Annotated in this window: 100 protein-coding genes, 2 tRNA genes and 1 pseudogene (2 of these 103 cut by a window edge); 38 read left to right on the plus strand and 65 right to left on the minus strand. The window is 63.6% G+C overall.

The window, feature by feature from the left end:
- Positions 1-381: the beginning of an aldehyde ferredoxin oxidoreductase family protein gene (locus FZP69_RS02935; protein WP_152039883.1), read on the minus strand. 1308 nt of this gene lie to the left of the window's left edge; the window shows 381 of its 1689 coding nt (coding positions 1-381); its start codon is at positions 379-381; its stop codon lies beyond the left edge, outside the window.
- Between the two features lie 152 nt (positions 382-533).
- Between FZP69_RS02935 and FZP69_RS22325 the strand changes: the two genes are divergently transcribed.
- Positions 534-707, plus strand: a complete 174-nt coding sequence (locus FZP69_RS22325; RefSeq protein ID WP_192918563.1) for a hypothetical protein — start codon at positions 534-536, stop codon at positions 705-707.
- Positions 708-819: 112 nt separating this feature from the next.
- On the opposite strand, the gene FZP69_RS02940 is transcribed toward FZP69_RS22325, so the two are convergent.
- A complete protein-coding gene (locus FZP69_RS02940; RefSeq protein WP_152039884.1) occupies positions 820-2688 on the minus strand; it encodes a cation:proton antiporter domain-containing protein in 1869 nt (622 codons plus the stop codon).
- Positions 2689-2879: 191 nt separating this feature from the next.
- On the opposite strand from FZP69_RS02940, the gene FZP69_RS02945 reads away from it, so the two are divergent.
- Entirely contained in the window at positions 2880-3302 is a 423-nt protein-coding gene (locus FZP69_RS02945) for a universal stress protein (protein ID WP_152039885.1), read from the plus strand.
- Between the two features lie 70 nt (positions 3303-3372).
- Here the strand turns inward: FZP69_RS02945 and FZP69_RS02950 are convergent, their stop codons facing one another.
- Positions 3373-4278 carry an MBL fold metallo-hydrolase gene (locus FZP69_RS02950; RefSeq protein ID WP_152039886.1) on the minus strand — a complete coding sequence of 302 codons (906 nt, stop codon included), beginning with the start codon at positions 4276-4278 and terminating at the stop codon, positions 3373-3375.
- A gap of 258 nt (positions 4279-4536) precedes the next feature.
- On the opposite strand from FZP69_RS02950, the gene serS reads away from it, so the two are divergent.
- The 3 genes from serS (at position 4537) to FZP69_RS02965 (ending at position 6898) form a co-directional block, all read left to right on the plus strand.
- A complete protein-coding gene (serS, locus tag FZP69_RS02955) occupies positions 4537-5913 on the plus strand; it encodes a serine--tRNA ligase (RefSeq protein ID WP_152039887.1) in 1377 nt (458 codons plus the stop codon).
- A gap of 86 nt (positions 5914-5999) precedes the next feature.
- On the plus strand, positions 6000-6335 hold the full coding sequence (locus FZP69_RS02960; RefSeq protein ID WP_152039888.1) for a hypothetical protein: 336 nt from the start codon (positions 6000-6002) through the stop codon (positions 6333-6335).
- A gap of 74 nt (positions 6336-6409) precedes the next feature.
- The gene (locus FZP69_RS02965; protein WP_152039889.1) at positions 6410-6898 is read left to right on the plus strand and encodes a DUF367 family protein; all 489 of its coding nucleotides are present in this window, start codon (positions 6410-6412) and stop codon (positions 6896-6898) included.
- Positions 6899-6949: 51 nt separating this feature from the next.
- Here FZP69_RS02965 and FZP69_RS02970 read toward each other — a convergent pair whose 3' ends face one another.
- The gene (locus tag FZP69_RS02970) at positions 6950-7324 is read right to left on the minus strand and encodes a DUF5518 domain-containing protein (protein WP_152039890.1); all 375 of its coding nucleotides are present in this window, start codon (positions 7322-7324) and stop codon (positions 6950-6952) included.
- 100 nt (positions 7325-7424) lie between these two features.
- Between FZP69_RS02970 and FZP69_RS02975 the strand changes: the two genes are divergently transcribed.
- Both FZP69_RS02975 and FZP69_RS02980 read left to right on the plus strand, forming a co-directional pair.
- Positions 7425-8654 carry a hypothetical protein gene (locus FZP69_RS02975; RefSeq protein WP_152039891.1) on the plus strand — a complete coding sequence of 410 codons (1230 nt, stop codon included), beginning with the start codon at positions 7425-7427 and terminating at the stop codon, positions 8652-8654.
- A 220-nt stretch (positions 8655-8874) separates the two neighbouring features.
- The gene (locus FZP69_RS02980; protein WP_152039892.1) at positions 8875-9897 is read left to right on the plus strand and encodes an NOG1 family protein; all 1023 of its coding nucleotides are present in this window, start codon (positions 8875-8877) and stop codon (positions 9895-9897) included.
- A 22-nt stretch (positions 9898-9919) separates the two neighbouring features.
- On the opposite strand, the gene FZP69_RS02985 is transcribed toward FZP69_RS02980, so the two are convergent.
- From FZP69_RS02985 to FZP69_RS03005, 5 genes are all read right to left on the minus strand, one after another.
- The gene (locus FZP69_RS02985; protein ID WP_152039893.1) at positions 9920-10681 is read right to left on the minus strand and encodes an SIMPL domain-containing protein; all 762 of its coding nucleotides are present in this window, start codon (positions 10679-10681) and stop codon (positions 9920-9922) included.
- Positions 10682-10903: 222 nt separating this feature from the next.
- Complete coding sequence (locus tag FZP69_RS02990) at positions 10904-11623, minus strand: SIMPL domain-containing protein (RefSeq protein ID WP_152039894.1); 720 nt, start codon at positions 11621-11623, stop codon at positions 10904-10906.
- 110 nt (positions 11624-11733) lie between these two features.
- Positions 11734-13068, minus strand: a complete 1335-nt coding sequence (locus FZP69_RS02995; RefSeq protein ID WP_152039895.1) for a TIGR00341 family protein — start codon at positions 13066-13068, stop codon at positions 11734-11736.
- Between the two features lie 262 nt (positions 13069-13330).
- Positions 13331-14722 (minus strand): DUF402 domain-containing protein, encoded by a 1392-nt coding sequence (locus FZP69_RS03000; RefSeq protein ID WP_152039896.1) that lies wholly within the window; start codon positions 14720-14722, stop codon positions 13331-13333.
- Positions 14719-15093 (minus strand): DUF7532 family protein, encoded by a 375-nt coding sequence (locus FZP69_RS03005; protein ID WP_152039897.1) that lies wholly within the window; start codon positions 15091-15093, stop codon positions 14719-14721. The genes FZP69_RS03000 and FZP69_RS03005 overlap by 4 nt, the downstream gene beginning before the upstream one ends.
- Before the next feature lie 146 nt (positions 15094-15239).
- Between FZP69_RS03005 and FZP69_RS03010 the strand changes: the two genes are divergently transcribed.
- On the plus strand, positions 15240-16250 hold the full coding sequence (locus tag FZP69_RS03010) for a PrsW family intramembrane metalloprotease (protein ID WP_152039898.1): 1011 nt from the start codon (positions 15240-15242) through the stop codon (positions 16248-16250).
- A 68-nt stretch (positions 16251-16318) separates the two neighbouring features.
- Here the strand turns inward: FZP69_RS03010 and FZP69_RS03015 are convergent, their stop codons facing one another.
- Positions 16319-16939 carry a riboflavin synthase gene (locus FZP69_RS03015; RefSeq protein WP_152039899.1) on the minus strand — a complete coding sequence of 207 codons (621 nt, stop codon included), beginning with the start codon at positions 16937-16939 and terminating at the stop codon, positions 16319-16321.
- Between the two features lie 185 nt (positions 16940-17124).
- On the opposite strand from FZP69_RS03015, the gene FZP69_RS03020 reads away from it, so the two are divergent.
- Complete coding sequence (locus tag FZP69_RS03020) at positions 17125-17808, plus strand: DUF502 domain-containing protein (RefSeq protein ID WP_152039900.1); 684 nt, start codon at positions 17125-17127, stop codon at positions 17806-17808.
- 93 nt (positions 17809-17901) lie between these two features.
- On the opposite strand, the gene FZP69_RS03025 is transcribed toward FZP69_RS03020, so the two are convergent.
- Entirely contained in the window at positions 17902-19731 is a 1830-nt protein-coding gene (locus tag FZP69_RS03025) for an SLC13 family permease (protein ID WP_152039901.1), read from the minus strand.
- 119 nt (positions 19732-19850) lie between these two features.
- On the opposite strand from FZP69_RS03025, the gene FZP69_RS22330 reads away from it, so the two are divergent.
- The gene (locus FZP69_RS22330; RefSeq protein WP_192918438.1) at positions 19851-20096 is read left to right on the plus strand and encodes a DUF7533 family protein; all 246 of its coding nucleotides are present in this window, start codon (positions 19851-19853) and stop codon (positions 20094-20096) included.
- A 71-nt stretch (positions 20097-20167) separates the two neighbouring features.
- Here FZP69_RS22330 and FZP69_RS03035 read toward each other — a convergent pair whose 3' ends face one another.
- From FZP69_RS03035 to FZP69_RS03065, 7 genes are all read right to left on the minus strand, one after another.
- A complete protein-coding gene (locus FZP69_RS03035; protein ID WP_152039903.1) occupies positions 20168-21364 on the minus strand; it encodes a Xaa-Pro aminopeptidase in 1197 nt (398 codons plus the stop codon).
- Positions 21365-21376: 12 nt separating this feature from the next.
- Positions 21377-23218, minus strand: a complete 1842-nt coding sequence (locus tag FZP69_RS03040) for a UvrD-helicase domain-containing protein (RefSeq protein WP_152039904.1) — start codon at positions 23216-23218, stop codon at positions 21377-21379.
- A 191-nt stretch (positions 23219-23409) separates the two neighbouring features.
- Positions 23410-23595, minus strand: coding sequence for an HVO_0416 family zinc finger protein (locus FZP69_RS03045; RefSeq protein ID WP_152039905.1), 186 nt, complete (start codon positions 23593-23595; stop codon positions 23410-23412).
- Between the two features lie 173 nt (positions 23596-23768).
- Positions 23769-25295, minus strand: coding sequence for a carboxypeptidase M32 (locus tag FZP69_RS03050; RefSeq protein ID WP_152039906.1), 1527 nt, complete (start codon positions 25293-25295; stop codon positions 23769-23771).
- Between the two features lie 159 nt (positions 25296-25454).
- On the minus strand, positions 25455-26567 hold the full coding sequence (locus FZP69_RS03055) for a M20 family metallopeptidase (RefSeq protein WP_152039907.1): 1113 nt from the start codon (positions 26565-26567) through the stop codon (positions 25455-25457).
- 134 nt (positions 26568-26701) lie between these two features.
- Entirely contained in the window at positions 26702-29326 is a 2625-nt protein-coding gene (locus FZP69_RS03060; protein WP_152039908.1) for a PAS domain S-box protein, read from the minus strand.
- Between the two features lie 82 nt (positions 29327-29408).
- On the minus strand, positions 29409-29840 hold the full coding sequence (locus tag FZP69_RS03065) for a hypothetical protein (protein WP_152039909.1): 432 nt from the start codon (positions 29838-29840) through the stop codon (positions 29409-29411).
- 238 nt (positions 29841-30078) lie between these two features.
- On the opposite strand from FZP69_RS03065, the gene FZP69_RS03070 reads away from it, so the two are divergent.
- Positions 30079-31944, plus strand: a complete 1866-nt coding sequence (locus FZP69_RS03070; RefSeq protein ID WP_152039910.1) for a PINc/VapC family ATPase — start codon at positions 30079-30081, stop codon at positions 31942-31944.
- Between the two features lie 99 nt (positions 31945-32043).
- On the opposite strand, the gene FZP69_RS03075 is transcribed toward FZP69_RS03070, so the two are convergent.
- The 3 genes from FZP69_RS03075 to FZP69_RS03085 all read right to left on the minus strand — a co-directional run bounded on the left by FZP69_RS03075 (position 32044) and on the right by FZP69_RS03085 (position 38691).
- On the minus strand, positions 32044-36228 hold the full coding sequence (locus FZP69_RS03075; RefSeq protein ID WP_152039911.1) for a hypothetical protein: 4185 nt from the start codon (positions 36226-36228) through the stop codon (positions 32044-32046).
- A 49-nt stretch (positions 36229-36277) separates the two neighbouring features.
- Positions 36278-38236: a flippase activity-associated protein Agl23 gene (locus FZP69_RS03080; RefSeq protein ID WP_152039912.1), complete on the minus strand. Its 1959-nt coding sequence runs from the start codon at positions 38234-38236 to the stop codon at positions 36278-36280.
- Between the two features lie 167 nt (positions 38237-38403).
- Positions 38404-38691, minus strand: coding sequence for a MarR family transcriptional regulator (locus FZP69_RS03085; protein WP_152039913.1), 288 nt, complete (start codon positions 38689-38691; stop codon positions 38404-38406).
- Between the two features lie 111 nt (positions 38692-38802).
- On the opposite strand from FZP69_RS03085, the gene FZP69_RS03090 reads away from it, so the two are divergent.
- Positions 38803-39117, plus strand: coding sequence for an EMC6-like membrane protein (locus tag FZP69_RS03090; RefSeq protein ID WP_152039914.1), 315 nt, complete (start codon positions 38803-38805; stop codon positions 39115-39117).
- Positions 39117-40946, plus strand: coding sequence for a ribosome biogenesis/translation initiation ATPase RLI (locus FZP69_RS03095; RefSeq protein WP_152039915.1), 1830 nt, complete (start codon positions 39117-39119; stop codon positions 40944-40946). The genes FZP69_RS03090 and FZP69_RS03095 overlap by 1 nt, the downstream gene beginning before the upstream one ends.
- A 234-nt stretch (positions 40947-41180) precedes the next feature.
- Here FZP69_RS03095 and rtcA read toward each other — a convergent pair whose 3' ends face one another.
- The 5 genes from rtcA to FZP69_RS03120 form a co-directional block, all read right to left on the minus strand.
- Positions 41181-42236 carry an RNA 3'-terminal phosphate cyclase gene (gene rtcA, locus FZP69_RS03100; RefSeq protein WP_152039916.1) on the minus strand — a complete coding sequence of 352 codons (1056 nt, stop codon included), beginning with the start codon at positions 42234-42236 and terminating at the stop codon, positions 41181-41183.
- Positions 42233-42718, minus strand: coding sequence for a universal stress protein (locus FZP69_RS03105; RefSeq protein ID WP_152039917.1), 486 nt, complete (start codon positions 42716-42718; stop codon positions 42233-42235). Before FZP69_RS03105 ends, rtcA begins: the two co-directional genes overlap by 4 nt.
- A 120-nt stretch (positions 42719-42838) precedes the next feature.
- Positions 42839-43285 carry a universal stress protein gene (locus FZP69_RS03110; protein ID WP_152039918.1) on the minus strand — a complete coding sequence of 149 codons (447 nt, stop codon included), beginning with the start codon at positions 43283-43285 and terminating at the stop codon, positions 42839-42841.
- Positions 43286-43389: 104 nt separating this feature from the next.
- Complete coding sequence (locus tag FZP69_RS03115; protein WP_152039919.1) at positions 43390-43821, minus strand: dual specificity protein phosphatase family protein; 432 nt, start codon at positions 43819-43821, stop codon at positions 43390-43392.
- 45 nt (positions 43822-43866) lie between these two features.
- A complete protein-coding gene (locus FZP69_RS03120) occupies positions 43867-44388 on the minus strand; it encodes an archaemetzincin family Zn-dependent metalloprotease (protein WP_152039920.1) in 522 nt (173 codons plus the stop codon).
- Positions 44389-44427: 39 nt separating this feature from the next.
- Here FZP69_RS03120 and FZP69_RS03125 point away from each other — a divergent pair, with 39 nt between their 5' ends.
- Together FZP69_RS03125 and FZP69_RS03130 are read left to right on the plus strand one after the other, a co-directional pair.
- Positions 44428-44826, plus strand: coding sequence for a UPF0146 family protein (locus FZP69_RS03125; protein WP_152039921.1), 399 nt, complete (start codon positions 44428-44430; stop codon positions 44824-44826).
- A 73-nt stretch (positions 44827-44899) separates the two neighbouring features.
- Positions 44900-45241, plus strand: coding sequence for a hypothetical protein (locus FZP69_RS03130; protein ID WP_152039922.1), 342 nt, complete (start codon positions 44900-44902; stop codon positions 45239-45241).
- A gap of 9 nt (positions 45242-45250) precedes the next feature.
- Here the strand turns inward: FZP69_RS03130 and FZP69_RS03135 are convergent, their stop codons facing one another.
- Together FZP69_RS03135 and FZP69_RS03140 are read right to left on the minus strand one after the other, a co-directional pair.
- Positions 45251-45826, minus strand: coding sequence for a thiol-disulfide oxidoreductase DCC family protein (locus tag FZP69_RS03135; RefSeq protein ID WP_321168764.1), 576 nt, complete (start codon positions 45824-45826; stop codon positions 45251-45253).
- Complete coding sequence (locus tag FZP69_RS03140) at positions 45823-46551, minus strand: YqjF family protein (RefSeq protein WP_240137437.1); 729 nt, start codon at positions 46549-46551, stop codon at positions 45823-45825. The genes FZP69_RS03135 and FZP69_RS03140 overlap by 4 nt, the downstream gene beginning before the upstream one ends.
- A 191-nt stretch (positions 46552-46742) precedes the next feature.
- Between FZP69_RS03140 and FZP69_RS03145 the strand changes: the two genes are divergently transcribed.
- The 4 genes and pseudogenes from FZP69_RS03145 to FZP69_RS03160 all read left to right on the plus strand — a co-directional run bounded on the left by FZP69_RS03145 (position 46743) and on the right by FZP69_RS03160 (position 48157).
- Positions 46743-47015 (plus strand): type II toxin-antitoxin system HicB family antitoxin, encoded by a 273-nt coding sequence (locus tag FZP69_RS03145; protein ID WP_152039924.1) that lies wholly within the window; start codon positions 46743-46745, stop codon positions 47013-47015.
- Positions 47016-47018: 3 nt separating this feature from the next.
- A pseudogene (locus tag FZP69_RS03150) lies at positions 47019-47263 on the plus strand (type II toxin-antitoxin system HicA family toxin).
- 378 nt (positions 47264-47641) lie between these two features.
- Positions 47642-47902 carry a type II toxin-antitoxin system HicB family antitoxin gene (locus FZP69_RS03155; RefSeq protein WP_152039925.1) on the plus strand — a complete coding sequence of 87 codons (261 nt, stop codon included), beginning with the start codon at positions 47642-47644 and terminating at the stop codon, positions 47900-47902.
- Positions 47903-47905: 3 nt separating this feature from the next.
- On the plus strand, positions 47906-48157 hold the full coding sequence (locus tag FZP69_RS03160; RefSeq protein WP_152039926.1) for a type II toxin-antitoxin system HicA family toxin: 252 nt from the start codon (positions 47906-47908) through the stop codon (positions 48155-48157).
- Positions 48158-49428: 1271 nt separating this feature from the next.
- On the opposite strand, the gene FZP69_RS03170 is transcribed toward FZP69_RS03160, so the two are convergent.
- Entirely contained in the window at positions 49429-49854 is a 426-nt protein-coding gene (locus FZP69_RS03170) for a hypothetical protein (RefSeq protein WP_152039928.1), read from the minus strand.
- Between the two features lie 882 nt (positions 49855-50736).
- Between FZP69_RS03170 and FZP69_RS03175 the strand changes: the two genes are divergently transcribed.
- Positions 50737-52440, plus strand: coding sequence for a glycoside hydrolase 5 family protein (locus FZP69_RS03175; RefSeq protein WP_152039929.1), 1704 nt, complete (start codon positions 50737-50739; stop codon positions 52438-52440).
- A gap of 30 nt (positions 52441-52470) precedes the next feature.
- Here FZP69_RS03175 and FZP69_RS03180 read toward each other — a convergent pair whose 3' ends face one another.
- Both FZP69_RS03180 and FZP69_RS03185 read right to left on the minus strand, forming a co-directional pair.
- The gene (locus FZP69_RS03180) at positions 52471-52920 is read right to left on the minus strand and encodes a GtrA family protein (protein WP_192918439.1); all 450 of its coding nucleotides are present in this window, start codon (positions 52918-52920) and stop codon (positions 52471-52473) included.
- Complete coding sequence (locus tag FZP69_RS03185) at positions 52910-53686, minus strand: glycosyltransferase (protein WP_152039931.1); 777 nt, start codon at positions 53684-53686, stop codon at positions 52910-52912. Before FZP69_RS03185 ends, FZP69_RS03180 begins: the two co-directional genes overlap by 11 nt.
- Positions 53687-54304: 618 nt before the next feature.
- Between FZP69_RS03185 and FZP69_RS03190 the strand changes: the two genes are divergently transcribed.
- The 3 genes from FZP69_RS03190 to FZP69_RS03200 all read left to right on the plus strand — a co-directional run bounded on the left by FZP69_RS03190 (position 54305) and on the right by FZP69_RS03200 (position 60516).
- Positions 54305-57313, plus strand: a complete 3009-nt coding sequence (locus FZP69_RS03190; protein WP_152039932.1) for a glycosyltransferase — start codon at positions 54305-54307, stop codon at positions 57311-57313.
- 646 nt (positions 57314-57959) lie between these two features.
- Complete coding sequence (locus tag FZP69_RS03195; RefSeq protein WP_152039933.1) at positions 57960-59156, plus strand: tyrosine-type recombinase/integrase; 1197 nt, start codon at positions 57960-57962, stop codon at positions 59154-59156.
- On the plus strand, positions 59146-60516 hold the full coding sequence (locus tag FZP69_RS03200) for a recombinase family protein (RefSeq protein WP_152039934.1): 1371 nt from the start codon (positions 59146-59148) through the stop codon (positions 60514-60516). Before FZP69_RS03195 ends, FZP69_RS03200 begins: the two co-directional genes overlap by 11 nt.
- Positions 60517-60680: 164 nt before the next feature.
- On the opposite strand, the gene FZP69_RS03205 is transcribed toward FZP69_RS03200, so the two are convergent.
- Positions 60681-61733, minus strand: coding sequence for a hypothetical protein (locus FZP69_RS03205; protein WP_152039935.1), 1053 nt, complete (start codon positions 61731-61733; stop codon positions 60681-60683).
- A gap of 396 nt (positions 61734-62129) precedes the next feature.
- Here FZP69_RS03205 and FZP69_RS03210 point away from each other — a divergent pair, with 396 nt between their 5' ends.
- The gene (locus FZP69_RS03210) at positions 62130-62810 is read left to right on the plus strand and encodes a haloacid dehalogenase type II (RefSeq protein WP_152039936.1); all 681 of its coding nucleotides are present in this window, start codon (positions 62130-62132) and stop codon (positions 62808-62810) included.
- Between the two features lie 133 nt (positions 62811-62943).
- Here the strand turns inward: FZP69_RS03210 and FZP69_RS03215 are convergent, their stop codons facing one another.
- The 4 genes from FZP69_RS03215 to FZP69_RS03230 form a co-directional block, all read right to left on the minus strand.
- Positions 62944-64098 (minus strand): DUF4238 domain-containing protein, encoded by a 1155-nt coding sequence (locus tag FZP69_RS03215; protein WP_152039937.1) that lies wholly within the window; start codon positions 64096-64098, stop codon positions 62944-62946.
- Between the two features lie 197 nt (positions 64099-64295).
- Complete coding sequence (locus FZP69_RS03220) at positions 64296-65303, minus strand: recombinase family protein (protein ID WP_204959893.1); 1008 nt, start codon at positions 65301-65303, stop codon at positions 64296-64298.
- Positions 65245-65979 carry a transcription initiation factor IIB family protein gene (locus FZP69_RS03225; protein ID WP_192918440.1) on the minus strand — a complete coding sequence of 245 codons (735 nt, stop codon included), beginning with the start codon at positions 65977-65979 and terminating at the stop codon, positions 65245-65247. The genes FZP69_RS03220 and FZP69_RS03225 overlap by 59 nt, the downstream gene beginning before the upstream one ends.
- Before the next feature lie 59 nt (positions 65980-66038).
- A complete protein-coding gene (locus tag FZP69_RS03230) occupies positions 66039-67154 on the minus strand; it encodes a CRISPR-associated protein Cas4 (RefSeq protein ID WP_152039940.1) in 1116 nt (371 codons plus the stop codon).
- A 627-nt stretch (positions 67155-67781) separates the two neighbouring features.
- On the opposite strand from FZP69_RS03230, the gene FZP69_RS03240 reads away from it, so the two are divergent.
- Together FZP69_RS03240 and FZP69_RS03245 are read left to right on the plus strand one after the other, a co-directional pair.
- On the plus strand, positions 67782-68489 hold the full coding sequence (locus tag FZP69_RS03240; RefSeq protein WP_152039942.1) for a hypothetical protein: 708 nt from the start codon (positions 67782-67784) through the stop codon (positions 68487-68489).
- 217 nt (positions 68490-68706) lie between these two features.
- A complete protein-coding gene (locus FZP69_RS03245; RefSeq protein WP_152039943.1) occupies positions 68707-69561 on the plus strand; it encodes an HNH endonuclease in 855 nt (284 codons plus the stop codon).
- A gap of 221 nt (positions 69562-69782) precedes the next feature.
- Here the strand turns inward: FZP69_RS03245 and FZP69_RS03250 are convergent, their stop codons facing one another.
- On the minus strand, positions 69783-70508 hold the full coding sequence (locus FZP69_RS03250; RefSeq protein ID WP_152039944.1) for an HFX_2341 family transcriptional regulator domain-containing protein: 726 nt from the start codon (positions 70506-70508) through the stop codon (positions 69783-69785).
- Between the two features lie 319 nt (positions 70509-70827).
- On the opposite strand from FZP69_RS03250, the gene FZP69_RS03255 reads away from it, so the two are divergent.
- From FZP69_RS03255 to FZP69_RS22335, 3 genes are all read left to right on the plus strand, one after another.
- The gene (locus FZP69_RS03255) at positions 70828-71448 is read left to right on the plus strand and encodes a hypothetical protein (RefSeq protein WP_152039945.1); all 621 of its coding nucleotides are present in this window, start codon (positions 70828-70830) and stop codon (positions 71446-71448) included.
- The gene (locus FZP69_RS03260; RefSeq protein WP_152039946.1) at positions 71449-71748 is read left to right on the plus strand and encodes a DUF7508 domain-containing protein; all 300 of its coding nucleotides are present in this window, start codon (positions 71449-71451) and stop codon (positions 71746-71748) included.
- A 64-nt stretch (positions 71749-71812) separates the two neighbouring features.
- On the plus strand, positions 71813-73381 hold the full coding sequence (locus FZP69_RS22335) for a type I restriction enzyme HsdR N-terminal domain-containing protein (protein ID WP_192918441.1): 1569 nt from the start codon (positions 71813-71815) through the stop codon (positions 73379-73381).
- A gap of 279 nt (positions 73382-73660) precedes the next feature.
- Here the strand turns inward: FZP69_RS22335 and FZP69_RS03270 are convergent.
- The 6 genes from FZP69_RS03270 to FZP69_RS03295 all read right to left on the minus strand — a co-directional run bounded on the left by FZP69_RS03270 (position 73661) and on the right by FZP69_RS03295 (position 80139).
- Positions 73661-73732, minus strand: a tRNA-Ala gene (locus FZP69_RS03270).
- Positions 73733-73916: 184 nt separating this feature from the next.
- The gene (rpsJ, locus tag FZP69_RS03275) at positions 73917-74225 is read right to left on the minus strand and encodes a 30S ribosomal protein S10 (protein WP_103424097.1); all 309 of its coding nucleotides are present in this window, start codon (positions 74223-74225) and stop codon (positions 73917-73919) included.
- 3 nt (positions 74226-74228) lie between these two features.
- Positions 74229-75494, minus strand: coding sequence for a translation elongation factor EF-1 subunit alpha (gene tuf, locus FZP69_RS03280; RefSeq protein ID WP_152039947.1), 1266 nt, complete (start codon positions 75492-75494; stop codon positions 74229-74231).
- 303 nt (positions 75495-75797) lie between these two features.
- On the minus strand, positions 75798-76760 hold the full coding sequence (locus tag FZP69_RS03285) for a homoserine dehydrogenase (protein ID WP_192918442.1): 963 nt from the start codon (positions 76758-76760) through the stop codon (positions 75798-75800).
- Entirely contained in the window at positions 76757-77377 is a 621-nt protein-coding gene (locus tag FZP69_RS03290; protein WP_152039948.1) for an amino acid-binding protein, read from the minus strand. Before FZP69_RS03290 ends, FZP69_RS03285 begins: the two co-directional genes overlap by 4 nt.
- A 575-nt stretch (positions 77378-77952) precedes the next feature.
- A complete protein-coding gene (locus FZP69_RS03295) occupies positions 77953-80139 on the minus strand; it encodes an elongation factor EF-2 (protein ID WP_152039949.1) in 2187 nt (728 codons plus the stop codon).
- Between the two features lie 379 nt (positions 80140-80518).
- Here FZP69_RS03295 and FZP69_RS03300 point away from each other — a divergent pair, with 379 nt between their 5' ends.
- Together FZP69_RS03300 and FZP69_RS03305 are read left to right on the plus strand one after the other, a co-directional pair.
- The gene (locus FZP69_RS03300) at positions 80519-81271 is read left to right on the plus strand and encodes a DUF5781 family protein (protein ID WP_152039950.1); all 753 of its coding nucleotides are present in this window, start codon (positions 80519-80521) and stop codon (positions 81269-81271) included.
- Positions 81272-81584: 313 nt separating this feature from the next.
- Positions 81585-82511: a hypothetical protein gene (locus tag FZP69_RS03305; protein ID WP_152039951.1), complete on the plus strand. Its 927-nt coding sequence runs from the start codon at positions 81585-81587 to the stop codon at positions 82509-82511.
- Positions 82512-82589: 78 nt separating this feature from the next.
- On the opposite strand, the gene FZP69_RS03310 is transcribed toward FZP69_RS03305, so the two are convergent.
- The 9 genes from FZP69_RS03310 to FZP69_RS03350 all read right to left on the minus strand — a co-directional run bounded on the left by FZP69_RS03310 (position 82590) and on the right by FZP69_RS03350 (position 93192).
- A complete protein-coding gene (locus FZP69_RS03310; RefSeq protein ID WP_152039952.1) occupies positions 82590-83204 on the minus strand; it encodes a 30S ribosomal protein S7 in 615 nt (204 codons plus the stop codon).
- Complete coding sequence (locus tag FZP69_RS03315) at positions 83201-83629, minus strand: 30S ribosomal protein S12 (RefSeq protein ID WP_103424116.1); 429 nt, start codon at positions 83627-83629, stop codon at positions 83201-83203. The genes FZP69_RS03310 and FZP69_RS03315 overlap by 4 nt, the downstream gene beginning before the upstream one ends.
- A gap of 191 nt (positions 83630-83820) precedes the next feature.
- The gene (locus tag FZP69_RS03320) at positions 83821-84711 is read right to left on the minus strand and encodes a mechanosensitive ion channel family protein (protein ID WP_152039953.1); all 891 of its coding nucleotides are present in this window, start codon (positions 84709-84711) and stop codon (positions 83821-83823) included.
- 102 nt (positions 84712-84813) lie between these two features.
- Entirely contained in the window at positions 84814-85248 is a 435-nt protein-coding gene (locus tag FZP69_RS03325) for a NusA-like transcription termination signal-binding factor (RefSeq protein ID WP_152039954.1), read from the minus strand.
- A gap of 18 nt (positions 85249-85266) precedes the next feature.
- On the minus strand, positions 85267-86577 hold the full coding sequence (rpoA2, locus tag FZP69_RS03330) for a DNA-directed RNA polymerase subunit A'' (protein ID WP_152039955.1): 1311 nt from the start codon (positions 86575-86577) through the stop codon (positions 85267-85269).
- Complete coding sequence (locus FZP69_RS03335) at positions 86570-89503, minus strand: DNA-directed RNA polymerase subunit A' (protein WP_152041494.1); 2934 nt, start codon at positions 89501-89503, stop codon at positions 86570-86572. Before FZP69_RS03335 ends, rpoA2 begins: the two co-directional genes overlap by 8 nt.
- 42 nt (positions 89504-89545) lie before the next feature.
- Positions 89546-91393 carry a DNA-directed RNA polymerase subunit B gene (gene rpoB, locus FZP69_RS03340; protein ID WP_152039956.1) on the minus strand — a complete coding sequence of 616 codons (1848 nt, stop codon included), beginning with the start codon at positions 91391-91393 and terminating at the stop codon, positions 89546-89548.
- Between the two features lie 9 nt (positions 91394-91402).
- Positions 91403-92968 (minus strand): DNA-directed RNA polymerase subunit B'', encoded by a 1566-nt coding sequence (locus FZP69_RS03345; protein ID WP_152039957.1) that lies wholly within the window; start codon positions 92966-92968, stop codon positions 91403-91405.
- The gene (locus FZP69_RS03350; RefSeq protein WP_152039958.1) at positions 92965-93192 is read right to left on the minus strand and encodes a DNA-directed RNA polymerase subunit H; all 228 of its coding nucleotides are present in this window, start codon (positions 93190-93192) and stop codon (positions 92965-92967) included. Before FZP69_RS03350 ends, FZP69_RS03345 begins: the two co-directional genes overlap by 4 nt.
- Positions 93193-93433: 241 nt before the next feature.
- On the opposite strand from FZP69_RS03350, the gene FZP69_RS03355 reads away from it, so the two are divergent.
- Positions 93434-93506: transfer RNA gene (locus tag FZP69_RS03355), tRNA-Asp, on the plus strand.
- 460 nt (positions 93507-93966) lie between these two features.
- Positions 93967-94374: a MaoC/PaaZ C-terminal domain-containing protein gene (locus FZP69_RS03360; RefSeq protein ID WP_152039959.1), complete on the plus strand. Its 408-nt coding sequence runs from the start codon at positions 93967-93969 to the stop codon at positions 94372-94374.
- 6 nt (positions 94375-94380) lie between these two features.
- On the opposite strand, the gene FZP69_RS03365 is transcribed toward FZP69_RS03360, so the two are convergent.
- From FZP69_RS03365 to FZP69_RS03395, 7 genes are all read right to left on the minus strand, one after another.
- Positions 94381-96693 carry a PAS domain-containing sensor histidine kinase gene (locus FZP69_RS03365; protein ID WP_152039960.1) on the minus strand — a complete coding sequence of 771 codons (2313 nt, stop codon included), beginning with the start codon at positions 96691-96693 and terminating at the stop codon, positions 94381-94383.
- A gap of 88 nt (positions 96694-96781) precedes the next feature.
- Positions 96782-97141, minus strand: coding sequence for a fluoride efflux transporter FluC (locus FZP69_RS03370; protein ID WP_152039961.1), 360 nt, complete (start codon positions 97139-97141; stop codon positions 96782-96784).
- Positions 97138-97473, minus strand: coding sequence for a CrcB family protein (locus FZP69_RS03375; protein WP_152039962.1), 336 nt, complete (start codon positions 97471-97473; stop codon positions 97138-97140). The genes FZP69_RS03370 and FZP69_RS03375 overlap by 4 nt, the downstream gene beginning before the upstream one ends.
- Before the next feature lie 114 nt (positions 97474-97587).
- Complete coding sequence (locus FZP69_RS03380) at positions 97588-99339, minus strand: Ig-like domain-containing protein (protein WP_152039963.1); 1752 nt, start codon at positions 99337-99339, stop codon at positions 97588-97590.
- Positions 99340-99341: 2 nt separating this feature from the next.
- The gene (locus tag FZP69_RS03385) at positions 99342-101390 is read right to left on the minus strand and encodes a type II secretion system F family protein (protein ID WP_152039964.1); all 2049 of its coding nucleotides are present in this window, start codon (positions 101388-101390) and stop codon (positions 99342-99344) included.
- Positions 101387-103423 carry an ATPase, T2SS/T4P/T4SS family gene (locus tag FZP69_RS03390; protein WP_152039965.1) on the minus strand — a complete coding sequence of 679 codons (2037 nt, stop codon included), beginning with the start codon at positions 103421-103423 and terminating at the stop codon, positions 101387-101389. The genes FZP69_RS03385 and FZP69_RS03390 overlap by 4 nt, the downstream gene beginning before the upstream one ends.
- A gap of 186 nt (positions 103424-103609) precedes the next feature.
- Complete coding sequence (locus FZP69_RS03395) at positions 103610-104689, minus strand: ATP-binding protein (protein WP_152039966.1); 1080 nt, start codon at positions 104687-104689, stop codon at positions 103610-103612.
- A gap of 76 nt (positions 104690-104765) precedes the next feature.
- Between FZP69_RS03395 and FZP69_RS03400 the strand changes: the two genes are divergently transcribed.
- Entirely contained in the window at positions 104766-105257 is a 492-nt protein-coding gene (locus tag FZP69_RS03400; RefSeq protein ID WP_192918443.1) for a DUF7382 domain-containing protein, read from the plus strand.
- Between the two features lie 237 nt (positions 105258-105494).
- Here the strand turns inward: FZP69_RS03400 and FZP69_RS03405 are convergent, their stop codons facing one another.
- From FZP69_RS03405 to FZP69_RS03420, 4 genes are all read right to left on the minus strand, one after another.
- A complete protein-coding gene (locus FZP69_RS03405; protein ID WP_152039967.1) occupies positions 105495-106232 on the minus strand; it encodes a protein-L-isoaspartate O-methyltransferase family protein in 738 nt (245 codons plus the stop codon).
- A gap of 22 nt (positions 106233-106254) precedes the next feature.
- Entirely contained in the window at positions 106255-107217 is a 963-nt protein-coding gene (locus tag FZP69_RS03410) for a methyltransferase (RefSeq protein WP_152039968.1), read from the minus strand.
- 65 nt (positions 107218-107282) lie between these two features.
- Entirely contained in the window at positions 107283-107927 is a 645-nt protein-coding gene (locus FZP69_RS03415; RefSeq protein WP_152039969.1) for a protein-L-isoaspartate(D-aspartate) O-methyltransferase, read from the minus strand.
- Between the two features lie 88 nt (positions 107928-108015).
- Positions 108016-108675: an HVO_0476 family zinc finger protein gene (locus FZP69_RS03420; protein WP_152039970.1), complete on the minus strand. Its 660-nt coding sequence runs from the start codon at positions 108673-108675 to the stop codon at positions 108016-108018.
- A gap of 969 nt (positions 108676-109644) precedes the next feature.
- Between FZP69_RS03420 and FZP69_RS03425 the strand changes: the two genes are divergently transcribed.
- Positions 109645-110922: an outer membrane protein assembly factor BamB family protein gene (locus tag FZP69_RS03425; protein ID WP_152039971.1), complete on the plus strand. Its 1278-nt coding sequence runs from the start codon at positions 109645-109647 to the stop codon at positions 110920-110922.
- Positions 110923-111074: 152 nt separating this feature from the next.
- Here FZP69_RS03425 and FZP69_RS23360 read toward each other — a convergent pair whose 3' ends face one another.
- Entirely contained in the window at positions 111075-111221 is a 147-nt protein-coding gene (locus FZP69_RS23360; RefSeq protein WP_394350143.1) for a hypothetical protein, read from the minus strand.
- Between the two features lie 235 nt (positions 111222-111456).
- Here FZP69_RS23360 and FZP69_RS03435 point away from each other — a divergent pair, with 235 nt between their 5' ends.
- A complete protein-coding gene (locus FZP69_RS03435; RefSeq protein WP_152039972.1) occupies positions 111457-112245 on the plus strand; it encodes a glycosyltransferase family 2 protein in 789 nt (262 codons plus the stop codon).
- On the plus strand, positions 112242-113093 hold the full coding sequence (locus FZP69_RS03440) for a polysaccharide deacetylase family protein (RefSeq protein WP_152039973.1): 852 nt from the start codon (positions 112242-112244) through the stop codon (positions 113091-113093). The genes FZP69_RS03435 and FZP69_RS03440 overlap by 4 nt, the downstream gene beginning before the upstream one ends.
- Before the next feature lie 416 nt (positions 113094-113509).
- On the opposite strand, the gene FZP69_RS03445 is transcribed toward FZP69_RS03440, so the two are convergent.
- Positions 113510-114469 (minus strand): aminopeptidase, encoded by a 960-nt coding sequence (locus tag FZP69_RS03445; RefSeq protein ID WP_152039974.1) that lies wholly within the window; start codon positions 114467-114469, stop codon positions 113510-113512.
- Between the two features lie 187 nt (positions 114470-114656).
- Here FZP69_RS03445 and FZP69_RS03450 point away from each other — a divergent pair, with 187 nt between their 5' ends.
- Positions 114657-115343, plus strand: the 5' portion of a protein-coding gene (locus FZP69_RS03450; RefSeq protein ID WP_152039975.1) for a type II glyceraldehyde-3-phosphate dehydrogenase. It continues 378 nt past the right edge of the window; 687 of the gene's 1065 nt are visible here — the first part of the coding sequence; the start codon lies at positions 114657-114659; the stop codon falls past the right edge of the window.

A 115343-nucleotide genomic window follows, 5' to 3' on the forward strand; every position in this document is an offset into this window, starting at 1 on the left:
GCCCTCGTCCGTGACGTGGAGCGCGACGAGGTCGTCGCTCTCTCCCACGAGCTCGACGGCGCCGTACCCCGTCGCGGTGAAGTTGCGCGAGAGGAAACCGCCAGCGTTCGACGAGAGCAGTCCGTCTGTCAGCGGCGACACCGCCGTCGCGTTCATCCGCCCGGTGAACGACATCCCCGAGTACTGCAGCGGCCCCGTGGTGAGGTAGAGCCGGTTCTCCTCGCCGAGGGGGTCGGCGTCGAACGGGACGCGGTCGTGGGTGAGTTTCGTCCCCACGCCGCGGCCGCCGACGAACGACGCGAGCACGTCCGTGACGTCCGCTTCGACCGTCGTGTGGTCGCTCAGATCGATCGAGAGGAGTGGTCCCTGTGCGTGACGCATACCTGCTGGTCGCGCGAGTCGGCGATAAACGTTGATGCTGGTGGCGTGAGCCGGGAAGACACGCTAGTGGTCGTGAGCCGGCGAGACACGCCGGTCGTCGGCACCACTCTCGACCGACACACATTTCAGCGCTACCCGTCGACTCGGAGAGTGTGCGCCGCCGAAGTCTCATGGTCGGGGTGGCAGCCGCACTCGCCGGGGCGGGCATGGCCGCCGCCGAGGCGGGACTGGTCGGCCAGCCGGCGTTAGCCGATCCTGTCTGGCTCCTCATCGGTGCGTTCGTCGTCGGCTACTGGGCCGTCTTCGTCCACTGGGCCCGGGCGTGAGATCCGGCTCCACCTCCCCACGTCGCGCCCAGCTCGTCCACTCTCTGCGGTCGGTTTTCGCCGTCGTCCTCGGCCGTCCTCGCGAGGCCAGCGACGCTGTCGCGCTCCGTCGTCAGTCGTCCGGGTTGACGAACGACATCGCCTCCCGGACGACTTCCCGCTCGCCGATGACCGTCACGCGGTCACCGTACTCGACCGTGAAGTCGTCCGTCGGGACGCGCGTGTCGCCGTTGCGGGCGACGAGCGCGACGAGGACCCCGGGTGGTAGTTCGTCGCTGATCTCCTCGATCGTTCGCCCGATGAGCTCGTCCGCCGTGAGTTCGACCTCCTGCACGTCGCCCGACTGGCCGATCTCGCCCATCCAGTTCATCATCGCCGGCCGTTCGATGTAGTTGTCGAGCGCCTGTGCCGTCGCGAGGGTGGTCGAGGTAGTCCGCACCCCGAGCTCCTCGAACGCGTCGACGTTCGAGGGGTTGTTGACGCGCGCCAGGATCGTCTCGGGGGCGAACTTCGAGTTCGAGAGCTGGGCGACGAGGAGGTTCACGTCGTCGTCGCCGGTGGCGGCGACCACGACCTTCGCCTTCTCGGCGCCGGCCGACCGGAGCACGTCCGTGTCGGTGCCGTCGCCGTGGTGGACGGCGAAGCCCGCGTTGCGGGCGATCTCGACCGTCTCGACGTCCTCTTCGATCAGGACGACGTTCTCTCCGCGGTCTTCGAGGCGTTCGGCGAGCGTGCGGCTGACCTTCCCGCCTCCGATGATGAGTACACGCATGGGTATCACGTCCAGGTATTCTGCGATCTGTCGGGCGAAGCCACCCTCGAAGACGACGGTCATGAGGATGACGAGGAAGACGGTGCCGACGAGGAGGTCCGCGGCCCCGGTGAGTCCCTGTGCCCGGAGTTCGATGGCGAACAGCGTCGCCACGGACGCCGGGATGATCCCGCGGGGACCGACGAAGCTCATGAACCACTTCTCGTTCGTGGTGAAGCGGTCGCCCCGGCAGGCGACGAACACCAGCAGGGGGCGGATGACGAGGGCGACGATGACGACCACCCCGATCCCGGCGAGGCCGAGCTGGATGAGCGTCGAGAACTGCAAGAGTGCGGCCAGGGCGATGAAGACAAACGAGAGGACGATGAGGGTGACGTCGCCCTTGAACTCCGAGATGTCCTCCTCGTAGGGAACGTCGAGGTTGCCGAGGATGATCCCCGCGGTGGCGACCGCGGCGATCCCGGCCTCCGTGACGACCGCGTCGGCGGCCCCGTACGCGACGAGCGCGCCGGCCAAGACCAGGAGGCGGGCGTTCCGTGGAGCGTTTCCCGGCGAGAGATCGACGTACCGGAGGAGGTAGTAGACGACCGCGGCGACGACGACGCCGAACAGCATTCCGACGCCGAGCCGTTCGGCGAACAGCGTGACGAACAGGCCAGCGCCGCTCTCCTGGGCGAGGATGGCCTCGAAGACGACGACCGCGAAGATCGCCGCCGTGACGTCGTTGACGATCCCCTCCGTCTCGAGCGCGGCCTCCACCCGATCCCGTGCCGGGACGACCTCGAGGATCGGCGCGATGACGGTCGGCCCCGTCGCCACGAGGAGCGCGCCGACGAGGAACGCGACGAGCCACTCGGCACCCAGGAGGAAGTGAATGGTCGCCGCGGTCCCGACCAGCGCGATGGCCGCGCCGACGGTGACGAGCCGGAGCGTCGCGGCTGGCGCCTCCCGCAGGTTCTCGGCGCGGAGGTGGAACGCCCCCTCGAAGACGATGATCGCGACCGACAGTCCGACGATGTCGGAGAGCGCGCCGCCGAAGACGTCGGGGTCGACGACGCCGAGCACCTCCGGTCCGAGGGCGATGCCTGCCGCGATGAGGAAGACGACGCTCGGGATCTGGAACCGGTCCGAGAGGATCTGTGAGACGACACCGATCCCGATGATGGCGGCGACGATGGGGATGAGGCTGACCCCTTCGGCCGTGGCCATTCAGTTCGCCTCCATGTGTCCCGGCTGATGGTCCCGTCCCTGATAAATCCATATATACCCGCATCGCCGTGTCGGGCGATCTACCTCGGCTCGTCGGTCGCGTTCGCCCGACGCGACGGTCCTCGTCGGGCGTTCTCGGAGCGTGGTGGTCGGGTGCGTGATATATGATCGTTCACACCGTACCGTCTCACATGTACAGGCGCGTACTCATTCCCACCGACGGAAGTATCGGCGCGGAGCGCGGCGTGGAGGCGGGGCTCGACATCGCCGGGAAGTACGACGCGACGGTCCACGCGCTGTTCGTCGTCGACGAGCGCATCCACGGCGAGACGCCCGGACTCTCGGACGTCGAGCTCCGGTTCGAGCAGATCGAAACACAGGGTGAGGAGTTCCTCGAGGACGTTCGATCGCAGGCCGAAGAGCGGGGGCTCGCCGTCGAGACGACTGTTCGGCGCGGCATGCCGTACGAGGTCATCACGGCGTACGCGGAGGACAACGACGTCGATCTCATCGTGATGGGCCGCCACGGCGCGTCGGCACACCCGACCCCGCACATCGGCTCCTGCACCGACCGGGTCCTCCGAACGTCGCCCGTCCCGGTCCTCCCGGCGTAGCTCGGTTTCGGCTTGCAGGTCTCGGTTCGCGGCGTGTCGCGCGTCCTCGTCACCGTGGACCGCGTTTCGACTACTCCTCCCGGGCGACGTAGTCGAGGTAGCCCAGGACGCCCTTGGTGTTCAGGCGGTCCTCCGCCCGTGCCTTCTCCGTCCCCCAGATCTCCACCATGTCGGTGTGGTCCATGAAGTACTCGACGACGGCGTCGTCGTCCGGGAGGTCGGCGCGCTTCGCCCGGACGGCTTCGACCCACTCGACGAGCGTCCGCTTGTACGCGTCCATGGTCCCGTCCTCGTACGGACGCGAGCCGAAGTGGCCGTAACACAGTACCGCCGGGTCGAGGTCGGCGATGGCGTCGGCGTCGGCGAGACACTTCTCCAGGTGGAACTGTGCCGGCGGCGAGGTCGGGCGAACCTCGTCGGTCTCGGGGACGTAGATGCCCGCCGCGTCCGCGGTGAAGACGACGTCGTCGCCGTCGTCGTGGAGGAAGCAGTGGTGAGGGGCGTGACCGGGTGCGTGGTGGACGTGGAGGGAACGGTCGCCGAGGTCGATCTCGTCGCCGTCCGTCAGCCCACGGATCCGCGCTTCGGGGACCGGGACCGGCTCGTCGTAGTACTTCCACTGGTCTTCGACGGCCGCCTTCGTCCCGGCGACGAGCCGCGACGGATCGACGAGGTGTTCGACGGCCCGTTCGGGCGTCAACACGGCTGCCTCGGGGTAACGCTCGGCCAGGTAGCCTGCGCCGCCCGCGTGATCGAGGTGGGCGTGCGTGGGGACGACGTACGCGGGTTCGGTCCCGAGGTGATCGAGGAGGTCGTACACGTACTGGCGGTTCCGCCCGAGCCCGGTGTCCACGACGGCTGGACGCTCGGCGTCGACCACGTAGACCGTCCCGTACCGGGGGATGCCGTACGCGCCGACGTCGACGTAGTAGAGGTCGGTGCAGTCGGGGACTTCGAACCAGTCGCCGATGGCCATGCTGGGGAGAGGACGGCGGGATGGCAAAAGGGTTCGGACCCGCGCGTTCGGACGGACGAACCCGTCCATCCCGGCGGTTCCGGCCGGTGTGGGCGGTGGTCGGACACTGCCGCGACGCGTACGACCACCCCGTCGAGCGCACCGAATCCAAACCGATCACTTCCCCGTCGAACTGATCTCTCGCGTCCTTTCGCACCCGTCTCTGCGAACGCCCGTCGAACGACACGGTTTTGCCGCGTCCGTCTGAAACCGGAACAAATGCTGAGCAGGCAGTACCTCCGCGAGCATCCCGACGAGGTTCGGGCCTCGCTCGACGCTCGCGGCTACGACGACACCGACCTCGACCGCATCCTCGAGGTCGACGAGGAGTGGCGCGCGCTCAAGAGCGAAGGCGACGACCTTCGACACGAGCGAAACGAGGTGTCGGCCGAGATCGGTCGGCTGAAACAGGCCGGGGACGACGACGAGGCCGAGGCGGCCATCGAGCGCTCACAGGAGCTGAAAGGACGCCTGCAGGAGGTCGAGTCGCGGGCCGACGAGCTCGAGTCGGAGCTCGAAGAGCGGCTACTCGAACTCCCGAACGTCCCGCACGAGTCGGTCCCTGTCGGCGAGACCGAGGCCGACAACGTCGAGGTCGACCGCTGGGGCTTCGACGATCTGCGCGACCTCCCCGACGAGGTCGTCCCCCACTACGACCTCGGCGAGGAACTGGACGTCATCGACGAGGCACGCGGCGCGAAGACCACGGGCGCGGGCTTTTACTTCCTGAAGGGCGACGGTGCGCGCCTCGAACACGCGCTCATCCAGTTCATGATGGACCTCCACCGCGAGCAGGACTACGTCGACCTCTTTCCGCCGATCCCCGTGAAGAGCGCCTCGATGCGGGGGACGGGTCAGCTCCCCAAGTTCAACGAGGACGCCTACCGCGTCGGCGGCGACGAGTTCGACGAGTACGCCGACGACGACCTCTGGCTCTGTCCCACCGCCGAGGTGCCGGTCACGAACATGTACGCCGACGAGATCCTCCTCCGCGAGGACCTCCCGCTCAAACATCAGGCGTACACCCCGAACTTCCGGCGTGAGGCGGGCGAACACGGCACCGAGACGCGGGGGATCGTCCGCGTCCACCAGTTCAACAAGGTCGAACTCGTCAACTTCGTCGAGCCCGCCGAATCGTACGACCGTCTGGAGGCGCTGGTCGACGAGGCCGCCGAAGTGCTCGAACGGCTCGAACTCCCCTACCGCGTGCTCTCGCTCTGTACGGGCGACCTCACGTTCGCCTCGGCGAAGACGTACGACCTGGAGGTGTGGGCACCCGGCACCGACGCCGACGACGGGCCCGACAGGGGAGGTCGGTGGCTCGAGGTGTCGAGCGCCTCGAACTTCGAGGAGTTCCAGGCCCGCCGTGCGGGGATCCGGTACCGGCCTGAACACCACGAGTCGGCCGAGTACCTCCACACCCTCAACGCGTCGGGGACCGCCGTGGGCCGCGTGATGGTCGCCATCCTCGAATACTACCAGAACGACGACGGCACCGTCACGGTCCCCGAGGTGCTCCGCCCGTATCTGGACGGGCAGGAGCGCATCGAGGGCCACGAGAAGGTCGGCGAGTCGGCGCTCGGCACCGGTGAGTAGACGCCCCGCCACGCGTCGTTGTGACACGTTCTCACACGGAGAGAATCGTCGAGGGTGACGCCCCACGAGCCGTCGTCTCTCTACGCATGACCACTGCAACGACCCGCGGGGTTCACCTCGTCACCGCGGTCGCCGTGGCCCTGTTGACGATCCCCGTCTTCGCCGCGCTCGTCTGGGGCGTGTGGCGGCTGCTCTTCTGGGCCGTCGTCGACGCGTCGCCGAACGTCCGCCACGTGTACCCGACGGGAATGCCTGCGCCCGGACCGATGCCCCCGGGAACCACGTCGCTCGTGGGCGGCACCGGAGCGATCCCCCTCGAACTGGTCGGGCTCGTCACGCTCGGGGTGGCCGCCACCGTCGCGTTCTCGCTCGTCGTCGCCGGGGAGCGCCGGGACGGGTCCCGTTCCGATCGCGTGGACTGACCGACTCGTGACACCAGTTTCGGCACTGCAGCCGAACGCGCTTTACCAGCGGCCGGTCTACGCGCCCTGTGGCCGTGGATCTGCACGTCCGATACGAGGGTGACGACGACCCGGACAAGTGTACCGCCCGGAAACTCGCGCGGTTCGATCTCGCGACGCTCCACCGCTCCGACCGGGCGACACCGTACGGCGTCGTGTTGAACCCGCACGCGGAGCGGGCGCTCTCGCCCGCCGACGCGACCGGGACGCTCGTCGCCCTCGACTGTTCGTGGGACTCGGCGGGCGAGAAGCGCTTCTCGCTCCGTGGCGAACACCGCGCCCTCCCGTACCTCGTGGCGGCCAATCCGGTGAACTTCGGCCGACCGCTCCGACTGACGACGGTGGAGGCGCTCGCCGCCGCCCTCTGTCTCTTCGACGAGCGGTCACAGGCCGAGCGGATCCTCTCGAAGTTCCGGTGGGGTGAGACGTTCCTCGAACTCAACGACGAACCCCTCCGGCGGTACGCCGACTGCGCCGACTCGGGCGAGGTCGTCGCGGTACAGCAGGAGTACCTCGATCGGTAGCCAACCGGCCTCGGTCGTCGTGCTCGACGCCGCCTCACTCGGCCGCTGACGTCACGCCGACCGCCGTTCGAGCCAGCCACCGACTGCGCCAGCGACCGCGCTGTCGGCCGCGAAGAGGAGCGTGAGCGCGGCGACGACGACGAACGCACCGAAGCCGCCGACGAGCGCGCCGAGAGGACCGCCGGAGACGCCACCGACGAGGCCGCCGAAGAACCCGATCACGACGGCGACGGTCAGTCCGGCCAACGATCCCGCGACGAGTCCGTGCCAGGCGCCGCTCCCGGGGCCCCCGCCAGCCAGGTAGCCAGCGGCGAAGCCGCCGACGAGACCGGCACCGAGCTGTCCGACGACCGGCACAGAGACGCCCGCCGTCCCGACGACGACGACGAGGACGAACCCCACGGCGACCGCGCGCCAGTTGGTCATGTCTCGGGCGAAGACCGCCGGCGACATAACGGCGTTGAGACGCGGTGAAGGGAAGTCGGTTCGACCGAAAACACTTGCCCCCGGCTCTCCGACCGCCACCATGGATCGCCGATCGTTCCTCGTCGGCGTCGGTGCGACGGCCACCGTCGCTGGTGTCGAGCGCGCCCTCCTCGTCCATCGACTCGCGCTCCGCGCCGAGACGTTCGACTTCGGGCTCCGGTGTAACGATCTCGGGACGCGGGTCGGGACGTTCACCGACTGGGCGGAGCTGGCCCCGCGGGAACGGCGGGTCGTCGAGGCCGCCAGGGGGGACGGCTACGAGACGGAGACGCCGCCGGAGTGGCTCCGGCGGTTCGTCGACACCACGGAGTACGTCCGCATCGACGGCCGGTTCTACGAACTCGACTCGACCCTCCCGACGTACGTCGTCGAACCGGAGGTGGTCGACCCAGACTCCGTCGACGGACCAGTCGCCTCACGGGAACGATACGCGCAGGTCCGAGAGACAGAGTACGGCGTCACCTGCGCGCTCACGTGCGAGACAGCCGCCGGCGACTACCGGACGACGCGGGCGGTCTGGCTCCGCCCCGACGTCCGTGCGTTTCTCGACGAGTTCGACTACGTCGAGCAGCACGGCGACGTCGTCCGTCTCTCCGTCCGCGTCGAGGACGCCGGCCCCCCGTACCGCGTGACGGCCGAACCGGTTCCCGCCGCCGTGGTGCGTGACGGCGCGACGCTCGACCTCGGCGACGTCCCCGTCGAACGCCGCGACGACCTCCGCCGCGCGGCGACGACGCCCGGCGTCGCCGGAATCGACGGCCTCTCCCCGGCGGTCGTCGACGCGCTCCGTGACCACACCTACCTCCGGATCGACGGCCGGTTCTACACGACGTACCTCAGCGACGTCCGCGACGTCGCCCTCGAGGCGTGGGGACGCGTCTCCCGCGACGAGACGGCACCGCTCGAACCGGCACGGCTCGAACTCGGCGTCCGGAACGCGGGCGACGACCCGATCGACGTCGCGGGCGGCCCGCCGATGCCGTTCGGAGTCGTCTCGGCTCACCCGCCCGGAGCGTACGACCGGAACCGCTCCGTCTGGTCGCCGGCGTACCGCGAGACGGGCGCGATCACGACGGTCGGCCGGCGGCCGATCGCGGTCCTCGGGATCGGCATGAAGGCGACGGTCCCACCGGGTGAACGACTCACGACGCGGTACGAGTTCGGCCCCTCCCGGCCGGGGACGTGGGTCGTCGACGAGAGCGTCGGGGCGACGGTCGACGGCGAGTCGTTCGGTGCCGTCCCACTCCGGTTCGTGCTGACGGTCGACTGACCGTGGACCGAGCGCGACTGTGAACTGACAGGCGACACTACCCTACCGGCCCGCGGACCACAGTGTCGCACACTCGCTTCCGGTCCACGGCCGTCGTCAGCGCATGGAGCGCTTGGCCGCGTTCTCGCACATGAACCCTCGGTCGGCCCTCCGTTCGACCATCGGGCGGGCCCGCCCGCGAATGGACGGGCTTTTCGGGACGCGCGCTCAACGAGTGACAATGATATTCGAGACCCTCCCCACGACGCCGCGCGCGGAGGAACTCCTGGACAAGGCCTTCTCGCGGGCGGCTCGCTCCGGGCGATCGAAGTCGGGGCTGGAGGCGCAGGAGTCGATGCTCGTCACGGCGTCGAACATCGTCTCCGACAACCTCGAGAACGTCGTGACGTCGTGGCCCGACTTCGGGACCGTCGACCCCTTCTACCGCGAACTCGCGGACGCGGTCCTCCGGCAGTCGGGCGTCTCGCGCGAGACGCCCGACGGCGAGACGGCCGGCGTCGACGCCCTCCGCGGGAGCCTCTCGGAGGTGACGTGGGCCTCGCGGCAGATCCGCGAGATCCGCTCGGAGTACCAGACGAAGCTCCGCAACGCCGACCTCGACACGGGGCGCAAACACCGCAAACAGGCGTTCGCTCGCATCGCCGACATCCTCGACGAGATCGAGGACGACCTGCTCCTCGTCGGGACGGCGCGCGACGCGTTGCGGGAGCTCCCGGACATCCGCCCGGACGAACCGGCAATCGTCGTCGCGGGCTACCCCAACGTGGGCAAGTCGTCGTTCGTCAACCGGGTGACGCGCGCGTCGAACGAGATCGCTTCCTACCCGTTTACGACGAAGGGCGTCCAGATCGGTCACTTCGAGTGGGACCGGATCCGTTACCAGATTATCGACACTCCGGGGCTCCTCGACCGTCCGGAGGACGAACGCAACGACATCGAACGGCAGGCGGTCTCGGCGCTGGAACACCTCGCCGACGCCGTGCTCTTCCTCGTCGACCCGAGCGGCGACTGCGGTTACCCGCTCGACTCCCAGCTCGAACTCCGTGACGCGGTTCGCGACCGCTTCGCTACCCGTGGCGTCCCCGTCCTGACCGTCTGTAACAAGGCCGACCGTTCCCGGGACGTGGAGGCCGACGCGTACATGAGCGTCACGGCGGACGAGGGCGTCGACGACCTCCTCGAACTGGCAATCGAGGCGGTGGACTACGGGCCCGACATCCCACCCTCGCGGCTCGACGGCTGACGGCACTCGGGAGTCGCGCGCTTCAGCCCGTCGCGTTGTACGTCACGAGGACCTCGACCCGGACGGTCCGCGGGCCGCCAGCGAGCTCGGTCGGGGCACCCCCTCCCCCGCCACCGGTGACGAACGATCCACCGCCCCGGTCGAACGGTTCGGGACTCGCCGCCGCACCGGTCTGGACCGCCCGAACGTCGGTCAGACGCATCCCCTCCGCCTCGGCCGTCACCGACGCCTGTTCGCGGGCGGCTCCCATCGCATCCCGTAGCGCCCGTTGTTTGAGTGTCCGGTACCGCTCCCGCGAGAACCCGAAGCTGACGCCGTCGATCCGCGCATCTCCACGGATGGCGGCCCGGTCGATCACCCGTCCCGCGCGGTCGGGGTCGCCCACGGTCACGAGGAACTCGTGGGTCGCCCGGTAGGGTCCGTCCGCCCCCACCTCGGGATCACGGTCGTACCGGATGTCGTACCGCACGGTCGTGACGTTCTCCGCGGCGACGTCTGCGTTGTCGAGCGCCTCCCGGAGGGTCGAGACGTTCTCGGTGAGCTGGCGCCGCGCCCGCGCGGCGGTTTCGGCCGTCTCCTCGACCGACAGCCGAACGAGCACGCGGTTCGGCTCACCCGCTGCCGTGCCCGTGGCCGACACCTCGATCGTCCGCGAGCCGTCCGGACCGCCGCCGAGTGTGGATCCACCGTCCGCGACGGCGCTGGCACCGGCGAAACCGCCGAGACAGCCGGCAGTCAGGAGGAGGACGGAGACGAGCACCGTGCTCGTGTCTGTGAGCTTCATATCCGCCGTGTCCGCTCTGGAATTAAAACTCTGGGGGCTCCGCCGACGGCTCTGAGGGTCGTCAGGGTCTCCCGATCGTCGTCGGTCCCACCACAGGGAACTTGCTCGTCGAGTCCCGGCGCTCGCTCGGCCCGATTCGCATACGCTCGATCCACATACGCTCGACCCGGCCCACGAACGTGCGGGTCACGCCGCCTCACCCGCGGCGCGCCGTCTCGGCCGTCAGGCGGCGCGGTAGGTGACGTCGACGGTCACGGAGACGCTGACCGGTCCAGGTTCGAAGGTCGTCCGTGCGCCGTCGGCGGCCGACTCGGCGACGTCGAACCGCTCGACCGGGACGAATCCACCGGATGTCGACATCGTCTCGACGCTGGTGACCGAGAGGCCGGCCGCGCCGGCCATCGCGTCGGCGTCGGCTCGCGCGGCCGTCACCGCGCGGTCGATGGCCTGTGCGCGGAGGGCCGCGCGGGTCTCGTCCGTGAGGGTGAACGAGACGCCGTGGACCTCGGTCGCGCCGTTGCCCACCGCGAGGTCGACGATCTCCCCGGCGCGGACCGGCTCGGTCTCGATACGGAACGAGTGGATCGCCCGGAAGCCCCGGTCGGTGCGCTCGCCGTCACGGTAGTCGTACTCGGGGAACACCGCGAACGCCGCGGTGGAGACTGCGTCGTCGGGGACGCCGGCGTCGCGGAGTGCGGTGCGCATCCGCTCGACGTCCGCGGCGACCTGACCGCGGGCCGCGTCGGCGGAGTCGGCGGTCGCGACGACCGCGACGGAGACGACCGCGAGGTCGGCGTCGGTGTCGACGGCACCCGTTCCGGTCGTGGAGATCGTGGTTCCGTCGGTGGTGTCGGTCGTTGAGGTCGCCGTCTGCAACGGACCGACACAGCCTGCCAGGAGCACTAGCAGGCCCAGCGTGATGGGGAGCATTCGTGTTCGCATGACGCTTCTCACGTCGGCTCAGGTATTGAACACGCGTTAGACACAAGTGCACATTTCACCTATCTCACGGCGTCTCCGGTCTGTTTTCGGGCTCTCGCTCGCAGTGTCGATCAGGCACTCCCCGACTCGTCGAGCGCGACGTACCGGACGTCGACCACGACGTTCCCGTTCGTCTCGACCGGTAACTGTGGGAGCGGCGGGGGACGGGCGGTGGCACGGACTCGCTCTTGGAGTCTCCCGGCCAGCGGCGGCGGGTCCGACTCCAGCGGGTGCCCCACGGTGACGACGATCCGCGTCGGTCGTCTGACGGGGAAGTCCTCGTACTCGACGTCCATCGAGAGGAGCTTGAGCTGCGCGTCGCTCTCCGCGAGCTCGGCGGTGACGGCGGCCCGGGCGTCCTCCTCGAACGTCGCGGTCCGGTAGGTCGCGTACGTCACGCCGGCGAGGAACGACGACAGTACCAACAGCCCGACGGCGAGGGCAGCGATCCGCTTTAGCGTCGCCGCCCGCGCCTCGTCCAGCTTGAACCACCGCTCGGGGCGGTAACCCTGTCGCCAGAGCACGGCGAGTGCGGCGAGGTTGATCCCGACGAAGTTCACCAGCACTAGGACCGCCGAGCCGACGACGGCCGTCGGCTGTCCCCAGGCGATACCGATCCCGACGACGGCGGTAGGTGGCACGAGTGCGGCGGCGATCATGACGCCGACGAGCGCCGACGACACCCCCGACGAGAGCGATAGCGCGCCCGCGACCCCGGCGCCGAGCGCGACGGCGAGCGAGAGAACGTCCGGCGAGAGCCGCTCGCGCACCTCGCCGATGGCGAACACCTCGGTCGCAGACAGCGGGACGACGCCGGTCATCCGGACCGTGAAGGCGAACACGGCAGCCCCGGCGACCGCGAGGAACCCTCCCAGGAGCTGCAGACGGACACCGCGGTCGAACAGCTCTTCGTCGTCGACGACCGTCCCGACGCTCGTCGCCATCGCGGGGCCGATGAGCGGCGCGATCACCATCGATCCCACGACGACCGCGGGGGAGTCGACGAGCAGCCCAGCCGTGGCGACGACGGTGCTGATGAGCGTCATCACGACGAACGTCACGAGCGACGGCGCCATGTCCCGTGCCCGGGCGGTGAGTTCGTCGCGGGAGATCCGGTCGCCGTTGGTCTCGTTCGTCTCGTACTCCTTCTGGAGCTTCTCGAACCGCCGGGAGATGACCGTCTCCGCGTCCATCACGACGGTGAACGAGTCGCGTTCCAGCCCGGCCTCGCGCAGATCGTCGAGGATCGGCTCGACAGCCGCCGTCGGGAGCGGGAACGAGACGATCGCGGTATACTCCCGCCCGCTGGTCTCGTCGGTGAGGACGTAGTCGACTCCGTCGTCGTCGAGCGTCGAGGTGACTGCGTCGCGCTTGCCCGCGGGAACCGTGACCTGGACGAGTCGCACGAATCCCCGTCGCACCGCTGGAGGCTTATAACCTCACCCGGTCGGATCGTCCGAGGGTTTACCACCGATGCCGCAGCCACTCGTTCCGTGTCCTGACCCCTCGTCGCGGGACGTGACGCGGTCGTGCGGCACGCCGTCCCGCCCGTTCGATCGCCGAGCGTCGTCGTGCGCTCGCCGTGCCGCCTGTTCGCCACACGTGCTCCCTGGTGCGTTCACGTCGGCGCACCGATTCACTCGTTCCGACCCGGTTGCGACGGTCGACTCACAGGGCCTGCTCGAGGCTCGTCGCCACGTTCCGTGCTTTCTCGGCCAGCTCGTCGGTCACCTCGCCCGCCTCGACCGCCGCGTCGAGTTCGTCGTCGTCGACCCGCTCGACGGTCCCGTCGGCGTGTTTGATCACGTCGACGTGGAGGTCGACGTACCGTATCGTGTCCGGAAAGCACTCGACGGACGTGCAGACGTTGACGTACGTCCCCTTCACGTCGTCGTCGGCGCTCCGATAGACGGTCGGATACCACCAGCGTCCCTCGCGGAACTTCGTGAGCGCGACGTCCCCACGCTCGCGGGGTACGCCCAGCGCGTCGTACGTCCCGCCGCCGCTGAGTTCGCGTCGGACGGCGACCGTCCCGTCGGGGTCGTGCTCCACCACCTCACCACGACCGAGCGTGATGAGCCGTCCGTCGGGCTTGCCGTGCCCGATGGCGACCGTGTCGCCCTCGACGGGGCCGAACTGCCGGGTGACGACGTCGAACGGGAACTCGCCTTGGGGTGCGCACAGTGCCTCAACGAAGTCGACGCCAGCGCTCGCCCGGTCGGACGTGGTCTTGATCCGGTGGTGTCCCGGCATGGTCGTCGTCACCTCGCGTCGGCGGTCGTCGAGCGCGAAGCGCGACTCGCGACCGAACCACACCCACGCCGTCGCCGCGGGTGCGACGCGACGCCCGGGGTCGCCGACCGACCCGTCGCGGTGGGCGTCGAGCGCCTCGGCGCGTTCGACTGCTCGTTCGAGCGCGCTGCGGAGCGTCTCCATGTCCGCGTCCGTCGCGGCGTGTCGCCAGCGGATGCCCCACCCTTCAGGCGTGTCGACGCCGAGCAGGTCTGTCATCCCGGCGAGCTCGCGTCCCGCGGCGTCGTCGCGCGTGTCGACGCTCACTCCCTCGCGGCCGGCAACGAGCGTCGCCAGCCCCGTCCCCGCCTCCAGCGTCGTCCCGAGTTCGGCCCGTCGGTCGCGCCACGGGGGGTTGTCGGTGCGGACCTGTACCCGGAGGTCGTCGCCCTCGTCGACGTGTTCGTCGGTCGCGTCGTACGGGAGGTATCCGTCTCGGTCGCCGAGCTCACACACCGCACCTCGCCCCCGCGTCTCGACCACGCGGGCGTCGAACACGGCCCCCACGGGTGTGGGCGACGACCACACGAACGTGTCGGTTCCGACTCGTAGATCGTCCGCGACCGCGGTGACAGTCTCTGGTTCGCCGGAGACGCCGACGCCCTGCCGGTCGTCCGTAGTCTCGATGGCCACGTCGTGGTCGTCGTCGTCGAACGACGCGTCGAATCGGCGACGGATGGGCGGTGACGCCTGCACGACGTCGTGCCCGCCGCTCAGCAGCACGTGGGTGAGTGCCGTCGCGTAGACGCCTCGTACCCGGGCCGTCATAGGGCAGTCGGGTCCCGAACGAACCTGACGCGGGCGTTGACCGTCCCGCCGAGCGTGAGTTCGACTTTCTCCTCGGTGAGCGGTCGCCCGCCCTCGACGGGGATGCCCCACGAGTCGAACCGGAGGTAGCCGCGGATCTCCGAGCCGTGCGTATAGAGGTCGAGATACTCGACGGTGTGTTCCTGCGTGTCTCCCTCGCTGTGGGCCATCTCCATGTCCGAGTAGAACGCCCCGCCGCCGTCGAAGAACGCCTCAAGCGTCTCCGCGTCACTGTTCGCGGCCTCGGCGATCGCCTTCGAGGCCGCCCGGATGTCCGAACGCGAGAGGCCGACGTCGCGGAGCGCCGCCTGTGTCCGCTGGTCGAAGTGCATACTACACTCGTCCGTGGGCCGCAGGGGTCTTCAACGCTTCAGCCTCGGCCGTCGGGCACCGGTCCGCTCGCTCGTCCGCGGGTCGTGTCTCGCTTCCACACGCGACAGGTGACAAGACATTAAACTACTCCGCCTCTGCTACGAGTATGAGCGACAGAGTTGACCCCGTCCAGTCCGCCTCGGACGACGGTGTCGACCTCTACGACGTTTCGACGTGGGAGGAACGGACGTCGCTGGACGGGCTCGCGGTCGCCATCTACCGGCTCATCGTCGGAACTGCGCGCGTCGGCGTCGTGCTCCTCGCGTTTCTGATCCTGCTGGCGATCGGCGGGCTCGCCGCGCTGACCGATCCACAGATCGGCGTCCTCACGCTCCTCTCGGCGATTCCGGCGCTCGGACTCGCGGCGTACGTCTGGTACAGCGACGTGACGACGAGCGAGCCGCTGTCGTTGCTGGTCGCCACGTTCCTCCTGGGCGTGCTGACCGCGAACTTCGCGGCCGTCCTCAACTCGGTCGCACAGCCGACGTTCCAGGCGCTCGGCTTCCTCGGTTCGGTCGCCTTCTTCTTCGTCGTGGTCGGCCCGGTCGAGGAGAGCGTCAAACTGCTGGCGGTTCGCCTGCACGCGTACCGCCGCGACGAGTTCGATGCCGTCGTCGACGGTGCCGTCTACGGCGCGATGGCCGGCCTCGGCTTCGCCACCATCGAGAACTCCCTGTTCATCACGCGCAATATCGGAATGACGGGCGAGATCGATCTGGGGCTCGGTCTCATCGGGATGGGCGGCGGTATCACTGCCATTCGCGCGCTGGCGGGGCCCGGTCACGTCATCTACTCGGCCATCGCGGGCTACTATCTCGGACTGGCGAAGTTCAACCGCGCTCACGCTGGCCCTATCGTGATCAAGGGGCTCATCATCGCGTCGCTCATCCACGCGACGTACAACTCCACCGTCGGCATCGGGTCCGGGATCATCGCGGCGGTGACCGGGCTGCCCGGGCTCGCGGCCTTCTTCGCGTACGTCATCCTCTTCGACGGCATCTTCGGGCTGTTCCTCATCAGGAAGATCAAACGCTACCGCGACGCCTACCGGCGCGCCCACACCGCCGACACGAGTCACGAGGAGACGCTCCAGTCCGAGCGTACCGAGTTCGAGTGACGCGGACGTCTCGTCCGGGTCGGCTCCCTTCTGAGTTTTTGCTGCCCTGCTCGAGCACTCCGCCGTCGTCACTCGGTCGGGTCGCTCGGCCGGTCGATGCGTTCGAGGTACCCGTCGAGCATCGATTCGACGTACTTCGCCACGACGTCGACCTCGACGTGGACGGGGTCGCCGGGGGACTTCTCGGAGAGCGACGTCAGGTCGTACGTCGTGGGGATGATCGCGACGTCGAACGTCTCGGCGTCGCATGCGGCGACGGTCAACGAGATGCCGTCGAGCGCGACCGACCCTTTCGCGACGACGTACCGCTCGATCTCCGATGGGAGTGCGAACGTGTACCGCCAGTCCTCCCCGACGCGCTCGACCGCTTCGACCGTGGCGGTCGTGTCGACGTGGCCCTGCACGAGGTGACCGTCGAACCGTCCGTCGGCGGCGAGCGCGCGTTCGAGGTTGACGACGTCGCCGTCGACCACGCTCCCGAGATACGTCCTGGCGACGGTCTCGCTCGCGAGGAAGACCTCGAAGGCGTCGTCGTCGAACCGCTCGACGGTGAGACAGACGCCGCTGACGTTGATCGACTGGCCGTGGTGGAGGTCGTCGAAGTCGTGTGAGACGCGGAGTCGTCGACCGTCCTCGGTCTCCGTGACCGACCGAACCGTCCCCGTCGTCTCGACGATGCCGGTGAACATACCCGGGGTTGGGGGTCGGGTGGGAAACGGGTTTCCCTCCCGTGTCCCGGTGGCACCCGATTGTCGGTCGGTTTCGGAACCGCCAGCGTCGGTTCGACCTCGTGGCGGCCTCTCCGCGTCACCGCAGAGCCACCACGTCCTCGTCCGGACCGTACGTTTTTGCCACCTGCCTCGCGACGGTGTGTATGACACTGGCTACGCGCCTCCGGAACAGCTTCATCGCGGGACTCTTTCTCGTCGCGCCGCTCGCCGTGACGCTGTTCGTGCTCCAGTTCGTCTTCGACTGGGTCACGACGACTATTCGGCCGGTCGTCCGGCAGGTGCAACCCTTCCTCGCGACGACGCTCAACTACTCGGGTGATCTCGTCCTCGTCGCACAGGTCCTCTCGGCGCTCCTGATCGCGCTCACGATCACATTCGTCGGCTATCTCGCCTCGAAGAGCGTCGGCCAGCAGCTCTTCGGGGGGTTCGAGCGGGGAATCCGGCTCATCCCGCTCGTTCGGACCATCTACTTCGGCGTCCGACAGGTCTCGGAGTCGCTCACGGAGTCGACCGAGAGCTACGACCGGGTCGTCCTCGTCGAGTACCCCCGCGAGCGCCACTGGATGCTCGGCTTCGTCACGAACGGGAGTCCCAAGAGCGTCAATCGGGCGACCGACGAGGAGCTCTACACGGTGTTCATCCCGCACAGCCCCAACCCGACGGTCGGGAAACTCATGATGGTCCCCGAGGAGGAGATGTGGGAACTCGACATGAGCGTCCGACGCGGATTCCGCATCATCGTCACGACGGGACTGAGCGCCGACGACATCGAGGACGACCTCCCCGCGGGCGTCATCGACGACGCGTCGCTCGCGACACAGCGCTGACGGATCGGGCCGGTCGACGGTCAGCGTGTGTGTCTGACTGAAGCGATGTGGTCCCTCCGCCGGTCTACCAGCCCGTCCCTCGCTCACGACGTCTCACACGCCCCACAGCACGACGATGCCGAGCGTGGTCACGACCGTCAACAGTGCCTGCAACGGCGCACCGACGCGGACGTAGTCGGTGAACCGGTAGCCGCCGGGGCCGTACACCATGAGGTTCGTCTGGTAGCCGACGGGCGTCATGAACGCGGTCGACGCGGCGAACGTGACGGCGAGGACGAACGCGAACGGGTTCGCGCCGATCCCCCCGGCGGTGTCGACCGCGATCGGGACCAGCAACACGACGCTGGCGACCGGGGTGATGACGTTCGCCAGCAGCCCCGTGAGGAGGTAGAAGGCTCCCAGCATGGCGACCGCCGGGAGGACGGTCGACAGCGTGACGACCCCCGCGGCGAGGACCGCGACGCCGCCGGTCTCCTGCATCGCCAGCCCCAGCGGGATCACGCCCGCGAGGAGGAAGATCACGTTCCAGTTGACCGCGTCGTAGGCGTCCGTCGGCGAGAGCACCCCGGTGACGACCATCGCCACGACGCCGCCGAGCGCCGAGATGACGATCGGGACGGCCCCGACGGCGGCGAGACCGATGACCCCGGCGACGATCACGAGCGCCGGGAGCGTCGTCGGAGCGAGTTCGCGCTCGCGTTCGCGCTGAACGAGGTCTTTGATCTCCCCCGTGACGACGAACTCGTCCGATTCGAGCAGGTAGTCGACGGTCTCGTCGGTCGTCTGCATCAGGAGGGAGTCGTACGCCTCGATCGGCGTCGCGCCGAAGTTCTCGCGGACGAGTTCGCCGGTCCGGCGGCGAACGGCGATGACCGTCGCGTCGTACCGCTCGCGGATCCGTGCCCCGCCGATGGTGTCGCCGACGACCGACGACTCCGCCGGGACGACCAGTTCGACGAGCGTCCCCTCGGTGGGGTTGTCGAGTTCGTCGTCGCCGACCGTCGCCCGGGGGAGGTAGCGGAGGTCGACGAGGTCACAGAACCGCTTGATCTCGTCGGGTGCGCCGCGGACCGTGAGGATGTCGCGTGCCTCCAGTTCCCGGTCGGTGTCGACCGCGATGAAGTGCTGGTCGCCGCGGACGACGTCGAGGATGTCGATGTCGAGGTCGCGTGCGGCGTCAGTGACGACGTCGGCGGCGGGGACGCCGACGAGCGGCGACCGCGACGGGACGAGGACGCGCGCGAGGTACTCGTCGACCTCGTACTGCTCCGTGCGCCCGCCGGGCTTCACCCGCGCCGGGGTGAGCGCCTTCCCGACGGTGAGCAGGTAGGCACTCCCGACGACGAGCACCACGGCGCCGAGCGCGGTGAACTCGAACATGCCGAACGGGTGATCGATGAGCGACGCCGAGAGGTCGCTCGCCACGAGGTTTCCCGCCGTCCCGATGAGCGTCAGCGTCCCGCCGAGCATCGACGCGTACGACAGCGGCAGGAGCAGTTTCGACGGCGACACCCCCGCCTCCTCGGCCAGATCCGTCACCATCGGGATGAACACCGCGACGACCGGCGTGTTGTTGATGACGCCCGCGATGGGGCCCGTGAGCCCGACGATCGCCACGAGGAGCCGGTTCTCGCTGCCGCGGGTGACGTGGGCGACCTCCGCGCCGAGTCGACGGACGACCCCCGTCTCTTGGATGCCCTTCGAGAGGATGTACATCGCCAGGATCGTCACCGTCGCCGTGTTCGAGAAGCCGGACAGTCCCTCCTGAGGTGAGATCCCCGTCCACGGCCCGAGGACGACGAGCACGACGACGAGCCCGATGGCGACGATGTCCGGCGAGACCACTTCGCTCACGAACAGCAGCACCGTCACGGCGATGAGTCCGAACACCAGTGCCGTCTCCACCGGGAGCCCTAGGATCATCTCGTGTGCCCCTCTCTGGGGGACGTGGCTTAGCTGTTCGCCCGGTCGAGGAAGCCGCAGTCCGTGTCACGAACCGTCGAGACGCCGCGTTTTTACCCCCTGCTCGCCAAGCCGCCCTCATGGCGATGGGTATCACGGAGTCGATCACGCTGGCGGCGAGTCTCGTCTTCGCCCTTCCGCTCGGGGTCTTCGCACTCACGACGCTACTCGACGGCAATACGTTCCTCGGGGCCGTCCTCCTCGTCGTCGCCGTGCTGATGGTCGTCCTCCCGCGTCGGCTCACGACCCCGGCCGACGTCCCCGCCGCCGTCGCCGAGAAGGCCGTCGGTAAGGCGGTCAAAGTCCCCGACGAGGACGAGGAGTGAGCCGCCGTCCTCGGCGTCCGTGATACGGTCGCTGCTCTCCAGTGACCCGATCGGCGCGTCCCGTGCGCCGGTCATCGCTCGACCGCTCGGTGCGCCGCCGCGACCGACACCGACTCCGGAAGCGACACGAGTCGCTCGACCCCATCGTCGAGGAGGTACGTCTCCACCCACGTCACCGCGTCCGCGCGTCGCTCCTCGCCGACGGTTCCGTCGGCTGCCCGCGTCACGGTCGCGGCGACGACGACCGCCTGGCCCGGTTCGATCGTATCGTCGCCGCGAGGGCGTTCCCGCTCGGCGAGGCCGACGCCGTGGACCGCGACCGAAGGATCCTCGAACCCGTACGCCGCCAGCTCCGCGCGCAGTTCGGTCACGACGCTCCCGGCCGTCTCCGTCTCCCCGTCGAGCGCTGCCGCGAGCCGGCCGCGAGCGGAACCGTGTGCGGCTCGCAGTGCCACGTGGGCCCGGCGTTCCCAGCCACCGTCACCGTCGACGACGAGGGTCCACGTGGCGCGAACGCGCGTCCCCACCGGTCCGCGCGGTCGGCAGTCGACCATGATCGGTCGGTCCCGGACGAGCGCCCCCTCCGACGGGCCCGCGCCGTACACCCGCGTCTCGCCCGCGTCGACGCCCGCGCGGGCGAGGGTGACCGCCACGCGTCGTCGCAGTCGCGTCGCCGTCAGCGGGTCAGCGTCGTCCGTTCCGTCTCCGGTCTCGCGTCTCGTCCCGCCGTCGTCGTCGCCCGTGTCGACCCGGAGCGTCCCGTCGGCCGCGACGCTCGCGCCCGCGAGCAGGTCGACCGTGGCCTCGACGCCGGCCGTCGTCGCCGCTCCCACGTGCGAGAGGGCTTCTCCTTCGGCGGCCGTCTTCACCGACCGCGCCTCGGCGAGCGCCGTCGTCGACGCGACCTCGAACCCCGCTCGTTCGAGGAACAGCGCCGCGTCGTAACGGATGCCGCGGGGCGCGAGCACCGTCCCGGTCTCGGCCACCTCGCCGACGACCCGTGCGACGGCACTGGCCGGGTCGTGCACCGTCCGAACCGCGAGTCGGTCGTCGCGGGGAGGTTCCCCCGGCCGGTCGTCGTCGACGAGAGACACCGCTCGCTCCGGCGTGACGACGACGGCCTCGCTCCCGAAGACGGCACCGTCGGCGTCCGTGCCGGCGTGGACGAAGGCGACGGCGTCGGTCGAGTCGAGGCGATCACGGACCCGCTGGAGGGCGCGCTCGGCGCGACTCGTCCGAACGCGGCGTTCGAGTGGCGTCACGTCCACACGACGGGCGCCTCAGGGCTCCGGCGCAGCCGGCTCCTGTGCGGCCTCGAGGAGTTCCTCCAGGGACTCGTCCCTGAGTTCGTTGTGGAGGAGCACGCTCACCGGGAGCGTGGGAGCCCCGTCGACGAGGTTCTCGAGGACCACGAGTCGCTCGCGGGCCCGCGACATCCCGACGTAGAAGACGCGGCGTTCGTTGTCGGTCAGGATGGGCACCGGGCTCGTCGTCGAGGTGAACGACTCGATGCCGTGGGCGGCGAGTTCGTCGTCGGAGACGGAGGCGGCCATCTGCTCGACCACCTTCTCGGTGAGGTCGGTCGAGACGAACACGTGGTCGGCCTCGCGACCCTTCGCGGAGTGGATGGTGCCGAGGCGGACGCGGTTGGGGTCCATCCCCTGGTACGGCCCGTCGAAGTACGCCGAGATGGATTTGCGCTGGAAGCTGGTCACCTTGCGGACCATGTCCGACGCCGAGGCGCCGTCGGGGACGAACGGGGCGAGGTTCCGGATCTCGTCGGATTCGATCTCGATGGCGGCGAGGTCGTCCGTCTCCGACGCCTCCTCGACCTCGTCGACGAGGTCGTACAGGTCGTCGCGTTCGTTCGAGCCGAACGCCGACTCCTGAAGCATGTCGGCCAGGCGTCTCGCTTCCAGTCCCGTGATCGGGTCGTCCTCGGCGAGTTTCTCGACGGCGCGGACGTAGTCGGCGAGGCGGTCGGTCCACATCCGCTGGTCGGTCATCACCGAGAAGGGCATCCCCAGCGGGAGGAACTCGTCGATGAACTGGAACATCTGGTAGCGCGCCCTGAACAGGACCATCACCGTCCCCTCGTCCTGTTCGACGGTGTAGCGGACGTTCCGCGCGAGGTCGAGCATCGAGGGGTTGAAGACGCCCTCGACTCTCCCACCCTCTTTCCGGGGCTTGAGATCCTTCTCCTGGCGCTTCTCGATGTGGCGGATCTCCCGGTTGACGACGTTGAGGATCTTGGAGGGGAGTCGGTAGGAGTTCGGGAGGACGACGTCCTCGTTGCGCGGCGTGTCGAGGAGGAGATCGGGGTCGGCACCCTGCCACGCGTACACCACCTGGTCGTCGTCGCCGGCGATGAGCACCGTCTTCATGTGCGGCTTCCACTCCTCGTACACGTCGTACTGGAGGGTGGTGATGTCCTGGAACTCGTCGATGACCAGGTAGTCGACGTGTGGGACGAGCGAGCGCTGCTTCACGCGCTCGAGCATGTCCGCGAAGCCGACGAGACCGTTGTCGCCCTTGTACGAGCGCCACGCGCGGATGGTCTCGGGGATGTCGACGCGGTCGTCGCTCGACGGCCACGTCGGGGTGTACTTGTTGCCCTCCTGTGCGTTGGGGTCGATCTCCGGGGGGAGGCGGACCTCGTCGACGTTCCACTGGAAGGGGACGTCGTACCAGTCGGCGACGTCTCGTCTCGTTCGTTGGAGCCACTGCGACGTGGCGATGATCTTGTTCCCGAGCGTCGTCGACCGCGCGGTGCGGCGTCCGCCGCTCTTGTACTCGTCCTCGTACTCGACGCCGTACTCCTCACAGAACGCCTGCTTGTCCTTCTCGCCCACGACGTCGCCACGCGAGAGGTTCAACAGCTCGTACGCCTTCGCGTGCATCGTGCTCACGTTGCCTTTCAGCGCGCGTGGCGTCGTGTCGAGCCGATCGGCGAGGCGTTCGCGGATCTCCGCGGCGGCGGCACGCGTGTACGACACGACGAGCACGTCCGAGACCTCGATGTCGTCTTCCTCGAGGAGGGTCTCGACGCGGTCGAGGAGGGCGGTCGTCTTCCCGCTCCCGGGGCCACCGAACAGCCGGGTCACGGTAACGTCTTCGCTCATTGTACGCGTCCACGCCCCGCTGGTTCATAAACGACGTGCCTCGTCGCATCAGCAGGCTGAACAGTACGTGGCGTGGTGGCCTGCACTGTCGGACGGCCGGTCGCGGCGGTTGTGCGGCTAGTCGGTGGCGGCCGTGCGACCGCTCGTCGGCGAGTAACGGAGCAGAGTGTGATCGATCGACGACGCCCGCCTCAGGTGTTCGGGTTCCAGCCGCAGACCGAACACTGGCTGGCCGACGTGTCGTGCAGTGCGCCGCAGTCGGGGCACTGGAGCTTGTTATAGGATCGATCCCAGCGTACGGGTGTTGTGTCGTGACCGCGCTCGGCGAGGAACTGGTCGAACAACTCGTCGTCGTTCATGCTGGGTTCGGCTGCCATACAGGTCGTGATACGGGATACCGTTACTTATGTTTACTGTTACCATGGGGATATTTGACACGTTCTCCACGGAAGTACTGTCTGGGAATGAGTACGGTCTGGGAGACCTTCCGCACGATCCCGTTCGTGTCGTACGTCGGAGACGGACCGCAGTCGGCCGTACGTGAGCGACCTCAGACCGAGTCGAGGTCGTACAGCGCGCCGTACTTCGCCGTGACGTAGTCGGTGAACGCCGCCGCCGAGAAGTCCTCGCCCGTGGCCTCGCGCACGAGATCGTTCGTCTCGTAGCGCTGCCCGTGCCGGTGGACGTGTTCGCGGAGCCACTCACGCAGCGGATCGAACTCACCCGCCCGGATCCGTGCGTCGACGTCGTCGAGGTCGGCGGCGGCCGCGTCGAACAGCTGAGCCGCCATCGCGCTCCCGAGCGAGTACGTCGGGAAGTAGCCGAACGAACCGTGCGACCAGTGGATGTCCTGCAGACAGCCCTCGGCGTCGGTCTCGGGGCGGATCCCCAGATACTCCTCCATCTTGTCGTTCCACACCGCGGGCACCTCGTCGACCGAGAGGTCGCCCGCGATCAGCGCGCGCTCGATCTCGAACCGGAGCACGATGTGGAGGTGGTAGGTGAGTTCGTCCGCCTCCACCCGGATGAGGTTGTCCTCGTACACCTGGTTGACCGACTCGTACGCCTCCCGCGGCGTCACGCCGTCGAGCCCCGGGAAGTGCTCCGTCATGGTGGGGAGGAACCGCTCCCAGAACGCCTGTGAGCGGCCGACGTGGTTCTCCCACAGCCGCGACTGCGACTCGTGGACCGACAGCCCGCGGTGTTCGCCCAGCGGGGTGGCGTACGCCTCGTCCGGGAGCCCGAGCGTGTACGTCGCGTGGCCGAATTCGTGAATCGACGACGTGATCGAGCCGATGGGGTCGGACTCGTCGAACCGGGTCGTCACCCGGGCGTCGAACTGTGTCCCCGTCGAGAAGGGGTGCGAGGAGGTGTCGAGTCGGCCGCGCTCCCACGGGTAGCCCAGCGTCGTGAGCGCCTCGCGGGCCACCGCCTCCTGCGTGTCGGTGTCGAACGTCCCGGCGAAGGCGTCGGTCGTGATCGGCGTCTCCGACGCGCGGATCTCCTCGATCATCGGGACGAGCGTCTCGCGGATCTCGGTGAGGATTTCCTCGGCCCGGTCGAGCGAGAGACAGGGTTCGTAGTCGGCGAACAACACCGCGTAGGGGTCGGCGTCGGGGTCGATGTGCTCGGCGTACTGCCGCTTGAGCTCGACCAGCTCCTCGACGTGTGGGGCGAACGCGTCCCAGTCGTCGTCGGCTTTGGCCTGTTCCCAGACGGGCAGCGCCTCGGACGTCTTCTGGGAGATGCGCTCGACCAGCTCGGTCGGGACGCGGACGGCCCGCTCGTAGTCGCGGCGCACCTCGCGGACCACCGCCGCCTGCTCGGAGGAGAGCTCCCGCGATTCGAGATCGTCGAGGAGCGCACCCATCTCGTCGTCGGTGAGCAGGTCGTGGTGGACTGCGGAGAGCGCCGACAGCTGCTGTGAGCGCGCCGGTGTACCCGCCTCGGGCATCATCACCTGCTGGTCCCACGAGAGGAGCATCGACGCCGCCGAGACGTTGTTGAGCCGTTTTACCTTCGAGAGGAGCGTCTCGTAGGCGTCTGGGGTCTCTGCCGTGGAGGATTCGGTCGCCATACCGGACCCAGGGCACGGGGCCTTATGAATTGTCGAGGCCGTCGCTTCCGTGTGGTGCCGCATCCGTGAGACGATCTCACAGGTATCGAACTCGTGGGACGATCTCATCGGTGTCGGACCCGCGGCGTGATCGTCCTTCTCGGCGTCTCGTGACCGTCGTCACCCGAGGTCGGCCATCGACTCGGCCACGCCGCGGTAGATCCGGTAACACCGGTCCAGTACGGCCAGACTCACCGACTCCTCGGCCGTGTGCGCCTCGCCCGGTTCGGCGGCGCCACAGACGACGCAGGTCGTTCCCGCGTCCGCGAGCCACCCCGCGTCCGTGGCGTGCGGTTTCACGACGTGTTCTGGCTCTCCCTCCTGCGCCGCAGCTGCCGCGTCGAGCACGAGGTCGGCGAACGCGGCGTCGTCACAGGCCATCGGGAGGAGGTCCTGGTCGATGCGCCACTCCACGCCCTCGATCGCCTCGACGTGCTCCAGCGGTGCGCGCTCGCCCGGGACGGTCCGCTCGTCGACGGTCACCTCACACTCCTCGGGGATGACGTTCCAGGCCGTCCCGCCCTCGATCTCGGTGACGGCGACGCTGCCCTCGAGCTCGAAGCCGAGCACTTCGCTCGCGGGGAAGTCGAGTGACCGAACGACGTCGACCGCGTCGCAGGCGCGGTAGACGGCATTTTCGCCCGACTCGGGCTCGCTCGCGTGGGCCGTCTCGCCGCGAGCGACGAGCGTGCTCCCCCGGCGACCCTTGTGAGCCACGGCGACGTCCGTGACGCCCGGCGCGGAGTAGCCAGTCGACCCCTCGCCGACCACGGCGTAGTCGACGTCGAACCCCTCGTCCAGCGCCGCGCGGGCGCCGACGCCGCCCTGCTCCTCGCCGACGAACGAGACGAACAGGAGCGTCCGGTCGCTCCCGGTGACGGAGGCGTCCCGGAACGCACACATCGACGCTGCGACGGCACCCTTCATGTCGGCCGTCCCTCGACCGTAGAGGCGGCCGTCGCGCTCCTCGACGAGGTAGTCGCCGTCGCCCTCGACCTGTGCGGCCGCGGGCGGGACGACGTCGTGGTGGCCCACGAGCGCGAGCGAGACGTCGGGGTCGTCGGGGCCGCGGCGGGCGATCACGTTCCCCGCCCCGTCCCGCGTCACGTCGGCGTCCGTCTCCGCCCGGAGCCACCGCTCGATCGCGTCGCCCGCGGTGGCTTCGTCGTCGTGGCTGGGGATCGAGACGAGGTCGCGCGTGACCGTTTCGATCTCGGCTGACGGCGTGTGCATGGCTCCCCTCCGCGCCGACCGTGGAAAACTCCGGCTATCCGACCCCGGCGCGCCGGTCGTGCGGGGTTCCGTCCCAGCAGGGCGGGACACCGACAGTCGATCCGTCCGGAACCGCCGCGCGGCCGTGCCTCGCCTCAGTCGCCACGCTCGTCGGCCGCGTCGCCGTCGGTGGTCCCCTCGCCGTCGACCGACCCGCTCTCGTCGCGGTCGACGACGTCGACGCCGACGAACTCGAACCGTGCACCGCCGTCGCGTCCCTCCGTGACGCGGACGTCCCACCCGTGGTCGTCGGCGATCCGCCCGACGATGTCGAGCCCCAGTCCCGTCCCCGACGAGGCCGTCGAGTACCCCGGTTCGAAGACTCGCTCCCGGTCGTCGGGCGGGATGCCGGAGCCGTCGTCCTCGACGAAGAACCCCGGTTCGTCCGCCAGCGGCCCGACGCGGATCTCGACGTCGACAGCCGCCGCCCCGTCGACCCCGCGCCCGTGAGTGGTCTGCCCGTTCGTCGCGCCGTCGGTGCTGGACTCGTCGAACCGGGTCCGACTGGCCGCAGGGCCGTGTCCTGCGCTCTCTCCACGCACCCGCGAGCGGGGAGTCGTCGAGCCGTGCTCGACGCTGTCACCGGATCGCGTCGCCGTCCGGTTGCTCGTCGAGCCGTGCTCGACGGAGTCGTCGGCTTCCAGCCGACTGTTCGTGGAACCGTGTTCCACGCTATTCCGAAACAGGTTCTCGAACAGTCGCTGGAGGCGGTCGCGGTCGGCCTCGAACCGGAGGTCGGCGGTCACGCTGACCCGTTCGTCGTCGCTCCGCCAGCAGTCCCCGACGGTCCGTTCGAGCGAGACGGTCGCCGGGTCCTCGACGTCGCCACCGCTCGCGAACGAGAGCACGTCCTCGACGATCCGTTCCATCCGGTCGAGTGCCGCCTCGGCCGTGTCGAGCTGTTCGGTCGGCTCCCCGTCGGCCGCCCGGGCGAGTCCGACGTTCCCCTGGGCGATGTTGAGCGGTCCCCGGAGGTCGTGCGAGACGACGGAGGCGAACTCCTCCAGCCGACGGTTCTGTCGCTCGAGTTCGCGTTTCGCGGCCTTCTGCGCCGTCGTGTCGCGAACGACGCAGATCAGTCCGCCGTTGGGTAACCCCGTCAGCGAGACCTCCTGTGGGAACGTCGTCCCGTCCGCCCGTCGCCCGACGGCCTCCCCCCGCCACCGTCCGTCCGCTTCGACCGCGGGAAACGCCTCGTGCTCGATCCGCCTGCGCTCGTCGGGATCGTAGAGACAGCGCCACGACCGTCCGACCAGGGTCTCGCTGTCCACGTAGCCGTACAGCGTCGCGTGGGCCTCGTTGACGTAGTCGAACGTCCCGTCGTCGTCGAGGATCGCCATCCCGTCCATCGACGCCTCCATCGCCTCCGCCTGCGTCACCACCGCCCGTGCCCGTCGTCGTTCCGTCACGTCGACGAAGAGCGTGAGCGTCCCGACCGGATCGCCGTCCGCGTCGTACCGGGGTACCGCACGGAGCAGCGTCTCGATGACCTCGCCGTCGGCTGTCACCAGCTGCCGTTCCTCGCTGGTGAACTCCCCGCCGAGCGCACGGGCGAATCCTCCCTCGTCGAGCAGTTTCGCGGCCGAATCGGCCGTGTACAGCTCCGCGAGCGGCACCCCCACGACGTCCTCGCGGTCGTACCCCAGCCGCTCGAGGAACCGCTGGTTGCAGCCGCTCACGATCGGGACGCCGTCTTCCTCGCGCGTCATGGCGTACATCACCGGCGCGGTCTCGAAGAGGTCCTGGTACTGCCGTTCGAGGTGTTTCTGGACGCGAATGGCGTCGATCGCGTGCCCGACCGCCTCGCCCAGGTCGCGCAGCAGGACACACTCCCTGTCGTCGAACGCGTCGGGGCAGTCGGCGTAGACGGCTAACACGCCGTAGGTCGCCCCGTCGTGTACCAGCGGCACGCCCGCGACCGACTGGAACCCCCGGTCGAGCGCCCGGTCGCGCCACGGCGCGAACGACGGGTCGTCTCGAACGTCCTGGGCGACGCTCACTCGCCGCTCGCGGATCGCTGTCCCCGCCGGTCCTCGACCCGTCGGGCTGTCGTCGGTCGTGACCGTGATCTCCTCGAGATACCCCTGGTCGACGCCGGCGGAGGTCCGGGGCACGATCCGTCCGCTGGACTCGTCGGTCCCGTCGACCTCACCGATCCACGCGAACCGGTAGGGTTCGGAGGCGGCGATCCGATCACACACCGCCTGTTCGATCTCCTCGCGGGAGGTGGCGCCGACGAGTGCACGGATGACGTCGCGGACGAGCTCTCCCACCCGGCGGTGGTGTGCCGCCTCCCGTTCGGCCCGCGACTGCGCGACGGCGTTCCGGATCCGGTTCGCGAGGATGGTGTACCGCTCCCGACCCCCTCGTTTCTGGAGGTAGTCGGTGACGCCCGCCGAGATCGCCTCGCTCGCGATCTCCTCGCTCCCCTTCCCGGTGACGAGTACGAACGGGACGTCGGGGAACCGCTCGCGCACGGCGTCGAGGAACTCCAGTCCGTCCATGCCGGGCATGTCGTAATCCGAGACGACGCAGTCGAACGGCTCCGCGGCGAGCCGGTCGAGCCCGTCGACCGCCCGTTCCTCGACCACGACGTCGAATCGCTCACTCTCGCGGGTGAGAAACTCGGACGCCAGCGTCGCGAAGTCGCGTTCGTCGTCCACGTAGAGGATTCGAACCGAATCGCCCCTCTCGGCGCTCGGTTCCCCCCGGCCGACCATTTGACGCAGATCACCTCTCCTCGGCTAAAGAAGTTCGTCCCCCGAGATCAGAACTGATACCTACTTCGGGGGCGACACGTTCTCACGGATCGAGCGAGTCGTCGACGGCGTCGAGGAACGACCGGACGCCCGGGAACGCGTCGGCGTCGAGGCTGGCCGACACGCCCCGTCCCGGCTCGTCGACGACTCGCACGACGACGCCGTCGGCGAACAGCCTGACGCTCCCTCGAACGTGCCCGAGCGGGTTGCGGCCCTCCCACTCACGGTCGATAGAGGCGAAGACGTCGTCGTGGCCCACCTCGGCTGCGACCTCTCGAACCGGCGAGTCGTACCGGGCGCTGACGTCGTCGCGGACGTAGTGGACGTCGAGCACCGGCTCCGCGTCGGTGTCGTAGACGAGGACCGCACGGAGTGCCCCGCCGAACTCGCGGCGGACGGCGGCGGTGACCGCGTCGGCTACCTCCGTCAGGTCGTGGTTCGATCCTTCGGTCGGCTCGTCCCCGTCCGAGGTCATGTGAGGAGGTACCACGACGAACCGGGTAGGTCTTCTGCCCGTCTTCGCGACCCGGTCCGATCCCCCACCCAGTTCGCCTTCGTCCGTCTCGTTCGCTTCATCCCCCGATTCACCTTCGTCCGTCTCGCTCGCTTCATCGCCCCGATTCGTCCCGTTGCCCGGCTCACCCCGCCCGTCTCGTTCACCCGCGTCGCACCCAGTTGAACACCCTTATGCCGCCGCCGGTCGAACCCGAGGTATGAAGATTCTGCCGGATACGAGCGCGGTCGTCGACGGCCGCGTGTCCGAGCGCGTCGACGACGGATCGTACGAGGGGGCGACCATCTACGTCCCCGAGGCGGTCGTCGGCGAGCTCGAGTCGCAGGCCAACGACGGCCGCGACACCGGATGGGAGGGGCTGTCGGAACTGCAACGGCTCGCGGCGTACGCCGACGCGGACCGGATCCACCTGGAGTACGTCGGTCGCCGCCCCAGTGCCCAGGAACAGCGGGCCTCGGGTGAGGGCGACGTCGACGCGCTCATCCGCGACCTCGCGGCCGACCACGGCGCGACGCTGCTCACCAGCGACGCCGTCCAGGCGGAGGTCGCCCGGGCGAAACAGATCGACGTCGACGTCGTCGAAGCCAGGGTGAGAGGCTCTGGCGAGCTGATCATCGCGGACCTGTTCGACGACGAGACGATGTCCGTCCACCTGAAGACGGGGATCCGCCCCAAAGCCAAGCGCGGGTCGCTCGGCGAGATGCACTACGAGCGCATCCGCGAGGAAGTCACGGACGAGGGGACGATGAGCGAGTGGGCCGACGACATCGTCAACTCGGCCCGTGCCTCGCCCGAGGGGTTCATCGAACTCGACGAACCCGGGATGAAGATCGTCCAGTTCCGCGACTTCCGCATCGCGGTCGCCCATCCTCCCTTCTCGGACGGCATCGAGATCACCGCCGTCCGGCCCATCGCCAAGACCGAACTCGACGACTACGAGTTCGCCGACGAACTCCGTTCTCGACTCAGGGAGCGCCAGCGTGGCGTCCTCATCTCGGGGGCACCGGGGGCAGGCAAGTCCACGTTCGCCCAGGCCGTCGCGGAGTTCCTCAACGACTCCGACTACGCGGTGAAGACGATGGAGAAGCCGCGCGACCTCCAGGTCGGTCCCGAGATCACCCAGTACACCGCGCTCGACGGGCAGATGGAGAAGACCGCCGACTCGCTGCTCCTGGTGCGCCCGGACTACACCATCTACGACGAGGTACGGAAGACGAACGACTTCTCGGTGTTCGCCGACATGCGCCTCGCGGGCGTGGGGATGGTCGGCGTCGTCCACGCGACGAGGGGGATCGACGCCCTCCAGCGCCTGGTCGGGAGAGTCGAACTCGGGATGATCCCGCAGGTCGTCGACACCGTGGTGTACATCGAGGCCGGTCGCGTCGACACGGTGTACGACGTCACGACCGAGGTGAAGGTCCCCGAGGGGCTCACCGCGGAGGACCTCGCCCGTCCCGTCATCCAGGTGAAGGACTTCGAGACGGGTCGCCCCGAGTACGAGATCTACACGTTCAACCGGCAGGTCGTGACGGTCCCGCTCTCCGACGGTGAAAAGACCGATTCCGGCGTCGACCGCCTCGCCCGTCAGGAGATCGAACGCGAGATCCGCTCGATCGCCCGCGGTCACGTCGACGTCCAGCTACAGGGGGGGAACAAGGCCGTCGTCTACGTCGACGACGACGACATCTCCTACGTCATCGGCAAGGGCGGCGGCCGCATCTCCGACGTCGAAGACCGACTGGGGATCGACATCGACGTCCGCACCCACGACGAGAAGCCCGAGAGCGCGTCGGGTGCGTCGGGTTCGAGCGGTGGCGGCGGCCACGGCAGTGGCGGGAGCGTCGAGGGCGAAATCGTCACTCCCGAGGTCACCTCGCGCCACGTCGTCATCCGGATGGACGAACACGTCGGCGAGACGGTCGAGGTGCGGGCCGACGGCGACTACCTCTTCACCGCGACCGTGGGACGAGGCGGCGACATCCAGGTTTCGAGGGGGAGCGCCATCGCCGACGAACTCGAACAGGCGATCGACCGGAAACAGCGGATCACGGTCGTTCCGGCGTAAGCCCTCTCGCGACCGCCGTCGTGAGCGGTCTCCTCGGAACTCGTGCCCGACCTCGGGCGTCTCGATCGGGTCGACATCGAACAGCCGATCGTGTGACGGTCAGACCGGCTCGATGCGGTACCAGACCTGCCACGCGTTCATGTCTTCGGGATCGACGTGTTCGTCGTCCGGGCGGTACGACCCGAACCAGTCGATCGCTGGCCCGGACAGCACCCGCGTGTAGCTGCCAACGGTGTCGTCCGGGTCGAACGTGTCGGCCTCAACGCCGTCGATTCGCACGCGGAGCTCGTCGGCCACACGGCCCTCGAATATCGTGGCGTCGAGGTGGATCTCCTCGCCCGCGTCGATCGAGAACGTTCCGGACTCGGGGAACGAGTTCGTCCGTTCGACACCTCCGTTGCTCGGCGAGTAGACGGTCGTCGTGAACGAGAGCTCGCCCGCACCCTTGAGCCACGTGTCCTGGTCGTCGAGTATCCGGATCCGTTCCAGGACGACACGGAGCGCCGGTCCGTCGAGCGGGACGGTCTCGCCGGTCTCCCGGTCGACCCGGACAGTCGGGTCCTCGAAATCGATGCCCGCGGAGTCAGCGAGGGCGGCCGCACGGGCGCGGATGGTGTCGACGCGGCGAGCGAGCACCGGGTACCAGATGTCCTCGGGTGGCGTGACCGCGAGCCGATCCGCCATCTGCACGAGGAGACGGATCTCCGCGTCAACGATCGCATCGGCCTCCGAGACCTGGATGTCGAGCGTGAACCCACCGACTGACCGCTCCTCGCCGCCGCGGATGTGGGTCACGTCCACGACGTACTCCTGCCCCTTCTGCACGTCCTCTGGGAGGCTGACCGTGACGAGTCCCGCGATACGGTCGTCGTCCGTCGGCGGGAGCGGAACGTAGGTGGCCCCCTCGGGCACGAGCGAGAGCGTGTGAGCGTCCACGAGTCGCACGTCGTCGGGTGCGTGTCGGAGGTGGCGGAGGTTGATCACGTGCTCGCAGTTCACCCGTGGGAGGTAGAGTTCGACCTGCGCCTCGTCCGGGAGGTCGTCCCAGTCGAACAGCAGTTCGTCGAACAGGTCACCCGTCGACTGCCAGCGGGCGGCGTCGAGTCGGAGCGGTCGCTCGCGTTCGAGTTCCGCACGGGCCCGCTCTACGTGTTCCGGGTCGGGGTTCTCGAACCCGTCGAGACGACCCTCGCCGTAGTACGTGAGTTCGCCAGCGCGGACGTGGACCATCGACTCGAGCTCGTCACCGGAGACGAACTCCATCGGCACGGACGGTGCGGGAACGAGAACACCGTCGGTCCTCTCGGGAACGTGCGTCAAGACCGGCTGTTCGAGGACGGGACGGAGACGCTTACCCGTATCCAGCTCGAAACTGTGCTGGACCTGGTGGGTCAGGTCGTCCCCGGGGTTGTCCGTCGTGAGGATGACGAGATTTCGCTGTGCGAGGTTGTCCGAGTTCGCGGGGGTCGACCCGGGGTCGGTCGGATCGCCGTCGTAGTCGATCTCGACGACCATACACTGGTGCGCGTCGCGCATCAGCGTTCGAATCGGCTGTACTTCCCCCGCGGAGAACCCGCCGTCGGGGTCTGGACCGATGTACGTTGCCGGGAGACGGGCGTCGCTCTGGTTGATGTCGAGATAGACGCCGAAGTAGTGGACCCGCTCTTCGCTCGGCCCCGGCGGGAAGTCGTGAACGTTCGTCGGGTCCTCCTGTCCGGTCATCGGGTCCCCGTGCGTTTCACGCTCCGCGGCGAAGAACGGAATCGAGGTGAGTGGCGCACCGTCAGTATTGGACTCGAAGCCGAGTAACGGGATCTTCTGTCCGCCACCCGCGTCGTGGGTCCGGTACCCCTCGTCAGGGTCGAACACGAGGTTGCTCGCCGTGTAGCGGAACAGACGGAAGAACGCACGGACCGTCTCGGCACCGCTAGCACCCTGGAGGCGGACCTTCGCGAGCGCGAAGTTGTGGACGTTCCGCGTCTCTCCCGTGACGCGGTTCGTGATGCTCGCGGAGTACTCGAGTGCCGCCTCGTTTCTGTTCGTCGGCAGATCGTCGAACGTCTCGGACGTCGAGCCCGTGTTGAGGTTGTCGAGCACCTGCTGGACGAACTGGTTCGGTTGGCCTGCCTGCAGTGTCGCGTCGAACTTCGTCTCTCCCTCGAAGAGGCGGAACACGCGAGTATCGATACTCAGCCAGGACGGGTCGCCGTCGCGCATGTACGGGTTCGCCTCGTCGAAGAACCTGAGCTGGCCCGTCTCGGTGGCCTCGTTCCCGGCCCGGTCGGCCGCCGTCATGCGTACCTGCGCCGCGTAGCGTTCGCCGTCCGAGAGCCCCTCGAACACGTCCAGCGAGGTGAACACCACGTCGTACCGGTACGTGTAGCGCTGGGGGAGGTTGTCGGCGAGGGTCGGCTCTTCGAGGGTCGGCCCGGACGCGAGTTCGAGTTCGACGCCGGGGACGGGGTCTCCAGTGGTCGGGTCGACGAGTTCGGGCTCGGGCGCGTGTCCCGGGTCGCCGAACAGGCCCGCGGCGGGGACGCGCCCCCGGATGAGTCCCTTCACCTCGTCGGACACCTCGGCTGGCCAGTCGATCGGTCCCGGTTCGTTCGTCCGGTCCTGCACCGCGACGATGAGCACGTCTTCGAACCGGTCGTTCCCGACGGCCATCGCCGATTCGACCTGGTCCCTGCCGAAACTGCTGAGGTCGAAGTACAGGTCGATCTCCGGTGCGTCCTTCTCCCCGAGCAGGTGGATCGTCGTCTCCTCGCGGTGGACGAACCCGGTGTCGGGGTCCGCGGGGTCGGCCGATCGGAGCGTTCCGACGAGGTCGATCCGACCGTTCTCGAATCCGACGGCAGGGTTCGCCCCACCCGGATCGTCGGACGTGAACGCCGACCCGAACTGCACGGGAACGACGAACTCGGTCTCGATGTCGAAGTCGTCGCCCGCCGCCGTATCACCGATGGTGTACGTGTCGGTGACCGTCTCCACGTCCGTGCCGTCTCCGACCATCGGACTCGTCCCGTCGTACACGGTGGCGGTGAGTTCGAAGTCGAGCGGACGGTCGTAGGGGTCCTCGGCGTAGCATTTCAGCCGAAGCGTCCCAGACCCAGTGGCGAGGTCTACATCAGGTACGGCCCCTTCGGGGACGACTCGATCCGAGCTGCTGTCGGGGTCACGGACGATGGTGAGCGCCTGCATTCCGGGGTACGGATCGTCGGTGTCGAGCACCGGTTCGAAGACGGGTTCGATCACTCGTCCGTCGGCGTTCCACGTCCCGAAACGGGGTTTGCGGAGGTCCCACTGGTTGTCGATCCAGCCGTGCCAGGCGTGGAACCGAGGGACGTAGTTGTTGTGCTGGATGGGCCCGATGTCGCTGTTGTTTATGTGTCCCGCGCCGTGGATGCCGGTTTCGTTGTCCCCGCCCAACTCCTCGAGATCGTTCCACGTGCGGAGGTCGTCGTCCTGAGACGGGTCGTTGGCCCACGGCGACGAGTCGGGTTCCGTCCACGTACTCGGGTTCTGGTCCGCATCGGCGGGCCGGGGCCATCCCTCACTCATGTTCCTCGGCGTCACCGTCGACTGGCTCGTCCGGCCGAGCCATCTGTTGTAGATGTCGATGTGGTCCGTGTGGAATTTGATGAAATCCTCGCCGTTTCCCAGCCCGATCCCACCCCGGGTCGTGTGCTGTCCGACCGACGTCTCGAATCCCGGCGTCGGGTCCGACGCCTGTGGCTGTCCGAAGTGCCAGTTCCAGTGGAGTTGATTGAACGTGTTCGTGAACGGGACCGGTGAGAGCCGAGTGCCGTCGCGGTCGCGGACCTCGACTGGCGGAACGACGATGTCCCCGCGGAACGTGTCACGGAGGACGCTTGCCCACTTCACGTAGCCCCAGTACCGGTAGCTGAACGGGGCTTTCTCGGGACCGGCGAGTTCCCGTCCATCGTTAGCGACTAACGTGAACCGGTCACGAAGCGCCGCACCCAGTGCATCGAGGTTCCCGATACCGGTGAACGTCCCGTCGAGGCCGGGCCCGAGCGGGACCTCGTTGCCGGTCTCCCACGGTGTCGGGTCTTCACCGGTCCAGGGCAGAACCGGTGGGAGGTTCTCCGACGCTAGCCAGGCCTCGTAGGCGGGCAGCATTCGGTCGACGTGATGTTCTAGCCACGCCGTGCCCGATGGGTTCGGGTTGTCCTGCACCCAGGTCCGGTGGTTCGGCGTGATCTCTCCCTCGGACCCTGTCCCGTAGACGAGCCGAGAAACCAGTTCGACGTATGTTGTCATCGTTCTTCCACCCTTCCCTACGCCTCGTCCGATGTGTAGGGACAAATACTTAATTCAGATAACACATACTGTGTACTACCGTAGAACTTCCGTAAACGAAGCCGTGTTTCGTGAGCGTCTCCGACCGATCGACGGCACAGCCGCTCGGGGAACTCGCGGACCGGCCGTCGAACGACGTGTCGACGCCGGGGAAGCCTCCCGAGCGGGCACCACGTGTGAGCCGTGTCGGCTTTTCGGACGCGTTCCGCCGACGGTCGACGAAGAGGACTGTCTCCCGTCCGGGAGCCCGGAGGTCGACGGTCCGCGTCCCGTAGCCGTCGAGCGTCGCGTACAGCGGATCGGCGTCCTCGGTCGTCGAGACGACCAGTGCCGGCTCCCCCTCTTCACGTATCTCCGCGAGCGCCGCACGGTCGGCCGCGCAGGTGGCGTTCAGGTCGGCCCGGGCGACGTACCACTGCAGCGGTAGCGCCCGCTGCAGGTCGGCGCACGGCGGCGGGATCGTGCTCTCCCCCGAATCGGTGACGAACGTCTCGCCGTAGAAGACCACGTCGACCCCGGTGTCGGCGTCGCGATCGGTCCCGGCTCCGCCCGCTCCGGTCGACAGCGAGTCGAACGCTGGGCGGACGTCGCCGATCGGCTGTGCGTACTGAACGAGCGGGTTCTCTTCCGACTGGGGCTGGAGGTAGACCGTCGTGGCGGCGGTCGCGCCGACCTGCCCGACGACGAGGAGGAGCACGCACGCGACGACGACCGCTCGGAGGCGATCGCCCGACGCGAGCGCCTCCCGTCCACGCCGAAAGACGAACCCGAGGCCGACGGCCGCCGGGACCGCGAGCGGGACCAGCGCGTTCACCGTGATCCACGCGCCGTAGATGTCGGTCCCCAGCGGGTAGCCGACGACGCTGACGAGTCCCCAGTAGGCGGCGAACAGGACCACTGCCCGTGGTCGAGGCGTCGCGTATCGCTCGACGAGGAAGCCGCCGAGTGCGAACACGGTGAGTGGTCCAGCCGCCACCGCGAGCGTTTCGAGGAACCGCCCGAGGAAGCAGACGTACGCCGTCACGACGCTCTCCTCGTGACAGCCCGGCTCCGTCGTCCCGCCGAACCAGTACGCCAGCCCGTTCTGCATATCTGCCACGGTCACGTCGATCACTGCCGGGAACAGTCGCGGACGGGCGACCGCCTCCCACAGGCCCACGGCCTCGGATCCAGTGGGGGTCCGCGGCGCGAAGAAGAAGAGCGTGACGAGCGCGGCGACCCCGACGACGCCGACGATGTGGCACCCGAGTCGGAGGAGGCGTCGGTCCCGCGCGCGGACCGCGGCGACGGCCCGTCGACCGTGCCGGCGGAGGACGTCGACGCCCGTGTCCGCGGCGCGGGGTCGAAAGAGTTCGTGATCGACGAGCAGCGCGGTCGCGCCGACCCACACGAGGAGGTAGACGAGGGCGTTCTCCTTGGCGGCGAAGGCGAGCGCGACGAGGGCGGACGCGGCGTAGACGTACCGGACCCGGCGCGTGTCGACCGCCCGGACGAGCAGCCCGAACGCGACGAACGCGAAGGCGGCGACGAGGAGCGTGCTCCGGAGGAAGCGCGAGTAATAGAGGAGAACGGGGTTGAACGCCAGCAGTGCGGCGAGGGCGACGAGTTCCTCGTCGCGGAGGTGCTCGCGGAACAGGAGCGCCGCCAGGGGTAAGAGGCCGCCGCCGCCCGCCACGGGAAGTCGGGCCACGGCGTCGCTCGGGCCGAGCAGGCCGAACAGCGCGGCGTCTACGTACTGGATCAGCGGCCCGTGGACGATGTAGCGGTAGGAGATCTCCCCGGTTTCGAGGTAGTGCAGCGCCCAGTAGGCGACGCGACCCTCGTCGAAGTGGGCGACGCGGCCACCGAGGGAGACCAGTCGGACGAGGAGCGCGACGGCAGCGACGGCGACCACGAGGCGGCGGGGATCGCTGGCGACACCGGAGAGAGCCGAGGAGAAGCGAGTACGGAGACGAGCCGAGTCGTCCATACCGTGACGCCGTCCGGGGGGAGGAAGTAGCTACCCGAGGGTACGACGGTCGTTTTACTCACTCGGGGAGAGACGCGGGCGTCGACGGGGCGTGACGGCGCGACGGGCCGCGGCAGGCGACGGACCCACGGGTCGACGGTGGGCGAGACAGGGGATGAGAGCAGGGATTACTCGGCGGCGCAGGCTTCCGCGTCGGCCTCGTCGCCGTTCTTCAGTTTGTCGGCCGTCTCGTTGAGCTGGTAGAGGTTCTGTCGGGCGTCGGCGAAGTAGACGTCCTCGTCGACGACGCCGATTCCCTCGAGCCGTTCGAGGGCGTACCGAACCGTCCGTGCCGAAAGCATCGACTCCTCGACGATCCCCTTCTGGGTGAGTGGGCCGTTGTATTCGAGAACTTTGAACACGAGTTTCGCGCTCGGGGGGAGGTCGTCGAGACTCTCCTCGTCGGATCCAGCCATTGAGTCGTTCGAGACGCGCCACGGGCATAAAGGTTGATAGAACGCGCTGTGACCACCGGACTGGCGGATCGGAACGAACGGCTTTTGACGCGCGCTCTCGCACGGGAACGTATGGCCACCGAAACGCAGACCGGCCTCTCCAAACACGTCCGGGGAGTGACCGTCACCACGCTCGCCTGTCTGGCGGGCGTCGCGGCGGCGGTCGTGTCGGGTCTCGTCGTCGGCACGGACCCTGCCGCGGCCTCCGACCGGCTGACGGTGGGGATCCTCGCCGTCTTCATCGCCGTGCAGCTCCCGATCCTGCGCGGCGTCGGGATCGACGTCTCCGACTTCGGGGCGAAGGACTACCTCTACGTCGGCTTCATGACGTTCACCCTCTGGTTTATCACCTTCGCGATCATGCTCACCGCGGGCGTGACCCTCTGATGGCCGACGACAGCATCGCGGTCGTCGACCTCGACCGCTGTCAGCCCGACCGCTGCAACTACGAGTGTGCGAAGTACTGCCCGCCCAACAGAACAGGGAAAGACTGCATCGTCACCCGCGGCGACCACTACGAAGAGGACGAACCGTACCAGGGCGACCCGGACCAGATCTGGATCTCCGAGGAGATCTGTCTCGGCGAGACGTGCGGCATCTGCGTCGAGAAATGTCCGTTCGACGCCATCGAGATCATCAACCTCCCCACCGAACTCGAGGAGGACCCCGTCCACCGGTACGGCGAGAACGCGTTCGCGCTGTACGGACTCCCCGTCCCCGACGCGGGGGCCGTCACGGGGATCTTGGGGCCGAACGGGATCGGGAAGTCCACCGCCGTGCACATCCTCGCGGACGAACTCGTCCCGAACCTGGGCGACTACGGTGCGGAACCGGGCTGGGAGGCCGTGCTCGACCGCTACCGCGGCTCCGGACTGCAGAACTACATCGAGGCGCTCCTCGACGGCGACGTCAGCGTCGCCCGCAAACCGCAGTACGTCGACCAGATCCCCAAACAGTTCGACGGCACGACGAGCGAACTGCTCGCGGCGACGGACGAACGCGGCGTCCTCGACGACCTCGTCTCTCGACTGGGTATCGCCCCCGTCGTCGACCAGCCGATCGACACGCTCTCGGGCGGCGAACTCCAGCGGGTCGCACTCGCGGCCACTCTGGCGAGGGACCGCGACTTCTACTTCCTCGACGAGATCACGCCCTACCTCGACATCGGCCAGCGCGTCACGGCGGCACGCATCGTCCAGGAACTCGCCGAGTCCGAAGACCGCGCCGTGCTCGTCGTCGAGCACGACCTCGCCATCCTCGATCTGCTCGCGGATTCGCTCCACATCGGCTACGGTCGTCCCGGTGCCTTCGGCGTCATCACCGACCCGAAGAGCGTCCGCAACGGGATCAACGAGTACCTCAAGGGCTACCTCACGAACGAGAACATGCGGGTCCGCCCCGACGCCATCACCTTCGAGGAGCACGCCCCCCGCGAGACCACGAAGAGCGCTCCCCTCGTCGAGTATCCTGCGCTCGAGAAGTCCTACGGCGAGGGCGAGTTCTCCCTCTCCGTCGAGGGCGGCACCATCTACCACTCGGAGGTGCTCGGCATCGTCGGGCCGAACGGGATCGGGAAGTCCACCCTCGCCAAACTGTTCGCCGGCGCGCTCGAACCCGACGAGGGCGAACTCGACTTCCACCTCGACATCGCGTACAAGCCGCAGTACATCGAGATCGACCAGCCGATGCGGGTCGACGCCTTCCTCTCGTCGATCACGAGCGACTTCGGCTCCTCGCTGTGGAAGACCGAGATCGCGGGACCCCTGCAACTGGAGCGGATCATGGAACAGCACCTCACGGACCTCTCTGGCGGCGAACGCCAGCGAGTCGCCATCGCAGCCACCCTCTCCGAGGACGCCGACCTCTACGTCCTGGACGAGCCCTCGGCGCACCTCGACGTCGAACAGCGGGTGCGCGCCACCACCGCCATCCGGCGGTACGCCGAGAACCACGACGCGACCGTGCTGGTGATCGACCACGACATCTACATGATCGACCTTCTGGCCGATCGGCTGATGGTGTTCGACGGCGAGCCCTCCGTAGAGGGCCACGCCGGGACGCCCCAGGAGATGCGCGAGGGGATGAACGACTTCCTCTCGGATCTCGACATCACGTTCCGCCGCGACGAACGCACCGGCCGACCGCGGATCAACAAACCCGACTCGCAGCTGGACCGGAAGCAGAAACGCGCCGGCGAGTACTACTACGCCCCCTGATCGGCCGGTGACCACACGGTCGTCGACCGACAGTCGGACGCCAGACTGCAGCCGAGCCATCGCCAGGCCGCAGCCGAGCCGGCGGCCGGGCGGCCAGTCGATTCATGTGTCTCCGGCCTCATACGCCGGCGGGCGTTCCACACTGGCCCGTCCTCGCCCGGAGCCGACAGCCGTTTCGACGCTGTGACCGGGGAACCCGTGCCACACCAGGCGGGGCAGTGGGACGCCCGTCTCTCATCCGGACAGGACGATTCCGTCGTCCGTCTCCCGCACGTCCAGCTCGTAGCCGAACGCCTCGACCACCTCGCGGTTCGTCCGGAGGTGTGCCGTCGACCGTGGGGCCCGAACCGACCCCCCGGCGAGCGCCAGCGGGACGACGAACTGATCCGCGAGCTGCGCGTCGACGGCACCCGGGCCGTCCAGCCACGCGTGGACCGCGCCGACCACCTCGTCGGCGACGTCCTCCGCGGGGACGCCCCGCTCGCCGATCGCGTCGAAGCCGGCGCGCGTCCCACCGGCGACCGACACCAGCAGGGCGAAGCCGGGACAGTCGGTCTCGGCGTACGTCGCAGTCCCCTCCGCGAACGACCGTCGGGAGCGAGCAGAAGGCTCCGCGGAGTCGTCCGTCGACGTCTCCGCGACGGGGAGCGAGAGCCGCTCGCGGACGCGGGCGAGCGAGCGCTCGCAGACGTCGGCGTCTGCGAGGTCCGCCGCGGCCACGGCGTGGGCAGTGGCGACGAGTGGTCCCCGTTCGTCGACGGCGAGCGGGCGGAGCGCCGACGGCGCGACGCGGAGGGTCGCCCGCCCACCCCCCACGGGGTAGAACCCGCGGCGGTCGAGCGTCACGTCGGCGGCGAGCCCGTGTCGCGCGAGCAACGGCAGCTTGACCCGTCGCAGGTAGTCGAGCGTCGGTGCCCACTTCACGTCCGTCCCGCCCGACGCCGTGACGCCGACCGGTTCGTCGATCCCGACGGCGAGCGGGACGACCGTGTCGAAGACGAGCGTGACGCTCCCGGCCGTCTCGGCGTCGACCGCGACGTCGCCCGACGGCGAACGGGTCGGGGCGAACGAGAGCGTCTCCGAGCCGACCACGTCGCCGTCGACCGCCGCGTCGGTGAGCGCCGCGACTGCCTCGACACAGGCGCAGTGCTGTGGTCGCAGCCCTGGCTTCGGGCGGTCGGCACGGACGCCAGTCATCTCGAACGGCCGGTCCGTGAGACACGACAGCGTCAGCGCGGTCCGGAGCAGCTGTCCCCCGCCCGCCGAGCCGTCGAGTTCGACGGCGCTCACGTGACCACCGTGACGGGGACCGACGAGCGTTCGATGAGTGCCTTGGCGACACTGCCACCCACGTCGTCCGCGTGGTTGGCGGTGGAGCGGTGGCCGACGACGATGCCGTCGGTCGACGCCTCGACGGCGAGGCTCGGGAGCGCCTCGACCGGGTCGCCGGTGACGATGCGCGTGTCGGCGTCGACGCCGGCGGCGTCCGCCCGCGTCGCCGCCTCGTGGAGGAGCCGGTCGCCGGTGGTGCGTGCGTCCTCGAGCGCCTCGCGCACGAACTGTGTGTCCGTTTCGTCGTCGTCCGCGTCCGCGTCGATCGGCTCCGTCCCGTCGAGTCGCCGTGTCGACCCCTCCTCGGCCGTCACGCGAACTGCTGGTTCGATCACGAACGCCAGCAGCAGCGAGGCGTCGAGTCGGCCGGCCATCTCGAGCGCGTAGTCGAGCGCGCCCTCGCTGGCGTCGGTCCCATCGATGGCGACGAGGAGTCGCATGTCGTTCGGTACCACGGATCGTGCGTACTACAAGCTAGCGGCTGTCGGCCCCGGCGATCCACGGGGCGGACCGGTCGTCTCGAGATCGACCGTCTCCGGAGCGCCGGCTTCGCGGCTCGGTCACCGGACGACCGTCACGGGTACTGCCGAGCGCTCGACGAGGCCCTTGGCGACGCTGCCGACGAGCCCCTCGTACCGGCCCGACAGCCCCCTGTGTCCCACGAACAGCCCTTCGACCGCCTCGCGCTCGGTTACGTCGGGGATGACCTGCAGCGGCGGTCCGTACAGCAGTTCCGTCTCGGCCGCGACGCCCGCCTCGGCCGCGTACTCGGCGGCTTCTTCGAGGACGCGTTCGGCGTTCGCCTCGGCGTCCTCGACGGCCTCCGCGACGAGGCGGCCGGCGGCGTCGTCGAAGCCCGTCGGTTCGTCGCCGCCGGTGTCGACGACGGCCGGTTCGACCGCGTGTACCACGTACAGGTCGGTGTCGAGCCGGGCGGCGAGGTCGGTCGCGTAGGCGAGCGCGTGATCGCTCGCGTTCGAACCATCGACTGCAACGAGGAACGTCATACTCCGATGTACTCCGTTGGTGAACAACTACCTGTCGGCGGTTCTCACGGGCTGAGGACGGTTCGGGCCGGTGGGTTGCGACACTCACGTGCCCGCATGCGCTCTCACGCGTGCCGATCGCGCCGCGCCGCGACGTACGCCCGCGCTCGGTCGGCGAGCGCGGGGTGCGGACCGGAGACGTCGCGCGCGGCGCAGACAGTCGCGAGCGCCTCGTCGGCCGGGACGTCGTCCACCAGCGCCAGCGCGGCGGCAGCGACGGCGACGCTCCGCGACGCCCCGGCCGAACAGTGGACGAGGACGCACTCGCCGTCGGCAAGCAACGACTGGAGCGCGTCGGCCGCCGCAGCGAACGCGTCGGCGTCGTTCCGTGGCCCGTCGACGAGCGGGTGGTCGACGACCCGGTAGCCGCGAGCGGGCGTCGCTGGCGAGTCGTGAGTCAACGAGAAAACGACCGTGACGCCCGCGGCGCGAACGGCGTCGTGGTCGCTCGCGTCGTCCGCGTCGCCGACGAGGAGCGAATCGGTGACGTGATCCATCGGAGTACGGGATGCGGTCGGGGAGGGTTCGATTCGGCGATCGGTTCAGCGGACCAGCCGGGAGCAGGTGCCGCAGAGGTTCTCTTCTTTGACGTCGACCTCGCGCACCGTCGGGGAGAACGACATGACGCATTTGGAGTTGTCGCAGTGTTCGAGCCCGAGCGTGTGACCGATCTCGTGGACGACCTCTTTGCGGACGCGGTCGGCGAACACCTCCGACGAGGGTTTCGTCGAGATCCCCCCGTCGGAGGACGTCTGGAGCCGTGCCGTCGAGATGACGGAGCCGTTACCGTTGAGATACGCGAGACCGAAGACGTAGTTGCGGCGGCGGTAGTACAGGTCCTGTGTCGTGATACCGATGTTCTTCTCCGCGGAACCCGTACGCGAGGCGAGTTCGATGAACTCCTCGGCCCGGTACTGGTTCCGACTGCGGTCGTACGCACCGTCGGGGATCGACTGCTCCTCGTGGACGGTCACGTCGCAGTCGTAGACGGATCGGAGCGCGGCCGATGCCTCCCGCTTGACCTGAGCGGGAACATCCCCGATCGGTACGATGTCGACGATCATGGACGGACTTAAGCGGGGGTCTCTCATAAACATCCCGCCGTGGGCCACCCGACCCGATCCTCCCTCGTCGGCTATCTCTCCCGCTACGACCGGCTCGTCGAGGTCGGCATCGGTCGACGGACGGACGTGGCCGAGGCGCTCGTCGCGGCCGGCTGCGAGGTGACCGCCACGGACGTCCACCCTCGGCCGGTCCCCGACGGGGTCCGGTTCGTCGTGGACGACGTCGCCGCGCGCGCGACCGGCGACCCGGGACGACTCTACGCCGTCGACGCCGTCTACGCGCGCAACCTCCCTCCGGAGCTCCACCGCCCCACCAGAGACGTGGCACACGCCGCCGGCGCCGACTTCCTGTTCACCACCCTGGGCGGGGATCCGCCGACGGTGCCGGTCGAACGCGTGACTCTCGACGAGGAGACGCTGTACGTGAGCCGAACGTGAGCGTCCGTCGTGGTAGTCACGTTGTCGCCGGGAGACGACGCGTTAATGACTGCTCGGTTTCGATTCACACCGGATGAACGCGCTGGTCCACTTCGCCGCCGGGCTCGCCGGCGGCCTGTTCGCCCTCCTCCTCCTCGACTGGCATCCCCGCAGGGAGTTCCTCACGACGTTCGGCAGCGGGTTCTGGGCGCTGATTCCCGACGGCCACTGGGTGTTTCGTGGTCTCGGTTTCGACGGCATCGCGGGTGCGTGGTTCGCCTTCCACCGGTCGGCGTTCGCGGACCTCTTCTGGTTCCACCGGCTGCTCGACCGGAGCGAGACCGGCGCGCCGAAGGCGGAGATGGCCGTCGCGGTCGCGGTTCTCCTCGTCGCTGTCGGCATCTACGCTCTGTTGAACGACTGGAACACCGCCTGACGACTCACGTCAGGAGTCGTCGACGTCGACCGAGTCGTCGACATCGGCCAGGCTGTCGACGAACCGTGACCGGAGCTCCGGCGTCGGCACCATACACTGGTCCTTGCGGCCGAACCACTGGTACCGATGCTCGGCGACGACGTCGTACAGCCGGTCGCGGACGCCTCTGGGGACGACCCAGCCGACGCTCGCCAGCCGGTAGACGCCGCCGAGCAGTTCGCAGACGCGGATCGACGCCGCCGACCGGGTGTACGCGCGCGTTCCCTCGACGAGGACGACCGTCTCGAGGTCGTCCCGTGGGAGGTCGAGGCGATCGAGCACGGCCCTGCCGACGTCGGACTGGAGCGAAGCGAACCGGATTCGCCCCCGGGGGTCGTGGTCGACGACGAACTGGACGGCCCCGTTGCAGAGGTTGCAGACGCCGTCGAAGAACAGGACGGGTCCGTCGTCGAGCACCCTGGCGAGGTCAACCTCGGCCGTCGTCCCCCTCGCTTCCGTCGTCTCGGTCGTCCCACCGTGGCCGTCGCTGCCGTCACCGTCCACGTCCGCCCCCTCGCGTCCGTCGCTGACGCCGGTGTCCGTCACGCGCGCTCCTCCACGGTCGTCTGCGAGCCCCGACGCGTCCATCGCTCGCTCGCGGACGCGTGGACGTCGACGCCGGGGCTGTAGTAGTATGTCGGGTCGTCGCCGGGGTGTGCGAATCCGTTCGCCTCGAACAGCGTGTTCTCCTCCGTGGACACGCTGGCGGGATACAGCGTCCACGGTTCGTGGCCGACGTTCGCGTAGCGCACCGACCCGTCGGCCGCCTGCGTGTAGAAGCGGTATCGCTCCGTGAGGAACGCCGCCAGGGGCTTTTCGGTGGACTCGAACGCCGGGCCGTCCGGGCGGTACGTCGCCGCGTAGTTCACGGGGCGCTCGCCCGGATGTAAGCGGTGGCTCTCGAACCTGACTCCGCCGTCGCCGTCGCCCCGCAACGAGACGCGCGCGTAGTAGTACGGCAGGTGGTGGAAGAGGCGGGCACCGATCACGGACAGCAGGCCCTGCGCGTCGAGACTGAAGAAGTACACCCCGGGCTCGCCGTCGTGGGTGACGTACGTCCGGAGATTGAGCTCCGGGAGGTCGACTCCGAGCGACGCTGGCAGCCCGCGCGGGCGGACGTCGACGTTGGTGAACGGGACGACAGAGAGCCACGCGTCGCCGTCGAAGGTGTCTACCGCGAGCGCATCGGGCAGGTGGGCGTCGACGACGTCGGGGCCGACGGGGTAGTTGGCGAAGAGGAGATGTCGCCAGCCCATCGAGAGTGAGAGCATACCCTCTCGTAGGGGCCGTGGGTGGGTGACTGTTACGACCCGTGAGAGTCGCGTCGAACGACCCGGATCCGAAAGTTATTCGTCTGAAACGGGTGACGGAGGGCTCGCCGGGAAGGAACCTTCTCCGTCGCGCTGGTCTCGCCTCTGTTTGGGTGAACTCTTATCAGCGGTGTCGGCCGTATTCTACTACGATGGCGAGTGCACCCCGCGACCGTGACGAGTCGGAGGGTGTCGTCTTCGTCCGAGAGGACGACGGAAGCATTACCGCGAAGGATCTCGAAACCGGCTTGGCCCGTGGCGGTGACACCCGAGCGGAGGCGCTCGCGCAACTCACCGAGGTTCTCGAACTCCACGAGGGCGGCGGCGAGCCGATCGACGACCCCGACGCCTTCCTCCGGGAGGAGCTCGATATCGATCCGGATGAGCTTGATGACGACCGAGAACTCCCAGACTTCTTGCGGTAGCCGATGGTCCGGACGACGTTCTCCGGCCGTGAGATAATCGCCGTCTTGCGAAGCTTCGGGTACGCCCCCGTCTCTCGGAGTGGCAGTCACGTCCGATTGCGGTACGAACATCCCGAGACGGTGAAGTTCGGAACGTCGACGTGCCGATGCACACCGACGTGCAGATCAGGACACTGCGGTCGATCGCCGACCAGTGCGGTGCCGAGGACTTCCACGAGTGGTGCCGCTGGATCGACGGCCACGCCTGATTGGTGTGGTAGAGACTCGTCGTCGGTTACTCTCCGATTATAACAGCTCGGAGCTGAACGGACTCGCCGGGAGTCCCACGAGCGAAGCGAGCGGGACGTCGGCGAGGGAATGAGTCGAGCGAAACGAGACGAATGGACTCGCCGGGATTTGAACCGGAACCAGACGTGCTCGCTCACTCCGTTCGCTGCGCGCGACTGGCAGGGCTCAAATCCCACCTCGGACATGCAGAATCTCAGTCGACGAACGCGACTCGCTTCGCTCGTCGGTTGCGTCGACAGAGAATCATGGACTCGCCGGGAAGGAACCTTCTCTGTCGCGTTGGTGTCAATTCGGCCGGGGCGAACCCTTATCAGCGGTGTCGGTCGTAGTGTGGGACAATGGCGAGCGCAACCCGCGATCGAGACGAGTCCGAAGGCGTCGTCTTCATCCACGAAGAAGACGGTAGCATCACGGCCAAGGACATCGAAACCGGCGTCGCGTCGTTCGGCGACACCAAGTCCGAAGCGCTCAGAATGCTCGCCGAGGCGCTCGAACTCCACGAGGGCGGCGGTGAACCCGTCACCGACGATGATCTCCGCGAGTGGGGACTCGACCCCGACGACTTCGACACGAAGGAACTCCCCGAGTTCATGCAGTAACGCATGGTCCGGACGTCTTTTTCTGGGCAAGAGATCGCATCCGTCCTGACCTCCCACGGGTACCATCCTGTCGACCGCACTGGGAGTCACCTGAAACTTCGATACGAACACCCCGACACGGGCGAGGTTCGGGTGGTCACCGTTCCGATGAAGTCTGCAGATCGGATTCCGACCGGGACGCTGCAGTCGATCGCCGCCCAGTGCGGGGCGAAAGACTTCCATGCGTGGTGTCAGTGGATCGACGAGAACCGCTAATAGGTAGAGGACTCGCCGGGAGTGCCGCGAGCGAAGCGAGTGGCATGTCGGCGAGGGAATGAGTCGAGCGAAGCGAGACGAATGGACTCGCCGGGAATCCGTCAGGCTCTCTGACGGGGCTAGGTAAATCGAGTCACCGTTGATTGATTTTGGTTCTCGACGTGGGTCGCGGCTCACTCGGGTTGCACAGACACAGAGTCATGGCACTCGAACCACTCGATCCAGAAACGGCAGTGGAACTGTACCTCGAAGACCGCAGGAGTGAACTCGCAGCCTCGACCCAGTACGCGCACTCGTCCCGTCTCGGTCATCTTATACGATGGTGCGATGGGCAAGGTATTGAGAATATAAACGAGCTGACGGGACGAACATTACACAGATATCGGTTGTGGCGTCGTTCAGACGGTAACCTCGCACCATCGACCGAAAAAACGCAAATGGATACACTGAGAGTGTTCATCAGATGGTGCGCAACTATCGACGCCGTTCCAGCAGACCTATGGTCAAAAGTTGTCTCTCCAAGTTTATCTGAAAGTGAAAGATCTCGAGATGTGATGTTGGATTCGGAGGTTGCTGAAAGAATTCTAGAGTACCTCTCGACATATGAGTACGCATCCGAACGGCACGTCTGTTTCCGTCTTATGTGGTATGCCTTGCTTCGGAGGGGAGCTGTTCACGCACTAGACCTGGGAGATTATGACTCCAAAGATATGTCGCTGGACGTCCGACATCGTCCAGAAACAGGCACTCCTATTAAAAACAAATACAACGGAGAACGGTTCATCGCACTTTCAGCTGATACGTGCTCAGTACTGGATGGGTGGATAGAAGACCGAAGGCTTGATAATGCTGATGAGTACGGGCGGAATCCGCTACTTTCCACTACACAGGGGCGAGCACATCTCACCACAATTCAGAGCTATGTTTACTCAGTAACTCGGCCCTGTCTGTTCACTGACTGCCCACACGGTTGGGATATTTCCACGTGTGATGCTGCAACCGATCGAACCGAGGCATTTGCTTGCCCTTCCTCGGTTTCACCACATGCCATCCGGCGAGGTGCGATCACACACTGGTTGAACTCCGATGTTCCTGAACCAGTCGTGAGTGCGCGTGCGAACGTATCGTCAGCAGTGTTAGATGAGCACTACGACCGGCGGACAGAGCGTGAGAAGATGGAGCAACGACGGAGGTATCTCAATAACGTCTAAATGTAAACCTGCATCATCCGGATCTATCACATTACGAACTTCAGCGACGTATCGAACCCCTCAGACGTCGTCAGTAACGTACGTTGTTGCATAGTCTAACTTCCGTCCGATACGAACGAATCCCCATGCCTCGTTCTCTTTGAGAAACTCTAACCCGGATTCTTGAGTAGAAAATGCACCGACAACGGTGTCATCACTGCCGGTGATTTCTGAGCGCTGAATAGTACCTTCGAGATGATTTACTTCGAGAGAGCCCTCCTCTTCAGCGAGTGGATCAGCATCAATCGAGGTGTCAATATCCACACCACGTGATTCAGCAGTTGACTCACCAATGTACTGACGACGCTCTTGCAGGGCATCACGAAGGTCTTGGACGAACTGCAGACCCTGTTCTTCAGTATCGACCGGAACATTGCCCAGTTCGGTTTTTACGAGATCCCTCACTTGGTTTGCGAGTTGCTCACTGTTTGCATCAAGGCACTGCATTCCCCGTTTGCTTGCGCAATCTGTGAGGCCACCTTGTCTGCACGTCCCGATTGAATCGCGTCATTCGAGAGTATTTTTAACAGTTCGGGTTCGTTTTATAGGTCGTCAAGTCCGAAGGTCGCTAGAGAGATCTCTTCACCATTTTCATCGAGTCCGCTCTTACTGAGAACCTCGAATTCCTTCCCGTTAGTGAGGATTCCCCAGTCGACTTGCAGAACTTGGCGCATATAGCTGCGAAGTTGGGTCAGGTCTTTTTTGTGAGATCAGATTGAGCGGGTTTCGCTTCGATGAGTAGAACAGGAATGTCCCCGACTATCAGTGCATAGTCGACTTTTACAGAGCTATCCAGAGGTTTGCTTCTTGAGACTTCGCGAAGAGCCAGTGAAGTACCCAAATGATACCAATCAAGGGCAGCAAAACAACGACATTGTACTTACCAAGATGGACTAAGATGGACCGATATGAGGAGAAAATTTAATCGACTGCGTGAACGCATCTATGACAGCATAGAATTGGTACACCGCGTCTGCACGACACACGTGATGGACTGGCGGGCACGTGCGGCGGAAAGGGGAATCAGGAGTGGATGATTCAATAAGTTGCCTGAAGAGTGCTCAGGAGGCGTTGTGTCCGATTCGCTCCTATGAAGCGAGGCGAGTGGGAGCGTTATCCAGATTACTCTTGTCTTGACTTGAATGGCCTAAGCTAAAAATGATGCGTCCATCGAGACAAAATGATATCTTCAACGAGGTCGCCTGGATGTCGTAGGAGTCACAAGTATTGTTTCTCATACGACCTATATGTTTATATTACCAACAAATAAAGTATCACATTTGATTTCCAGTGTGGTAGCTACATATACAAGAAATATTTCGATATAGTATGGTAAAGCATAGACTTGGTGAGATTGGCAGGAGAGGCTTTGTCCTTTCCATCATCGGTTCGGCATCAGTTCCGCTGCTTAGTGCAGATTCAGAAGCTGAAAATACATCAGAACGTCATATCTTTATTAATGGGACTGAAGATAACGAGAGAGCAGACTTTGAATTCACTGTCTCTGGAGAAGTCCGAGAAGGGTGGAGCGGAGATGCCGATGGTGAAATTAATGATAATAGTGCAACTGGGACAGTTTGGGGATCTTGGGAGGTGGACTATTTTATCACTGGCGAACTTACATCGTTCAGTTCAACCGGCGATGTCATTGTTTATTCAGTTCAGGAAGGCCAAACCCCTACTCAGCTGTACCCAAGAGATCATCATATCTTTATAAAGGGTCTTGATCAAAAAACTCAATATGAATTTACTGTAACCGGAATTTTGGAATCAGGCTGGTCAAACGAAGGGGATGATGTCACGGAGGGAAAACGCGCGTCAGGTATCGTTTGGAGTCAAAAATATGACGATTACTTTTATTCTGGAGAGATTGAAGACATCACGATCAATGGTGATGCAGAGATAATTATAGATGGAAAAACAGTTGATCCAAGCAGCATGAAAGGGAACGATACCCAAAATTTCGTTGAAACCTTTCAAAATCAGTTTCAGCTTAATACTGATCCGTTCTACGCAACTGGAACTAACAGTTTCTGGTGTTCGTATCAATATTGGGACAAGTCGGCGATTGACGATACAATCAAGGAGTTGAAGAAACTTGATCTAAATACACTTCGAGTATGGGGTTTTGGGAATGGTTCATCGCATCTCTTTCAGCCAGAGGCAGGAAAATATAACGAAGACGCATTCCAGAGACTTGATTATTTAATTAAAAAGGCAAAAGAAAATAATATCCGACTCATAATTGCGTTAGGGAATTATTGGTCAGACTTCGGTGGTATTGACGAATATGTAAATTGGTCAGACACGGCATCAGATAGGACTGATTTCTATGAAGATGATCAATGTCAGTCAATGTATCAAGATTATATTGAATATGTACTAACACGTGAAAACACACTCACTGGAACGGAATTCAGAAACGAGCCTAGCATAATGATGTGGGAATTGCTGAACGAACCACGCAACCCAGCGGCACCAGATGGTGACGGTAGTGTCCTTCATAATTGGGCACATGACACTGCATCATATATCAAAAAGATTGATTCCAATCACTTGATCTCAACCGGTGCAGAAGGATTTATTCTCGGTGCGACAACTGAATACGACGAAATTGGGTGGTGGATGAACACTCAGGGATACGATTTCATCCAATTACACGATAGCAAATATATTGATGCCTGCTCAATCCACCTTTACCCAGATCACTGGCGAATATCCAATGAAGCCGCGATTCAGTTTATGAAAGACCGAGCTCAGGATGCAAATCAGGTTCTTGAGAAACCGATTTACATGGGAGAATTCGGCAAGAGTGTAATAAGGGGTGAAGAGAATTCTGAGGATCAAATGGCCACTAGAAACGACAGATATGATGAGTGGTATAGTGTTATGCAGCGTCATGGGTTTGATGGAGTGAACTTCTGGCAACTCGTCCCTGACCAATATCTTAATGATGCCGACCAATTTTCTGTGGTTCTCCCAGATGATCAACAAACTGGCGAAGTCATACAGAACGGTGTCTCCAAATTCTAAGGAGAGCTAGCTACAGTTATATAAAAAGACTCATACAACATCCCAAGTGTATAGACTCTCTGCGACGTAATTTACCATCATTCCAGCTCCGATTCCAACAAGATTCGCGATAGTTGGCCAAAACTCATGATCCAAGATCATGAATGAGAACTGAATGAAAGTGGTGAGTAGATATAATACTCCAAATGCAACGCAAAGCCCGACTAACCGGACTATATGAGATCTTCCCCATCTCTTAATGAACGCACCAGTACCTGAGACCCCTTCGTCCGCAAACGTCCAGTTATCATTTATCACAAACATCGTCGATATAGATACCTCTGCTCCGATCCCTTTTGCTAGAAGGGGATAAAATCCGACTACCGCCGTTAATGCTGCAACAATGATTGTCTCCAATGTTGCACCGACAGCACCTACAGAAATAAACTGCCCAATTCTAGCATTGTGAAAGAGGGCCTCAACTCTTGAATCAATCGTCATTTTCATCCAGGTCCAAGAGATTCGACTGAACTGTTTGGTCTACGTTCCGGAACCGGGGGCTACTTGCAATTGCGTCAGTTCGACGTTTGATATTTATGAGCGCGGTCGCTAGCTCGATTGATGTCGAAATTGGGTTGACGGTTGAATTGGGGTGGTCTTTCCAGTCTACAGGGACTTCGGCAATTTTGTATCCGAGTGAACCGGCTACACTTACAAATTCCATATCCCACGCAAACCCGGGCTCGTAGCAATGATGACCGATGGATTCCCAAGCTTCTGCACGTACCGCCTTGGCACCACATTGGTAATCCCGACACTGAGTTGGAAGCATTTTTCGAGCAGTGTAAGCAAAGACGTCTCCTAGAAACCGGCGCATGATCGTTTGATGTGACATAATTCTTGATGAAGGATGTCGACGAGAGGATATACAGACATCTTCATTACCATCAGATACTTGAGAAATAATGTCATATAAAGAGGAAGCTGGAACAGAACCATCAGCGTCAGCAAATGCAAGTATATCTGTGTTCAGTAGGTCAAATCCAGACATAATAGCGCTTCCTTTGCCCCTTCTATCCTCAGAAATATGAATTGAGTCAACAACGTTGTCCAATTCAGAAATACTCTCCTCACTTGGCGAGTCTATTTCAACGTGAATCCTTCCTGGTTTTATTGTATTTTTGATATTTTCGATGTATTGTAGCAGTGTCTGTACGTCCGGATTATATGCTGGGATCACAATCCCAGATGAGAGATCATTGCTCATATTTGTATAATGATAAGCGGTATACGCTCGTTTGAACCTCGATGACCCATCATTCTTATCAAATTATAGGTTATATCGAACATTTTTAAATCTTGTGATACTTGATGAACATAATGAACTTTAATTTGTATATGTGTCTGATCATAGCATCTTGTTACGAAATAATCGCTCTTTTGTAGGGATAGTTGGTGCTGTTCAACAACTGCTTGGGGACCAAGAAGAGGAGACTGCACCAGAAGTATCTGGCACGAATGATTGGCTGAAACTGTTTAGGTCAGACGTGGTCGTAGTAAATTTACTCCTACTGGTTCGCTCCAAGGGTAACATCTGTTCCCACTGCCGTTCTGTCCTGGCCAGAGGCTCTCTATGTAAGGACTGTAGCCGCGCGCTCAACGGCAGGGATAAGACTAGCTTCGGTCATGAGAAGGCTGCACTCAAAAATCGATTACTCTCAACTAAGCGCGTCTCTACGGTTCAAAACGATCCTCTACTAAATTAAGAAACCGAGGTCACACTCGGGACAATGCGCTGGCACGCCAATCGCTCCACGCGCCTCACCCCCAAAAATCCATACGATTGACAAAATTCTGATGCCCGGAAAAAGCTTCTTAGTATTTCATGTTAAATGACTACATAGCAACACAATCGAACCATTTATGTGATGTCATTTCTAGTGCATCAATGACAAACATGATGGTAGAAAGCAATTTCGTGCCTAAATATTTAATAATAACATTATTTGCGATTCTGTTTGGTGCTTTCTGGGCAGTACTTAATCTTTATAACTATTATCCAGTCCTAAAAATGTGGATAGATAGACTGCTCAGCCAAAAATTCCATCGAGCTACACTTTCGCTGGACGAAGATATGAACCATTTACCTGAGCTCGATGTTTATATACCAGCATATAAAGAAGGGGAAGTAATTGATCAGTCAATTGAATCGGTAAATAACACAAATTATCCTAATGTATCCTTGTATATATTGGTTGAACCGGATGATGATGACACACGAGGTCGTCTAACTGAGCTCAAAAGTCAGTTTGACTTTACAGAAATTGTCGTTCCTCTGGATTACCCTGGAGACTCAAATAAACCGCGTGCATTGAATTATGCTTTTGAGCAGACCACTGGCGAAATATGTGGTGTACTTGATGCAGAGAACATAGTAGAGCCAGATTTTTTCACAAAAATAGCCTCCGCCCTCACTACTGGTGAGAAAGACTATGCGCAAGGCATGGTAGACATGATTAATGAAGATGATGGCTGGTTAAATACTCTTTTCCGTGCTGAATATGGGTACTGGTACCAGATTATATTCCCCTCTTTCGTCTGGACACGTTTCCCTCTTCCATTAAGCGGTACGTCATGCTTTTTTTGGCGAAGTGTTTTGGAAGATGTCTCGTCCTACCGATATCAAGAGAATCGGACTCCTTGGGGTCAGGAGGCAAAAGAATGGTTTAGTACGCATGATCTAACAGGACACTGTCCGTGGGATCAAAGAAATGTCACCGAAGATTTTGAGTTGGGACTCCACTTATGGATACAGGACTACAAGTTTGCCCTTGTTGATTCGGTTATTACTGAGGAGTCACCTCTTGAAGTAGACAACTGGATCCGTCAGCGTACCCGTTGGCAAAAAGGGAAAATATATACATTTAGTCAATATGTACGCAATCCGCCTAGTAATCCCAAGCAAGCGCTCCACGTCATCTGGCAATCGTTCCTCCCACATCTTGGACCAGTTAATATTGCAGGAATTGTTATACTTTTGATATTCTCATATGCAGTAGGTTATACCTTAACTCCAATCGTTGATTCGGTACTGACAGCATCGTTCGCGTTCTTTTTGATCGGGTTACTCTCTCACGCTTATGGATATTGGAAGGTGTCAGATCACCCTCCTCATATCAAGCTAGGTCGGGCTGTGATGATATTATTTACACTTCCATTATATTGGCTGCTTCACTGGGGAGCTGACCTTCGAGCTCTTAAACAGACCTACCTTGGACAATTTCACTGGGAGAAAACCACACATACTGGCCGTAATAGCACGCTGACGAGTGGTGGGACGATTAATGATATTGATTATTCAGCACGTGTGAAACAATATGCATCCGAGATTAAGCTAGTAGGAGTGGTAGCAACGGTTGGTACAGTTCTCTACAGCCATTCCGTTCTTGAGATGAGTCTTTGGATTGACGAAGCATACACCTTGTCAGTTAGAGGAAGCATGCCGATCTCATCACTAATCAACGTGCAATCAGATCCGCATCCCCCAGTCTATTATATACTCACTCATATTTGGATGAATATATTTGGGGAGCCACTCATTTCAGCTCGAATCATTTCAGTCATTGCCAGTGTCTTATCGATCTTTGCTATGTACCAGCTAGGACGTGCTTTGTATAACCATCGGACAGGTATATTCGCATCAGCTTTGCTTACTTTTTCCACGTTCCAAGTACACTATGCCCAAGTAGCTCGAATGTATGCTCTATTTTCACTATTCACGATATTATCAACCTATTGTTTCGTTCGCATGTTACAAACTAAAACGACTCGCAGCGTCACTTTATATATCATAGTCACGTTGGTAATGATATACACTCATTTATTTGCGGGTTTCGTGGTGGTTGCACAATCGTTATTCATACATTATTCGTATTTTATTCCAGGAAAGAACGCTGACCTATCTATTCCGTCGTTATCCCAGTGGTGGGGAGTTAAGATCATCATCTTCGCCGCGTCCCTTCCGTGGCTCGTATTGAAACTCCCGGCATACCTCCCTTGGCTTGGTACTGGTAGTCAAGCGCAGCGTATTAATTGGATTACTGAGCCAGATATATCAGTATTTTTTGATACAGTTCTGTTTTATATGGGCTACCCAGATATATATCCTGTTCTCGCAGGAAATCCGATCACAAGGCGGCTAAGTATAGCTATTTCAACTATCGTAGGTATCGTTATCGGAATTATGATATTAAAAAGAATTAGAATTCGGATGAGACACGGTCAATCAGAACTTGTTGAAAGAAAAACTCATTTTGCTGTTTTTATCGTGCTATCGATGACTGTTCTTCCTTATCTTGTCTCACATATCGTAACGCCTCTGTATGTTATCAGATATACCATTCCCGGTGGTATCCTGTTCTATGTTGTTGTTAGCCACGGAATTGAGGAAATTGATACAACTGTAATCCAGTACTTGGTTATTGGAGTTTTATTGCTTGGAATGATGGGAAATCTTGCAGTATATTCTCAAGGAGAATCAATTGAACAGTGGGAAGAAGCATCAGCCTGGGTTGAAGAGAATGGCGACTCAGATGATCTTGTGCTAATGAATCCCTATTGGATTGACAACGCATTCCTGTACTATTATGATAATCCATCTGCAGCAATTGCACAATATCCCGGCTCAGACTCCACCCCTAGTGAAGGAGACCCAGATAGACTCCGGGCGCTTGTCACAAACAACGAAACGGTGATGATTGTCAGTTGGGGATACGGTTCAAAAGAATCTATAAGGAGCGTCCTTCGAGAAACCCACTCACTTGAAAATAGGAAGCGTTTCGGCGTTATTGAGGTATATAAATACGAACAGAGGGAAGACAGCCAGAAGAAATAAACTGAATTATACCTACGAGTTGATGAACAACGTAATCAAAAATCCCAGCAGAGACTTCCAAGTATAGCATCACGTCAAGAGTGACTGTGTTGAATATATAACTTGTCAACGCGCTATAACTCCAAACGGTAATTGGCTGTTATAAACCACGACGATCAGGCCTTATTAACAATTAGTGAATCTAAACAGCCCAGGCCTGTTTGATTATACTACGTCATGAATAATCGGTATAGATGCTGTTGTGTACTTATGGAAGTTCTAGGTGTCTATAATACTCTAGAATAGATAATTTCTTTCCCAAATATTTAAAAATTTCTTTTGTCGGAGTGGATTGTTTTTTAATATCTTCTCATCAATATCTCACATTTCAATTTATACTGCCTCAAGAAAACTAGTTTGTAATGGAATCAACATAGGACCAATATCAACCGGTGAATAGAATCAGCGCCCCGGGCTGTGGGAAACTCAGGGCGCTCATTCCAGATCGCATGCCCCCACGAGGGAAGCACGCAATGGGGTCTCAGACTAAACCTCTGATTCCCCGTCCTGTCTACTCGCTCACGGCACAAAGCCGTGGTGCTTAGTCGGGTCACCGCGCGTCAGCGTTCCTCTGTGGGGCGAAACCAGCTGAACGCAAAATACGACAGTGAGAACTAGAGATACATCTTCGTCAATCGAACAAAAACAGAAATACCCGCCACACGCTACCCCTGAAGCCAGGGGATATGCGGATTCAATCGATACTGCGAATGCAGAATCGCATTCGCAGAAAACTCAGTTGGAAGTCTGCACCGTCGGTGACGCAATTGAGACGTTCCTTGGAGAACAGACCGAGTACGCACCCTCAACGACAAGACAGTACGTGTCTGTTCTGAGGTTCTTCAACCGCTGGACTTCGCAACAAGGCCTCGACTACACGAGTGAGTTGACTCCACTGCATGTGATACAGTTCCGGAACTGGCGCCAGCACCGAGCGCCAGTGAAGGTTCCTTCGCTCAAAAAAATCACAATCAACTCTCAGATGGCCAAAATCCGCCGGTTTCTGAGATGGTGCGAGACAATCAACGTCGTTACACCGGGGCTACCCGAGACGGTAGACTTCATTAGGATCGTCGACGACGAAGACGTTCGACACGAAGTTCTGGACCCCGAGAAGGCCCAGACAATCCAACGTCACCTGAACAAGTGGCAATATGCTACGAGAGACCACATCACATGGATTCTCAAGCTCGAATTCGGTGCAAGGACCGGAGACATTCGTTCCATCGATCTGGAAGACTTAGAGCTTGAGGGGAATCAGCCTCACTTGCGACTACGTCACAGACCTGACCATGGGACTAGACTCAAGAACGGCAAGCAGAGTGAACGGACTATCGCCCTCTCACCGGAAGCTTGCAGAGTCCTCGTGGATTACATCGAGTCAAACCGAGCTGATGTTGTTGACGAGTACGGACGCCGCCCACTGCTCACCACAGCAAACGGGCGAATCAGCAAGTCAACCATTCGGAGCTACTCTTACAAGTGGACGCGACCCTGTAAGATCGGCCTTGGCTGTCCGCACGGTAAGGACGATGACAAATGTCCCGCAGCAGGAAGCAAAGGCGCACACAAATGTCCCTCAAGTCAGAGTTCACACTGTGCAAGGACGGGCTACCTGACATACGAGCTGAATTCGGGAGTCGATCCAGTCCACCTGTCGGGAAGATGTGATGTCTCCGAAGAGGTGCTATCGAAGCACTACGATATGCGTTCTGAACAAGAACAAATGTTCGTTCGGCAGCGAGCGTTCGAAACTGCTCGTCTAAGCTACCAGTCCTTCGGAGGTGTCGAGAATGACCGGTGAACGGCGCGATTTGGCCAGAGAATATAACGCGAATATGATTCGGTCAGTCATAACTGGCAGTATCATATCGGGTATAAATACTGTTGGACAGAGTACAAGTTCGACCTTTGTTGGTGCTGTCCTAGTAGTGTTGCTGGCTAACGTTGTAGCTTGGACGTTCGGAGTAGATTCGTCACTCTTCGGACCTCTGGCATTGTCGGCGTTCCTCAGAGAAAAGGATGAATCCGAGTCAGATTACAAAGTCATCAATTGCCTTATTTACGCTCGTGTCAGCGACGATAAACAAGTGAAAGATGGGAATGGTCTCGAAAATCAAGTGGGTACATGTGAGAAGTTGGTCGAAGAGCGAGGATACAACCTTCTTCACGAACCGATATTAGACAAGGGAATCTCTGGAACCGAGTTTGACCGTCCAGGTCTGCACAAACTCCTCCAGCTATCTGAAGATCTGCCCGTAGACTGTATCGTCGTAGATAAAGTGGACCGGCTGGGCCGCAGGGCACCACAGACACTCAGTATGGTGGATACTCTGCAGCACGATTTCGGGGTTACAATCGTTACTCCGACTTCCCGGATTGATATAATGACCATTGAAGGGTTGGTCTCGGCTTCGTTCTCAATCATCATGGCGGACGTTGAGAATCGGAATCGTGGGGAACGTGTACAGAAGGGGAAGGTCACTGCGTTCCGGAATCGGAACTGGGATTCGTGGTTCCGCAAGGTCCCCTTCGGATACAAAAAGAAAGGAGACTGGACGGACCCCAACGCGACTGAGAGGTGGATCGAAGTTGACGAGTCTACGAGAGGCGTCGTTGAAGCGATATTCACACATTTCAATGACATCAAGGACATGACTGCCCCGTACGCGGAGGTCAGCCGTCACACCGAACGGGAATACGGGGTTGAGATGCGTGGTAGTGATATCAAAGGGATATTGCAAAACCCGGTCTACGTCGGAAAACCTGTCGCCCAAGTAACAATGATGGATGGGAGATCGATTACCGAGATCGTCGAAGACGAAAGTCTTCGACTCATCGATGAAGAGACACAGGAACAGGCGCTTGCCATGATCGGACAGATCGGTGATAAGCATTCAAGAAAATCCAGCAGCAATATCATCTCTCTCGAGTCACTTCTCGAAGAGTTCCACCCGCTGGCACTGGTAGAGGAAGTCGATGGGTTTGGCCTGTCCTGTTCGCAGTGTCGTGGTGAACTGGTGAAGAACGGGACAAAGAGGCTTGATGAGAGTTCGATGTCCACGGATACCAGACGAGTCACGAACCTGAAGTGTGTCGAGTGTGGTAAGCAGAGGAAGTTGGTGTCCCGCTGGACTCTCTTCCGTCTCGAGAGATCTCGATAGTCAACCCCAGTAATACACGTTTTAAATCTCTATTTTTTCTATATGTTCGTGGAGCCTTCTTGATATTATCTTTCAGTGACAAAAATCAAGTGCTGAATATAGAGGATGCAGTTATCACAGTGTGGGTATGCTCAATCTGTATTGGTGAAGAGGATTAGTCGCCGTTAGAAGTCAGAAAATGTCTGCTGGCGCTTGTAATCGTAAGGTTCCGTGAGCGCTTCCCGTTCCATATTATAATTTTTTTGCGCGTGTCGGTTCTCCTCAATCCCTCGGTCAACAATCCACGCTCGAAACTCCTCATATCGGTCTTGATCCTGAATCACGTCGCCCATATTGACTGTCCGCAGCTCACCATAACGCGCAAAGTAGATACCTACCTTACTGATCTCTGGGTATTTGATCTTCGCCACATCTTCGCTGTCCGCATACATCTCCTCATAAAGGATACGCTGAACATCACACAGAACATAGTACATTAGTAATTGCCGCCAGAACTGGTTTGTGAATGTTCTACCTTCGGTTGTTTTTATATCTACAAGCAGGTCATCTACGATGAAATCACCCTCGCCAGGGAGAATATAGCGGTGCCCACCAAAACCGGGTTGTTCAATCATAGTGTTGCCGTTCGTCCACTCTGTTTCACGTAACAACTCAAACAACTCTTCCATTTCATTGAGAATATCTTCTGCAAACGCCTTGCGGTTAATCCATGACTGAACGCTCTTATCCGGCTTCCATCCCGCATTAATCAGCGAAGCCCGTACCACCTTTCTCGTATTCATCCCCGTCTGGATGTACTGTTTAACGAGTTTCGTTAACTGCTCATCCTCTGTCCACTTTACTGAACTCCGCTGACGCTTCCATACAGGGAGATTGTTCTGCTTTTCATCCCATTCTTCTTGACTCGAAATATCATCGTACTCCTCCCACTTCATCCCATCAAAACGCATTACGTTGAGAGGAGGAGTTTCCCCATTCGTCCAACGGGGTTCGAAATTTCCAAACGTACTCCACGACCCATGGATGATCTCATTACAACGTCGGTAGAGTAGCAAACGGCAGAGATACTCAAATGCGTTCCCGACTAATTGGTGTCCATATCCGTTATTTACTACTTTCAGCTTTCCCTCAGCGTCCTCGCCAGGGTTCGGGTAGGTCGAATCAATTTCCTGCCTTACCTCCCCAATCTTAATAAAATCCGTAACGCCGGTCGTCATATACTATTTGTTAACGTTCTTATTACTTAATAGAGTCGGGAAATATATGACCCCAATCCGGAATTTGAATAACCGGTCAAAGAGGCTACTGTGGTAGATCTTTTTTGTCGATTTTGCGGTTCGACATAACCAAACCATTGTACTAACATTTCCAACGGCCATCTGCCCCAATCTATCCCGTTTTGTACGATTAGCTTTGACTGCCTCTCGAAGGGGAATCCGTGCAAGATTTGCGCCCTGTATTCAGCAAGAGCAGAGTAAACTCCCGATTTGCTGCCAGTACCGTCGTGACCGAAACAGAAGGTGTATGCAGCAGCCTCCGGGCAAACGTCTCACGTCAGCTCTCTCGACTTCGGAGCCCACCACTCTTTTGTCATACGATTGCTATCGCTACCCATGCCATTCGACCCCAGTCGGGTTGACACGATTACTGTCGATTCGTATGGAACGCTCGTCGATCCGAGTGCCGCTGAACGTGCCGTCGCACCGTACACCGACGACCCTGACTCGGTGCTCGCTCACTGGCGAGCGAAGTACCTCTCGTACGTGATGATCGCAAACGACGTTGACGACTACCAGCCCTTCGATGAGTTGATTGAGGCCGCACTCGAACAGGCACTTGGCGCACACGGAATCGAAACGACAGCCGAAGAGCGGGCGGAGATCATGGCCGTCTACGACGAACTGGACCCCTTCGACGATGTTCGGGATGGTCTCAAACAGCTGGCCAGCGACTACGACGTGTATGTGCTTTCGATGGGAACGCCAGCGATGCTCGAGACGATGCTTGAGCACGCCGACATCGGGGAGTTCATCAAGGACGCTATCAGTATCCACGAGATTCGAACCTACAAACCGGAGGCCGCAGTGTACCAGCACGCGGCGGCCCGGACCGGCACCCCAATCAACGAAATCGCTCATGTCGCCGGGCCATCGTTTGATGTCCGCGGTGCGATGGCTGCCGGAATGCAGGGCATCTGGATCAACCGCACGAACGAGCCGTGGGATCCGTGGTTCCCGACTCCCGATCTGACGATCGACACGTTCGACGACCTCATTGCGGCGCTCGATATGTAACACTGGGAACCGGAGCGTTACCTGACCGACTCGCGCCCTGTATTCAGCAGCGTCTACAACATCTCCTCAATTTCTGCCAGTAGCGACGTGCGAGAGACAGAGGGAGGTATCATTGACTAATCGCAACGGGCCATTAGAGGTTTAGCAATTGTTCAAGTTGCCTGACACACTGAATCAGTGCGATATCTGAGCCCCACCCAGCATTACTGAAGACGCTACGCACCAGATTCTGCCCCTCTTGAGCCCGCGTGGATGTCCGTTGTTGTACGTAGGGGAGATGCGTCATCGTCGTACAATGGGGCAGGTTCGGAGACCGCTTGGGAACCTGATAGGGTGGCGTCTGATGGATATCGAACTCTTCCCCTTCTTCAGTTTCAAGCGTAATCGTCCGCTCCTGACGACGGCGGTATTCATCCATCCGGTCATGCAGGTTCTGGATGTACTCCTCACTACTTGAGTGGAATACGACGACACTATCCGCGTTATGGAACTGGAGCAGATTTAGCTGGTCCACGACGTCAGGCGATTTGATTAGCACCTGTCGCTTAGAGTTACTGTTAAAGCTGTACACCAGCGGGTCGTACAGGAGCATCATCCGATGCCGGTCTATAGGGCAGAAAATCTGGAGCCCGCGATTAGCGAGTCCCGCCGGGACCAGTCCATGCGATTGTTTGTACTGGGGAATGTCGTGAACCATGGGGGCATCCGAGATAATGAACTCTTGATCGGTGACGTTGCACAGTAACACCGCATGGAGGTCGCCAATTGCGAGGAACCCGAACAGGCCCTGTGCAATCAGAAAGTGATGATTCCCGAGGAGCGAAGCGTCCACGAGGACCTCTTCCTTCTCCTCTTCTGTGAGATTTGATTTCCAGTCAATCAACTCTTCGTATCGTCTTGCCTCTACGTCGTCTTGGAAGGCTTCCCGGAGTGTCTCCTCGCCGCTGTTGATATGATCTCTTGTGGATTTGGTCCTAGCTCGCTGGGTCGTGACGAAGGAGAGCAACAGCTGGCGGTGCTGGTCTGAGAGGTCCAGTAGGTCGGTTCCCCGGCGAAGATCACGGAGCGCCCGGGAATGATACTCGTCGACGTTCCCGAGTTCCATCTCAACGTTCGGTGGGTTGCCGTAGAGATACGTTCGAGAGCAAATTGAATCAATATTCTGTGGATGGGTCGACTCGCCAGCGATTGGGAGGACATTGGTTATTTTGTCGGTCGTCCAAGCTCTGAGGTAGTGTTGGGGGACGTAATGATGGTTCTTCGGATGGTCCTTTCGTTGCTGCCCCATCAGATAATTCAAGTAGGATGTTTGTGAATAATAGGTCTTGGGCCTGTGTGCTACTACTCAGGAAGGCTCTGTGAGCGAATACCGTGCACACCCCACGGACGGATTGGTCGATTCTCGCTCTGTATTCAGCACGGCCCAAAAACTATCAGCGCCAGATGATTTCAACAGAGCCGGAGGAGACACTATATCGGTATCAATTACACCTGGTTTCTGAGTTCGATCTTAGGCCCTCTACCCTCAACAAACAACTCGTACTGACCGACGACATGATCAATATGATTCGATTTTCTTGAAGCTGACATATTTGTTCTCTCTGTATCACCGGACTTGAAGCGGTTTCTAGTCGCTGAAGCTTTAGAAAACGTTTCCTCGGAAACAATCCGGTAGTCTGAAATCTGCTTCGAGACGCCCGCTACTCTGTATTCTCCTGTGTAAATCACATTCCGAAGTACATCACCCACTGCCCGGGCACACCATTCGTTTGATCGTTTCGTTTGTACCCCACGTTCGTTTAGCTGCTGTGCTACCTCTGACATTGACTTACGGTCAAGATACTCGTGGAATATTTGCTTCACCAATTGAGCTTCAGGCTCGTTCACGACCAACCGCCCGTCTTCTATGTCGTATCCCAGAGGAGGCGATTTATTCGGCCATCTGCCATCCATTGCCATCGCGTACAACCCCATGCGTGAGCGGTCGCGAATCATATCTCGCTCAAATTCCGCGGCACTTGCGATATTTCTGAAGTTGAACCGACCAGCCGATGTGGTCGTGTCTATCTGTTCAGTCACGCTGTGAAGCGCGATGTCCCACTCTCGGAGTTGCCTCTCCAACTGAACTACGTGCAGGAGGCTCCGAGAGAATCGGTCGAGCTTCCAGAACACGACGACATCAAACAGCCTGCGCTCTCCGTAATCCATCAATATTTGGAACTGCGGTCTGTCTACGTCCTTCCCGCTCTTTGCCTCGTCTTGGAACACGTACAGCGAAAGCCACTGCTGGAACTCACATCGCTCCAAGCATCGCCGCACCTGTTCCTTCAACGAGTACCCAAACTTTGGATTACTCTTGGACGTCCTCGCATACACTGCCGCCCGTACCGTCTCCGGTTGTTCATCGGCTTCGGGTCTATCCCAAACGGACCCCTCAAACATCGATAACCCCTCCTTGCCTGAACTCTTGTAGTCGAACCCGAATGGTTTCACGTGAAACCCCCGCTGCTTCCGCGATCTCACGTTGTGTTCGCTCCCCAGATTCCACAGCGTAGATTGCCGCGCTTGCCACTCCAACCGGATTCCGCCCGGCAACTAGTCCCTCAGATCTTGCCGACTGTACGAGTTCGCGGGCGCGTTCTACTGTCGTGGGCGTACACTCGAGCGACTTACAGAGAGGTTCGATGTAACTCTCCGGCAAGCAGTCCGCATTTTCGAGATTCAGCTCTCTCTTCAGTCGTTTGGTGAGCCTGCCGATGTCACGAGAATCTCTATTCATCCGGTGAGCGACAAGACTGATCGGAAGCGGTTCCCCTGCCTGTCGTGTGGCTATGCAGACCAGTGCGCCAACCACGTCCTCAGTATGCCGTCCATCATTGAGTCTATCTCGTGCCACCTGACCGTACAGTGAAGCGACCTGTAGGCGCACATCGGAGGAAAGATCGAATTGGTTCCCAATCTGTTCCAGAATCTCCAGTGCAGTTGCGACACGCTGTTCAGTGCTGTTCCTGACTTTGAACACGTCAGTCCACTCTTCACTGTCCCTCGGATTGTCCGCACTCATCGCTTGACTCTCTCTGAGTTGACTCAATGCTTCCTCCACGCCCTCCTGCCGAATTACGAACCCACACGCAGTACAAACGCCTTCGACGAAGTCGAAGTCGCTCACGACCGATTCTCCACCACATGCGGGGCACACCGATGGCCCGTCACTGGGTGAACTGCTAATCATGTCGGGTCAACTCCCGGGCTGTCAGGGGTCAGCTGATGCTGCCTCTCCGGGTGTGGTTCAACCAACTCGGAAAGAGTACCCTCAGAGGCACACATCGGACAAACCGGATACGCGTTTGTGTCACCATCCCAGTCTACAGCGGCAACGTCGAAGCGATGAGATTCGACTTCGCAACACCAGTCGTAGACACAGTACTGATTTGCCAAATCAGGGTGCTGGATTGCAAGAGTCGGGGTCAGTCTGGCGTTGGAGTGTGACTGAACGTACGTCTCCACTTTCTTTCGAGGATACGTCACACCGGGAAGGAACCCGTTAGCTCCCTCGTCTTGGAAGCCAGCCTCCGCTTGTCCACATCGTTTTCTAAATGAACAGAAGTTGCACTCCCAATCGAAGACTGGCTCTGCCGGAGGCAGCTGTTCGTCGAGTCTGAACTCGGTGTGTGTGGTTGCCCACTCGAGAACGAGTTCGGACCATTGTTTCCTGTCGAATCGCACCTCAAACGCCTTGATGCTCAGAGTCGTTCGATCACCGTAGATTATCAGTCCGGTCCGGACCTCTGTCTCCCACTCTCGAGAGAGACCCTCCATGTAGGCCAGGAGCTGCGCGACATGGTGGGGATTCGGTGCCGTCGTATTCGCAATGGAGTCCTTTGTCTTCACTTCCGTTGGGAGAATCGGTGTACTCTGAGCGTCGACGACAACTGGGTCTGTGCTTCCTCGAATCCGGATGTCACCTCCATTCGTCTCGACCGTGTAGTCCACCCACATCGAGTTCCGGACGTACGCTTTGTCGCCGACGACCGAACTCAGATATGGCATCAGGATTTCTTCTTCGAACCTCGTCCCTGTCCAGAAGATGCCGTCTGGGTCATCAACTTCTTCTGGCGCGTTGAGTTGCCGATAGAAGATTTTCCGGTGGCATTGATTGAGCTGGCTGGGTGAGTGCTGATTGGCTGGCTTTACTGGTGGTGGCGTGTTGAGATAGGGCTTCCCGGACTTGATGTTCTCAGCGAACTGCCGTTCCTCGTACCACGCGTCAAAGCCTGAGGGATCAATAGTCTCCAGAAGAGTCTGGATGAGGGTCGGGTGTTCCGGTGGTGCGGTCGATGGCATTTGTGAAGGTACGATATGATGTCAGAGAATATAGTTATAATGTGATTTACGTCTTAAAGAACACAGATAACATCATTTTGACCAAGAGCACCCCCATCCCTTTCTTTAGTCTAGGTCTGGAAGTCGTGCTGAATGCGGCCCCGTGCAGACTGGATGACTAAGGCTGACGATCACATCCTCGAGCTACTGAGCGAAGCGGGAATCGCCGCGAATCCTGCGACGATTGCGTTCAACATCGATTACGACGGTGGGTATGTCGCTCACCGGTGCCGCGAATTGGCGACCCACGACTTGATACATCGTGTGCATGAAACCAAAGCGATGTATCGAATAACCGAATTTGGAGAACAGTATCTCAGAGGTGACCTAACCACGGGGGATCTGGAGTGACCTTCGGACACAACTTACGTACCGGGTACAACGACGAACCATAACTTCCTGCTTCGTCTGAGTCATCCGGTTGCAGTCGGAATACTCGAACCTATTGCAATCATTGGTCAGAGAGTTGTATGTGGTCGTCTGAATGTGTAGTACGTATCATGTATATTTTCATATACAAACTCGTTATTTCTGCGTTCCCGAAGTGCTAATGAACCTGCAGCATATATCAACAAGTTGCCACAGACGATGAGGTGGAAAGTCCAATTGGAAGGGTATGAAAAAGGATTGAAACAGTTATCCGAATCATTCGACAATAACCCAAGAATATTCGAGGAAGAAGGAGCACATTATATTTGGTCTTCTACATTTGAGCAGCTAGACCAATCAATTGAGGTTCAGGATGCAGGTGACAAAATTATCAGAATCATCCGTCGTCTTGGAGAGATTGATTCGCTTCGTGTTAGAGAATTAGATGCTTCGACTGTGGTCGAGATTCAAGATGACGGGTCTGAACGCAAGGTTGTCCATGCTTCGGCTACAGCGACAGCAACAACCACGACGTCAGCACGGGTTTCAGTTGAGGGAGAAGAGCCAACTCCCAGAGCGGAGTCTACATATGAGTACACAAAATTGGCTCTGTCCGATGATACAGTACGGGAACTGATAGAACTGCGGGATAACGGGGATCATTGGGTGAATCTTTATCGAGTTTACGAATACATTCAAGACAATCTCGAGTCAGAAAATAATATTGTTGAACAAGGATGGTGGACAGAGTCCGAGAAAGACCGATTTAAACAAACCGCGAATAGTTCAGAAGCTATCGGACACGAAGCACGACACGGAGACACCAGAGTACCAGCACCATCAAACCCGATGGACCATGCGCAAGCCAAATCACTAATTGAAAACCTCATTAATAATTGGCTTAGACACAGACAAGAGAGTTCTTGATTTATTTAAGCATCAAAAATGCCAGGTTCAATTGAGTACCAGCACGAACGATACACTTCTGGTTGGTAATATTCTACTGACTACATCCTCTACCTCTCATGAACCTATATTGACAGTTCATGTGTACTTTTGTGACTTACACTAGATACCTCAGTCAGAGAGATTGCACACAAAACAATAACTGACCCTGGATTTACTTTGATTGTAGGCTCCGATTATGGACCTGCCTTACACCGTCGGCCAAAGGACGAAGAGGGCTAAAATTCACGAACGATTTGGAGGCAATCCTCAATCTGGAATCTCCAGCTCCGGACAGGTTGATGCAGTTTTCCTCTTCACTGACGACGAGGGCGATAATCCATATGAGGACAAATGGATTTCCGAAACTGAGTTCGAGTATTCTGGACAAGGACAACAAGATGACCAGAACTTCGACCGATCCAACCCAAATGGCCGAGCGAATGACGACCTGAAAAACCATGCTCAGTACGGTAAGGAGGTACATCTCTTCGAGAAATCAGTCGAAAATGACTCCATAGTCGTATACTTGGGCCAACTGGAATATGTTGACCATGATTTCAAACAGCGCAAGGACGTGGACGGTAATCCTCGTCAAGAAATTCGCTTCGAACTTCAATTGGTGAAAAATGAATACACTGGTGATAGAGACGTTGTCTCGGACGAAGATACACTCAGGGAGTTAGCAAGGAACGCTTCCAGTAATGATTCGCCTTCGAGTAAACGGGGTGGAAAAAGTCACAAAACATCGAGGCTCGTTCGTGAATATGCCTTAGACTGGGCAAACGGATACTGTCAAGGTTGTGACAATCCGGGCCCATTCAAGACTCCGAGTGGCGACCGCTATCTTGAAGTTCACCATGTTTTCCGCCGAGCTGATGGGGGTCCTGATCATCCAGACGCAGTGATTGCTCTTTGCCCCAACTGTCACAGTGAACGGCACTATGGGCGGAGAGGAGACCAATTCAATAGAAGACTCATCGAAAGACTGCGGGAGCGAGCGATAGACCAAATTGGGGAGATTCCGCCGGTACTGAGAAAGAATCCTGAATAAGGTTACACTCATGAAAATATCTCTGTCCATTACTCTTTAGCTTGGAGGAACATATTCCCCCGAATGTCGTATAATGCGCCGGGCTCCAGCCAGTCGTGGCAACTACTGATGATACACCTTCTCTATCCAGCACGTGACTGTTATCAGTTGCTGAGGATTTCAACTGAGCTTCCGATTGCCATCGGCGGTCGGTGGCGACATAGACGTTCACTTCACGGATCTCATTCTAACATATAACTGAACACTTTCAGCGTCTTCTTACCGTCCTCGGTCAACCAAATTCGCTTCTCTTGTCCTCGGCGCTGCTCTTCAATTAATCCCCTCTCTTGAAGCGGTTCTATGATTTCCTTGTCCACTGGATCATACAGGTTTTTCAGTTCTTGTCGGTCATACCGTGAAAGAAGTGGGAAATCCTCACCACGGACATACTCAACCAGTTCACCCTTCGCTACGTCTCCCTCCTCGTCGACGAACGCGAGAACTGCAAGATATTGTTTGTCCGGAAGTCCGATGGGGTACACGCTCAATGGAACAGTCTCCTTGACACCCTTCGAAATCGTCTCCCCATGATACCCCTTCGCCTTCACATAGTACGGACGAGCCTTCGTCGCCATGCATACGATCATACCACTGATTGCCGTGATCTTACTTCCTGTCGCGAGGTTCACCAAAATTCGGTGTTCCGCGTATTCATCAGCTAATTCTGCGATGGCCCAGAGTGAAGAGTACAGATCAAAGAAGTCACACGATTTATCCTCGCACTCAATTCCTTTAGCATTCAATTCCGCTTCAACTGTTGCCTGACAATCCGCTCCTTTCTCGGTTTGATTCTCGTGAATCAGTAGAATGACGAAATCTGCATCGTTCTCGACAGCGGGAGCATAGACCCGCTCAGTCTCATATCCCATTGGCGCGATGTGAACGTCCAAGGGACCTTTCAGACTCATGTGACATGTGTCTATCATCCTGCAACAAAGTCCTTGCTAGCATGGCATATGACTTCTAGAAAGGTGTAGATGGTCTAGAACGTCTAGAGTGTCAGACAATTCAAGTAGCACTGACACCTACATCTCTATGTGCTCTAACCAATGAGCGACCGACGAATTCGAGGAACAGCAGACGCCTGCCCGCTGCAACGAGCAGGTACTTTCCCCCAAACGCCGACCGCCACTGTCACACGCGCTTCAAGTGACACATCGGACAACTATTACTTAGTTACTTCGGTAACTTTGGGGCGAGATATGCCGCAAACACGTTCCAATCTGAATGACTAAAGAGGAACTCGATCGATTCATCCGCTCTCAGAAGCGGAAGACGCACAGCGTAGACGAACAAGTTCTCATCGCCCTCTCGATGTACGAGCGGGGACTTGGCCCGCTCCACGACGGGGCGAAGCGGGGTGATCTTGAAGACGAACTCCGCCTCAAGCTTGACTATAACATCGGCACGTCTCTGAGCCATCTCGAAGAAATCGGAGTGGTAGAAAGCTTCCTACCGCCAGGTCCGACCGGCTACGCGATCAGTGAACGCTTGGACGATATCGTCAACGGCAAAGTTGACGAGATAGCAGAGACCGACATCGAAAACCTGATCCGCCATATCCAGGACGACGATCCTGCCTCAGGAGGAGACGCGCCAGCAGTAGCCGACGGGTCCGGAGTTACTGTCCGCCGAGTGGTGGCCAACACATTCGATCTCACACCCGAAGGAGTCGAAGACTACCTCCGACACGGTGACCAGGTCAAGAAGTTGAACAAAGCCATCGACGCGATCGAAGACAGCCCAGAGGCCGACAAGCGCGACGATTACGGGCGTATCGTCTTCAGAAACACAGCATACCGCTACCGCCTCACCGAGAAGGCGGTGGAACTAGTTGAGGGCGAGTAGATGCCGATTCAAAAGAAGTGGAGCCACGCGACGAAGGAACACGTCGTCAGCACGGTCCCTGAGAAGGGGGGTGTCTACGAGCTCAAATCGTTCGGTGAACTGGTCTACATCGGCAAAGCTAACAGCAATCTCCGTGACCGTCTCCTGGACCACGTTGAGAAGCGTAATCCGAGCCATTTCCGGTTCAAGACGGCTGGATTCTTCGGAAGTCCGACCCGAATGGAGCGTAAGCATCTGCTTGCATACGGAGATTCGGATTCGGAGACACCGCCCTGGAATAACCGGATTCCACGACCCTAGAAACTGAAATTTCTCGGACCAATCAGGGCCGAGGTTATTTTACTCTACCCCCTTGTCAAGAAATATGGCTCAACCATCTCAAGATAACGAATTCACTGAGTATCTCATTCAATTCTACCGTGAGAACTACGATGATGAAATTGATTGCCTCACCAATCGATATCCACACGAACAACGGTCTCTGTACGTAGATTACGATGACCTACACGCATTTGATTCTGACCTTGCAGAGGATTACCTCACCAAGCCGATCCAGATGCAGCGGTATGCGGAAAAAGCCCTCCGTCTCTATGACCTACCAGCGGATGTTTCACTCGATCAGGCTCATGTGCGACTGACCAATGTCCCAGAGGAGAGTACTATTGAGCCTGGTAATGTCCGAGTCGATGATGACCTCCTTGGTAAACTCGTAACGGTTCGTGGATACGTGGACGCAGCCTCCGATGTGGATGCAAGTGTAACTGAGGCCGCTTTCGAGTGCCAAAGGTGTGGAACTATGACTTACCTCCCACAGCACCGTACTGGCTTCCAAGAACCACATGAGTGTCAGGGTTGCGAGAGACAGGGGCCGTTCGACATCAACTATGATAAATCCGAGTTCATTGATCGTCAAACCGCCACCCTGGTTCCACTACCAGAGGCAGACGTAAAGGCTAATGGTGAATTACAGGTTGTTTTAGAAGACGACATTGCTGGACAGGTGGCAACCGGAGACCGAGTTTCAGTAATCGGGGTACTGCACATTGGGCAAGAGGAATCGAAAACGATGTACAACACATATTTGGACGGAGTCTCAATTTCCAAACTGGCAGCTGAAAACACCGGCCTCTACAGCGGCCCATATCTCGACACACCCAAAGGAGAAGTTGACAGCGAAGCACTTGAGAAATTCGTGCAACGCTCGGTTGCTGTGCTTCGAACACAGACACTTAACGAGATGGAGACTCAGAGCAAGGTAATCACTCCGTTCCTCCGACTGTTGGGCTGGAGCGTTTACCACCTTGAGTTTCGTTTCGAGTATTCTGATTCAGAAGTCGGCGGTGATAAGGTAGATTACGGACTACTTGATCAGGATGAAACACCTGTATTCGTCGTAGAAGCGAAGCAGGAGGGAAAGAATCTTGATCTCCATTTCAAACAGATCAAGAAGTATATGCGCCTCTTCCAAGTCCAGCTTGGTCTGCTTACAAACGGTGAACGGTACGTATTTTTTTCAAAGGATCCAGATGCCAGCTCCGCTAGTGAGTTAGTATTGCTTGATTGTAAGCTTCAAAATCTCCCCAATCATCGAGATGTACTTGCAGCCTATACCCAAGAATCGGTGGTTGGCGGTCATACCTCATTGGACGAACTAGTGCAATCTGCGAAAGAACGAGAGAAATCAGAGGGTCAATTCGATGCTGATGCCTTCCGTCAAACATCTCCTGAAGATAGAGACACGCTCGATGCCGCAAAATCAATCATTTCAGATATTGACGCTGATTCAGATCTCGGTGCTCCGATTGAACGAGTGTTTCGGCAGTTTGAATCCGAGCTTGATCTTGACCGGGAAGAGGCCGAAGAGCTAATACATGATCTTAGGGTGAACGGAAAAATATATGAGCCACATCAGAATCATCTTCGTACGACATAGACTCAGAGCGAGGTGATCTACTCCTGTTGGCAATACATAGCCCGACACCGTTCTGGTCACCGTGGGAACCCCTTTCTTCTAGTATCTGAAGCTGAGTAGCATAATTCCACATCAAGCACTGAAGAACGACTAAGTACTCTGCACTCGTCTCAACTCTTGCAAACCGCGTGATAGCGACGACCCGCGTCACGTAGCCTGACGGACTCTTCAGACGGAAGGGTGTCCTGTATATAAGCAGGTCGCCGTAGTCTGTTGATTCCGAACCGTCAGAGAAGATGATGGACTCGCCGGGATTTGAACCCGGGGCCTCTTCCTTGCGAAGGAAGCGATCTGCCACTGATCTACGAGCCCGCACTCCCACGCAGTCGGTGGGTCGACTTGTACCTTCTGTTTCCGTCGCCGTCGTCCCCGGGTCTGCAACCGAAGAGCGACAACCGGCGCGCCTTAGCGCCGCGCCTCTACGATACCGCCGTCCGTCCGCCCGACGCCGACCGCACCGTGTGGCCGGGCCGGGAGACGAGGACGGCCGACATCGTCAGTCCTCGAGGACGATCTCGATCGAGACGTCGTTCGGAACCTGGATGCGCATCAGCTGACGCAGTGCGCGTTCGTCGGCGTCGATGTCGATGAGCCGCTTGTGGACGCGCATCTCCCAGTGCTCCCAGGTCGCCGTCCCTTCCCCGTCGGGGGATTTGCGGGTCGGGACCTCCAGCGTCTTCGTCGGCAGCGGGATCGGTCCGCTGAGGTTGACACCTGTCTTGTTGGCGATCTCGCGGACGTCGCCGCAGATGCTGTCGAGGTCCTCGGGACTCGTGCCAGCGAGTCGGACGCGTGCTTGCTGCATCTGTTATCGCTCGTTGACCGAGAGGACCTTGCCGGCGGCGATGGTCTGCCCCATGTCGCGGATGGCGAAGCTCCCGAGTTCGGGGATGTCACCCGAAGGCTCGATCGAGAGCGGCTTCTGGGGACGGACCGTGACGACCGCGGCGTCACCGGACTTGATGAAGTCGGGGTTCTCCTCGGCGACCTCGCCCGTCTTGGGGTTGATCTTCTGGTCGATCGACTCGATGGTACACGCGACCTGCGCAGTGTGCGCGTGGAAGACCGGCGTGTAGCCCGCGGTGATGACCGAGGGGTGCTGCATCACGACGATCTGGGCCTGGAACGTCTCGGCGACCGTCGGCGGGTCGTCGGCCGGGCCACAGACGTCACCGCGGCGGATGTCGTCCTTGCCGACCCCGCGGACGTTGAACCCGACGTTGTCGCCGGGGCCGGCCTGCGGCACCTCCTCGTGGTGCATCTCGACCGTCTTCACTTCGCCGCCAACGTCCGACGGCTGGAACGAGACGTTGTCGCCGGGCTTCATGATCCCCGTCTCGATCCGGCCGACGGGGACGGTCCCGATGCCGGAGATGGTGTAGACGTCCTGGATGGGGAGTCGAAGCGGCGCGTCCGTCGGCGGCTCCGGCTTCGGCAGGTCGTTGAGAGCCTGCAGGAGCGTGGGACCGTCGTACCAGTCCATCGTGCCGGACTTCTCGGCGACGTTGTCGCCCTCGAACGCCGAGATGGGGACGAACGTGGCGTCGTCGGACTTGAAGCGGACCTGTTTGAGGAGCTTCTGGACCTCCTCTTTGACCTGCTTGTACGTGTCCTCGCTGTAGTCGACGACGTCCATCTTGTTCACGCCGATGATGAGCTCGTTGATCCCCAGCGTGCGGGCGAGGAAGACGTGCTCGCGGGTCTGGGGTGCGACGCCGTCGTCTGCCGCGACGACGAGGACGGCGTTGTCGGCCTGCGAGGCACCCGTGATCATGTTCTTCACGAAGTCACGGTGGCCCGGGCAGTCGACGATGGTGAAGTAGTACTCGTCCGTGTCGAACTCCTGGTGGGCGATGTCGATGGTGACACCACGCTCGCGCTCCTCGGCGAGGTTGTCCATCACGTAGGCGAACTCGAAGCCGCCCTTGCCCTTCTCCTCGGCTTCCTCTCGGTACTGCTCGATGACGTGCTCCGGGACGGAGCCGGTCTCGAACAGGAGGCGGCCGACCAGTGTGCTCTTTCCGTGGTCAACGTGGCCGATGATGGCCAGGTTCTGATGCGGTTTGTCACTCATGGATGAAGTCACGCGCTAAGGCGCTCTGTAGGGCACTTTTGCCTGTAAGGGGTAAAACGATTTCGATACGCTACACGGCCGATTCCGGCGCTGTCGGGCGGTTTGTGACCCATCCGCACACGTCACGGGGTGCGACCACTCGGTCCGCTCTGCCGTGTCGACTGGTCGGACGGGGTCCGGTGCTCGCTCACAACGCGTCTCCTCCTGTCGATTCGCCCGTACGCGTGCTCCTCGGCGAGACGTTCGCGTCCACGGACGCAGGAGGGTCCCTGCTCGGTCGCGCCCGGTCGCGGTCGGCTCGTTTTATCGATCCAGCCGTCCGACGTCCGCCAGGACGGCCGTAGCCGTCTCGGGACCACCGGCACCGCGCCCGCTGACGTTCAGCTGGCCGGCGTGTTCGGTCTCCAGCTGGACGATGTTCTGCGTCCCCGTCACGGCGAGTGCGCCGTGTTGCGGAACCAGTCGCGGACCGACCCGGACCCGCTCGGGTGTCGCCTCTCCGATGAGCCGGATCGTCCGGCCGTCCTCCGTGGCGAGTTCGAGCGCGCTCCCCGGAATCTCCTTGATCCCCTCGACGTCCGCGTCTTCGAGTGAGAACTCCCGTCCGTCGCGGGCGTCGCTCAGCACGTTCGCGAGGATGACGCACTTCAGCGCCGCGTCGGTCCCCTCGACGTCGAAGGACGGATCCGCCTCGGCGACGCCGAGATCCTGTGCCTCGGCGAGGACGTGTTCGTAGCCCAGTCCCTCGGCGGCCATCCGCGAGAGGACGAAGTTCGCCGTCCCGTTCAACACGCCGCGCGCCGCGGAGATGTGTGCGGGGCCGTAGTCGTCGATGGTCGACAGCACCGGCATCGCCCCACCGACGGTCGCCTCGAACAACACGCGACCCTCGCTGTCGGCTTCCAGCGCCCGGAGGTCGCGGTACCGTTCCGCGACCGGTCCCTTGTTCGCCAGCACCACGTGCCGGTCGCGTTCGAGCGCGCTCCGGCAGTGTGAGAAGCCGGGGTCGGCGTCGCCGAGCGTCGTCGGCGTCGCCTCCACGAGCACGTCGTAGTCGGCTGCGAGGACGTCGGCGGGGTCGGCGTCGCCGACGACTCCCTCCCGCTCTTTCCGGTCGAGTGCCGCGTCGCCGTCGATCCCCTCGCCGTCGACGACCGCCGACGAGGAGTCCGCGAATGCGACCACCCGGTGTCCATACTCGGCGGCGAGGTCGACGACGTTCCCGCCGACGGCGCCAGCGCCGAGCACCGCGAGTCGCAGGCTCACTGTGCACCCTCCGTCAGCGGTTCGACGAGGTGGAGGTCCTTCTCGGCAGCGATCTCGCGGACCGTCGCGAGCGCCCTCTCGGTCTTCCCCGCTCGGGTCGCCAGTCGGAGTCGTGCGCTCGAGGGTTGGTCCGTCCCCTCGGGTGCCGACAGCGACAGGTCCGACAGCGACGCCTCGGTCGACTCCTCGATACGGTGGAGCGTGTCGGAGAGATCGGTGTCGACGAGGTGGCCGACGAGCAGGATGGTCAGCTCCTCGCCGTATCGCTCCGCACCCGCCTGAATGACGTTGATCCCCTCCTGTCTGAGTGCCTCGACGATCCCCTCGAACCGATCGGGTGGACACTCGAGGTCGACCTCGACGGGGATCCGTCCGCGGGGCGTGATGTTCCCCCGTTCGTGGAAGATCGAGAGGAGGTTGCCCCCGTTGTCGGAGATCGGTCTGAGCGCGGCGAGCAACTGGCCCGGCTCGTCGACGAGTTCCAGCCGAACCGTATGCGCCTGAGGCCGTTCCCCGCCGTCGGTCTCCGTCTCCCGGGAGCCGTCCGGCTCGCTCTCGGACGTCGCGCCACCCGCAGCCCCCTCGTGGGTCGCGTCGGCCTCGACGGGCTCGGTCATCGGCTCACCCCCTCGAGACGCGTGACGGGACAGCTTCCCCCTGTTGTCCCCGGCAGGGAGCCAAGGAGTCGTCGCTCCGTGCCGATGCGTCTCGGGGGATGCGTACCCGTTCGCATGGTAGCGGTGTGTTCTCCGTCGCGGTATAAGCTTCCGTCGGTTGCGGACCGCGAGCGGACGGTCGGTTTCCCGTGCCCGCGCGGTCGTCGGCTCACTCCGTCGGAGCCCAGGCGTCACGTGACGTGCTGACTCGGGCCGATCGGTCACGCGCGAGTTCGTCTGCCCGTTCTGTGGTTCCGTCGTCGAACCCGTGTCCGTCGTCGAACCCCGCCGAGCCCCGGACCGATCCGCGTGCACGCGCCGCCTCTCTCGGGCCGGTCGAAGTCGCCGTTCGCTCCGCAGCCGTGACTCCGGGGGTGTCGCTACCGACAGAACGTCTGTCCGGGGCCGTCGCGAGAGGATGGGGCGTCGTGACCGTGATCGCACCCACGACGGACGCGGGCCGACGCCGCTGGCGAGTGCGTCCGCGGCGTCGCGGAACTGACCGATCCGGGCCGACTCGGACTGTGCGTCCCGGCTCAGATGTAGTCGACCGACGGCGGCAGTTCGAGCTTCATCCCCTTCCGCTCGCGGATCTCCGTGATCTTCTCGGTCTGGAGGTTGTCCGCGAGGACGCGGAAACCGGCGTTCTCGGTGTTCCAGGAGGCACGTCCCTCGGTCGCCGAACGGATGTCGCTCGAGAAGCCGATCATCTCTTCGACGGGGGCGATGCCCTCGATGACCATGAGGTCGCCCTCCTGGTACATGTCGTCGACGCGGCCACGGCGACCCTGGATCTCACCGGAGGCGGAACCCATGTACTCCGAGGGAACGTCGATGCGGACGTCCTGGATCGGTTCGAGGAGGCGGACTTCGGCGTCGATGAGCGCGCGGTGGACGGCCTCACGAACCGCCGGAATGACCTGCGCCGGTCCCCGGTGGATGGTGTCCTCGTGGAGTCGCGCGTCGTGCAGGCGGAGCAGGGCACCCTGGACGGGCTCGCCCGCGAGCGGGCCGTCCTCGAGCGCCTCCTCCATCCCCTCGATGACGAGCTCCATCGTCTCGTTCAGGTGCTGAATCCCCTTCGTGTCGTCGATGAGGATGTTCGTCCCGAACATGTGTTCGACCTCCTGGGAGGTGTCCTTGTCCATGCCCAGCTCCTGCAGCGCCTCGCGGCGCTCCAGTTCGGGCATGTCCATCGCCACGTCGCCGAGCTTGATCGCCTCGACGATCTCCTCGGCGAGGGGCTCGACGGTGATGTAGAACTTGTTGTGGCGGTTCGGCGAGACGCCCTCGACCTCTCGGGACTCCTGGGTTGGCGCCTCGCGGTAGACGACGATCGGTTCGCCGGTGTTGACCGGGATGCCCTGGTTCTTCTGGATGCGCTGGGTGATGACCTCGAGGTGGAGCTCACCCTGTCCGGAGATGAGGTGCTCGCCGGTGTCCTCGTTGATCTCGACCCTGATGGTGGGGTCCTCCTTGGCGACCTGCTGGAGCGTCTGGATCAGTTTCGGCAGGTCGTCCATCCGGGTCGCCTCCACGCTCTTCGTGATCACCGGCTCGGAGATGTGTTCGATCGACTCGAACGGTGTCATCTCCACGCTCGACACCGTCGAGCCGGCGATCGCGTCACGCAGACCGGTGACGGCCGCGATGTTCCCCGCGGGAACGCCGCGGTCGAGCTCCTCGCGCTCGCCACCCATGAACACGCCGACGCTCTGTACGCGGTTCTTGCCCGCCGTGCCGGAGACGTACAGCTCCTGGCCCTTGCGGATGGTGCCGGAGAACACCCGTCCAGTAGCGATCTCGCCCGCGTGGGGGTCCATCGAGATGTCCGTCGCCATGAAGACGACGTCGCCGTCGTCGTCGACCTCGCGCATCTGCCGAGCGAGCTCGGACTCGTCGTCACCGCGCCAGATGGTCGGGATACGGCGGGGCTGCGCCTCCAGGGGGTTCGGGAAGTGCTCGGCGACCATGTCGAGCACGACGTCCGAGAGCGGCGACTGTTCGTGGAGTTCCTGCCGCTGGTCGTTGCGCTCCATCTCGATGACCTCCGAGAAGCCGACGCCGGTCTCGGCCATCGACGGCGCGGAGACGCCCCACTTGTAGAGGGCGGAACCGAACGCGACGGTGCCGTCCTCGACGGACACCGTCCAGTCGCGGTCCTCGTAGTCCTGGGTCATCCCGCGGATGAGCTCGTTGACGTCGGAGATGACGTCGAGGAGCCGCTCCTGCATCTCCTGGGGCCCCTCCTGGAGCTCGTTGATGAGGCGGTCTACCTTGTTGATGAACAGCGCCGGCTTGACGCCCTCGCGGAGCGCCTGCCGGACGACGGTCTCGGTCTGCGGCATCGCGCCCTCGACCGCGTCGACGACGACCAGCGCGCCGTCGACGGCGCGCATCGCCCGCGTCACGTCGCCGCCGAAGTCGACGTGGCCCGGCGTGTCGATGAGGTTGATGAGGTGGTTCTGGTCGTTCCACTCGTGGGTCATCGAGACGTTCGCCGCGTCGATGGTGATCCCGCGTTCCTGCTCGTCCTCTTTCGTGTCCATCGCGAGCTGCTGACCGGCCGTCTCGTCGGAGATCATGCCGGCGCCCGCGAGGAGGTTGTCCGAGAGTGTCGTTTTCCCGTGGTCGACGTGCGCAGCGATGGCGATGTTCCGGATCTGCTCCGGTTTGTCCATCAGTTTCTCGCACTCTTGTACGATCTTCTTTCGTCGGCCCATTACAGGTGCATACCGACAGGAGGGACAAAAGGGTAGTGTTTTGCCGGAGCCGAAATTCGGGGTTTCGACCACTCTCAGCGTCGTATGTCGGTGTTTGACACGGAACAGTGTGCCCATCGGAGGCGAGTCGCTGTCGGCAGCACGTCGCCACCGAAAGCGGGCAGTCACGGAGTCTGTCGTAATTGGTTATCGGGGTTTCTGCATCGTTCGGCCGCAACAGTGGCACTGCCTTACGACAGATCCTCTCGGCCTGTGGCGAAGCCAGCGACTGATATCCGACCTCCACCGTGGCCGGTCCCGACGGTCGACCGCCTGTTTGGTCTCGCGAACTATCGGGAGGGGAAGAATCATACGCCCCCAGACCTTGGTACCGATACGCATGGATATCCGAGTGCTCGGGTCCGGCCCACCGGACCCGTTTCTGAGCGCAGCCGACCTGTTCGAGACGGAGTTCTCCCTCGACCTGCCCGTCAGAGTCCAGATCCGCGACGACCCCGACGAGCGTACCTGGGCGGGCCACTACCCCGACCACCACGTGCTCAACATCTCCCGACAGGCCGCCACGAGCGCGATGGCGCGCGAACTCGCGCTGCACGAACTCGCCCACATGGCGCGCTACGAGGAGTCCCACCCGTCTCACGTCCAGCAGACCGAGGAGGCGCTCTTTTTAGCGCTCGCCGGCCGTTCCGTCGAACGGCGCAAACTCGCCCACTGTTACCAGATCGCCAACCACATGAAGGACATCTACGCCGACGACCTCACCCTCTCGGTCGCCCCCGCCGAGAAACTCGTTCTCTTCTTCGAGTCGCAGTTGGCGGCGGCGCTCTCGGATCGCCCGGTCGCCCCCCGTCCCGACTCCCGGCGCATCTCCCCTGCGGCGGATCCCGAGATCACTGCCGTGAACGCGGCGTTCGCGCTCGCGCTCTGTGAACGCCACGACCTCCTCGACCCCGACCACCGCCTCTACGACCTCGCTCACGCCGCCGCCGACGACGCGCCCGAGGTGGGGCTCGACCGGTTCAAATCTCACTTCGCCTCGCTCGCCGACGACCCCACCGAGAGCGACTACCGCAAGGCGCTGGTCGATGTGACGCGGGAGTACTGCATCCCGAGCCAGCAGGCGGCGGACTGATCTGTGACGATCAGCCGGACGACTGGACGGACCGACGGTCGGCCGATGAGTGTCTCTCTCTCTTCGGGACACGGGTGCCGTGAGAGTCGACGCTGCTGGGCGTCCAAACCCGTCTACTGACACCTGTTCACGAGCCGAGTAGGGCCATACAGACCCGGGAGGGATCGTCAACTCTGTGAGCGATACCCGGCACACTGGCTCTTTGTCGTGTGGTCGCGTAATCGGTCGTATGGGTTCGGTGAGTACACCCGATACCAGGGGGGAATCGAGTTTCTGGACGTCGGTCTTCCGGCACGTCGGTCACCGTGATAGTATGGGGTCCGTGTGGCTCCGGAACCGACTCCCGGTATTCGACCACGAGTTCGAGGTCTTCGTCGAGGACGTCCGGCGGACCGACCCGAATAGGGAACTGTTCTGGGCCGACGAGTGTGACGAGCTACTGGCTGCGGCACGGACTGCGCTCGAGGAGGGCCGGATCGGAGCCGGCTGGCGGCTCCTCCACGCTGCAGAGCGGGTCAGCTACCGGGGTCTCGACGTGTTCGACCGGACAACTCCCGAGGGGACCGTCGTAAATCCACGTATCGAGACGCAGTCCCGACTCCTCCTAGAACAGGCGCGTGAGGATCTGGTGGGGTGGCGTCTTCGCTCGGTCGAAGCGTTGTTGACCGTCGACGATGACGCCGACCGGAGGGTACCGAACGTGGACGCGCTCGCCGAGGCCCACCGTCTCATCCACGAGCGACACGAGGACGTCCACCTGTTGCGTCGCTCCCTCCTGACGCAGTTCGAGCAGTTGATGTTCCTCGGACTCGGGTCGGGGGTGGCGTTCTTGGTTCTGGCTGCCCTCGCGGAGGCGGGTGTCGACGGACTGGTCTCACCGTTCGCGGCCACTTCCAACGACGTACGCTCGGTGGGGTTCGCGGTCTTCGTCGTTCTCGCGGGCGTCGTTGGTGCGTCGATCTTCGGGATGCGGTCGCTCCGCACCCAGCCACTCTCGACGCAGCTCTCTCGGATGATCGAACGGATACACATCACTGCTGCCCGGGGCGTTGTCGGCGGCATCGCAGCCGGGCTGTTCTACTTTCTCCTGGGGATAGAGCTCCTCGCGCAGGCGACTCCCCTCCCCGCGGTGTACATCGCCGTCGGGTTCGCTGCGGGCTACTCCGAGCGTATGGTGCCGGCTGCCGTCGATCAAATCACGGCCATCACGGGAGCGGGGTCGTCAGAGACGGACTCCTGAGCGGGATCGGTCCCTTTCGCCCCTTCGGGATACACTCGTCGCTCTCCGGATGCGAGAAACCGAAAGACAGAGACTGAATCAGCGAGCCGCGGCGGCGACGCGCTCGCGCTCTTCCTTCTGGCTGATGGCGTACGACTGCATGTCGTAGTTGGCCGCGCCGATGAGGACGTTCGCGAGCGCCTCGGCGGCGCTCTGCTTCGACTTGTACGACCCACGCCGGGTTCCCTGGGCGATGAACTTCAGCGCCTGGTCGACTCTCCGTTGCGGGGCGACGTCGACGGCCTGCGGGACGGAGATACCGCCGTACTTCAGCCGGACGGTCTCCTCGCGGGGCGCGGCGTTCTGGACCGCGGTGACGAGCACCTGTGCGGGGTTCTCCTCGGTGCGTTCGTGGACGATCTCGAACGCCTCGCGGACGATGTTCGTCGTCTTCTGCTTGTGGCCCGTGTTCTCCTCGGTCTGCATCAGCCGGTTGATCAGCCGCTCGACGATGCTGATCTCCGACTTCTTGAACTGCTTGGAGGCGTGCCGTCCCATCGTGTGGGCGATGGGCGTCACCGTGATGTACCGCTTCGTGCTCGGGTCGGTGTACTCGATCTCCGAGACGTCCCACACGCCGAAGAGGAGTGCGTTCGAACGCGCCTCCTCGCTGTCGGCGGGGGCGTCCGGTTCGGGGGACTCCGACTCGCTCATCTGACGGGCTTCTCCGCGTTTCCTCGGACGAGTTCGATCATCGACACGCCGTTGACCTTCTCGACCTTGTAGTTCACGCCCGAGAGGTCGCCCATCGCACGGCCCTTCGCGCCGCCGATCCCCGCGATGGTGACCTCGTCGTGCTCGTCGATGAACGAGATGGCACCGTCGCCGGGACAGAAGGCGGTGACCTGCTTGCCGTTCTTTATCAGCTGAACTCGGACGCACTTCCGGATGGCCGAGTTGGGCTGTTTCGCTTCGATACCGACCTTCTCGAGGACGATGCCGCGCGCCTGCGGCGCCCCCTCCAGCGGGTCGGACTTCTTCCGGAGACCGCGTTCGCGCCGCGCGTACTTCGAGTCGGACCACCGTCGCTGCTGGCGGTCCTGCTTGAGTTTGCGCGCGGCGTACTTGCCGTTCGCCATAGTACCCCTGAGTTCCCGACGGAGCTACTTAAGCCTCCTCTTTTGCATCCGGCGAGACGCCCGCAGCGCCCCGTAGAACCACTCGAGGAGGGATCTGAGGCTGTTTTGTCCGCTGTCGTTACGCGCTCTGTGCGACGCGCAGACGACGAACGGTCCCGAGAACTCGTCTCGTCTCGTGACAGGGGTCGGTCTCAGCCTCCCACCGTCCCGTCGCGGGGGTCCACGTCGACGCCGAGATCACCCGAGAGTTCGTGGGTCGACGGTGGCCCCAAGGTGAGGCCCGCCTCGTCGAACCGGCGTTTCACCCGACGGCGGAAGTCCGAGCGGACTTCGACGAGGTTGACGTCCATCGGGTCCGACACCCAGTACTCGGCCTGGAGGGTGGGTGCCGTCCCCCCGAACGCCACGATACGGGAGTTCGGTGCCGGATCGTCGAGCACCCGGTCGTCCTCGCGGGCGGTCTCGACGAGCGTCATCAGCGCGTGTTCGACGTCGTCCGCGTAGGAGACCTCGAGCTGTTCGGTGACCCGATACCGGTCCCGTCCGTACGGACGCGTGAGTGTGTTCGTCGTCAGCTCCGTGTTCGGGACGGCGATGGTCTCGTTGTTCACCGTCCGCACGCGGGTGACGCGGAAGTCGACGGCCTCGACGATTCCTTCGCCGCCGGGCCAGGCGATCCAGTCGCCGACGTTGAAGTCCGGATCCGCAACCAGGAAGAGCCCCGAGACGAGCGAGCCGATGACGTCCTGACTCGCCGCGCCAACGACGAGCGAGACGGCCGCGATGACGATGGACGCGTCGGTCAACACGTCACCGAACCCGGCGGCGACGATCCCGGCCACGATGGCCACGCCGACGACGACCAGGCGCGTGTACGTCTCGGCTGCCGTCTCGATCGTCGGGTTGTTCCGGTTCCGCGACCGGACCAGTCGGGTCACCGTGGGGACGACGAGCAGTCGCCCGACGACGTACACCACGAGCACCGCGGCGAAGAAGCCGAGGATGCGGAGCGCGAGGTCCTCGATCCCCGTGAAATCGGTCGGTATCCCCTGCGGGAGCTGTGCAGGGAGAGTCGGTGTCATAATTCCCCTGCGATTCGAGACGGTAAAAAAGTGTCAATCCGACACCTCCTCCGTGGTCGGCGGGATGATCGGGTCGGCGTTCGAGCCCCTCGTTCGCGCCGACTACGTCAACTGGACGTCGTCGAGTTCCCAGTGTCGCCGGGCGAGCTCGCGGGCGGTTCGGATGTTTCGCCCGTCAACGCCGATGGCGACGCCTCTGTCGGCCGAATCGACCTCGACGTACGCCACGCGGTCGTTCTGTTCGGAGACCGTGACGTGTCTCACGACCGCGGGTGCGAGCGCGTTCGCGACGAACGCCTCCGGCGTGTCGGCGTCCTCGACGAGCGTGATCTCCCGGCCGAGCTTCTCCTCGAGCCGCTGGACACGCCGCCCACCCGGTCCGATGGCCTGTCCCATCTCGCCCGCCGCGACGAGGAACGTCACCCGTTCGCTCTCCCCCTCGTCGCCGTGGACGAGACAGTCGCGGGCGGTCGCGCCCGTCACGTCCTCGAAGAGGGCGATGTACCGGCGGGCCGTGTCCGAGAGGGTGACGCGCATGCTGAGTCTTCGTCCCTGTCAGTCGTCGGACGCCTCGGGTTCCGCACCGAGCACGTCGGGCTCGACGCCGGCGTCCGACGCGTCGATCGACCCCATCCGCAGGTCGACGTCGCCGGTGCCGATGGCGACCGGCTTGCCGACGATAACGTTCTCGATGACGCCGTCGAGGTCGTCCATCTCGCCGTGGATCGCCGCGTCCAGCAGGTGGTTGACCGTCACCTCGAACGCGGCGCGGGCGAGCACGGAGTCCTTCGACCCCGAGATGCCGTGGCGACCGATCGACTCGATGGTGCCGCGGTTGGTCATGATGTCCGCGACGAGCATCAGGTGTCGGACGTTCACGTCGTCGAGCCCCTGCTCTTCGAGGGTCTCCATCGTCTCGTTGATGATCGCCTCGCGGGCGGCTTCGACGCCGAGCTGGCGGTACACCTCGTGGATGTTGTTCGATGTCGTGCGGGTGCCGTCGACGCCCTCGATGGTGAGGACGTCGCCGAACGCCGACCCCTCCGTGTAGAGGACGAACTCCTCGCCGTCGGGGTCGTCCGTCTTCTCGCGACGGATCACCACACGGGACACCTCCTCGATGCCCTTGAAGACGATGTCGCGCAGCTCTTCGACGAGCTGGAGGAGCTGGCGGTACGACGGCTGGTTCGGGCCGAACTCGATGACCGTTCCCACGCGCGAGGTCTCGACGCCCAGCGCGTCCTCGATCTCGTCGGCGATCTCCTCCGCGACCGTCTCGACGTCGTCGGCAGTGGGCCACCGCTCGCGCAGCGTGTCCTCGTTGAGGTCGATGTTGACGAGCATGTCGGCGACGTTCGTCGAGACGTCACCCAGCGCGAGGATCCGCGTCGACTCGATCTGCCAGACGACCTCGTGTGCCACGTCGCGCTCCGAGTAGTCCGGGTCGTCGACCTCCTCGATGCGCTGCTCGATGTGATCCGGATCGAGGTAGACCGTCATCATCGGCGTGTCCGGCGTCTTCCGCGCGTCCACCAGCTCGATCAGGCGCGGCAGCCCCTGTGTCACGTCGATCTCGGCGACGCCGGCGTAGTGGAACGTGTTCATCGTCATCTGCGTCCCCGGCTCGCCGATCGACTGCGCCGAGACGGTGCCGACGGGGTCGAGCGGGTCGACGCGCGTGTCGAGGTACTGCGTCTCCGCGGCACGGGCGATCTCGTCGGCCTGCTCGACGGTCACGCCCTCGCGGCGTTCGATGACCTCGTACACCTGCGTCTTCAGTCGGCGCGGGAGCTCCGTGTCCTCGACGACGACCTCGATGTCCTCGGTGACGTACTCGTACTCGCCGGCAGGGTCGTGGTCAGTCATCCGACTCCACCCCCAGCCCCTGTGCCTTGTCGAGTCCCGGTCCCGCGTACTCCGAGAGGTTCGTCGGCGGCTCCGACTCGCCGAGGAAGCGTGCCTTCTCCTCCTCGGAGGCGAATTCGGCCTCGATGACGCGGTCGGCGATGTTCTCGACGTCGATGCTGTGTTCTTCCTTCGAGGAGACCTTCACTGGCGAGGTGCCGTCCTCGCCGAACTCGAACTGGACCACGGTTCCGGAGGTGTCCCGGACGGAGCCGTCGTACTGCGCCTCCAGTTCGGAGAGGGCGTTGATGAGTCGCCGCTGCAGGTAGCCGGATTTGGAGGTCCGGACGGCGGTGTCGACCAGCCCCTCGCGGCCACCCATCGCGTGGAAGAAGAACTCCCGCGGGGTGAGCCCCGCACGGTAGGAGTTCTCGACGAAGCCGTGGGCGTCGGCGGAGAGGTCGTCCTGCTGGTAGTGACTCAGTGTCCGGTTCTCGTAACCGCGGTTGATCCGCTCGCCCCGAACGGCCTGTTGGCCGACGCAGCCGGCCATCTGCGTGAGGTTCAACATCGACCCACGCGCGCCCGACCGTGCCATGATCACGGCGGGGTTGTCGTCGGTGAAGTGGTCCTCGGCGATCTCGCCGGCGGAGTCGCGGGCCTTCCCGAGCCGCTGCATGATCTTCATCTCCAGCGTCTCGTCGACCGTTCTTCCGGGCAGGGACTCGAGTTCGCCCTGCTCGTACACCTCGATGAGCTCCTGGATCTGCTCGTACGCCGACGCGATAGCCTCGTCGACCTGCTGGTTCGCCGGCTCCGGGATGGACTCGTCGTCGATCCCGATCGAGAAGCCGAAGTGCATGATCGCCCGCATCGCCAGCGCGGCCACCTCGTTGATGAACACGCGGGCGCGCGTCTTCGAGTACACCTTGGTGATCGTGTCGACGACCTCGCCGCCGAAGGCACCGACGGCGTCCTCGTCGATGGTGCCCTCGACGAGCTGTCCGTCCGCGATGACGACCGTGTCGCCCGCCGACGAGGTGAACTCGAGGTTCAGATCGTCGGGCAGGAGCTCCGAGAAGAGCTGTCGACCCGTCCAGTACGGTCCGGTCTCGTTCTCACCCTCCGCCGGGGGCAGTTCGTCGATGCTCGTCGCCCGCAGGAGGTCGAGCGCCTGCGTCTCCGAGAACTGCGGGTTCTCGTGGGTCAGCAGGTACGTGCCGGAGATGTGGTCCTGGATCGCGCCGATGATGTTCTCGCCGAACCGGGGGGAGAGGATCTGTTCTTGGACGCGCATCAACACCCGCGCCTCCGCACGCGCCTCCTCGTTCTGCAGCGCGTGCATGTTCATCTCGTCGCCGTCGAAGTCGGCGTTGTACGGCGGACACACAGTCGTGTTCAGCCGGAAGGTCTTGTACGGCATCACGACCACCTCGTGGGCCATGATCGACATCCGGTGCAGCGACGGCTGTCGGTTGAAGATCACGATGTCGCCGTCGATCAGATGTCTGTTGACCTCCCAGCCGAGTTCGACCTTCTCGGCGAGCTCCTCGCAGTTCTTCTCGGTCACCTTCAGTCGGCGGCCGTCGGGCCGTCGAACGTAGTTCGCGCCGGGGTGGCCCTCGGGGCCGTTGCGGACGAACTGCCGCGCGTTGTCGATGTTCCGCTCGGTGACGTTCATCGTCTGGGTCATCTCACGGGCGACACGTTCGGGGACGCCGACCTCGTTCAGCGAGAGGGTCGGGTCCGGCGAGATGACCGTCCGGGCAGAGAAGTTCACGCGCTTCCCCGAGAGGGAGCCGCGGAAGCGACCTTCCTTGCCCTTCAGTCGCTGAGAGAGCGTCTTGAGGGGTCGACCGGAGCGGTGGCGTGCCGGCGGCGTCCCCGAGATTTCGTTGTCGATGAACGTGGTGACGTGGTACTGCAGCAGCTCCCAGAGGTCCTCGATGATGAGCTGCGGCGCGCCGGCCTCGCGGTTCTCCATGAACCGCTGGTTGATGCGGATGATGTCGACCAGCTTGTGGGTGAGGTCGTCCTCGGAGCGCTGGCCGTTGTCCAGCGTGATCGACGGTCGTGCGGTGACCGGCGGGACCGGCAGCACGGTCAGAATCATCCACTCCGGCCGGGCACGTTCGGCGTCCACTCCCAGGACCGCGATGTCCTCGTCGGGGATGTCCTCGAACCAGTCGCGGATGTCGGAGGGCATCAGCTTGTTCATGTCCTCCTCGGTGAGGTCGATCCCGAGCGCCTTCTCCAGCTTCTTGCGGGTGTCGGACTTCGGTCTGAACGTCCCCGAGAGGATCTCGTTGACCCGATCGAGCGGGAGGCCCGTCTCCTCGGCGAGTTCCTGCGGGGCGACGCCGCGGTCGTCCTCGTCGTCCGGGTCGGGCTGCATCGCCTGTGCGATGCGCTCGGAGTAGTTCGCGGCGAGGACGTCCTGGACCTCGTAGTACGTCGTGGGTTTCTCGTGTTTGATGTCGTGCTGGGGGGCGCTACAGTCCGGGTGCGGACAGACGCTCGCCTTGCGTGCCTGCCGAACCGCCGCCTTCAGCGCGTCGTTGGGGTCCTCGCCCAGTTCCCTCGCCCGTTCGAGCTGCGAGCGGTACTCGTCGCGCTCCTGCTCGGTGAGCGCGAGTCGCCCGCACTCCCGACAGGTCGACCGGAGCAGCCGCCGGATGAGCTTCGTGAAGCCGACGTGGATCACCGGCGCGGCGAGTTCGATGTGGCCGAAGTGGCCGTTGCACGACCCCGAGTGCTGGCCGCAGGTCCGACACTGCAAGCCGGGGTCGATCACGCCCAGTCGCGGGTCCATCAGCCCCATGTCGATGGGGTAGCCGTCGTCGTCGTACGTGTCCGCCGTGATCACTTTCGTGGCGGACATGTCGCGGTACGTCTCGGGGTCCATCAGCCCGAAGTGGATCCCGCCGAGTTCCTTGGGTGTCTGCATTGACATGTGTTGTGTAGTGTTGTGGGGGTGCGTGGAGCGGAGCTAGACTGCGTCTTCGAGTTCGAGCCGCGGACGGATGCCGAGCGCGACCATCTCGTCGAGGAGGAGCTTGAACGCGTAGCTCACCTCGATCTCGTGGATGTTGTCCTCGTCGCCGGTGATGGGGTCGTAGATGCGGCGCTGGTCGACGTCCTCGACGGCGACCATGCCGGTGTCGGCGGAGATGTAGACGTCCTCTCTGTCGGAGGAGTCGAGGAGGCGCTCCTTGAGCGCCATCGCGGCACCGTGGCCGATGAGCACCTCGCGCTCCATCTCGCCGACGCGGAGCCCACCCTCGCGGGCACGGCCCTCCGTGGGTTGGCGGGTGAGCACCTGCACCGGCCCGCGCGAACGGGCGTGCAGTTTGTTCGACACCATGTGGTAGAGCTTGTGGTAGAAGATGGTGCCGACGAAGATCTCGGCCTCGATCTTCTCGCCGGTGACGCCGGAGTACATGACCTCCTTGCCCGACGACTTGAAGCCGTGTTCCTCGAGCGCGTTGCGGAGCTCCGACTCGTCCTCGCCCTGGAAGGCGGTGCCGTCGACGCGACGGCCCTCGAGCGCGCCGACCTTCCCGCCGAGCATCTCGAGTACGTGGCCGACCGTCATCCGCGAGGGAAGCGCGTGCGGGTTCAAAACGAGGTCGGGGACGACCCCGTCCTCCGTGAACGGCATGTCCTCCTGTGGGGCGAGGTGGCCGATGACGCCCTTCTGCCCGTGTCGGGAGGCGAACTTGTCGCCGAGTTCGGGGATGCGCTGGTCCCTGACCGAGACCTTCGCCAGCTTGGAGCCGTCCTCGCCCTCCATCAGGGTCACGGTGTCGACGACGCCGGACTCGCCCGAACGCATCGTCACCGACGTCTCGCGGCGCTTCTGTGGGGAGAGCCCGCCCATGTCGTCCGGCTCTTCGAGGAACCGCGGAGGGCTGGTCTTGCCGAGCAGGACGGAGTTTTCGTCGACGACCGTCTCGGGGTTGACGAGGCCGTCCTCGTCGAGGTGGGTGTAGGCGTCCTCGCCACGAGCCCCACGGACGTCCTGGGAGGGGATCTCGAAGCGGTCCTCCTGCCCGCCCGGATACCGCCGCTCTTCACCCTCGTACGTGCGGAAGAAGTGCGAGCGGGCGAGTCCGCGCTCGACGGAGCCCTTGTTCATCACGAGCGCGTCCTCGATGTTGAACCCCTCGTACGACATGACTGCGACACAGAAGTTCTGTGCGGCGGGTCGTTCGTCGAAGCCGATCTGCTCGGTCGTCTGGGTCTTGACCATCGCCAGCTGCGGGTAGTGCAGGAGGTGCTGGCGGGTGTCGGGCCGGATCCGATAATTGGCGGCCGGGAGCCCGAGCGACTGCTTCATCATCCCCGCACCCATCGTGATGCGGGGCGAGGCGTTGTGTTCGGGGTAGGGGATCATCCCGGCGCCGATACCGAAGATGAGCTGTGGGTCGATCTCGAGGTGGGTCGTGTCCTGTTTGTCCGAGTCGGGGTAGTACTCGATGTCCTCCTCGTCGACGGCGACGAGGATGTCCTCCTCTTCCTCGGCGTCGATGAACTCGATGAGGCCGCGGTTGACGAGGTCCTCGAACCGGAGTTCGCCGTTCTCGACCGCCTCGACGTGCTCGTCGTCGAGCATGGGTTCGCCCTGTTCGACGACGATGAGCGGTCGGCGGGCCCGTCCCGCGTCGGCGTTGATGATGACCTCGCGGGTCCGATCCTTGACGGAGACGTTCACCATCTGGGAGACGTCGCCCCGTCGGCGTGCCTCGCGGATGTCCGCTGCGAGCTGGTCCGGGTCCGGATGGGTTCCGATCAGACTACCGTTGACGTATACCTTCGCTTCTCGTGCTTGAGCCATGTGATGTGTTCAGTCGTCCGCGGGTGTCGTCTCGATGCCCTCGAGTCCGGGCATGCCCTCCACACCCATGTGGGCCAGTTCTCGTTTGAGCGCCTTCTCGTCCTCGACGTTCTGCGACAGCTCCATCGCCTGCGCGAAGTTCTTCACCAGGCCACAGTTCGGCCCCTCGGGGGTCTCGGAGGGGCAGATACGACCCCACTGGGTCGCGTGCAGGTCGCGCGCCTCGAAGTGCGGCTGTGACCGTGAGAGCGGCGACCGGAGCCTCCGGAGGTGTGACAACACACCCATGTAGTCCGTCCGGTCGACCAGCTGCGAGACGCCCGAGCGTCCACCGACCCAGTTGCCCGTGGCGATCGGGTGTTCGAGCCGTTCGGTCAGCACGTCCGACCGTACGACCGTGTTCACCGTGAGATTCCGGTTGCGCATGTTCGCCCGCTCGAGCTGGTACTTCACGTCGCGTGCGAGCTTGTTCAGCGCGGTTCTGAAGAGGTCGCGCATCAGGTCTCCGGAGACCTTCAGGCGCTTGTTCGCGTAGTGGTCCTTGTCGTCCGAATCCCGGCGACCGAGCGCGAGCTCGAAACACGCCTCGGCCATCCGGCAGAGGTAGAAGGACTTGTTGATCCGAACCTCCTCCTCCTCGACTCCCTCCTCGTGCAGGTGGGGGAGGAGGTAGCGGTCGATGACGTAGTTGGCACGCTTGAGCTGGTAGTTCTTGCCCTGGCCGCCGGCGACGCGCTTGCCGAGTTCCTCGATGGCCTCCTCTTCGGTCTGGACCGGAGCTTCCTCCAGGTTCTCCAGCATGAACTTCACGATCTCGGGGTCGTCCGAGACGCGGTGGACGATCTCCTCGTCGGACTCGAGCCCGAGCGCGCGGACGAGCGTGACGAAGTTCACCGATCCCGACACCGACGGGAACGACACTTCGAGCAGCCCCTCGCGGTTGCGCTCACAGAGGACGAGCGCTCTGTACCCGCGACGCTGGCTGAAGGTCTTCGCCACCTGGATCTCGTCGCCGTACTTGGTGTCGTACTCGGCGAGGATCTTGTTCGGCGCGAGGTCCTCCGAGGTCATGAGGACGCGCTCGGAGCCGTTGACGATGAAGTAGCCGCCGGGGTCGACGGGGTCCTCGCCGATCTCGACGAGGTCCTCGTCCGACAGCTGGGAGATGTTGCACTTGCGGGAGCCGACCATGATCGGCATCCGACCCACCTTGGTCTCGGTGGCGTCGAGGACGACCTCCTCTTCCTCCTCGCCGCCGCGGACGATGGACATCTCCATGAACACCGGGGCGGCGTAGGTGATGTTGCGCAGGCGGGCTTCTTGCGGGAACAGCAACTCCTCGGAGCCGTCGGCCTCTCGCACCCGCGGCGTCTCGACGCGGATGTCGCCAAGTTCGACCCAGACGGGCTCTTCGCCCTCCTTGTCGCCGATGTCCGTGTCGATCGTCTCCTTCTCGTCGACGACCTCCTGCATGCCGCGGTCGAGGAAATTGTTGAACGAGCGGAAGTGGTGTTCTGCGAGCCGTTCCTGTGAGAAGTACTCTCTGGAGATTGTGCGTCGTGACTGTCGATTCATTCGATCACCAGTCGGTAGACGACCGCCGTGTCTGTCGTTCGCGAGTCGCGGACGATCCTGATGACGTCGCCGACCTCGGCCTCGTCGGGGAGCGCCGGATCCGACGTGCGGATCTTCGGCAAGTTCACCCGTTCGACGTCGTACTCGGCCAGCACGTCCTCGACTTCGGGCTCGTCGAGGATCGTGTGGTCCGGAACCAGTGTGTGTTCGCTTACGTTGACCATGGATGTCGGGGTGGATGGGGAGAAGCTCTCACGAGATACTACAGTGCGTTATTGGGTCTACCCATTTAACCCTTGTCAAGCAGTCCGGGTAGCGCCGCTCACTGACCGCACGCGGCCTGATACCATGACAGACGGAAACGGGGGATAAATGCCTTGCGGAGCGGCCGACGGTACCGCCTCACACGGCGTGGTGAGATGGTAAGTCTTATTTAGGCAACCGGGTTACGGTTGAGTGCGCTCTGCCCGGATGGTGTAGTGGCCCATCATACGACCCTGTCACGGTCGTGACGCGGGTTCAAATCCCGCTCCGGGCGTCTTTCTGCGGCGAACCACACGGCGAGCACCGCGGAGCGTGTGCTCGCCACCGGTGAGCCGCGAAGACGGTTACGAGCGGGATTCGAATCAGGGAGTGGAGCGAACGGCAGTGAGCGGAACGACTGGGGTTCAAATCCCGCTCCGGGCGCTCCTGTTGCGAACTACCCGGCGAGCGACCGCGTCGCGTGTCGCTCGCCATCCTGTGAGCGGCTGGACGACCTCGAAGGGATTTGAACCACGCGAACGCGAGCGTTCGCAATCGGGTTCACAATCCCGCTCCGGCCGGCCTTCTGCGGCGAATTTCACGGCGAGTGACTGCCGTGTCGCTCGTGTTCCCGTCGACAGGACCGAGCCCTGGAGCGAACACTCCATCGAGGCGGTGCCCGGTGCGCAGGGAAACCTCTCCCTCACGTCGGTCGGCCCACACACTCTTTGTTCACGTCCGCCGAAGCCCGTCCAATGTCTCCACCTCCCCCCGAGGAAGGTGCCGTCCACGTCGTCGAGCGCACGTTCACCGCCGACGAGGTCCGGACGTTCGCCGACCTCTCGCACGACACGCAGGCGATCCACACCGAGCGCGATCCGCCGCTGGTCCACGGCCTGCTGACCGCGACGCTTCCGACCGAGGTCGGTGGCGCGCTCGACGTCCTCGCACACACGATGGAGTTCGAGTTCTGCACGCCCGTCTACGCCGGCGACACGGTTCGGTGCGAGTGGACGACCGAGCGGGTCGATACCCGCCCCGATCGGTACGAACTGGCTGCGACGGTCGACTGCCGACGGACGACGAGCGCGCGGGCTGACGCCGACGAAGGCCCGGTGCTTCGCGGTCGGGTCGAGGGACTGGTGTGGCGGACCGACAGCTGATCCTGCCTACTCGAGTGCGCCGTGTGCTCGAGTGTCGACCCCGGATATCTCGAACCGGGCCCCGCCGGTGCCGCTCGCCGCCACGCGGATCGTCCACCCGTGAGCCTCGACGATCTCGCCCACGATGGAGAGACCGAACCCCGTCCCGCTGTCGCTCGTCGAGTAGCCGCGCTCCAGCACCGTCTCGCGCTCGGTCTCGGGGACGCCGGTGCCGTCGTCCTCGACGAAGAAGCCGTCGTCCGCCGCGCCGACCCGGACGTGGACCGTCCCGTCGTCACCCGCTCCGTGCTCGACGCAGTTCCGGAAGAGGTTCTCGAAGAGCGTCCCGAGTCGTTCCTCGTCCGCCTGGAGCCTCCGGTCCTCGACGACGTCGAGGGTCGCAGATCCAGTGTCGACCGCGTCCCAGGCACGCCTCGCGGCCGAGCCGATGCCCATCTCGTGGGTCGCTCCGACCGCCTCTCCCTGCCGCGCCAGTTCGAGGAGATCGGTGACGAGACGGTTCATCCGCTCGTGGGCGCGCTCGACGCGCTCGAAGTGCGGGCTCGGATCCTCGTCGCCGTCACAGGCGTCGCGGGCGAGGTCGAGGTACCCGCGCGCCACCGACAGTGGGTTCCGGATGTCGTGGCTCACGACGGAGGCGAACGCGTCGAGCCGTTCGTTCTGCCTGGCGAGTTCGGCCTCACGATCGCGGAGGACGTGGATCCGTGCCGCCCGCGACAGGGCCACCCCGACGTTCGCGGCGAGGATCTGCGCCAGTCGCCGGTCGGAGTCGTCGAACTGCTCCGCCGCCGGCGAGCCGAGCGTCAGGAGCCCCTGGTCGCCGAGCGGGAGATACATCGCACGCTCGATACTGACGTCGGTGATGCCGTGGGCAGAGAGGTCGTCGACGACGAGCGGTGTCCGGGTCTCGAACGCCCCCCACGCCAGGTCGACCTCCGGGCCGTCGGCGGGACGTTCGCCCAGCACCGCCGCGGTGTCCGCCGACACGGCCACCAGACGAAGCGCCTCCGACTCGGGGTCGTACAGTCGGACCGTGGTGACCGGGTAGCCGAGGATGTCGGTCACCGCTTGGACGGTGATCTCGGCGATCTCGTCCGCGGTCTCCGCCCTGACGAGGGTCCGCGTCGTCTCGTGGAGTCGTCCCAGCGTCCGCTCGATGCGTTTCCGATCCGTGATGTCCGTGAAGACGGCGTACCCCCGCCTGCGCTCTCGCTCGTCGAACGGAACCGAACGGTAGAGGAAGTCGCGGACGCCGCCGGCCGTCGACAGACGAACCTCGCGCTCGGACGGCTCGTCGTCGAGACCGTGTCCGAGTGCGGCGTCCCCGACCGGCACGTCCGTCGACACGACGATCTCGTCGAGGTCCCTGCCGACGACGCCCTCCCTCGCGAAGCCGAAGACGCGCTCGAACGACTCGTTCACGTCGCGAACGATCGGCTCCCCGTCGACCGCCTCGACGTCGACGATGGCGTCGCTGGTGTTCTCGAACAGCGAGATGAGCCGGTCGCGCTCCTCACGGAGCCGCGCCTCCCGTCTCACCCGATCGAACGCTGCCTCGGTCGTCGCCGCGACCGTCTCCAGGAGGTCGAACTCGACCGCGGGAACGCCGCGTCCGTCGATCAGGAGATGCAGCCGGTCGCCGACGGGAACCACGGCGACGACGCCGTCGTCGCTGGCGTCCTCCACGGAGGTCCGCTCTCCGCTTCCCGTCGCCATCGCGGCCGTGACGGTGGGATCTGCGAGCAGTTCGGCGTCGAACCCGGCCGTCGCAGCGACGACGTGCGTGTCGTGGCCCCCGTCGTCGGAGGCCACCGCTTCGACGACGCCGACCTCGACGCCGAGGACGTCTCCGACGACCTCGACCACCGCGGCCGCGACGGCCGCGTCGTCCTCGCAGCGAAGCAGCTCCTGTCCGGAGTCGTGCGACAGCGCGAGTCGGGTCTCGTGCCGCCTCGATTCGGCCGTCGTCACCCGCTCGACCGCCTCGGCCAGCCGCCACCACGGCGCTCGTTCGTCCGCGACGCGCCGGCGGACGTACGTCGTCGCGCCCAGTTCGTCGAGTCGCGACGCCATCGACTCGTGGCTCCCGGTGCCGAACAGGACGACCGGACCGGCGTACCCTGCCGTCCGAAGGGCCGTGGCCACGGACACGCCGTCGGCGGTCGCGTCCGGTGTCGTGACGACACAGTCGACACTCGGCGGAGTCGTCGCCGCGTCGGGGGACGCTCCGCACACGGTGAGATGTGGTGCGGCGTGGCTCAGACCGTCGACGACGCCTCCGTCGTCTCGCTCCCGGCCGAGATACAGCACCTTCGTCATCGCTCGCTCTCTATCGCCCGCAACACGGGCGGGGGGTATAATGTCTACCTTTCACACTGCTGATACGGGGTGCCCCCTGCTGCCGTGCTCAGACGAGGCCGTGGACGAGCAGTTCGCCGATCCCGACCCCCACGAGCGCCGCGACGAGCATCAGCGTCGCGTACCGGGCCGCCGCGATCAGCTCGTCCCCCTGTGCTCGTTCTACGACGCTGACCGCGAACGACGAGAACGTGGTGAACGCGCCGCAGAACCCGGCACCGAGGACGAGCAGGACGCCCCCGTCCAGCGGTGCCGCGACCAGCGCACCGAGCACGACGCTCCCGAGGACGTTCACGACGAACACGCCGCGCGTCCCCAGCCAGCTGTCGACGCCGAACCGCGCGAGCGCGCCGAGCGTCCCGCCGATCCCCACGAGCAGTCCCGGCCACAGCGACGCGACGGCGGTCATCGCCGCGCCCCCACGACGATGCCGGCACCGGCCGCCGCGAAGCCCAGCGCGTAGTTCGCGCCGACGTTCACGGCCCCCATCGTGACGCCGAGTGCCGCCGTCTCGACGGCGAAGGTGCTGTAGGTCGTGAACGACGAGAGCAGGCCGGTTCCGACGAAGATCCGGGTACGGTGGTCAGTAACGAGCGTGACCAGCAGTCCGAGCACGAAGCTCCCGACGATGTTTACCACCAGGGTGCCCGCCGCGCCCGGAACGGCCACGCCGACACTCCAGCGAAGAACCGCACCGAGAAAGCCGCCACTTGCCACGTACACCGGGTCGAGACGCTTCACGTCACGGGGCTAGCGAAGCGGTTACTCGTGGGTTTCGGTTCGAGTTCCGCCGGGGTGAACCGACACACGGGCCCGTCGACCGGGCCGAGGCCGGACCTACCGACGACTCGAGACCTAGGTCGGGGGCGCGGGACAGTCCCCGTAGTTGTTGTTGTCCGGCGGGCTGACGAGATACGAGAACGTGTCCGTTTCGCTGCCCACCTGGTACCGAATCGAGAGGACGAAGAAGTCACTCGGCCCCGAATCCTTGTCCTCGAAATCCAGCGCGATTCGGCTCTGTGCGTCCGCGTCCGAACTGACGTCGCCGAGACCCTGGATGTCGACGAAGGGACCCGGGAGTGGCTGAGGCGACAGGCCTGACACGTCGGTGAACGCGACAGTCGTCGGTGCGTTGGATCCCGACGTGAAGTAGAACGAGATCCGTCCCTCGAGGAACGTGTACGTCTCACCCGTCGGATTGTACATACAGACGTCGAAGTCTCCTCCACTGGTGCTCTGTGCGATCCCCGTGTATATCGGCACTCCCGACTCCGGATTCAGCTCGGAGACGCCGTCCTCGGCACCGCCGTCACCGTCTCCCGGGCTGCCGATCGTCACGATGGCCCCGGTCGTCGCCCTGATCTCGAACGTAGCCGTGTCGGAGGGCCCGCTGCCGCCGACGATGTCGGCAGTGACGTCGACCTCGCACTGCTCGGGACCCATGTCGATGTCGACGGTGGCCTCACCGTCCTCACCAGTGGTCGCTCGGGTGACGTCCGGCGGGCTCGAATCGAAGGAGCCGCAGGTGGCGTCGTCGCTCCTGAATTCGACTTCGACCCCGGAGACGGGGTTGTTGTATCGGTCACGGACCACGGCGGTCAGCTCGTTGCGGGTCTCGTTCGCGAAGATCTTGGTCGAATCGCCCTTCGTGGTGATGTAGGCGGCCCGCTCGTCGGGGAGGGCCGATCCGACACCGACCGCGGCCATTCGGAGGTTGTACGTCTCGTCCCGTTCCAGTCTGATGACGACCTCACCGTCCGAGACGGTGACGCTCTCGACGTGTTTGTCGGGGTCGCTGTCGCCACCGCTGTCTATCTCGTTCTTCAGCGCCTCGTCCCACACCGCCTGACTGCTCTCGGTCGGCAGCCTGATGACGATGTCTCCGTCGGTCCGGTTCCGCAGTTTGACGCCGGTACTCGGCGCGCTCACGCCCTCGATGGGGACGGTCACGGTCCCGGCTCTCGTGTCCTGCAGACGCCCGTCGACGAGTACGAGGTTCACGTTGGTTCCGTTCACGACGGGGATGGTCCTCGTCGGTCGCTCCACCCCGCTGGGATGCGTCTCGACGAGCAGTCCGTACTCGTAGGTGATCGCGGGGTCGTTCCGGTACTCGTTGTACGACGCGTCGTAGCGGATCGTCCGGGTCTGGAACGACTCCGAGCCGTCGTTCCAGTAGTTGTCGACGCCGCTGATCTCGCTGTTGTTGATGTACAGCGTCCCCGGTTCGCTCGTCTCCAGCCGTCCGGTCGCCGGCGGCGGGTTGAACAGGAACGGTCGCGTCGGATACCGCATTCCGACCTCGACGGTCGCCGAACGGTCGCCGCCGTCTCCTGCGACGTCGCTCATGATCTGCCCCAGTCGCTGGAAGTCCCCGTCGACCCGCTGGCTGTGTTCGAACTCCAGCGCCTGATTCCAGCTCGGGACGGCCGCCACCTGGATCAGGACGACCAGCGCGACGACGAGTCCGAACAGCAGGATTCCGCCGAGGAGTTCCGTCTGGCCTCGGTCCGTGCGCTCGAACCGTCGGCGCGGTGTATCACGACGGGGGCGGCGTGCCGTCCGTCGGTCGGTACGCGTTCGGCCGATCGGTGTCTCTGTCTGGTCCATGATCACACCAACTGGAAGGCGAACAGCGAGAGTAACACGAGGAGGATGCTGTACTTGAGGCCGTTGTAGATGTCGTTGCTCGCCAGCTCACCGGTCAGGAGACCGCTCCCGATGCCCTGGATGAGCACGGAGTGGAAGAAGATCATCCGGTACGTCGACACGGGGACGCCCTGGAACGAGGTCGGGAGATCGGGATCGATCGGCGTTCCGGCGGTCCGCGCGTTCAGCTCCGCGATCGGCGTCAGGAAGCTGACGTCGAGCATCAGAATGACCAGGAGGTAGACGAGGTAGCCGATGACGACGACGCCGACGTACGACCCCATCGCGGCCTGTCGTTTCTGGAGCAGGCGATACCGGTTCCGGGTGTCTTCCGCTGCGACGCTCAGTACCTTCGAGAGGTCGCGCGTCGAGCCGACGGCCTCGGCGATGAGTTTGACCGTCTGTGACACCTGTGGCACTTCCATTCGGTTCGCGAACCGCAGCAGCGAGCGCCGGAGATCGCTCGTCCACGCCACGTCGTTACGGAGCGTCCGGAGTTCGTCGGCGAACCGCCCGCCCGACCACCGGGCGACGATGCCGAGCGCGTCCGCCAGCGGGACGCCCATGTTGTTCGCGCTCGAGAGGATGTTCAGGGTGTCGGGGAACCGCTTCGCGATGTCCTCTTCGTATCCACGTTTGAGCTCGTGGAAGAACGACAGCGGAACCGCGACGACGAGAAACGGAACGACGAACAGGAGCGTCGTCACCCGGACCGGCGTCGCGGTGAGCGCCGCGAACGACGGCGTCACGGCACCGGTGAACACGGTGCCCAGTGCGAACGCGACTGCAGCCGGGACGGTCACGGCGAGCGAGACGATCGGTCGGCGACGGACCACGGCCAGCGGGTCGCGAAGGGAGCCGATGAGTCGAGCGCGTCGCTTGTGGGTCTGGAACGAGTCGTGCAGGGGGTTCTCTCTCGCGGCCGTGGCGTCGTACGTCGCGCTGGGGGCGTCGTCGAACTCCAGGTGTGTCTCGGGGAAGACGTACGGCTCCGAGAGTGTCGAGAGCAACACGAGGAAGCCGGCCATGCTGAGCGGAACGACGACGTAGACAATGAGGATCAACTGGAGGAGCTGGCTCCCGCCCAGGACGTTGATGACGAGCAGGATCACCACGAGGAACAGCGGTGCGGCGACGAATCCGACGATGAACACCTCGCTCAACACGCCGAGCGTCTCGAGGAACTGTTCCTGTTCTTCCTGTGCCTCCCGCAGATACGTCTTCGACTGTTCCTGGAAGAACTCGGTGACGTCACCGCCGGACTCGACGACGTTGACCAGGTCGTCGAGGAACTGTTCGAGGACGACGCTCGGAGTGACGTTCCGCGCGTTGCGCATCGCCGTGTACAGGTCGGTCCCGAACAGGTTCATGTCGCGGGCGATCACGTCGAACTCGTTGGCGACTTCGCCGTAGGCGTCGCCCGCGTCGGCGATCTCTCCGACGACCTCCGGGAGCGACATCCCCCCCCGCGACAGTGCGTACATCATGACGATCGCGTTCGGGAGCATGAACGCGATGTTCTGTCTCCGGCTGTCGACGACCACACGTGGGTAGTAGTAGCGCGCGAGCCACGTCGCGCCGCCCGTGATCGCGGCGACGACGGGGACGACCTGTGCGGCGAGGAACAGCGTCTTGTTCGCCCGGTACCACGCGGCCATACTGTCCGACACGGGGATCTCGACGAGCGGCTCGGCGAACACACCGAAACCCAGGGCGGACGCGATGAGGGCCACCAGTCCGCCCAGGAGGACGCTCCCGATCGCCACGCCGACGCTGTAGTAGACGCTCCGCGTGAGATACTGGTCGGCCATCTGATCGTTGCGAGACTGATTGAGCCACAGCTGGAGTGTTCGGTGTTTCTCCGCCCGCACCCGGAAGTAGGTCCGGACGTAGCCGTACTCCTCGCGGAGACGCGCGCGATCCTCCGTGTCGAGTTCCCTCTCGGAGACGTAGTACTGGCCCACCTCGTACGTCGAGAGGGTCGCTCCCGCGGTGGTGTTGGCGTCGGTCATCGAGTCACCACCGCTGTCACGTCGGTGTCGTCGGAGCGGACGAGCTCGAGGACCTCTTCGGGAGCGCGCGAGTACATCTCGATGATCGTGGTCACGTCTTCGAACGCCGTGACGTCCTCGTCGACGAGGTAGCTGAGGACCTCACATCGGTTGTCGTACTCCGTCTGCAGTTCGTCCTCGGTCCACCCCTGCTGGTAGGCGATCCGTTCGAGGACGGTCGAGTCGGCCACCGCTCGGTGTTCGTCGGCGTTCGGGGACCGTTCGAACACCGTCTTCGTCTCGAGACCGGCGCTGTCGTCGTTCGGGACGAGTTCCGTGATCGCCTCGTTCCGACGGAGCCGCTCTCTACCCCGGCTCACCTGTCGCTGCACGGAGACGATGTCGAGGTTCCGGAGCATCTGTGCCGGGACCGACAGCGGCGGGTTCTGCAGGCGTGCGAGCGCCGCTTCGACGGAGTCCGCGTGGAACGTCGAGTACGCGGTGTGTCCCGTCCCGATCGCCTGGAAGAACGTCAACGCGACGCGCTGTTCGGTCCTGATCTCGCCGACGAGGATGTACTCGGGACGCTGTCGGAGCGCCGCTTGGAGGAGGTTGTGGGTCGTGATGTCACCCTCGCCACGGGCCGTCGCGGACTCGCGCGTGGTCGACTGCACCCAGTTCTCGTGAGGCAGGACGAGTTCCCGCGTGTCCTCGATGCTCACCACCTTGCTGTCCGGCGGGATGAACAGCGAGACGGCGTTCATCGACGTCGTCTTGCCCGACCCTGTTCCGCCGGCGAACACCAGCGACATGTTGTTCTCGATGGCGAGCCAGAAGTACGCCATCTGGTCGACCGAGAATGTGTTCCACTTGATGAGGTCGACGGGCGTGTGCGGCACCTCGGAGAACTTCCGGATGGTGAAGTTCGACCCCCGCGTCGACACGTCGGTCCCGAGCGTCAGCTGGATACGCGACCCCTCGGGAAGCGAGGCGTCGACGAGCGGGTTCGAGACCGAGATGTGTTTGCCCGCACGCTGAGCGAGCCTGACCACCGCCGAGTTGAGATGGCTGTTGTCGAACCGGACGTTGGTGCGGAGGTCACGGTACTCGCGGTGGTAGATGTACACCGGGATCTCCTCGCCATCGCAGGAGATGTCTTCGATACCCGGATCACGCATCAGTGGGTCGATGCGACCGTAGCCGAGGAAGTCGCGCGTGTAGTAGTAGGTGAGCTTGGCGACGGTCCCCTCGGGGAGCGCTGCTGCGTGTTCTCGTAAGACCTCGTGCATCATCTCGGTGAACGTGGCGTTTCGGTCCTGTCCGCCGGAGAGGTCCCGGTACATCAGACTGTTGCGGAGCGTCGTCGTCAGGTCGTCCCGGACGTACTGCTCGAACTCGGAGAGCCGTGGTTCGGTCACGTGATAGCGGTAGACGTGCTCCTCGGGCTGGTACAGGATCGAAACGTACGCGTACGGGTACGTGACCCACCGGTAGCCGATCTGCTGATACTCGTCGAGGTAGCTGAAGTCGAACCACCGTTCGCGAACGAACGACTCGTCGGGTGTCGGGCTCAACGGTTCCACCGACCCGTCGCTCCCCACGTACCGACGGAGGCGGTCGGAGACGCGCTCTACGCCGGTGAGTGACGCCCTCTCGGCCTCCGCCTCCTCGGCCAACTCCCGCTTCTGCTGGGCGCGCTCCTCGAAGAACGCCCACACGTCGGCAAGCACGTCCGCGCGCACGTCGGACTTCGGATGGATCTGGTCGGGCGCTGGCGGTACGCGTGCTCCACCGGACGAGTCGACTGGCTGCGGGGGGGAGTCGGTTCCCGCGGTCAAGTGCGTCTCGTGGTCCCCGTTCGAGGCGGTTCGTTCTCCGCTCGTCCACTCCGTCGACCACTGATCGGTCCCGTTGTCGACCGTCCCTCCCCCGTCGGTCACTCTTTCCGTCGTCGGCTCGCAGCCGTCTTCGATGCCCGCGTGCGCCGTTCCGTCCGCATCGTCGAGACGGGCGCGCTCGTCTGTCGCTCCCCGGATCGAATCATCGTCTGTCATGCGTATCTCCAAACTGCCCCTTCCCCCGTGCGTTCCAGAGCTTACACTGTATTGACTAGTATGAAATTAATACTTTACGTATATTATTACATTCATAACATAGGATATTTTCCACCTTTCCCTCCCCGCACACGTTCTCGAGACGCCACTGCACCGGCTCCGACGACGCCCGTACTGCAGTGGTGGTCAGTCCGTCGTCGCCCGTTCACGGACGGCGCTCGCCCGTGGACTCGCCCCCTCGTGTGGCGTCTCGCGCTCGCGGACGCGAACGACGTGGACCGACTCGGTATGGTCGTCGACGACGAGCGCCTCGCCGCAGGCCGTCGGGAGTCGGTCACGGAGGCGTCCTGCGACGTACGTCGCCTCACACGCCGCGAGCGCCGCCACGTCCGCCTCGGCGGTCAGCCGATGTGCCACGAGGAGGTCCGTCTGTGAGGCGACGACTGGTGGGAGCGCGCCCGGTCGCTGCGTCGCACAGACGAGGCTCACTCCGGGCGCACGACCACGGGTGAGAAGCGTCGTCAGCGCCGCGGCGGCGACGCCGTCGAATGCGACGTGGGCTTCGTCGACGAACAGCCACGGGAGGGTGTCGACTGCGTCCGACTCCGACAGACGCGCCTCGTACAGCCCGCGAGCGACCGCGTGAACGACGGCCGAGCGCGCACCCGGCGACTGGCCCGCGCAGTCGAGCACGGTCAGATCGCTCGCGACGAGCTCCCGCGCGTCGAGACCGTCGGGGGCGAACGCTCCCCACGACGCCGCGAGTCGGAGGTGGTTGGCCGCCGTCCGGCTGATCCCTTCGTCCCCGTCGACGTCCGCGACGTGGTCGCACATCCCGGCGAGCGTCCCGGCGGCCGCTGCGGCCTGCCAGACGAGCGCCCCGGCCGTGGAGTCGGGATCGAGTCCGACGAGTTCGGGCCACGCTCGCGGTGGGACCGCGTCGGCCCGGACCGTCGGCTCCCGGACGACCCGTCCCCACGAGCCGAGGCCGCAGAGCGCCCCGATGGGGTCGACGACGACCGGCGTGACGCCCGACGCCTTCGCACACTCCTCGGCGAGCACGCCGAGTGTGTACGACTTGCCGTACCCCCGTTTCCCGACGACGAGCGCCGCGTGCGGGCGGTCGAGATCGACGCCGACCACCGCGCCCGCGCTCCCGTCGCGGGCGCGGTACCGTCCCAGTCGGGCGGTCGGTCGCTCCGACCCCGTCCCGTCCTCCCCGCTGCGTCCGCGTCCACGTTCGTCGTCCCGTCCGAGTACGTGCATGCTCCGGGGTGGCTCCGGCTTCCCCGATAAACGCTCGCCCGAGGATTCAAATACGAACCCGAGGCCACCGGGCGGCATGGTCGACTCAGACCGCTTCCGACTCCCGTGTTCGCCTCCCGGCCTCGCTCTGGCCCGGTTCCGCCGCGACGACCGCGCCATCGAGGGCCTCCCCGTCCGACTCGTCGTCGCGCTCGTCGTCGGCGTGGCGAGCCTCGGCGTGATGCTGAACATGCTCACCGGCGTGGAGGGACTCGCAGTCACCGAACTTGACGTCCGCCCGGAACCGGACGTGGTCGCCCCCGGCGAGCAGGCGATCGATCTCGTCGTCGTCGATCCCGACGGCGACCCCGTCCCCGGCGCGACGGTCGTGGTGAAGAGCGGCGGTGCGTCACTCGACGGTGTCGTGACGGCCGAGACCGACGATCGCGGCGTCGCCTCCGTGACCGTCGCGCCGTCGCTCCTCCCCCACCAGGAGGAGGGCACGCTCGTCGTGAGCGTCAAACCGCCCGCGGGGAGTCAGTACGTCGACCGCCGCGGCAACACGGAGATCCTGGTCGTTCGGTCCTGACGCGGCGGCCGTGGTCTCGTCGGTCGACGAGCGTATCGTCGGTGCCGTGGTGCCGTCGTGCCGTGATGTCGTCTCTCCGTAGTGTCGTCAGTGACGCGTTGTCGTAGTGTCGCCAGTGACGCGTTGTCGTGGTATCGCCAGTGACGCGTTGTCGTGGTATCGCCAGTGACGCGTTGTCGTGGTCTCGTCGGCGTCGTCTCGCCGTGGTGTCGTCGGTGGTCCACGACTCCCGCGCGTTCAGAGGTGTTCGTCCCAGTCGATCCACTCCTGCTCCCAGCCCGTGGGGGCGAAGTACCCTTGCCGTGCGAACTCGGCGTCCTCGCGTTCGGTCCGGTTGCGCCGGGCGCTCCGTTCGCCGTCGACCAGCAGCGGACGGAACGCGACCGACCCGAACTCCGCGACGACCTTGCCCTCGCCCGCGTCGTGCTCGACGGCGACGAGCGTCTGCTCCGCTCCACCGCCGCCGAGGGGCATGACGAGCCGCCCCTCCGGCGCGAGCTGTCGGAGGAGCCGTCGTGGCGGGCGGACCGCGGCCGCCTCGACGAGGATCCGGTCGTACGGCGCGTACTCCGGCAGCCCGTCGGCGCCGTCGCGACAGTCGACGAGGACGCCGTCGTACCCCGCCTGTGCGAGGTTCTGCCGGGCGTCGTACACCACGGATCGGACGATGTCGACCGCGTGTACGCGGTGCGCCCCGACGAGCTCCGCGAGGACGGCAGCCGTGTACCCGACGCCCGCCCCGACCACGAGCACCGCCTCGTCGCCGTCGACCGCAAGCGCGTCGAGGAGACGAGCCGCGAGGCCGGGGGCGAGCACCCGCGTCCCCTCGTGTTCAGACGAGCGGTTGTCGTACGGACGGTCGTCGACGAACTCGTGGCGTGGGACCGTCCGCATGGCCTGGGCGACGCTCGCGTCGAGCGTCATGCCGTGCTCGACCCCGTCGACCATGTCGTCCCGTACCGCCGCGATGTCCATGTCCTCGTCTCGGCCCCCGATCCTAATCAACGCCACGCTCGCGGCGGCCCACGACCGCCTGCACCGTCGTCCCCGGCACGTCGCGCGTCTCGTGGTCGACGAACCCCGCGTCGCCCAGCCACGCCTCGACCTCGTCGCTCGTGTAGGCGTCGCCCCGGCCGACCGCCAGCCGTTCGACGGCGACGCGGCGTGCGGCGGGCGACCGGTCCCGGAGCGGTTCGAGTACGACGACCGCGCCACCGGGGACGAGCGCGTCGTGGACCGACTGGAGGAGCCGCCGATCGGCCGCTGGCGGGTGACGCTGAACGACGTCGGCGAGCACCGCCAGATCCGCGTCGACGACCGGCACCGCGGTCGGCTCGTCGGTCTCGACAGTGTCGACGCCCTGCCCGGCGAGCATCGGCTCCACCACGTCAAGCACGTCCCTCGACTCGACGAGCGTCGTCGCGCGACCCCGCCGGACGAACTCGGTCGCGTAGACGCCCGATCCGCCGTAGACGTCGACGACCCGGTCGGCGTCGGGCGCGGCGTGAACCGCCGCAGTGACCCCCGCTCGAACCGTCGCTCGCGGCGTCGCGGTGTGGGCCCCCAGTCGGTGGCGAAGCCGTCGCTCGTCGGCGTCGGGCCGCTCCGCGTCGCGCGTCCACCCCTCGTCGCCCGCGCGGTCGGGACCGATCTCGGCCATGGCATCGAGGAGGTCGAGCGCCCGCGGCGTCGCGCCGATCGAGCGGACGTCGCGCGTCGCGAGGAAGCCGAGCGCGCGGTTCGTCACCTCGTACTCGCCGCCGACACGACGGAGATACCCGTCGTCGGCCAGTGCCCGGACGAACCGCGCGCTCGTCTCGCGGTCGAGACCGGTCTCGTCGGCGACGTCGTCGGCCGTCCCGGCCGTCGTGGTGAGCGCGTCGAGCACGCCCGTTCGGCGTGCGCTCCACAGCAACAGCAACTCCTCGTGGTCGGGTCCAGTTCCGTCTCGCGTCGGCATACGACCGCTGCGTGCGCACCGGTGAAAAACGGGCGCATCGTCCACGGGAGCGTCGACGCCCCGTGTTACCCCGAGCGCATCGGGACGAACCGCACCCGACCGTGCGTCTCCCGCTCGATCCCGCTCCCCGTCGGTCGGAGGACGACGAGCGTCTGGACGCGCTCTCCCTCGGGGGCGACCACTCTGCCACCCGTCCGGACCTGCTCGACGACCGTCTCGGGGACCGTTTGCGGCGCACAGGTGAGGTACGCGCCGTCGTAGGGAGCGTGTTCCGGCCATCCCTCGTGGCCGTCTCCCCGCCGGACGTGGACGTCGTACCCGAGTCGTGCGAGTCGTTCCCGGCTCTCGCGTGCGAGATCGGCGTGGTACTCGACGCTGTAGACGTTGCCCGGCCCGACGATCTCGCTCACGACGGCGGCGTGGTAGCCACAGCCCGTCCCGATCTCGAGCAGCCGGTCGCCGGCGTCGGGCGCGAGGAGGTCGGTCATGATGGCGACCATGTGCGGTGCGCTGATCGTCTGGCCGGTCCCGATCGGGAGCGGGGTGTCCTCGTACGCCCGCCGTCTGCTCCCGTCGGGAACGAACTCGTGGCGGGGAACCGCCCGGAGCGCTCGTTCTGTCGAGTCGCGTTCGACGTAGCCCCGCTCGACGAGACGGTCGACCAGTCGCTGACGGGCAGCGTCGAGGTCCGATTCGGTATCGCGCCCCATACCGGATGGAAGAACGCCGAGCGTGTTACGTGTTGTCGTGATCGACCGACGAGGTGCCGCGGCGGCCGGGGGATCGAGCGAGCGACGGTTACCAGGCGGACCAGGCGGCCGTCGTGGTGTCCCGGCCGTAGACGCGTTTGACGTCCTTCGCGAACACCACGTCGCCGTCGTGGTCGAACTTGTCGAAGCGGTAGCCGTCTGCGTCCGCCCGGACGTGGATCCCGTCGACCTCGAACTCCTCGCCCGCGACGGATTCGACCGCGCCTACGGTGAACTCGTAGTCGCCGGGAACCTGCATCTTCAGGCTGCGCGACTCGTCCCGGCGACCGTCGTTCGGGTGGACGGTGACGTTCACGGTGACGTTGTCGACGACGCGCGTCCAGACCGTCTCGACGTCGTCCATCCGGGCCTCGTCCACCCGCCGTTCCGGGCCGACCTCGATCGCGGTGATCCGGACCTGCATCAGCGCCTCGGGCGTGTCGACGATGAACTCGTCGCCCACTTCGACGCGCTCCTCGGCGGGGGCGTCGACCGTCGTCGACAGCGACTCGCCGTCCTGCGAGACGACCACGTCGACCGCGATCTCGCGGGGCTTCTCGACCCGCTCCTTGCGGACGTGGCCGCACTCCGTACAGCGGACCGTCGACTGGCCGCCCGGCTTGACGATCTCGTGGACCGTGGGCTCCCCGGGCGAACAGGACGGACAGGCGAGCGGGAGTCGCTCACCGGTGTCGGGGGTCGTACTCATACGGCCTCGTACTCCGCCCACGCGTGAAAAGGGCACGGAATCGCCCGCTACATCCTGAACTCCCGTAAACGACGCCGCCACGCGATCCGTCACGACGGCGCTCTCCGACGTCGCGGCACGGACCGACGCCCCCGATCCGACGCGTTCGGACCTCCCGATCTGGCTCCCTCCGTCGACGACCGAGCGGATCACCGTTCTCGCCTCGGCGAGCGGATGTGTGACCCAGCAGCGGTAGATGGTTCCCGACGAACGGTTTCGTATCGCAGTATCGGGTTTACGTCCGGCGCTGACGCGACCGCCACGACGCGCGACGCCGGCGACTGACTCGGCGACTCGTTCGAGGCGGGACCGGAGACTCGTCCGACACCACGCCGCCGCAGTGGGGCGGTTCTCACGGGACCGCTCCGCCTGACCGTCGAGTGCGAGGGGTCACAGCCGCCGAACTGGTCGCGACCGCGGCTCGGACGATCCGTTCGCCGTTCGTCGTGCCCTCGGCTCCTGCCGGCCGACCGCTCCCGATCGTCGCCCGCCGCTCGTTGCCGATGGCGACGATCCCAGCCCGGCGACAGTGACGGGTCACGACAAGCGGTGTCGTCGAAGCTCGAGGGGTTCGGTCGTGATCGACGCGGATGCGAGAGTGCCGCTCCCTCCCGACGACGAGACGGAGTGTCGGTCGTCGAAGAAATCCATGGCGTCCTGGGCGACTTCGACGGTGCAGGTACCGAGCGGGGAATGGCCGTGTCCACCGGATCCGGCGTCGGTCCGGACGACGACGCCGAACCAGGACGTCTCGACCACGATTGCCTCCGAACCGTCGATAGACGGCCTTTCGGCCACGAACAGTGGCTCGGAACGGATGCACGACGAGACGCCTCATAAACCGGTTACGGCGATATCGAATCCGACGTGGCACGCCCGCGTGGTCGTCGGTCAAGGGGTTGAAATACTCGGCCTCCGGAGTCGGAGCCGATGCCCTCCCGCCGCTCGATGTTCGCGGCACTCGGCTCCGCGGGCGTCGCCGCCACTGCCGGCTGTGTCACCGTCGAGCGCCCTCCCCGAACCGGTTCGTGGCCGCGACCGGGATACACGGACGGCCGGACGAACCGGACCGACGTCGACGGTCCGACCGGCTTCCTCTACCCGGCGTGGGTGGCCGACACGGCCGGAGGTTATCCGCCCACCACACCGGTCGTCGCCGACGACACGGTGTTCGTCCTCCAGTCGAACTACGCCGACGACCCACGCCGGGCGACCGTGGTCGCGTACGACGGGGCGACCGGCGACCGGCGCTGGGAGACGACGCTGTTGCGCCGGTCCACGTCGCTCTTGGACGTCCACTTCGACTCGCTCTGTCTCGACAGCGGGACACTCTACGCGCAGACCGTCGACGGCGTCCACGCCCTCACACCGACCGACGGGACGCGGCTGTGGACCGTCCCCGTCCCGACGGCGGCACAGCCGTGGCCGCGGGCGGGGGCACCCGTCGTCCACGACGGGACGCTCGTTGCCGGGACGTACGGCGACCGAGACGCGGGTCCGGAGCTACGCGGCTTCGATCCCGCGACAGGGGAGCAACGGTGGCGGCGACGTCTCCCCTCGTTCGCGGACCTGTGGACGCTCGCGGCCGCCGCCGGCACGGTGTACGCGCCGTTCCTCGGCGACGGTGCGTCGAGTCGTGGCGTCGTCGCCCTCGATGCGGCGACCGGTGAGGTCGCCTGGGAGTCGTCGCTTCCGGTCGACGGTCCACTGACCGTCGCCGACGACCGACTCGTCGTCCCGCTCGGCGGCGGCGACCGGGAGTCCGTCGCCGTCGTCGACCGAGTCGACCGGACGATTCAGTGGCGCGAACCCGCCAGGAGACGGACCGACGCCGGCTTCGCGGTCGCTGGGGGACGCCTCTTCTACGCGGCCGATGACGTCCTCGCCGCCCGCCGTCTCGACACTGGCGAGCAGGTGTGGTCGTTCGGTAACGACCGCCGTGTCGTCGACCTGAGCTGGACACCGATCGTCGCCGGCGACGTCGTCTACGCCATGGCCGCAGAGCCGACCGAACCAGGGTCGCCGTCTTCGCTCTTCGCCCTCGGGACCGACGATGGTGCGATCTACGGCTCGGGACGGGTGGAGGTCGGATCGACACGCTCCTCGCTCGCCGTCGTCGAGGGTGCGGCGTACATCGCAGACGGGAACGAGGTCCGGTGTTACGAGTCGTGCGTCCGGTCGGCGTTCGACCGGTGCGTGCTCGGGTGATCCGGACCTGCATCAGCGCCTCGGGCGTGTCGATGATGAACTCGTCGCCCCACTTCGACGCGCTCCTCGGCGGGGGCGTCGACCGTCGTCGACAGCGACTCGCCGTCCTGCGAGACGACCACGTCGACCGCAATCTCGCGGGGTTGCTCGACTCACTCCTTGCGGACGTGGCCGCACTCCGTACAGCGGACCGTCGACTGGCCACCCGGCTTGACGACCTCGTGAACCGTGGGGTCTCCGGGCGAATAGGACGGACAGGCGAGCGGGACCCACTCGCCGGCGTCGGGGATGGTACTCATGCCTCGAGGTACTCCGTCCACCCGTGAAAGGGCACATTTCGCCGGTTCCATGCGTGGTCGTGACAGGGCCCGGGGTCACGGACCGGCGTGTTCCGCGAGCCCGGCCGACAGCCTCCGGCACGACGTCACCCGTCCCAGCACCGACGCTCCTGTCGACCGTCGCTCACCACGTATGTAAGAACTACCAACTGAAATTAGAAACGATTACGTTATTAATTATGGATTTTGTAGTGTCATGACTATGAGGGAGCACCTGTCCGGAGACGGAGCCGAAGCCCGGTCAGAGACGGACCACGCACGGTCACCGTCGGTACCGACGTCACCGACGGTCCTCGTCGGGATTCCCGCGTACAACGAGGCCGACGTCATCGGCGTGGTGGTTCGTGACGCGCTGGCCGTCGCGGACTCGGTGGTTGTCGTCGACGACGGAAGCGACGACGACACGGCCCGCCACGCTCGCGACGCGGGGGCGACTGTGGTCGAACACAGCTGCAACCGTGGCTACGGGGCGGCGATCGTTACGATTTTACAGGAGGCGGTCCACCGGTCCCCCGACCACCTCGTCGTCGTCGACGGTGACGGTCAGCACGACCCAGCCGACGTGCCGAGGCTCGTCGAACACCAGCGGCAGTCCGGTGCCGGGGTAGTGATCGGTAGCCGGTTCGTCGCCGGTGGCTCGATGGACGCCCCACGGTATCGTCGCCTCGGCCTCCACGTCGTCAACTGGCTCGTGAACCTGAGCCTCGGTCGACTCTCTCCCGGGTCGTGGATAGCCGACACCCAGAGCGGGTTCCGGGCGTACGACCCACGGGCCGTCAGGACGCTCGCGACCAAGTCGCAGATCGGCGCCTCCATGGGTGCCAGCGTCGACATCCTCCACGCGGTGGCGACCGACGAATTGGTCGTCGAGGAGGTTCCGGTCGAGATCCGCTACGACGTCCCGGCCGCGAGTACCGAACACCCCCTCTCCCACGGCGTCTCGCTCGTCAGCAACGTCCTTCGCCACACGTTCCGGACGCGATGACGACAGGTGACGATCAGCCCGACCAGCTGTTCGACTGGCCCGGTGAGCGACGCTTCTACCTGACGCTCGACCTCGAGTGTGACTACGGCACTGCGCTCGGACCGAACCGGTACGAGGCGCTCGAGCGCGTCGAAGACCTGGTCTCGACCGTCGAGTCCCACGCCGTGCCGCTGACGGTGTTCGTCCAGACGGAGGTCCTCGACGAGCGACCCGACGCCGTCGACTCGCTCAGAAACGCCGACGTAGCCGTCGAGTTCCACACGCACGGGCACTCGCACGCACCGCGTTCCGAGACGTCCGTTCCCGAGGAGGTGTCCCGCAGCACGGCCCGGTTCACCAACTTCTTCGAGACGGAGCCGAAGGGGTACCGCTTCCCGAACGGAAACGTGCGGCGGGACGACTACGTCCTGCTGGCCGAGGCGGGCTACGAGTTCGACGCCAGCTGTTTCCCCTCGTGGCGTCCCGGTCACTTCGACAACAGGAACGAACCGACGGTTCCGAGCCGGCGGACCGGCGGCGTCTACGAGGTGCCGTTCACCGTCCTCTCCGACCGTCTCCGAATCCCGACGTCACTCTCGTACTGTCGGCTGTTCGGACGGCCGCTTTTGGCGGCACTCACGCGGTTCGCTCCCTCCTCGGTCGTGTTCAACGTCCACATGCACGACCTGTTCAACCCCGACTCCGCCGCGGACCTCCCGCCGCTGTACCGCGGCGTCTACGCGCGCAACGCCGACGGGTTCGGGATGCTCGATCGTGTTCTCGGCAGGTTCGCGACGGTGGGTTACTCGTTCGAGCGGTTCGAGCGTCTCGTCGACGAACTCTCCCGGTCCACCCCCCGTCCCGCCTGAGCCGGCCGACGGGACGGAACACCGCTCGCCCGACTTGTCGGTGCAAGCGGCGCAGTCATTGGAACCGACTGCCCACCCTCGCTGGGACCCGCCGCAACGCTCTCCCTCGCTGGACGATCCCCTTCGGCGAGGGTGGGACGGTCGTCCGACTGATGCGTTCCCGAGGTCGTTCGTCCGCCACGAACAAGCCCTCGGTGGTGACGATACCCGTTCGAGTCGTCGGGTTTTCGCGTTCTCCCCGGTGACGATGGAGACGCGACCTCCGGTCTCCGGCGACCGTCCCTCGGGTCACGGTGAAGGGTCCCGGTTTCGTCTCTTCTCCTCGTGTACCACCGGTAGGGAGCGCCGACTGTCCCCTGCTCACGGCTCCGCCGCTCGCTACCGCGGACGCTCCACTTCCGCGCCGTCTCGCGGCGTCACCGCTCGACTGTCGGGAGGTCTACGACCGCCCCATCCGCCCACACGGTCGGCTCCCTGACGATGCCGTCGAGGTGGAGCGGTGCCTCGGTGTCGCCGCCGATCGAGGCGTCGTCGCCGATGGCGATGTGGACCGTCCCGGCGGCCTTCTCGTCGAGCAACACCGAGCCCACGAGGTCGGCGACGCCGACGTTCGTCCCGATGCCGAGTTCGGCGAGGTTGTACGCGTCTCTCCCCACCGATTCGGCACCTTCCTCGACCTGTTCGCGCACGGCGTCGTCGGAGATGTGGGTCACGTAGCCGTCTTCGACCTCGAACCGGAGTTCGTGTTCGAGGAGACCGTGCGGCATCATCGTCCCGTCGACGACGTACGTGCCGTCGGCGGTCTCGGGCGAGACGAACACCTCGCCCGCCGGGAGGTTCGAGAACGCGCCGGGGTCGTGGACGAGCCCTGTATCCGACTGCCACGCCCGGTCGCCCGGTTCGAACGTGATGTCGGTGCCCGCCTCGGTCGTCACCCGGACCTCGCTGGCGTCGGCGACCTGTTCGTACACCTCGCGACAGTGTGCCGCGATCGCGTCGTAGTCGGCGTCGAGCCCCGTGACCATCACCTCCTCCGTGATGCCCGGCATCGTCGCCCCGCGCGCCCCGTTCTCGCAGGCGGCCGACCGCGCGCGGGTGTGGCTCAGGCTCTTGGTCGTCGGCGCGACGAAGACGTCGGCGTCGCGCATCGCCGCCGCGACGGCGTCCGGCGGCTCCGCGCCGTGTTGCGGCCCCGGCGGATACTGCACGATGACCACGTCGTCGGTCGCGTCGCGGCCCGCCGCGTACAGGTGTTCGCCGATCCGGTGGCGCTCGTCGTCGGTCACGACGACGAACGCTTCCCCCGAGGCGACGGCGAGACACTGTGTCACCGCCGTCTCGGCGGCCTCGTCGAGCGCGGTGTCTGACACGTCCATACCGCCGCGGAGGCCGCGCGGTCGGTTAGGTCTTCCCCTCGCGCGGTTCGCGGGTTTACTCCGGTGTTCTCGACGCGAATCTTATCGACGAGATACTGAAAACATCGGAGCCGTTACTCGGGTAGGAATTAATTTCTGAAGTTTATGATACGAAATAACTAATTACCGCCCTCGTCGATAGGTGGATATGTTGAAGGTCGGTATCAACGGCTACGGCACGATCGGGAAACGCGTCGCGGACGCGGTCGCTGCCCAGCCCGACATGACCGTCGTCGGAGTCGCGAAGACCCAGCCGAACTACGAGGCGCATACGGCGGTCCAGCGCGGCTACCCGATGTACGCGGCGATCCCCGAACGTGCTCCCCTGTTCGCCGAGGCCGGCATCGAGATCGCCGGCGCGGTGGACGAACTCGTCGCCGAGGCCGACGTCGTCGTCGACGCCACGCCCTCCGGCATCGGGGCCGAGAACCGCGAACTCTACGAAGCACACGACACACCGGCGCTCTTCCAGGGCGGCGAGTCGGCCGACGTGGTCGACGTGAGTTTCAACGCGCGGGCCAACTTCGACGCCGCCGGTGACGCCGACCACGTCCGCGTCGTCTCCTGTAACACCACCGGGCTGTCCCGGGTGATCGCCCCGCTCCAGGAGGAGTACGGGGTGGAGAAGGTCCGCGCGACCCTGGTCCGGCGGGGCGGCGACCCCGGACAGAACACCCGCGGCCCGATCAACGACATTCTCCCGAACCCGATCTCGGTCCCCTCCCACCACGGCCCCGACGTCCAGACCATCTTCGCCGACCTCGACATCGATACGATGGGGCTGAAGGTGCCCGCGACGCTGATGCACGTCCACGCCCTGAACGTCACCCTCGAC

It is taken from the genome of Salinigranum salinum, assembly GCF_009176545.1.
GTDB lineage: Archaea > Halobacteriota > Halobacteria > Halobacteriales > Haloferacaceae > Salinigranum > Salinigranum salinum.

Coding starts and splice junctions, on each gene's coding strand:
- FZP69_RS03130 (WP_152039922.1), top strand. CDS start 44,900: ATGAACGCGCTGGTCCACTTCGCCGCCGGGCTCGCCGGCGGCCTGTTC.
- FZP69_RS02985 (WP_152039893.1), bottom strand. CDS start 10,681: ATGAAGCTCACAGACACGAGCACGGTGCTCGTCTCCGTCCTCCTCCTG.
- FZP69_RS03065 (WP_152039909.1), bottom strand. CDS start 29,840: ATGACCTCGGACGGGGACGAGCCGACCGAAGGATCGAACCACGACCTG.
- FZP69_RS03040 (WP_152039904.1), bottom strand. CDS start 23,218: ATGAGCGAAGACGTTACCGTGACCCGGCTGTTCGGTGGCCCCGGGAGC.
- FZP69_RS03310 (WP_152039952.1), bottom strand. CDS start 83,204: ATGAGCGAGTCGGAGTCCCCCGAACCGGACGCCCCCGCCGACAGCGAG.
- FZP69_RS03180 (WP_192918439.1), bottom strand. CDS start 52,920: ATGACGATTGATTCAAGAGTTGAGGCCCTCTTTCACAATGCTAGAATT.
- FZP69_RS03320 (WP_152039953.1), bottom strand. CDS start 84,711: ATGACACCGACTCTCCCTGCACAGCTCCCGCAGGGGATACCGACCGAT.
- rpoA2 (WP_152039955.1), bottom strand. CDS start 86,577: ATGACTGACCACGACCCTGCCGGCGAGTACGAGTACGTCACCGAGGAC.
- FZP69_RS03170 (WP_152039928.1), bottom strand. CDS start 49,854: ATGCAGTGCCTTGATGCAAACAGTGAGCAACTCGCAAACCAAGTGAGG.
- FZP69_RS03385 (WP_152039964.1), bottom strand. CDS start 101,390: ATGACCGACGCCAACACCACCGCGGGAGCGACCCTCTCGACGTACGAG.
- FZP69_RS03365 (WP_152039960.1), bottom strand. CDS start 96,693: ATGACGAAGGTGCTGTATCTCGGCCGGGAGCGAGACGACGGAGGCGTC.
- FZP69_RS03045 (WP_152039905.1), bottom strand. CDS start 23,595: ATGGCAGCCGAACCCAGCATGAACGACGACGAGTTGTTCGACCAGTTC.
- FZP69_RS03400 (WP_192918443.1), top strand. CDS start 104,766: ATGGTCGACTCAGACCGCTTCCGACTCCCGTGTTCGCCTCCCGGCCTC.
- FZP69_RS03305 (WP_152039951.1), top strand. CDS start 81,585: ATGGGGTCCGTGTGGCTCCGGAACCGACTCCCGGTATTCGACCACGAG.
- FZP69_RS03190 (WP_152039932.1), top strand. CDS start 54,305: ATGTTAAATGACTACATAGCAACACAATCGAACCATTTATGTGATGTC.
- FZP69_RS03015 (WP_152039899.1), bottom strand. CDS start 16,939: ATGTTCACCGGCATCGTCGAGACGACGGGGACGGTTCGGTCGGTCACG.
- serS (WP_152039887.1), top strand. CDS start 4,537: ATGCTGAGCAGGCAGTACCTCCGCGAGCATCCCGACGAGGTTCGGGCC.
- FZP69_RS03095 (WP_152039915.1), top strand. CDS start 39,117: ATGGCCGACGACAGCATCGCGGTCGTCGACCTCGACCGCTGTCAGCCC.
- FZP69_RS03395 (WP_152039966.1), bottom strand. CDS start 104,689: ATGCACGTACTCGGACGGGACGACGAACGTGGACGCGGACGCAGCGGG.
- FZP69_RS02970 (WP_152039890.1), bottom strand. CDS start 7,324: ATGACCAACTGGCGCGCGGTCGCCGTGGGGTTCGTCCTCGTCGTCGTC.
- FZP69_RS03085 (WP_152039913.1), bottom strand. CDS start 38,691: ATGGCTGGATCCGACGAGGAGAGTCTCGACGACCTCCCCCCGAGCGCG.
- FZP69_RS03425 (WP_152039971.1), top strand. CDS start 109,645: ATGCCCTCCCGCCGCTCGATGTTCGCGGCACTCGGCTCCGCGGGCGTC.
- FZP69_RS03440 (WP_152039973.1), top strand. CDS start 112,242: ATGACGACAGGTGACGATCAGCCCGACCAGCTGTTCGACTGGCCCGGT.
- FZP69_RS02975 (WP_152039891.1), top strand. CDS start 7,425: ATGGATCGCCGATCGTTCCTCGTCGGCGTCGGTGCGACGGCCACCGTC.
- FZP69_RS03120 (WP_152039920.1), bottom strand. CDS start 44,388: ATGATCGTCGACATCGTACCGATCGGGGATGTTCCCGCTCAGGTCAAG.
- FZP69_RS03060 (WP_152039908.1), bottom strand. CDS start 29,326: ATGGTCGGCCGGGGGGAACCGAGCGCCGAGAGGGGCGATTCGGTTCGA.
- FZP69_RS03110 (WP_152039918.1), bottom strand. CDS start 43,285: ATGACGTTCCTCGTTGCAGTCGATGGTTCGAACGCGAGCGATCACGCG.
- FZP69_RS02980 (WP_152039892.1), top strand. CDS start 8,875: ATGATATTCGAGACCCTCCCCACGACGCCGCGCGCGGAGGAACTCCTG.
- FZP69_RS03185 (WP_152039931.1), bottom strand. CDS start 53,686: ATGAGCAATGATCTCTCATCTGGGATTGTGATCCCAGCATATAATCCG.
- FZP69_RS03420 (WP_152039970.1), bottom strand. CDS start 108,675: ATGAGTACGACCCCCGACACCGGTGAGCGACTCCCGCTCGCCTGTCCG.
- FZP69_RS03290 (WP_152039948.1), bottom strand. CDS start 77,377: ATGACCGAGCCCGTCGAGGCCGACGCGACCCACGAGGGGGCTGCGGGT.
- FZP69_RS03245 (WP_152039943.1), top strand. CDS start 68,707: ATGGACCTGCCTTACACCGTCGGCCAAAGGACGAAGAGGGCTAAAATT.
- FZP69_RS03200 (WP_152039934.1), top strand. CDS start 59,146: ATGACCGGTGAACGGCGCGATTTGGCCAGAGAATATAACGCGAATATG.
- FZP69_RS03005 (WP_152039897.1), bottom strand. CDS start 15,093: ATGCACTTCGACCAGCGGACACAGGCGGCGCTCCGCGACGTCGGCCTC.
- FZP69_RS03240 (WP_152039942.1), top strand. CDS start 67,782: ATGAGGTGGAAAGTCCAATTGGAAGGGTATGAAAAAGGATTGAAACAG.
- FZP69_RS02945 (WP_152039885.1), top strand. CDS start 2,880: ATGTACAGGCGCGTACTCATTCCCACCGACGGAAGTATCGGCGCGGAG.
- FZP69_RS03345 (WP_152039957.1), bottom strand. CDS start 92,968: ATGAATCGACAGTCACGACGCACAATCTCCAGAGAGTACTTCTCACAG.
- FZP69_RS03140 (WP_240137437.1), bottom strand. CDS start 46,551: ATGCTCTCACTCTCGATGGGCTGGCGACATCTCCTCTTCGCCAACTAC.
- FZP69_RS03435 (WP_152039972.1), top strand. CDS start 111,457: ATGACTATGAGGGAGCACCTGTCCGGAGACGGAGCCGAAGCCCGGTCA.
- FZP69_RS03360 (WP_152039959.1), top strand. CDS start 93,967: ATGTCTCCACCTCCCCCCGAGGAAGGTGCCGTCCACGTCGTCGAGCGC.
- FZP69_RS03075 (WP_152039911.1), bottom strand. CDS start 36,228: ATGACAACATACGTCGAACTGGTTTCTCGGCTCGTCTACGGGACAGGG.
- FZP69_RS03025 (WP_152039901.1), bottom strand. CDS start 19,731: ATGATCCTAGGGCTCCCGGTGGAGACGGCACTGGTGTTCGGACTCATC.
- FZP69_RS03160 (WP_152039926.1), top strand. CDS start 47,906: ATGGTCCGGACGTCTTTTTCTGGGCAAGAGATCGCATCCGTCCTGACC.
- FZP69_RS03115 (WP_152039919.1), bottom strand. CDS start 43,821: ATGGATCACGTCACCGATTCGCTCCTCGTCGGCGACGCGGACGACGCG.
- FZP69_RS03370 (WP_152039961.1), bottom strand. CDS start 97,141: ATGACCGCCGTCGCGTCGCTGTGGCCGGGACTGCTCGTGGGGATCGGC.
- FZP69_RS03090 (WP_152039914.1), top strand. CDS start 38,803: ATGGCCACCGAAACGCAGACCGGCCTCTCCAAACACGTCCGGGGAGTG.
- FZP69_RS03410 (WP_152039968.1), bottom strand. CDS start 107,217: ATGCCGACGCGAGACGGAACTGGACCCGACCACGAGGAGTTGCTGTTG.
- FZP69_RS03070 (WP_152039910.1), top strand. CDS start 30,079: ATGAAGATTCTGCCGGATACGAGCGCGGTCGTCGACGGCCGCGTGTCC.
- FZP69_RS03260 (WP_152039946.1), top strand. CDS start 71,449: ATGCCGATTCAAAAGAAGTGGAGCCACGCGACGAAGGAACACGTCGTC.
- FZP69_RS03055 (WP_152039907.1), bottom strand. CDS start 26,567: ATGCACACGCCGTCAGCCGAGATCGAAACGGTCACGCGCGACCTCGTC.
- rpoB (WP_152039956.1), bottom strand. CDS start 91,393: ATGGCTCAAGCACGAGAAGCGAAGGTATACGTCAACGGTAGTCTGATC.
- FZP69_RS02940 (WP_152039884.1), bottom strand. CDS start 2,688: ATGGCCACGGCCGAAGGGGTCAGCCTCATCCCCATCGTCGCCGCCATC.
- FZP69_RS02960 (WP_152039888.1), top strand. CDS start 6,000: ATGACCACTGCAACGACCCGCGGGGTTCACCTCGTCACCGCGGTCGCC.
- FZP69_RS03325 (WP_152039954.1), bottom strand. CDS start 85,248: ATGCGCGTCACCCTCTCGGACACGGCCCGCCGGTACATCGCCCTCTTC.
- FZP69_RS03020 (WP_152039900.1), top strand. CDS start 17,125: ATGACACTGGCTACGCGCCTCCGGAACAGCTTCATCGCGGGACTCTTT.
- FZP69_RS03080 (WP_152039912.1), bottom strand. CDS start 38,236: ATGGACGACTCGGCTCGTCTCCGTACTCGCTTCTCCTCGGCTCTCTCC.
- FZP69_RS03335 (WP_152041494.1), bottom strand. CDS start 89,503: ATGCAGACACCCAAGGAACTCGGCGGGATCCACTTCGGGCTGATGGAC.
- FZP69_RS03350 (WP_152039958.1), bottom strand. CDS start 93,192: ATGGTCAACGTAAGCGAACACACACTGGTTCCGGACCACACGATCCTC.
- FZP69_RS23360 (WP_394350143.1), bottom strand. CDS start 111,221: ATGAGTACCATCCCCGACGCCGGCGAGTGGGTCCCGCTCGCCTGTCCG.
- FZP69_RS02990 (WP_152039894.1), bottom strand. CDS start 11,623: ATGCGAACACGAATGCTCCCCATCACGCTGGGCCTGCTAGTGCTCCTG.
- FZP69_RS03300 (WP_152039950.1), top strand. CDS start 80,519: ATGGATATCCGAGTGCTCGGGTCCGGCCCACCGGACCCGTTTCTGAGC.
- FZP69_RS03050 (WP_152039906.1), bottom strand. CDS start 25,295: ATGGCGACCGAATCCTCCACGGCAGAGACCCCAGACGCCTACGAGACG.
- FZP69_RS03010 (WP_152039898.1), top strand. CDS start 15,240: ATGAGCGACAGAGTTGACCCCGTCCAGTCCGCCTCGGACGACGGTGTC.
- rpsJ (WP_103424097.1), bottom strand. CDS start 74,225: ATGCAGCAAGCACGCGTCCGACTCGCTGGCACGAGTCCCGAGGACCTC.
- tuf (WP_152039947.1), bottom strand. CDS start 75,494: ATGAGTGACAAACCGCATCAGAACCTGGCCATCATCGGCCACGTTGAC.
- FZP69_RS03175 (WP_152039929.1), top strand. CDS start 50,737: ATGGTAAAGCATAGACTTGGTGAGATTGGCAGGAGAGGCTTTGTCCTT.
- FZP69_RS03445 (WP_152039974.1), bottom strand. CDS start 114,469: ATGGACGTGTCAGACACCGCGCTCGACGAGGCCGCCGAGACGGCGGTG.
- FZP69_RS03155 (WP_152039925.1), top strand. CDS start 47,642: ATGGCGAGCGCAACCCGCGATCGAGACGAGTCCGAAGGCGTCGTCTTC.
- FZP69_RS22330 (WP_192918438.1), top strand. CDS start 19,851: ATGGCGATGGGTATCACGGAGTCGATCACGCTGGCGGCGAGTCTCGTC.
- FZP69_RS03215 (WP_152039937.1), bottom strand. CDS start 64,098: ATGGGGCAGCAACGAAAGGACCATCCGAAGAACCATCATTACGTCCCC.
- FZP69_RS03415 (WP_152039969.1), bottom strand. CDS start 107,927: ATGGGGCGCGATACCGAATCGGACCTCGACGCTGCCCGTCAGCGACTG.
- FZP69_RS03380 (WP_152039963.1), bottom strand. CDS start 99,339: ATGGACCAGACAGAGACACCGATCGGCCGAACGCGTACCGACCGACGG.
- FZP69_RS02950 (WP_152039886.1), bottom strand. CDS start 4,278: ATGGCCATCGGCGACTGGTTCGAAGTCCCCGACTGCACCGACCTCTAC.
- FZP69_RS03145 (WP_152039924.1), top strand. CDS start 46,743: ATGGCGAGTGCACCCCGCGACCGTGACGAGTCGGAGGGTGTCGTCTTC.
- FZP69_RS22335 (WP_192918441.1), top strand. CDS start 71,813: ATGGCTCAACCATCTCAAGATAACGAATTCACTGAGTATCTCATTCAA.
- FZP69_RS03205 (WP_152039935.1), bottom strand. CDS start 61,733: ATGACGACCGGCGTTACGGATTTTATTAAGATTGGGGAGGTAAGGCAG.
- FZP69_RS03405 (WP_152039967.1), bottom strand. CDS start 106,232: ATGGACATCGCGGCGGTACGGGACGACATGGTCGACGGGGTCGAGCAC.
- FZP69_RS03315 (WP_103424116.1), bottom strand. CDS start 83,629: ATGGCGAACGGCAAGTACGCCGCGCGCAAACTCAAGCAGGACCGCCAG.
- FZP69_RS03000 (WP_152039896.1), bottom strand. CDS start 14,722: ATGACGGCCCGGGTACGAGGCGTCTACGCGACGGCACTCACCCACGTG.
- FZP69_RS03295 (WP_152039949.1), bottom strand. CDS start 80,139: ATGGGCCGACGAAAGAAGATCGTACAAGAGTGCGAGAAACTGATGGAC.
- FZP69_RS03230 (WP_152039940.1), bottom strand. CDS start 67,154: ATGCCATCGACCGCACCACCGGAACACCCGACCCTCATCCAGACTCTT.
- FZP69_RS03390 (WP_152039965.1), bottom strand. CDS start 103,423: ATGACAGACGATGATTCGATCCGGGGAGCGACAGACGAGCGCGCCCGT.
- FZP69_RS03255 (WP_152039945.1), top strand. CDS start 70,828: ATGACTAAAGAGGAACTCGATCGATTCATCCGCTCTCAGAAGCGGAAG.
- FZP69_RS03210 (WP_152039936.1), top strand. CDS start 62,130: ATGCCATTCGACCCCAGTCGGGTTGACACGATTACTGTCGATTCGTAT.
- FZP69_RS03105 (WP_152039917.1), bottom strand. CDS start 42,718: ATGCGACTCCTCGTCGCCATCGATGGGACCGACGCCAGCGAGGGCGCG.
- FZP69_RS03250 (WP_152039944.1), bottom strand. CDS start 70,508: ATGAGTCTGAAAGGTCCCTTGGACGTTCACATCGCGCCAATGGGATAT.